The following is a 114,569-nucleotide window of genomic DNA, read 5'->3' as shown; positions in this document are numbered from 1 at the left end:
CCGCCGGAGAAGCCGACATTGAGGGCGCGCTTGAGCATCTCCTTGTTGATCTCGAGCTTGTCCGCGGCCGCGTTCACCGCGCGGATGAAGTCGGGGGTCGAGAGCTCGGCCTCGCCGCGCGCCTTGCGCTGCGCGTTGAGGCAGGCCTTGAGGAAGGTCATCGTCCCCACGCCCGGGATCTCCAGCGGGTACTGGAAGGCGAGGAAGATGCCGGCGGCGGCGCGCTCGTCGGCGGCCATCTCCAGCACGTTCTGCCCGTCGAGCAGGATCTCGCCGTCGAGGACCTCGTAGTCCTCCTTGCCGGCGATGACGTAGGAGAGCGTCGACTTGCCCGACCCGTTCGGGCCCATGATCGCGGCGACCTCGCCGTCGTTCACGGTCAGGTTCAGGCCGTTGAGGATGCGGTTGTCCTCGATCTGCACGACGAGGTTTTTGATCTCAAGCATCGTTCGATAGTCCTAATTCAATTCCGATGACCTTCCCTCCCCCGGCGGGGGAGGGTGGCCCTCGCGTCGGCGAGGGTCGGGAGAGGGGTGCGCCGGTTCCGGAGAAGTCGCTTCCGGGCGCCCCATCCGGCCGCGTCGCGCCGCCCCTCTCCCGCCTGCTTGGCAGGCACCCTCCCCCGCTTCTCAAGTCGGGCTTGCCCGACTTGAGCATTCAGGAATGCGGATATCGGGCAAGCCCGATATCCGTGGGGGAGGGACATTCGTTCTGTCCGTGTCGAAGCGCGTCAGCCCACCGAGCCTTCGAGGCTGATCGAGATCAGCTTCTGGGCTTCCACCGCGAACTCCATCGGCAGCTGCTGCAGCACGTCGCGGACGAAGCCGTTGACGATGAGCGCGGTCGCCTCCTCCTCGGAGAGGCCGCGCTGCAGGCAGTAGAACTTCTGGTCCTCGGAGATCTTCGAGGTGGTGGCCTCATGCTCGAAGACGGCCGACGCGTTCTTCGACTCGATGTAGGGCACGGTGTGCGCCCCGCACTGGTCGCCGATCAGCAAGCTGTCGCAGTTGGTGAAGTTGCGCGCGCCCTTGGCCTTCTTGTGGGCCGAGACGAGCCCCCGGTAGGTGTTCTGCGAACGGCCCGCCGAAATGCCCTTCGAGATGATCCGGCTGGTCGTGTTTTTGCCGAGATGGATCATCTTGGTGCCGGAATCGACCTGCTGCATGCCGTTCGACACCGCGATCGAGTAGAACTCGCCACGGGAATCGTCACCGCGCAGGATGCAGGACGGATACTTCCAGGTGATCGCCGAGCCGGTCTCGACCTGCGTCCACGAGATCTTCGAGCGGGCGCCGCGGCAATCGCCGCGCTTGGTCACGAAGTTGTAAATGCCGCCCTTGCCCTCGTTGTCGCCGGGGTACCAGTTCTGGACGGTCGAGTACTTGATCTCGGCATCCTCCAGGGCGACCAGCTCGACCACCGCGGCGTGAAGCTGGTTGTCGTCGCGCTTCGGCGCTGTGCAGCCTTCGAGGTAAGAGACGTAAGACCCCTTATCGGCGATGATCAGCGTGCGCTCGAACTGCCCCGTATCGCGCTCGTTAATCCGAAAGTAGGTCGACAGCTCCATCGGGCAGCGCACGCCCGGCGGGATGTAGACGAACGAGCCGTCGGAGAAGACGGCCGAGTTGAGCGTGGCGAAGAAGTTGTCGGTCACCGGCACGACCGAGCCAAGGTACTTCTTCACGAGGTCCGGGTACTCGCGGATGGCCTCGGAGATCGGCATGAAGATCACGCCGGCCTTCTCGAGTTCCTTGCGGAAGGTGGTCGCCACCGAGACCGAGTCGAACACCGCATCGACCGCAACGCGGCGCTCGGGCGCGATGCCTTCCAGCACCTCGACTTCACGCAGCGGGATACCGAGCTTCTCGTAGGTCTTCAGGATCTCGGGATCGATCTCGTCGAGCGATTCCGGGCCCTTACGCTTCGGCGCGGCGTAGTAGTAGATGTTGTTGTAATCGACCCGGTCGTACTCGACCCGGGCCCATTCCGGCTCCTTCATCGTGAGCCAGCGCTTGTAGGCGTCGAGGCGCCATTCGAGCATCCATTCCGGCTCGTTCTTCTTGGCCGAGATGAAGCGAACGACGTCCTCGGAGAGGCCCTTTTCGGACTTCTCCATCTCGATCACGGTCTCGAAACCGTACTTGTACTGGTCGAGGTCGATCGAGCGGACCCGATCAATGGTCTCCTGCACTGCAGGCATTCAGCGTCTCCTACCGACTCCGGCGTCAAGGACCGGGGGTTTCCAACGACACGGCGGGTTTGCCGCCGAAAGAATGGCTTGGGCGGGCGGCGCTCAGGCTGCCTGCCCTCGCCTCTGATATAGGGACGACACGACCCGTTCGAACCCCGCCGCGAAGCGTTCAAGGTCTTCCGAGCGCGAATTCCAGCCGAAACTCACGCGCAACGCCCCCGCGGCGAGCGCAGGGCTCACGCCCATCGCCGCGAGCACGGGGGAACGGGCCACCTTGCCCGAGGCGCAGGCCGAGCCCGACGACACGGACAGGCCGGCGAGATCGAGGGCGATCAGCGCCGTGGAGGCCGCGAGGCCCGGCACGGCGAAGCTCAGCGTGTTGGGCAGGCGCGGCGCACCCTCCCCGAACATCACCATGTCCGGCGCGAGCGCCCGCAGGCGTGCTTCGAGGCCATCGCGCAAACCCGCGAGCCGCACCACCTCGGCTTCCAGGCTGGATCGGGCGATCGCCGCCGCCTGGCCCATGCCGACAATGCCCGAAAGATTCTCGGTGCCGCCGCGCAGGCGCGCCTCTTGGCCGCCCCCGCGCAGGAAGGGCGCCTCCAGGCTCACGCCGTCAGCCAGCACCATCGCGCCGACGCCCTTCGGCGCGGCGAATTTGTGGCCCGACAGGGTCAGGGCGTCGAGGCCGAGGGCCGCGAAATCGAGCGGGATCTTTCCGACCGCCTGGACCGCGTCGCTGTGGACCAGAGCCTGTCCGTGGGCGCGGGCGAGCCGCACGATCTCGGCCAGCGGCTGCACCACCCCGGTCTCGTTGTTGGCCGCATGGACCGAGAGCAGCACGGCCTCGCCCCGGCAGGCTTCGAGCCGGGCCGCGAGCACGTCGAGCCGCAGCAGGCCGGCCCCATCCACCGGCAGCACCGCGACCGCGTCCGGCGCGAAGCGATGGCCCGCGGCGACGCACGGATGCTCGGTGGCCGAGATCATCAGCCGGGTGGGGGCGGGGAGGCCCGCCTTCCGAAGCGCGCCGGAGAGCACAGCGTTGGCGGCTTCCGTGCCGCCGCTGGTGAAGGTGATGCGCTCAAGCGCCGCGCCGAGCAGGGCGGCGAGCGCCGCCCGCGCCGTCTGCAGCGCATGGCGCGCGGCGCGGCCCTCCTGATGGATCGAGGAGGGATTGCCGGGCAGTGCGAGCGCGCGCGCGACCGCAGACGCGACTTCCGGACGCACCGGAGAAGTCGCATTGTGATCGAGATAGCTGCGCGCGCCGGACGTCATCCTGCCGTTTCGCTCCGTATCGTCCTGCCAGATCCTGATTTTCTTGATTTCGCCCCCCTCCCCCGTGCTAAGCCGCGCGAAACGCGCCGCGTGCTTCGCAGGTCGAGGCCCGACGAACTGTTTAGAATGATTCTAATGACCTAGAATTATTCTAAGAGCGCTTGTAGGTGGCGCGCGCAACGAGTCAAGCCGTGACCGGCTCAGCCTCCCTGCCTTCGCGGGGGCATCAGGGGTGAGGGTCGGATCATCTCGAGGACACCATGCCCGAAGTCATCTTTTCCGGCCCCGCCGGCCGCCTGGAAGGCCGCTACCAAGCCCCCAAGAAGAAGGGCGCGCCGATCGCGATCGTGCTTCATCCGCACCCCCAGTTCGGGGGCACGATGAACAATCAAATCGTGTACAATCTTTTCTACACCTTCGCCAATCGCGGCTTCGCAGCCCTGCGCTTCAATTTCCGCGGGGTCGGGCGCAGCCAGGGCGCCTTCGATCACGGTTCGGGTGAACTCTCCGACGCCGCGGCCGCCCTCGATTGGGTGCAGTCGGTCAACCCGGAGGCGAAGTCCTGCTGGATCGCGGGCGTCTCGTTCGGCTCGTGGATCGGGATGCAGCTCCTAATGCGCCGCCCGGAGATCGAGGGCTTCATCTCGATCGCCGCCATGGCCAACCGCTACGACTTCACCTTCCTGGCGCCCTGCCCCTCCTCCGGCCTGTTCGTGCACGGCTCGGAGGATCGGGTGGCGCCGGCCCGCGAGGTGATCCCGGTGATCGAGAAGGTGAAGACCCAGAAGGGCGTCATCATCGAGCACCAGATGGTCGAGGGCGCCAACCACTTCTTCGACGGCCGGGTCGACGAACTGACCCAGACCGTCGACACCTATCTCGACAAGCGTCTCGGGGCGAAGACCGAGGCAGCGTGAGGCGGAAGAGCGCGGCGGCCGTCAGCCTTTGACGGTCGCCGTGAAGTCGGACCATTGTTCGACGCGGAAGGCGCGCAGGTCGCGCACCGAGGCCGGGAACCACGGCAAGGCTTTCAGTGCCGTGATGGCTGCGAACAGCTTCGCCAGATCCTCGTCGCGGCTGACGTAAAGGCTCCCCTGAACCCAGTTGAATCCTTGCCGGGCGAGCACCGCGCGGATGTCACTGTAGGCTTGTGCGATGCCCTTCGGATGATGGGCCTGCGTCTCGACGACGACCAGATCGAAGGCGATTGCGAACATCAGCCTTCCGCAGGGTCTTCGAGAAGGTCTGTGAGCGGGTAGTCGAGCTCCTCACCCGTCTCCAAGACGCGAATCCTCATCTGCGGGTGATCCGCGGCCTTCGGCTCCGTCACGCCGACGATTTCATAGACAGGCCCAGCCGAGCCGAAGCGCCGCCATGAGCCGATCAGGCTACGGGGTTCTTGGAGAGCCGCAGGCTTCGCATCGAGCATGGAAGTGTCCTCGGGAGCCGCACGTCCAACACCGGCAACATTGCATGAAAAGGCCTGCGGCGGCGAGAGGCTCCGGCCTCAGGCCGCCCGCGCCACAGCCTCGCCCGCCGCGTGCACCACGGGCACGGCGGGCGCGCCCTCCCATTCCGAATGCGCCGGGATCGACTCGCCCTTCATGACGATGGTGAGCGGGCGCAGCCGCGCGTAGTCGCCGACATGGCTGTCGTAGAGCACGGTGGAGAAGGCGCCCACCGTGACGCCGCGCCCGACCACGACGCGGCCGACCTTCATGATGCGGTCCTCGTAGAGATGGGTCTGGAGCGCGGCCGAGCGGTTGATCGCCGCGAAGTCGCCGATCTCGACGCAGTCGAACTCGGTGATATCGGTCATCAGCAGGCAGGCGCCCTTGCCCACCTTCACGCCGAAGAGCCGCAGCATCCAGGGCAGGAACGGCGTGCCCATCAGGTGCTCCAGCAGCACCTTGCCGGCGAGCCCCCAATAGGCGACGGCGATCGCCTCGGTCCGCATCGCCCACCACGACCACATCGGCCGCATGCCGGGGCGGTAGCGTCCCATCAGGAGCCATTTGAGGGCGATGACGCTGCTCGTCTGGATCAGCGCGATGGCGAGGCTCACGAGTACGAAGGCGAGCGCCAGCCCGCCCCAATCCTCGGCGAGGATGGCCGGGTAGAACACCCAGTCGATCGCGCAGATAGCGAGCGAGATGTAGAGCATCGGCGAGAACGAGGTGGCGAAGGCCTCGAACAGGCCGCGCCGGAGCTTGGCCCACACGCTCGGCTCGAAGGTCTGGGCGTTGGAGCCGAGATCGACCTTCTGGCGGACCGGCAGGCGGATCGGCGGCGAGCCGAACCACGTCTCGCCCGGCCCCATCTTGTCGTTGGCCGGCGGCTTCGACTTGATGCCGATCAGCACGTCGTCGGGGATGTGTGCGCCCGGCGGCAGCACGCCGTCATTGCCGACGAAGACGCGGGCGCCGGTCTCGACCGTGTGGAGATGCATCCAGCCGCGGCGGATCTCCTCCTCGCCGACCACCACCTCGTCGGCGATGAAGTTGTTGGCGCCGACCGCGACGAGGTCGTGGCGCGAGCCGAGATTGGTCGAGATCTCGGCGCCCCTTCCCATCCGCGCGCCCATCAGCCGGTACCACGCCCGCATGTAGACGGTGGCGAACAGCGAGGAGAGCGTCTCCAGCGTCACTTCGGAGGCGAGCGCCACCAGCCATTTGCGCAGGTAGAAGCCCGACCAGATCGAGAAGGTGCCGTGCGTGACCCGCGGCAGCACCGCCCAGCGGATGGCGGCGATGAGCAGCACCGTGCCCGCCGTCATCAGCATGGCGGTGGGCCAGGTCAGCAGCGGCAGGTAGACGTGGTAATCGACGTCGGTGAGCTCCGAGAGGTTATCCGAGATCTGGTCGAAGAGGTAGAAGGCCGGGAAGATCGGCAGCAGGCCGACCGCCGGCACCGCCGCGAGCAGGAAGGCGTAGACCGCACCGAAGGCCGCCCGGCGGGCGGGCGAGGCGGTGGCCGGTTCCGGCAGCGCGGAAAAATCGACAGTGCCGACCCGGCGGCCGGGCGAGCCGTCCCAGGCCTCGGCCGGCCCGACTTCGGTGCCGGCCGGCACGGTGGTGAGGTCGGCGATCTCGGCATGGTCGCCGATCACCGTGCCGGGGCCGATCACGCAGGAGGTGCCGATGGCGACATCCTCGCCGATCTCGACGGAGCCGATGACGAGTTCGTTGCCGACGACCTCCGCGTTGGCGATCACCAGCCGCCCGCCGAGCGACGCGCCGCGGCCGATGGTGAGCAGATCGGGTGCGCCGACATCGAGGTCGGAGATCAGCACGTCATCGCCGATCCGCGCGCCGAGCAGGCGCAGATAGGTGACGATGACGGGGGAGCCCTGGAGCCACTTGATGTGCACCAGCGGCGTCAGGCGCTGCGCCAGCCACCAGCGGTAATAATAGACGCCCCAGAGCGGATAGCGCCCCGGCTTCGTTCGCCCGAGGATCAGCCATTTGGCGGCGATCGCGATCGTCGCGGTGACCGCGTTGATGCCGATATAGACCAGAAGGAGAACGCCGAGTTCGCCCCAGAAGCCGAGCCCGCCGCCGGTGAGCAGCAGGTAGGTGACGAAGATGCCGAGCCATTGCGCGGTGGCGAGCGCGATGACGAAGGGCAGCGTGATCGCCTGCGCCAGCCCGCACAGCGCCCGGCGCAGCAGCGGGGGCGGGGCAAAGCTCAGGTCGCGGATCGCGGTCTGGGCGCCGGCCCCGCCCGTGCGCTCGATCAGACTCGCGGCCATCACCCGCAGGGTGCGGCCGTTATAGACGTCCTGCAGGGTGATTCCGGCGAGCGCCGGGGCCTCGCGCACCGCACCGACGAAGCGGGCGGCGAGCAGCGAGTGGCCGCCGAGCTCGGAGAAGAAGTCGGCCTCGAGCCCGATCGGACCGTCGCCGAACACCTTTTTCGCCGCCGCCAGCAAAGCGGCCTCGGTCTCGTTGTCGGGGGCCTCCTGCTCGCCGTCGGCGACCGTCACGGTCAGCGACGCGATCCGCAGCGCCTTGCGATCGACCTTGCCGGAGGTGAGCCGCGGCAGGGTCTCGACCGCCTCGAAATGGCCGGGCACCATGTAGGGCGGCATCTGCGCCGCGAGATTCTTTCGCAGCGCCGCGCGGTCGAGGGCGGCATTTCGCTCAGGCACGAGGAAGGCGACGAGGCGATCGACCTCGTCGTCGCGCCGCAGCACCACCGCCGCCTGATTGATCCCGTCCTGCGCCCGGATGCGCGCCTCGATCTCGCCGAGCTCCACGCGGAACCCGCGGATCTTGACCTGATCGTCGATGCGGCCGTGGAAGACGATGTCGCCCTCCGGCGTCATCGAGACCGCATCGCCCGAGCGGTAGAGCACCGGATCGGTTCCGTCGGACGGGTAGGGGTTGGCGACGAACTTTTCCGCCGTCAGTTCGGGCCGCTTGAGGTAGCCCGCCGCAACGCCGGGGCCGCCGATCAGCAGCTCGCCTTGTTCGCCCGGCGCGAGGAGGTTCAGCGCCTCGTCGGCGACGTAGACCGAATAATTCGGGATCGGACCGCCGATGGTGACGGGCCGGCCCGGCCGCATCTCGGCGGCGGTCGCCACCACGGTGGCTTCGGTCGGGCCGTAGGTGTTGAACAGGCGCCGCCGATCGGTCGCCCAGCGCGCCACCAGCGGCTCGGGCAGAGCCTCGCCGCCGAGCAGCACGAGGCGGACGCTCGGCAGGTCGCCGGGGATCATGGCGAGCAGGGTCGGCACCGTGTCGAGCACGGTGATCCGGGCCTCCGCGATGATCGCGGGCAGGGATTCGACGTCGCCCATCATCGCCGGACTCGCCACGAACAGGCAGGCGCCGACGAGATAGGGAACCCAGATCTCCTCCATCGAGAGATCGAAGGCGACGGAGGCGCCTTGGAACACCACGTCGTCGGCGCAGAGGCCGTAGACCGCGTTGCCCGAGCGCAGGAAGTGGCAGATGTTGGCGTGGCTGATGACGATGCCCTTCGGCACGCCGGTCGAGCCCGAGGTGTAGATCAGGTAGGCCGGGTGCTCCGGCCCGAGGCCGGCGGCGTCGAGATCGGGCGATGATGCCCCCTGCCCCGCTGCCAGAACCTCGGCCGTCGTGAGCGCGGGCGTGCCTTCCGGCGCCTGCGGCCGCAGGGCCTCCGAGACGAGGAGCGCCTTGGCCTCGGCATCGTTCAGGCAGACCGCGACCCGGTCGGCGGGCGCCTCGGCGTCGAAGGGGAGCCAGGCGGCGCCGGATTTCGTGATACCGATCTGCGCGATCAGCAGTTCGGTGCCGCGGGCCATCCACAGCCCCACGACGTCGCCGGGGCCGATGCCGCGGGTGGACAGCCCGGCGGCGATAGCGTCGGAGCGGGCATCGACCTCCGCATAGGTCAGGACCGGACGGCGCCCGCCGGAGCCGGGCTCGGCGGCGTCGATCAGGCAGGGCGCGTCGGCGCGCGCGGCGGCGCTCGCCCGGAACAGGTCGGCCAGGGTCTCCCGGCGGATCAGGTCGGGCCGCGCGGCCCCCCGCAGAACGGCGCGGCCGCCGAGGCGCTCGCCCGGTCCTTCGTCGTGCCGTCCCACCTCGGCGAGACTGCTCATCCGATGCTCTGCTGCCGATTCCACGTGCTGCCCATTCCCGGATCGGTCGAATCCCGCGCCGACGCTGGCGGCGCGCGATCCCGCGCCCCATGCTCGGCACCCTTGGCGGTTTTGCGACAGGATCGCGCCATACGGATGATTGTGGTCGAGAGACCCGCCCGGATGTCCCGCACGCGTTCCATATACGGGATGGGCGGCCAGGAAACCGGTCTTCCCGAACAGCCCGGACCTGCGATGCCGCCCGGCTCAGCCGGTGACGAGGTGCAGGGCCCGGTCGGCCGGCGCGATCCGCACCTGCCGGCCCCAGCCGAAGCCCAGAAAGTCCTGCTCGATGCCGTCGGCGAAGATCACGCCGCCCTCGTTCATCCGCGAGGTGACGACCAGCGGCGCATCGGTGAGCTTGCCGGCGCGCAGCCGCGTCGCGGTGGCGACGCTGGGGAACGGCTCGCGCACCCAGTAGCCCACCGCCCGCTCGTCGGGTCCGAGCGACAGGTCGAGCCGGGTCGCCTCACTGATCGAGCGGGCCCAGCCGGTCGCCCCGGTGCCGGAGGCGACGATGAGGCCGCTGGAGGAATGCTCCTCCGCCTCGCTTCCGGCCTCGATCCGGTAGCGCGCGGATTGGTGGCTGCGGTGGCCGACAAAAATCTCGTTGAGGGCGAACAGGCGCTCGGTGCCGTCGATTACCGCCTGGACCATGGTGCGCCGCTCGATCGCGGCGGCGCCGGCGACGCTCGCCGGCAGCAGCCGGGCCAGCCGCTCGACGGGGTTGCGCGCCAGCACGCCGTCATAGAGGTCGGGTGCTGGGTTCACCCCGATCACCGGCTGTTCGCCCAGATACTTGGCGACGTTGGCGATCAGCCCGTCCTGCCCGACGGCGACGACCACGTCGTCCCCGGCGAACAGGAAGCGGTCGAGGTCGGCCCGCCGCACCAGGGCCTGGCGCCACTCGCCCGGCACCGCGGCCCGCGCCTGTGCCAGCACCGCGTGGAAGCGCTCGTGGCGCGCCTCGACCGCGGCGAGCCCCTGGCCGCGGCTCTCGAGGAAGAAGCGGGCCTGTCCCCGCGTGGCGTGCCGGGCGATCAGCAACTCGTAATCGGTCTCGCGGGTGACGAAGACCGCCCGGGGGGTGAGCGCGGCCATGAGCCCCTCCCTCAGCGGACCGGAAGGCTGGCCGGCCGGCGGACCTCGCCGAGCAGGGTGGCGAGGAGGTCCGGCGTGACGTTCACGTGCTCGATCGTGTCGAGCTTGCCCGCCAGCGCCTGGGCGGCCAGCCCGAGCAGGGTGCCCGGCGCCACGTCGCGGTAGATCGCGACGCGGGCCCGCTCGGCCTCGGCCCGCGCGCCCTCGACCATGCGGATGCGCTCGGCCTCGGCGCCGGCCTCGATTCCTTCCGCCTCCGCCCGCGCCTGCGCCCGGTTGCGGGCGTTCTGCGCTTCCTCGGCGATCAGCAGGCTCTCGCGCCGGGCCAGCTCGGTCTTGGTGGCGAGTTCGTTCTCGGCGATGGCGCGCTCCTTCTCCACGGCGACAGCCCGGCGGGCGAAGGTGGCCTCGTCCGCCTTCTGTTGCAGCGCCTCGTAGGTCGGCGTCTGGAGCGCGCGCTCCAGCTCGCTCGACGGGGCGAGGTTGGTGAGCCGCACCGAGACCACCGCGACGCCGATCTCGGCCAGCGACGGATCGTTGGCGAGCGTCGCCTGCACCTGCCCGCGCAGGGCCTCCGGCCCGGCATCGAGCAGGGCGCGCACCGGCGCGGTCCCGAGGAATTGCAGCACACTCTGGTTGGCCAGCCCGGCGATGCGCGCCTCGATCCGCTCCACCGGCTCGCCCTGGAGCCGGCCGGTGCGCAGGTCGAGGGAGAAATCGACGCGGGCGGCGAGCCGCTCGGGATCGGCGACGTGCCAGCCGATGCTGCCCTGCACCGCAACCGCCTGGAAATCCGCGCTGCGGCCGCGGACGAACAGCGTCATCTCGCGGTCGTCCATCGGCAACTCGCTGATGCTCGCCGTCTCCGGCCGGAACCAGAAGACGAGGCCGCGCCCGCTCTGGCGCGGGCGGCCGTTGCGGTAACGGATGACGTAGTGGCTCGCCTCGCTGCGCAACTGGGAGAGGACGCCGAAGCGGCGGATCGTGGCCATGTCAGTCTCCTTGAGCGGGGGTTTGCCAAGAGGTTTGGGAAGGGGTTCGGCGAAGGCGGTACAGCTCGGCGGGGCGGTAGGACGTGCCCGTCTCGAAGCGGCCGGTGGGGTCGAGCCAGCCGCGGTCGAGCATGCGGCGGCGGAAGGCGGGCTTGTTAAGGCCTGTGCCGAGGATCGCCTCGTGCACGTCCTGAAGCTGGCGCAGAGTGAACAGCTCCGGCAGCAGGGCGAAGCCGACCTCCGAATAGTCGAGCTTGCCCCGCAGACGCCGGATCGCCAGCGCGACGATCTCGGCGTGGTCGAAGGCGAGCGGCAAAGCCGCGCCGTCGGCCGCATGGACCGTCACGGATCCCTCCGCCGCGGGCGACGCCGCGACCGCGCCGGGAATCAGGGCCGGGGCCCGCGCCCGTGCCTCGGCGAAGGCCGCCTCGGTCAGGAGCGCGAGATAGGCGACCGTGATGATGCGCATGCGCGGATCACGCTCCACGGCACCGAAGGTGTAGAGCTGCTCCAGATGCGCCCGCGCCCCGCCCGCCTTCTCGCGCAGGACGCGTGCGGCGGCGTCATCCAACGCCTCGTCGATCCCAACGAAGCCGCCGGGCAGCGCATGGCGCCCCGCATGCGGGTGCCGGTCACGCTTCAGCAGCAGGAGGGTCGGGCGACCGCCGGAAAGGCCCAGCAGCACCAGATCGACGGCCACGGCGGGCCGGGCGTAATCGGCGGGATCGTAGCGCGCCAGGAAGGCGGCCTCGGACTCGGCTTGGCTCATGGGATCACGCCCGATCCAGCTTATATTCGACTGGCAAATTAGTTATTCGCGCATCGAATATATGTCAATGGGGCGCGTGAATTCGGGCGCGCCAGTGCCGGCCCTGTCGATCTCGGGCCCTGTCGATTTCTGGCCCTTTCGATCGTCGATGGCGCGCACCAGCATGCCTCGAACGCGGTGACGCGCTGCAACCAAGCGGCGGCTCGGACCGTTCTGTGGGTCCGCAACAAGCTCGAGCGCCTCAGGCGCCGACACAAGAAACGGAAAGCCCGCCACATGAAGACGAATTTCCTGCGCCTCACCGCCGCCACCGGCCTGCTGGCCCTGATGACCGGCCTCGCCGCGGCCCAGAACCCCGACCTGACCAAGAATCCGGAGAACACCGGCCGCGCCCCGAGCGCCACGGAAGCGACCAAGTCCAACAGCGACCTCAAGGAGTGGCAGATCGCCAAGTCGGCCAAGGTCGGCCTCGCGCAGGCCATCGCTACCGCCGAGGGCAAGGCCGAAGGCGAAGAGAAGGGCGGCAAGGCGATCGACGCCGACTTCGAGAAGGCCGACAGCAAGAACCCGGCGCACTACTCGATCAAGGTCGTGTACCCGAGCGGCAAGCTCGTCGAGCACGGCGTCAACGCCGACACGGGCGATCTCTACAAGAGCGAGAACCAGCCGTTCGAGCGCTACTTCACCCGGCTGAAGGCGAGCGACTTCCAGAACGCCAAGGTCTCGCTGAAGGACGCGATCAAGCTCGCCGAGCAGAAGAGCCCCGGCAGCAAGGCCTACGAGGCCGAGGTCGAACGCGAGGGCAATGCGGTCGAGTACGAGATCAAGCTGGCGCTCACCGACCGCGAGCAGGAGGTCAAGGTCAGCCCGGACGGCACGGTGAAGAACGACTGATCCCGCTTTAGCCCCCTCCTCCCGAGGAGAGGCTGTCGAGCGGCGATCGCGCAAGAGCGTCCGGGAACCGCGCGGAACCCGGACGGCCCGCCGCCGACGCGCCGCCTCGGGAGGGGCAGGACGCGGATGGCCACTCCGGTGGAGCGTCCCGACACTCATGACCGCCGGCATCCGGGAACGGGTGCCGGCGAATGATTTCATAGGCGGTGCGCCAGATGGCGCCGTCGCGCCTTAGCCGCACATGACCGGCCAAGCCGACCCCTTCGGCGTCCGGGATACGACGCTGCCTTCCTGTTTTGGAGCGCCGTCCCGAAAGCCGGTAACCGCTTCGTCGGGATGCGCTCTAACGGGCCTCGTGGCCTTTGCCGCTGGCGCCGGGCGAGGAACCGGAGCCGGCATCGTTGGCGCCCGTGCTGTTGGCCGTGCCGGAGCGGCTCTTGTCACCCGAAGTCGGGCCGCTTCCGGCCGCTCCGGGGGACGCCCCCGAACCGGCATCGTTCGGCCCCGTGCTGTCGGCCGTGCCGGAGCGGCTTGTGCCGGAAGCCCCCGTGCCTTCGGCGGCGAAGGCCGCGGGCGCGAGCAGGAGGGTGCTGGCGAGGGCGAAGGTCAGAGCCTTCATGGCGGATCTCCCTGTTTGTTGAGGTGATGGGCCCTGGGAGAACCGGCGCTCCGGGACGCTGTTCCGCCCTGCCCGCTTCGCACCATCGCATCGCGGCGCATCGCTCGATCAGGGCTCGGGATCACGCGCCTCCGAGGCCGTCCGGAGCACGCATCCCGCCCCACATACTCAGCTCCCGCGAAGATCGCGCCCTTGTGATGGATGAAACAGGAACGGCGGCGCGCGAGAAATCTTGAGCGGCGGATCGGCGGCGATGCACAGACCGTCGGGGCTTGGTCTCGCAGAGGTCATGCGCGATCCTGCTCCAAGCCGGAGCGAACCGCAGCAGTGCCCTGCCGCTCCGAATCCCGTGATCCTCCCCGACAGAAGGAAGCCCGACGCCGATGGGCGCGCTCATCCCGAACCCGAACGCGGCGACCTGGGGTATCGCCGCGCTGGCGACGCTCGGCGTGATCCTGCGCCCGTTCTCCTGGCCGGAGGCGATCTGGGCGGTGCTCGGCGCGGTGCTCCTCGTCCTCCTCGGCCTGATCCCCTGGCAGACCGCCCTGGAGGGCGCGGCCAAGGGCACCGACGTCTACCTCTTCCTCGTGGGGATGATGCTGCTCTCCGAGATCGCCCGGAAGCAGGGCCTGTTCGATTGGCTCGCCGCCCACGCGGTGCGGGCCGCGAAGGGGTCGCCGACGCGGCTGTTCTCGCTCGTCTACGTCGTCGGCACGGTGGTCACGATCTTCCTCTCGAACGATGCCTGCGCGGTGGTGCTGACGCCCGCCGTCTTCGCCGCGACGCGGGCCGCCGGGGTGAAGCAGCCCCTGCCCTACCTGTTCGTCTGCGCCTTCATCGCCAACGCGGCGAGCTTCGTGCTGCCGATCTCGAACCCGGCCAACCTCGTCGTCTTCGCCGAGCACATGCCGCCGCTCGGCCGCTGGCTGGCGACCTTCACCCTGCCCTCCCTCCTCGCCATCGTCGCGACTTATCTCGTCCTGCGCCTGACCCAGAACGCGCGGCTGAAGGCCGAGACGGTCGCGACCGACGTCGCGATCCCGAGGCTCGGGCTCGGCGGCACGATCGCGGCCGGGGGCATCGTCGCCACCGGCGCGGCCCTGATCGGCGCCTCTGCCGCCGGGATCGAACTCGGTCTTCCGACCTTCATCGCCGGGCTCGCCACCACCCTCGTCGTGCTCGCGATCAACCGGGGCGGGCTGGTCGCGGTCGTTCGGGACGTCTCCTGGGGCGTGCTGCCTCTGGTCGCCGGGCTCTTCGTCCTCGTCGAGTCCCTGGAGAAGACCGGCCTGCTCGCAAGGCTCGCCGACCTCCTGGGCCGCGCCGCGCAGGGTGATCCCGCCGCGACGGCCTGGGCCGGCGGCGCGCTCGTCGCGTTCGGATCGAACCTCGTGAACAACCTGCCGGCGGGCCTCCTGGCGGGCGCCGCGGTGCAGGCTGCCCATGTGCCGGAGACGGTGGCGGGGGCGATCCTGATCGGCGTCGATCTCGGGCCGAACCTCTCGGTCACGGGCTCGCTCGCCACGATCCTCTGGCTCACCGCGATCCGCCGCGAGGGCCAAAACGTCTCCGCCTGGGCGTTCCTGAAGCTCGGCGCCCTGGTCATGCCCCCGGCGCTGGCGCTGGCCCTCGCGGCTCTGATCCTCGCCTGATCCACTCCCATCCCAGCCCGCTGCCGATCCGGAGGCCGACCCGCGTGAGTGCCGCCCTGCTCTATCCCTTCATCATCGTGGCGGGCGCGCTCCAGGCGCTCGGCAACTCCATGAACGCGCAGTTGCGCGGGCACCTCGTCAACCCGTTCCTCGCCGCCGCGGTCTCCTTCCTGCCGATCGTCTTCGTCTTCGCGACGCTGTTCCTCGTGATGCCGACGCCGCTGCCCAGCCTCGACTCGCTGGCGGCGATGCCGTGGTACGCGCCGCTCGGCGGCGTGGCTGGTGCCGTGGCGGTGTTCGGCGGCCTCGCCTTCGTCGACAAGGTCGGCGCCGGCCCCTTCAACGGCCTGACGCTGACGGCCAACATCCTGACCTCGCTGGCGATGGATTCGCTGGGCCTGTTCGGGCTGCAAGGCGGTGGGTTCAAGCCGATGCCCTGGCTCGGCGGCCTGCTCATGGCGATCGGCGTGACCTTCATCGCCCGCGTCACGCCCGGCAAAGGCGCCGGGCAAGGCGCCGGGCAAGACGAGACCAAGGATGCCGGCCACGGCCTCAACCCGCGGCTGCTCTATCCCTTCATCGTCGTCGCGGGCGCCCTGCAGGCGATCGGCGTGGTCTGGAACGCGCAGTTGCGCGGAGCCCTGATCAACCCGTGGCTCGCGGCCCTGGTCTCGTTCCTGCCGGTGGTGTTCGTCTTCGTGCTGGTCTTCCTGCTGCGGCCGAAGCCGCTGCCGCAGCGAGCCGATATCGAGGGGGTGCGCTGGTGGATGCCGCTGGCCGGCCTCACCGGCGCCGTGGCCGTGTTCGCCGGCCTGCTCTTCGTCGACAAGGTCGGCGCGGGCGCCTTCAACGGCCTCCTGATCACCGCCAACCTGCTGACCTCGGTGGCGCTGGACCATTTCGGCTGGGTCGGCATGAAGCGGGTGCGGGCCGGCGCCTCGCGGCTGGGCGGGGCCGCCCTGATGGTGGTCGGCATCGTCCTCATCTCGCTGTTCTGACAGCCGCGACCGAGCCCGGAACGCCTCACGGGCAGAGCCGGGGGCGGCCGGTGGGCGTCAATGCGCGAGGATCCTCGACAGAAACTGCTGGGCGCGCTCGCTGCGGGGCCGGTCGAAGAAGGCGTCCTTCGCCACGTCCTCGACGATCTCGCCGCGATCCATGAACACCACCCGGTCGGCCACCTTGCGGGCGAACCCCATCTCGTGGGTCACGACCATCATCGTCATACCGTCGCGGGCCAGTTCCACCATGACGTCGAGCACCTCGCCGACCATCTCGGGATCGAGCGCCGAGGTCGGTTCGTCGAACAGCATCACCACCGGGTCCATGGCGAGTGCCCGGGCGATCGCCACCCGCTGCTGCTGCCCGCCCGAGAGCTGGCCCGGATGTTTATGTGCATGCGCCGAGAGGCCGACGCGGGCGAGCAGGTCGAGGCCGCGCTGGGCCGCCTCTGCCTTCGAACGCCCGAGCACCTTGCGCGGAGCGAGCGTGAGGTTGTCGAGGACGCTGAGATGCGGGAACAGCTCGAAATGCTGGAACACCATGCCGACCCGCGCGCGCAGCCGCGGCAGGTTGGTGGCCTTGTCCCGCACCCGCGTGCCATCGACGGTGATCTGCCCCTCCTGGAACGGCTCCAGGGCGTTGACGCATTTCAGCAGCGTCGACTTGCCCGAGCCCGAGGGGCCGCACACCACCACCACCTCGCCGCGCGTCACCGCGGTGGAGCAGCCGGACAGGACCCGGACCTCGCCGTACCACTTCGACACCGCCTCGATGGCGATCATCGTCCCGCCCGCGGCGGGCGGCTGCGGCGATGTCAGCGGCGCGGTCATCGGCCCACCCTCATCCTGATTATCCGTCACCGGGCGATCGCCGTGCGGGCCTGGAGCCGGCGCACCAGCAGCGAGGCTGCGAAGCACACGGCGAAGTAGACCAGCGCGGCGAACAGGTACATCTCCACGAGCCGCCCGTCGCGCTGCGCCACCTTGGAGGCGGCGCCGAGGAAGTCGGTCAGCGACAGCACGTAGACGAGCGAGGTGTCCTGAAAGAGCACGATCGTCTGCGTCAGCAGCAGCGGCACCATGTTGCGGAACGCCTGCGGCAGCACCACGAGCCGCATGACCTGCGCGTAGCTCATGCCGAGCGCCCGAGCCGCCGCGCTCTGGCCCTTCGGGATCGACTGGATGCCGGCCCGCACGATCTCGGAGAAGTAGGCCGCCTCGAACAGGGTGAAGGTGACGAGCGCGCTGGCAAACGCCCCGACCTGGATCGGCGTGTCCGCGCCGATCGCCCAGGCGCCGAGATAGGGCACGAGGAAGTAGAACCAGAAGATCACCAGCACGAGCGGCAGGGACCGCATCAGCTCGACATAAAACTTGGCCGCATGCGTCAGACCCGGCACGCCCGAGAGCCGCAGCAGCGCCAGCCCGGTGCCGAGCACGATGCCGCCGCTCGCCGCGAGCGCGGTCAGCGTCAGCGTGAACACCATCCCCTCGCCGAACAGGTAGGGCAGCGAATTGGCGACGACGGAAAGGTCGAAATGCCCGAACATCAGCGCCCTCCCGGCACGGCCACGCGCCGTTCCAGCAGGGTCGCGCCCGCGATCACCACGAGGTTGAGGGCGACGTAGAGCAGAGTCGCCGCGGTGAAGGCCTCGAACACCTGGAACGAGAATTCCTGCATCGAGCGCGCCCGCGCCGTGAGTTCGAGCAGGCCGATGGTCAGCGCGACGGAGGTGTTCTTGAGGTTGTTCAGGAATTCCGAGGTGAGCGGCGGCAGGATGATCCGGTAGGCGTTGGGCAGAAGCACGGCGCGGTAGGTCTGCGCCCAGGTGAGGCCCAGCGCGAGGCCCGCCTGCGCCTGCCCCCGCGGCAGGGCGCGGATGCCCGCCCGCACCTGCTCGGCCACCCGCGCGGCGGTGAAGAAGCCCAGACACAGAACCGCCGTGTAGAACGGCGCATCCGGCATCTGCTTGACGGCCGAGCCGAGACGCGCGGGCAGGAGTTCCGGCAGCACGAAGTACCAGAGGAACATCTGCACCAGCAGCGGCACGTTGCGGAATCCCTCGACATAGGCCGCGCCGATGGCGTTGGCGGTCCGCGAGGGCAGCGTGCGCATCACGCCGACCACCGAGCCGAGGGTGAAGGCGATGGCCCACGAGCAGAGGGCGGTGACCACCGTCCAGGCCAGCCCGGAGAGCAGCATGTCGGCATAGGTGCCGGCGCCCTCGGGGGACGGCTCCAGGAAGATGCCCCAGTTCCAGGTGTAGTTCATCGCAGTTCGCCCAACCGCATCCGCGCCGGCCCGGTCAGTAGGCCGCCGGGTCAGGGCTGTCGCTGGGGTTGGCCAAGGCCTTCCGCATCGCCTCGCTCATCGGGAGCTTCAGGTTGATGCCCCGCGGCGGGATGGCTTGCGTGAACCACTTCTCGTAGAGCGCCGTCCCCTCCGGGCTCTTGTAGAGGGCGGCGGTGGCGGCATCGACCACGGCCTTGAAGGCCGGGTCGTCCTTGCGCAGCATGATGCCGTAGGGCTCGGGGCGCGACTGCGCCTCCGAGGAGATCGCGTAGGCGTCGGGCGTCTTCGATCCGGCGACGAGGGCGGCGAGCAGCACGTCGTCCGTCACGAAGGCGTCGGCGCGGCCGGTCTCGACCATCAGGAAAGCCTCGGCGTGGTCCTTGGCCGGCAGGATCCGCATGCCGAGGCCCCGGGCGGTGTTGATCTCGTTGATCTGGCGGATGTTGGTGGTGCCCGAGGTCGAGACCACGGTGCGGCCCTTGAGGTCGTCGGTCTTGTCGAGCCCCTTGTCCCGCTTGGCGACGAAGCGCGTCGCGGTGAGGAAGTGGGTGTTGGTGAAGGCCGCCTGCCGCTGCCGGTCGGCGTTGTTGGTGGTCGAGCCGCATTCGAGGTCGATCGTCCCGTTGGCGATCAGCGGGATGCGGGTGGCGGAGGTGACGGGGTTGAGCCGCACCTCCAGCGTGTCGAGCTTCAGATGCGCTTTGACCGCGTCGGCGACCTTGAGACAGATCTCGAAGGCGTAGCCCACCGGCTTCTGATTGCCGTCGAGATAGGAGAACGGCACCGAGGCGTCGCGATAGCCGATGGTGATGGCGCCCGTGTCCTTCACCTTCTTGAGGGTTCCGCTCAACTCCTGCGCGCCGACCGGTGCCGTGGCCGCCGAAATCGCGAGGGCGGCGAGGAAAAGCGCATGACTCAGGTGCATACGGCGGACCTTTTTCTGACGACGACCGCCTCGTTGCAGCCGGGACGAACCGCGGGACGGGCACGCGATTTGAAACGCATAGTGATGCTGAGAGAAGCGCTTGTCATCCGATCCGGACAAGCTCGCTGAGGCAAAGCCCATACCATCGGTGCGAAGCGCCACGCCCCAGGGCCTACCGGCGGGTGCATCCGGGGCGGACCATCAGAAGTCGCGCTGGACACGGATGCGGATCTGCGTCGTGTCGTAGTGCTTCTCGGTATAGGCCGGCAGGCCGTTCACGGTGACGGGGCGGGTCGCGTCGGCGTCGCGCCCGCCGAGCAGGCCGGTGCCGATATAGGTTCCCTCGATGCCGATATCGAGATCCTTGACCGGCGACCAGATCAGGCTCGCGCCGGCGATGATCTGGTAGTTGTCGCGCAGGATCGGGTTGGATGCGAAGGCCGCGCCGGTCGGCGGCGCGGAGGAGCCGACGAGATTGTTGACGAGACTGAACGCCTCGCGGGTGCCGCGCCGAAACCCGACCTCGCCATAGCTCCCGAAGACGGCGGAGCGCCATTCGGGCGCCCAGTAATGCAGGAGGGAGGCGGTCGCCGTGAAGCTCTTCGACAGGTCGATCCGGCCGGTCAGCGGGTTGATCACCGCGTCGGCCAGGGCCTGTACGAAGGGGCCGCCCTGCACCGGGGTGAGCTGGCTGCTATAGTTGCCGGTGAAGAACGAGAAGCCGGTATAAATCAGCGCGCCCTCGCCGTAGGCGCCCTGCAGGTAGAGCCCGTCACCCGCGGCGATCCAGGGCAGGTTGAGCTTGAGGCCGCCCTGCACCGCCCAACCGTGATCGGTCTGTGATCCCGATGTGATGCCGCGGGTGGCGAGCAGGGCTGCGGCGGTGCCGGCGCCCACCGGCCCCGTCGCGGAACCCGGCGCGGCGGTCAGGGTGGAGATGCCGGAATTGGCGATGAAGCCGCCGATATTGACGTCCTTGACGGCGGCCGAGAGTTGGATCGAGCCCCAGCCCGCATCGTAGCGCAGCGCCCCGACGAAGTCCGGCATGCGCGAGCGCTGCACCGCGTCGACGAAGACGGCCGTGCTGGCGGTACCGTTGGCATTGGTGCCGAGGATGACGGGGCTCGGAGCGGTGACGAAGACGTTGTTCACGCCGCTCTGGCCGGGGATGGTCCCGGTGGGGGCGGCCGAGGCGGCGTAGAACGGGTTCTTGCGGAGGTTCGGATCCTCCATCGACAGCGTCGCCGACCAGCCCTCCCCCATCTTGGACGTATAGGCCAGGAGGTTGGTGGAGGGCATGTCCGACCCCGCCGTCGAGCCGATCAGCTCGTAATCGTGGGCGTAGAAGTCGAAGAACGAGGAGGCGCGGCCCGCTGTCAGCCCGGCGAATTGAACGAAGGCCTTGTCGGCCACGACATAGTTCTGGACCCGGCCGAGCGCGTCCTGGCCGGTCGCCGGAAAGGCGTTGCCGATGCGTTGCTGCGTGCCCGACGCCATGGTCACGCCGGTACGGCTCGCGGCCTCCACGCGCAGGAAAGCGCGCAGGGTCCCGTAGCCGGTCTGGGTGCGCGCATCGACGTTCATGCGCATCAGCCCACGGTACTGCGACAGGTCGCCCGCACTGTTGGTGCGGTTCTGGACCGGGATGTACCCGGCCTCGAAGCGGGCGCGGCCCGAAACGCGCAGGCAGGTGTCGGTACCGGGGATATAGAAGAAGCCTGCACCGCTCGCGCTGCAGACCCGGACGAACTCGATCGGGACCGCCTTCCTGACGGGCAGGTCAGCCGCCCCGGCGGCGTCGACGGCCATCACGGCCGTGACCGCGATCGCGGCTCCCGCCAGACCTGTGGTTGCAACCCGCCCCATCCACCGGACCTCCGCCATCAGCCCCGCCCCCTCACGGCGCCGAGTCGCCCGCCATGCCGCTCCCTGAGGAGACATGACGACGGTCGAGGGCACGACTTGCATAACGTTTGTGCAGACTGCGCAGACATGGCCCATCTTCATGGAAGCTTGTATAAGCAGGAATCAATACTGAAATACTAGAACCCTGTAGTTGACCCGTCACGCACAATCGCACGTTGCCGCAGATCGGCGCCTGCCTGTGACTTTTCAGCCGCACCCCGTCCCTTCGACGCGGCCGGTCGGGATGAAACGGATGATCCGATCGTGGCGACGGGACAGCCCGGCGCAGGGAGCCGGATCGCGCGGGCTCAGCCGAGACACGCCCCTGCACGGATGAGTTGAGAGGCCTGCCTCGCCGGACAGGCGAAGAAGAAGATTTGATTTAATCCCGAAAAAATCAGGTCATCACGAGGTTTCGTCCGGGCCGTTGCAGGCGGGGGACAAAGGGAGAAGGCATTTCAGCGACTGAAATACGCAGTTCAACTCCCTGATTTCGCTCCGTTTTGGCCCCGTGCCGCCATGTGGAAAACCCGTCGACGCAAGAGCGGCGGATTCACGGCTCCGCCGACAAAATGCATCGATCAAAGCGGGGGTCCTTGCACTGGTATACCAGTCTAGGCGATCTCTAGCCGGCCCCGAGCGAACTCTGCGAAAGAACAGGAGCGGTGTGGTGAAGCGGTCGGTTCTCTGCGCGTCGTTACTTGCCGGCGCCTCCATTCCCCTCTTCATCGGTCCGGTGCTGGCCCAGAGCGGCCCCTTTGCCGGCCCCCTGGAAACACGGCCCGTCACGGCCACGGAGGCCGCGACCGCCACGATGCAGGCGGGGATCGCCGCGTCCCGCAAGAAGCAGGATGGCCCCTACTTCGCGGCCCAGCCGTCCAAGCCGCCGAACTTCCTCTACAAGGGGTTCGGCGAGCCGGAGAACTGGCGCATCAGCGGCTCGTTCCGGCCGCGGGTGGAGGGCATCGCCAACCAGTTCCGCCCGGTGCCGACCTTCGCGGCCAACGACATCCTGAACTCGTACCTCACCACCCTGCATGTGGAGTACGGGATCAAGGGACCGGTGCGCGTCGGCGTCGAGCTGTTCGACAGCCGCGGCTACTTCCAGCAGCGCAACTCCTCCGCCTTCACCACGGAGATCAATGCCCTCGAACCGGGCCAGGCCTATCTCAACTTCGACACCGGCGATCTCGGTGACAACGGCTCGAAGAGCAGCCTCACGGTGGGCCGCTTCACCAAGAACATCGGCTCGCGCCGCCTCGTCTCGCGCCAGCAGTTCCGCAACACCATCAACGCCTATACCGGCGTGACCTTCGACTGGCAGGGCGTGGGCAAGGACAAGTTCACGGCGCTGTGGGTGATGCCGCACACGCGGCTGCCGGACGACGTCAACGGCATCCTCGACAACGGCATCGAGCTCGACCGCGAGAGCCTGAACCTGCAGCTCTTCGGCGCCTCCTACACCTTCGCCAACATCTTCGGCGGCACGTTCGAGCTCTACGGCTACGGCCTCTACGAGCAGGATTCGGGCACCGGCCTGCGCTCGGTCCAGACCCGTGACCGGCGCCTGTTCACCCCCGGCCTGCGGCTCGCCCGCGCGCCGCGGGTCGGCGAGTTCGACTACGATTTCGAGGGGATCTACCAGACCGGTCTCGCCCGCGAGACCGCCGCGGCCGCCGACCAGCGCGACCTCACCGTCTCGGCCTATTTCGTCCATGCCGAGGTCGGCTACACCCTCGATCATGAGTGGAAACCGAGGCTGTCGCTGCACTACGACCACGCCAGCGGCGACCGGGCCAATGACGGCAAGTTCAGCCGCTTCGACACCCTGTTCGGCGCCCGGCGCTTCGAGTACGGCCCGACCGGTCTCTACGGCCCGGTGCAGCGCGCCAACCTGATCTCGCCCTCGATCCGCGCCGAGATCACCCCGAGCCCGGTCTGGGACGCCTTCATCGCCTACCGCCCGCTCTGGCTGGAAAGCGCCACCGACACCTTCGCCGCGACCCTGATCCGCGACCGCACCGGCCGCTCCGGTACCTTCGCCGGCCACCAGATCGAGGGCCGCCTGCGCTACTGGATCATCCCCAACGAGATGATCCTCGATACCGGCCTCGCCTATCTCGCCAAGGGCGACTTCCTGCGCAACGCCCCCAACGCACCCGATACCGGCGACACCTTCTATGGTTATCTCAACACGACGCTGTTCTTCTGATCCTCTGCCGGCCTCGCTGCGTCAGCGCATAAACTGACGATGCGGGGATGCTGACACGTCAACCAGACAGCGAACGGTTGACAGCCCGGCACGCGAAGACCTGAACACCGACCCGACGGTCACCGGCCGCTGACATCGTGGATTCGGCCGGATCGTCCGACGCATCGGGGGAGACTTCCGTGGCGAAGACGGCATCCGACACCAAGGCCAAGCACGCCGCGAAGAATGCGGCCGGAGGCCAGGGTGAGGTCAAGAAGTCCAAGGCGGCGGCCGGGAAGGCCAAGGGCACGGGCGGCAAAGGCGGCTCGGGAAAGAAGGCGGCCAAGGCCGAGATGAAGGCTGCGGCCATCGCGGCGGCCGAGAAGGCCGCCCGCCCGGACGCGCTCGGGACGGCGGCAAGGACCACCGCGGAGAATCCGCCCCAGGAGGAGGATCTCGCCGTCGCCACCGTGCGCAAGGTGGCGATGGAAGGGGCGAAGACCCGCTCGGAACACGACCTGCTCGGGGACGGCGAGGTGCCGGCCGATGCGCTGTGGGGCATCCACACCAAGCGGGCGGTGGCGAACTTCCCGATCACCGGCGTGTCGGTGGGCCATTATCCGGAGCTGGTGCGGGCGCTCGCCCTGGTGAAACAGGCCGCGGCCCGGTCCAACCACCGGCTCGGCTACCTGCCGAAGGGGAAGGCGAAGATCATCGAGGAGGCCTGCACCCTCGTCGCGACCGATCCGACTTACGCCGAGTCCTTCGTGGTCGACGCGATCCAGGGCGGGGCCGGCACCTCGACCAACATGAACGCCAACGAGGTGATCGCCAATGTCGGCCTGAGGCTGATGGGCAGGGCGCCGGGCGACTACGCCGCGCTGCATCCCAACGACGACGTCAACATGGCGCAATCGACCAACGACGCCTACCCGACGGCCCTGCGGCTCGCGGTGATCTTCGCCACCCAGCCGCTGGTCAAGGCGCTCGACGACCTCGCCTACGCCTTCAAGAGCAAGGCGGTGGAGTTCGCCGACGTGCTCAAGATGGGCCGCACCCAGCTCCAGGATGCGGTGCCGATGACGCTGGGCCAGGAGTTCGACGGCTTCCACGCCACGATCAAGGAGGATGTGGCGCGATTGACCGAGATCGTCGGCCTGTTCCGCGAGGTGAATCTCGGCGCCACCGCGATCGGCACCGGGATCAACGCCGATCCGCGCTACGCCGCGCTGGCCGTGGAGGAGCTGTCGCGGCTCTCGGGTCAGCCGATGGTGCTGGCCTCGAACCTGATCGAGGCGACCTCGGATCTCGGCGCCTTCGTGCTGTTCTCCGGCGTCCTGAAGCGCGTCGCGGTCAAGCTGTCCAAGATCTGCAACGACCTGCGCCTGCTCTCGTCCGGTCCCCGCACGGGCTTCGGCGAGATCCGGCTGCCGGCGGTGCAGGCGGGCTCCTCGATCATGCCGGGCAAGGTCAACCCGGTGATCCCGGAAGTGGTCAACCAAGTCGCCTACATGGTGATCGGCCACGATCTCACGGTGACGCTCTGTGCCGAGGGCGGCCAGCTCCAGCTCAACGCGTTCGAGCCGACCATCGGCTACTGCGTGCTGAGCTCCTTACGGATGCTGACGGCCGCCATCGACACCCTGACCAAGCGCTGCATCGACGGCATCGAGGCCGACCGCGAGCGCTGCCGCAGCCTCGTCCAGGGCTCGATCGGCCTCGTCACGGCGCTCGCGCCGACGCTCGGCTACGAGGCCAGTTCCCGCATCGCCCGCCGCGCGCTGAAGGAGAACCGCGCGGTGGCGGATCTGGTGCTGGAGGAGGGCCTCCTCACCGAGGCCCAGCTCAACGGACTGCTCGAACTGGAAGCCATGACCCACCCGACCCGGCGGCAGAAGGCCGGGACGGTCGTGTGAGTCTCTGGGGGTGAGCCTTGCGGCGGTCAGGGGATGACCCGCTCCGCCCGCAGCCGCGCGAACAGGTCGAAGAACGCGTCGTCCGAGGGCTGGTAATCGAGGAAGCCCAGGCGCCGGCTCTTGCTCATGTCGGTCACGACCTCGATCGGCCGGCCGAGATCGGCATCGGTGTGCCACGCCGAGGCCAGGTGGTTCAGGTCGGGCTCGATCAGGCCGTGGCGCTCGGCCAGTTCAGCCCAGAGCGGGGCGGCGCCCGCCATCTGCGCTTCCAGCGGGTTCACCGCGCCGTCGAAGGGCGCGGGCTCGATGCCGAACCATTGGGCGAGCCGGCCCCACATCCACTGCCAGCGGAAGACGTCGCCGTTGACGACGTTGAAGGCCTCGTTATGCGCGGCCTCCGTCAGCGCCGCCCATTCGAGGTGGCGGGCGAGCAGCCGCGCGTCGGTCACGTCGGTGAGCCCGTTCCACTGCGCCGCCGAGCCGGGGAAGCGGAAGGGCCGTCCGGTCTCGCGGCAGAGCGTGGCGTAGACGGCCAGCGTCACGCCCATGTTCATGGCGTTGCCGAGCGCGTAGCCGACGATCGTGTGCGGGCGGTGCACGCTCCACGAGAAGCCGTCGCGCGCGGCCGCCGCGAACACCGCATCCTCCTGCGCGTAGTAGAAGTTCTCGACGGGCAGGCGCGGCAGATCCTCGCGAAACGGCGTCGGCGGCAGGCTGCCCTTCCCGTAGGACTCGAACGGCCCGAGATAGTGCTTGAGCCCCGTCACCAGCGCCACATGGCGCAGGCTGGCCGCCGGGCGGAGCGCGTCGAGAAGGTTGGCGACCATCGCGGCGTTGACGCGGATGTTCTCGGCTTCCGTCGGCTGGCGCAGCCAGGTGGTGAGAAAGACGTGGCTCGGCGCATGGCCCTCCAGCGCCTGGGCGAGTGCGGTCGGGTCGAGCAGGTCGGCGGCGATCGGCGTGACCCCGGCGATTTCCGGCGGGCGCCGGGCGAGCCCCTCGACGCGCCAGCCCTGCGCCACGAGGTGCCGGGCGAGGTTGTTGCCGACGATACCGCCGACGCCCGCGATCAATGCCGTTCCCGCCATACCCAACTCCGGTCCCGTCCTCGGCCCCGTCACGTCCGGTGCGGCGCCTCCTGGTCGGAAACCGGTCTGGGGGCGATCCGTTCGATCCCGAATCGAGGCCGCATCCGGCATTCCCCCTAACCGGCGGTGGGCTCCAGGCCCTCCCGGCCGTCGAGCACCCGCACGGCACGCTCCCGGTCGAGGTCGCCCTCCCAGGCGGCGACGACGACGGTGGCGACGCAATTGCCGATCAGGTTGCCCAGCGACCGGGCGATGCCGACGAACCAATCGACCGAGAGCACCAGCACGAGGCCGATCGCGGGAATCGAGGGGACGGCGTTCAGGGTCGCGGCCAGGATCACGATGGCCGAGCCCGGCACGCCGTGGGCGCCCTTCGAGGTGACCAGCGAGACGCCGAGCACCAGCATCAGGTCGCTGAAGGAGAGCGGCGTGTTGGTCGCCTGCGCGATGAAGACGACGGCAAGCGTCAGGTAGATCGAGAAGGCATCGAGGTTGAAGGAATAGCCCGTGGGCACCACGAGGCCGACGGTGGAGTCCTTCACCCCGAGATGCACGAGCTTGCGCATGATCTGCGGCAGCACCGCGTCGGAGGAGGAGGTGCCGAGCACGATGGTCAGCTCCTCGCGCAGATAGATCAGGAGCTTGACGAGGCTGAGGCCCGCGAGCCGCATCACCGCGCCGAGGATCACGAACACGAACAAAGCCACCGCGAGGTAGAACAGGGCCACGAGCGAGAGGAGCTGCGCCAGCGAGCCGATGCCGTAGCGTCCGACCGTGTAGGCGACGGCGCCGAACACCCCGAGCGGGGCCACCCGCACGATCAGCCCCATGGCCTTGAACAGCACCGTGGAGAGGGCGTCGATCAGGCCAGAGACCGCCCTGGCCTTCTCGCCGCCGACCAGGGCGAGACTCACCCCGAACAGCACGGCGAAGAACAGCACCTGCAGCACGTCGTTGCGGGCGAACGCGTCGAAGGCGGTCTTAGGGATGATGGCGAGGAGGAAATGCGCGATGCCGCCGCCCTGCAGCTTCTGCGCGGAATCGGCGTAGCCGCCGAGGGCCCCGGCATCGAGGCTTGCGACATCGATGTTCATGCCGTGGCCGGGCCCGACGAGGTAGGCGAGCCCGAGCCCGAGCAGGAGGGCCAGGCTCGTCATCACCTCGAAATAGATCAGCGCCTTCACGCCGACCCGCCCGACCTTCCCGAGGTCGCCCGCCCCGGCGATGCCATGCACGACGACGCAGAACACGATCGGCGCCACGATCATCGCGATCAGCCGGAGGAAGGCGTCGCTCAGGATCTTCAGCTCTGCGGCGAAGCCGGGCGCCAGAGCGCCGACGAGGATGCCGGCCAGAAGCCCGGCGATCACCTGCACGAACAGGGACTTGTGGAGCGGCGCCCGCTCGGTCGGCAGGGTGGCGGCATGGCTCATCGGGCGGGCTCCTCGCAGCATTTTCGACCTGCGCGCCGCCGAACGGGCTTCCGCTTCGGCGAGAGGCACGTCGGCGGGAAGCATTTCGGCGCAAGGGGCGGTGCAAGCGGCGGCGCAGCACCCCACAGCCGCCCCCGCGCACAACGTGGGCGGGTATATCCTTAGACCCATCCGGTCAGGTAGTAGACCCCGATCACGAAAAATACGGCCACGGTCTTGATGATCGTGATGGCGAAGATGTCGCCGTAGGATTGGCGGTGGGTCAGGCCGGTGACGGCCAGCAGCGTGATGACCGCGCCGTTATGGGGCAGGGTGTCCATGCCGCCGCTCGCCATGGAGGCGACCCGGTGCATCACTTCGAGGGGGATGCCGGCCGCCTGCGCCGCCTCGACGAAGCGGCCCGACAGGGCGCCGAGTGCGATCGAGAGCCCGCCCGACGCCGAGCCGGTGACGCCGGCCAGCACGTTGACCGTCACCGCCTCGTTGATCAGCGGGTTGGGGATCGCCGAGAGCGCGTCCGAGATCACCTTGAAGCCGGGGAGCGCGGCGATGACGGCGCCGAAGCCGTACTCGGTAGCGGTGTTCATACCCGCCAGCAGGGAGCCGGCGACGGCCGCCTTCGAGCCCTCTGAAAACCGTTCGGCGAGGTTGCGGTAGCCGAGGATCACGGTGGCGAGGATGCCGAGAAGCAGCGCGCCCTGCACTGCCCAGATCGCCGCCACGGTCTTGACTTGTACGGTGACGGGATGGGCCGCCATCTCCGGGGTGAGCGCCGCGCTCGCCTGCTCGCCGTAGGCGGCGGTGATCCAGGCGAGCAGGAGCTTGTTGCCGATCCCGACGATGAGGAGCGGCAGGATCGCCACGGCGGGATGGATGACCACCTTGTCCTCGACCGCCTGCGGCTCGTTGGTGTGGCCCTCGCCGTAGCCCTCGTCCCCGGCGGAGCGGCGGCGCCATTCGAGATAGGCGACGCCGACCGCGAACACGAAGAGGGCGCCGATGACGCCGAGCCACGGGGCGGCGTAGGCGTCGGTCTTGAAGAAGGAGGCCGGGATGATGTTCTGGATCTGCGGCGTGCCCGGCAGGGTGTCCATGGTGAAGGTGAAGGCGCCGAGCGCGATCGTGCCGGGGATCAGGCGCTTGGGGATGTTCGAGCGGCGAAACAGCTCGGCGGCGAAGGGGTAGACGGCAAACACCGCCACGAACAGCGAGACGCCGCCATAGGTGAGGATCGCGCCCACCAGCACGATCGCGACGATCGCCCTTCCCTCCCCGAGGAGCCCGGTGACGGCGCCGACGATGGAGCGGGCAAAGCCTGAGATCTCGATGAGCTTGCCGAACACGGCGCCGAGCAGGAAGACGGGGAAGTACAGCTTCAGGAAGCCGACCAGCTTCTCCATGAACAGCCCGGAGAACAGGGTCGGCACGGCAGCCGGATCGGTCAGCAGCACCGCGCCCATCGCGGCGACGGGTGCGAACAGGATCACCGAGAAGCCGCGATAGGCGATTCCCATCAGGAAGAAGAGCGCCGCGAGGCAGATCAGGAAGCTCAAGGCAGGCACCCTCCCCGCACCTCTCACGGTGCGCGACGCTCAATCTGCCCCAAGCGCGGCCGTGTTCAATGGAGGCGGGGTTACAGGGGGCGGTGCATCACCAGCGCATCGACCGGCCCGAGGGTGGGATGGCGGAACACGCCGGGCAGGCGACCGGCCTCCCTGAGGCCGAGGCTCGTCCAGAGCGCGACGGCGTGGGTGTTGGTGGCGACCACCAGATTGAACTGCATCGCGGAAAAGCCCAGCGCCTGGGCGGTCTCGAAGGAGTGCAGGCCCATGGCGCGGGCGATGCCCCGCCCCCGCGCCTCGGGATGCGTGGCGTAGGTGCCGTTGGCGACGTGGTCGCCGGGCCCGAGCTGGTTGGCACGGACGTAGTAGCTGCCCAGCACCGCGCCCGCGCTCTCCGCGACGAAGACATGGTGGGCCGGGGAGAACCAGTAGGCGAGCGCCCGCTCCCCGTCCCAGTCCCGCGGCAGGGCGTAGGCCTCGCCCGCGCGCAGGATCGGCTCCAGGATCGACCAGATCGCGTCGTGGTCGCGGCTTTGCGCCGGGCGGATCAGGAGGTCGGTCATCGGGGCCGCGGAAGGGTCCGGTGCAAGGGGGCCGTGCAGAGGGTCCGTGCAGGCGGCCGTTACAACGATGCCGGTCACCGGCAACGGTCACGGCGCTGGTAACACGAATCGACCGCCGCCGGGCTCCAGGCTGGGAGCGGTGGGATCTTTCGGCGCAGACGCCTGACCCTTTCGGACGAACCTCTGCCCGCGCGGAGACGAAACGTCTCTCAAGACGCGGAGAAACCTCGAAAAACAGTCCTCTCGCCCGGCTCGTGCCCGGCGTTGACGGCAGGATTTTTCCAGATTGAGACTTCGAGGCGGTCGCACCGCGCGGCCGCCCGACGACCTGTCAGAGGGAGCAAACGCGATGTATCGCAGATCGACGATCCTTGCCGCCTTTGCCGCCGCACTGTCGCTGACCCCGGTCCTTCCGGCGGCCGCCCTCGCGATGCCGATGGGCGGAAGCTTCACCGGCCGGGTCGAGAGCCAGGCACCGCAGGTTCTGGGCCCGAACGAGGTCAAGCTCCAGCAGACCGCCTCCGGGATCAATACCGGCCCCGGCACCCCGCTCGACGGCGCCCGGGTGCAGTGGGTGGAAACCCTCACGCTCAAGAACGGCCAGGGGCCGGTGCAGGGCACCATCACCTTCACGACGCCCGGCGGCTCGACCTCGAGCCTCTACCGGGGCACGGTCACGACCGACGCTCAGGGCCGCGTCACGGCGACGGGCACCTATCAGGACAGCGCGGCGACCGGCGAGTTCGCGGGCACGAAGGGCAAGGGCACCTTCTCCCTCGCCTACACATCGAAGACCGAGTTCGCCGGCCAGTGGCAGGGCGAGGTGACGCTGCCGGGCCAAACCTCGTCGAAGCGCTGAAACGCGACGCAGCGCCTCAGCCCGAGACGGAATCGGTCGCCGGGCGGCGCTCCGGTTCCGTCGTCGGCACCGCCTTGTCCGCGTCGCCGCCGGGGATCAGCGCGATCCGGCCCCAGCCCGGCAGCTTCAGGGCCGGGCGGCGCCAATCGAGGCCGGCCACCGCGCCGAGCAGGTTGAGTTCCAGCCCGTCGACCCAGCCGATGGTGAAGCCGACATAGCCGCGCCAGGTCAGGCGCAGGCCCGTGCCGCTCGGGGTGATTTCGGCCAAGCGGCCCGGCGGCGTCCAGTCCTTGCCGAGCGCGGTGGGCGGCAGCGGCACGTCGTTGTCGGGGATGCGCGCGACGACGTGGGCGGCGAAGGTGTTCGAGTTCGGCCCCGGCCATGCCTGGTACGAGCCCTGGCTGCGGTGGGGATAGTCCGCCACCGCCGCGCGGATGCCGGGGATCGCCCGCGCCGCCGCCTCGCCGTCGAGCCCGAGCACGATCTCCGGCTCGTTGCCGAACCAGCGCCCGTCCGGCGCGTAGGCGTCGGTGCGCACGGGCCGGCCCCAGCCGACCACGTCGTAGCGGGTGTAGCGGGTAGCGCCCGCTTCCTTGATCACCACCCAGCTGTGGTGGGCGAAGATGCCCCGCCAGCGCCCGACCCGGGCGGCGTAGACCCGCACCATCGCCCCCGGCACGGCGGCGGCCGGCGGGAGCAGCCCGGCGCTCGACCAATCCGCCGTCGACCAGTTGTCCGCGCGTCCGCCCTTCGCGGTCCACCACAGGGCGTGGGTCGCGAGCGGAAGGAGGAAGAGAAGGATGAGGAGGCCGAGGCCGAGAAGGAGGAAGCGAAGGGCGGGCAGGAGCACGTCGGTGGGCGTCGGGTTCCGGAAAACATCAATCCGGACAGGCGGCACCTCCTCCGGGGGCCCCCAATGTCACGTCCGGCCCCGCTCGGCACAAGCGCCTGCGACGCCGCGCGCCGGGTGACAGTGCGCGCCCCGTGCAGCCGCGCACCGGAAAGCGCCTGATGCAGGCCGGTCACACACGCCCTCCCCCGACGGAACGGACGGCAGATAAGCCTTGCAACATTGTAACATTCTCGCGATGAAACATTGTAACGTGACGAGGCTGGATCGACGGGCATGCGGGGCGGACGTTCAGGACGGATGCTGCTGGCGGCGGGGGCGGTGCTGACGGGCGTGCCCGGAACCGTGCTCTCGGCGCGGGCGCAGGAGGCGGCCACGCTGGAGGAGATCAGCGTGACCTCGGTGAGCCCGATCCAGGGCCGGCCCGCCGCTCCGGCGGCTCCCTCCCCCGCCGTGCCGTTCGCCCGGGCGGCCGAGGTGCTGCCGGTGGTGACGAACACCTTCTCGCCGGTCACGGTGGTGCCGCAGGAGCGGATCGCCCGCGACCAGCCGCGCACGCTCGGCGACGCGCTGTTCGACCGGCCCGGCATCTCCGCCTCGACCTACGCGCCGGGGGCGGCCTCGCGGCCGATCATCCGCGGCCTCGACAACGCCCGGGTGCGCATTCAGGAGAACGGCATCGTCAACGGCGGCGTGTCGGATCTCGGCGAGGATCACGCGGTGCCGGTCAACCCGCTCAACGCCAGCCGGATCGAGGTGATCCGCGGCCCCGCGACCCTGCGCTACGGCTCGGGCGCGATCGGCGGCGTGGTCTCGGCCGAGAACAACCAAGTACCGACCTTCATCCCCGCCCGCGGGATCACGGGGCAGGTCACGACCGGCTACACCACCGTCGACAACGGCCGGCTCGGGGCGGCGAGCGTCGATGCGGGCGCGAACGGCATCGCGGTCCACGCCGACGGGTTCGCGACTGCGACCGATTCCTACGCGATCCCCGGCGGCATCCAGCGCAACTCGGCGACCGAGACGCAAGGGGGATCGGTCGGCATCTCGGCGATCGGCGACCGCGGCTTCCTCGGCATCTCCTACAGCCACTTCAACGCGCTCTATCAGATCCCCGGCGGCGAGGCGGCGGAAGCGCGCACCCGGCTCAACCCGAACCAGGACCGCGTGCTCGCCCGCGGCGAGTATCGCCCGCTGGAAGGCCCGTTCGAGGTGCTGCGGTTCTGGGCCGGCGGCTCGGTCTACCGCCACGAGGAGATCGGCTTCGGGCACGCCCATCACGACCACGGGGACGATGACGACCACGCGCATGAGGGCCCGGCGGGCGAGGGCGTGCAGGCGATCTTCAAGAACCGCGAGGTCGAAGCCCGGTTCGAGGCGCAGCACGTCCCGGTCTTCACCGCGCTCGGCACGCTCACCGGCGCGGTCGGCGTCCAGACCAGCCGGCGGGTGCTCAACTCGCAGCTTGAGAGCTTCCTGCCGCCGACCGAGTCGCGGGTGCTGGCCGCCTACCTGTTCGAGGAACTGGCGGTCGGCGGGGGGCTCCGGTTCCAGGCCGCGGGCCGGATCGAGGGCGACCGGCTCAACAGCATCGCGACGCAGTTCCCCGGCAGCTACCTGCCGACGGACGGGGATCCGCTCAGCTACGCCCTGACGCGCCGCTTCGCCCCCAAGAGCCTCAGCTTCGGCGCCCTGCAGGATCTGCCCTACGGCTTCGTGGCGAGCCTCAACGGCTCCTATGTCGAGCGTGCGCCCACCGGCGCCGAGCTATTCTCGCAGGGGCCGCACCACGCCTCGGCGACCTTCGAGATCGGCGATCCGACCCTGCGGCTGGAGCGCGCCCGCACCGCCGAGATCTCCTTGCGCCGGGCGGACGGGCCGCTGCGGCTCGACGCCACCGGCTACGTCACGCGCTACACCGGCTTCATCTACCGGCGCGACACCGGGAACCGCTGCGACGACGATTTCGGCTCCTGCGGCTCCGGCGACGAGCTGCGCCAGGTCGTCTACTCGCAGGCCAATGCCAGCTTCTACGGCGCCGAGATCGGCGCGCAGCTCGATCTCTTCGCCGTCGGCGACGGCTGGGCCGGAATCGAGGCGCAGTACGACTTCGTCCGCGCCCAGTTCGACGACGGCTCCTACGTCCCGCGCATCCCGCCGCACCGGCTCGGCGGCGGCGCCTTCGTGCGGGCCAACGGCTGGTTCGCGCGGATCAACCTGCTCCACGCCTTCGACCACACCGAGATCGCCCCGTTCGAGACCACGACGCCGGGCTGGAACGATCTTCGCGCCGAACTCGCCTACACCCAGGCGCTCGACCCCGCGGTCTACGGCGCCACCGAGGTGACGCTGGGGCTGCAAGGCCGCAACCTGCTCGACGACGACATCCGCAACTCGGCCTCGTTCAAGAAGGACGAGATCCTGCTGCCGGGCCGCAACCTCCGCCTGTTCCTGACGGCACGGTTCTGAGAAAGGGCCTCGCGCCCGCCCCTACTTGCCGCGGGCCGGCTTGCCCGCCGGCCGCTCGGGCGGCGTGACGGCGCCCGCCACCGTCCAGTGGCACACCGCCGTGCCCTTCAGGGTGAGGCAGTCGTAGGCGCGGCCGTTCAGGGCGACGTGGTCGGCGAGCCCCGTGACCGTGGCGCGGTCCACCGGGCTGCAGCCGAGATCGGATTTCGGATCGCTCGCGACCGCGAGCGCGGCGGCGCGGTCCTCGCCCGTGCTGCGCAGGAGGCCGCGCAGGTTGGCCAGCGAGGTGCAGCCGACCACGGAAGCGGCCCGGGCCTGGGCCTTCTGATCGCCGGCCCGGCCCCCTGTCCCTTGCGCAACGGCACCCGGCGCGGACAGCGCGAGGACAAGGAGAGCTGAGGCGGCGAGGGCTCGGTGAGCGACGTGCAGCAAGCGGGACATGGAGCGGTCTCGGACGGTGGAGCCTGATCCCGAACGGCGGTTGCCGTTGTTCGGGACGAGACGCCGAGGCCCGGCATACCATGCCCGGTGCCCCGGACCGAGCCTGGCGCCTCCGGGGTGAGGCCTCACGATCCCGCGCGCGCCTGCTGCGCCCGCAGCTTGGTGTAGCGCTTGAGAACCCGCTCGCGGCGCAGCCGGGTCAGCCGGTCGATCCAGAAGATGCCATCGAGCTGGTCGATCTCGTGTTGCAGGCAGGCGGCGCGCAGGCCCTCGGCCTCCTCCTCGTGCTCGGCGCCGTCGAGGTCGCGGTAGCGCACCCGGACCCGGGCCGGCCGCTCCACCGGCTCGACCACGCCCGGCATCGAGACGCTTCCCTCCGGATGCGCGGCCCGCTCGGGCGAGGCCCAGGCGACGACCGGATCGACGTAGACCGCGTGCGGCTCGTCCGGCTGAAGCCGGATCACCACCACCCGCTCCGGGCGCCCGATATGGATCGCGGTCAGCCCCATCGCCGAGACGGCGCCGAGGGTGTCGAGCACGTCCGCCGCGAGCGCGCGCAAGGACTCACCCGTTAAGGCCTCGCCGGTCGCGGAGACGGGTTCGGCCGCCCGGTGCAGGCGCGCATCGGGATAGAAGATCAGCGGGCGGACGGGCATGCGAGCGGGTTCCGGGGCCAGGCAACAGGGCAGCGGGCCCGATGCACGCGCCGTCTTGAGATGCAGCCTCAAGATCGAGTCAAGCCGGGACCCTCCGGCTCGGCGTGCCGTCGAGGATCTCGGCACCTCGGCACCACGGCGTATGGGGCAAGCGGACGGCCCGGCCGAAGACAGATTATCGACAGGGTGGGCTCGCTCCCATGACTGTATTGGGAGGAACAGGACCCGGATCTCGCTCCGGGGATTGCGCCCACATCCCAATCCGCAACGCCGCCCATCGAAGGACACTATCGGCCCTCGGAGGCGTCCGGACGGGAAGATTATTGTTGGGCGACGTGCACCTTCTCCTTATCCGGACAGTCCAGATGCGGTGGGCCCGACGATGGCACGATACTGGAACCGCTCCGGGGACGATGCATTGTCGTCCCAACCAACAAAGGAGGGATCTCCCATGAAGACCTTGACGACCCTGCTCGCCGGAACACTCGTCGCGGCGACCATGATCGCCGCGGTGCCGGCCTCCGCGCAATCGATCACCATTGGTCCGGACGGCCGGCCGGGGTTCGACCTCCGGTCCCGGGGGCAGCGCGATCGCGACGACAGCCGCGAGATGCGCAGACGCGACCGGGGCGATTATTATCGCGAGCAGCGCTTCCGGGATCGCGACCGGTACGAGCGCCGCGGTTACGACCGTCGCGGCTACGATTACTGATCAGGGGCGAGCCCCTCAGCTTCAGGGGCCCTGCCGCGATCGACCGCGGTCGAGGTGGGGCCAGGATGATGAGACGACGGAACGGGGCCGGGCGACCGGCCCCTTTTTCGTGCCCTGAGAACACGGTCCATCGCCTCCCCGAGCCCCCGACATCACGTCATGCCGGCCGCGCGTCTTCGGGATGCGCCATCGATCGCCTACGGTTCGACGGCCCGAATCGGCAGCGGCGATCGATTACGGCAATCCCCCAACAAATGTTGTCGCCACAACAATGTTGCGCCGAGCCAAACCGGCCACATCCGACGCAAGACCAGCGTACTTGCTCCAAATGGCCAAGTTTCTTCCTCGAATTTCCGCTTTGCGCGAAGAGCAGTGCTTGGCGGAAACCTTTGCGCCGCTTGCACGGTTACCGCATCGAATCTAACCATGCACCGTCGATCGGTGGCTGCCTTTGGCAAGACCTTCGATGCCCCCGGAAGGGACGCGGCGCCGGCTTGTTTCCTCGCTCGCTTCGACGAACGGGACGGCCTTTTCGGCCGAGGACGGGACGCATTTCATACGGGGTGCCGCGGCGAGCGGAGGAGGAACCCGGATGCAGACTGGTACCGTGAAATGGTTCGATGAGGTCAAGGGCTACGGGTTCATCCAGCCCGATACCGGGGGCAAGGACGTGTTCGTGCATATCTCCGCCGTCCAGCAGGCGGGCCTGCGCGGCCTCGTCGAGGGGCAGAAGGTTAGCTTCGACGTCGAGAACGACCGCCGCAGCGGCAAGCCAGCCGCCGTCAACCTGCAGGCCAGTTGAGGCTGGATACGCTGGACGCTTGAGGGCCCTGCCCTAAAACCTGATTCCATCCCGCAACAGGTCCAAAAATGTCACCGGAGCCGCCCCGAACCGGGGCGACATCTGTTGCGTGTTGCGGCGCACTCGTGCATCGACTGCGCCGGTTCTATAAAAGGCTCGATCCGAGTCCAGGCTGCCCGGACTGTGACTGATCCGGCATCCGGCCGTGTCAATGCATGAGAAAGGTCATATGAGCGCATTCGACTTCAGGAATTTCGAAGACCGCCGCCAGAGCTCCCAAGCCGCCAAGGCGGCATTGCTCGAGAAGTTCAAGGCCCGGACACCGCTTGACGATCCGGAGATGCGTGCGAAGGCCCAGGCTCGTGCCGAGGTTGCCCGCGCCCGCGACGAGCGCGCCCGCGAGCGCGAGCGCATCCGCATCGAGACCGAGCGGAAGGCGGCGGAGGAGAAGCGCCTGCGCGAGGAAGCCGAGCTCGCCGCTCAGCTCGCCCGCGAGGCTGCCGAGGCCGCCGCACTGGCCGAGCGCAAGGCTGCCGAAGCCGCGGAGAAGAAGGCGGCCCGCGACGCGCGCTATGCCGCCCGCAAGGCCAACGTCAAGATTCGTCGCTGAGCCTCCCGCGGACGCTCCCGGCTCTCCGGGAGCGCCGCAAAGCCGGTCCGCCCAACCGATCGGCTGTTTTATGACACGACCACACGCGCCGGACGCTTCGAGCCCGGCGCGTTTTCTTTTGCCCCTCCGCCTCGTCATGATGCGGTGCGAGACCGCTCAATGGCCCCCGGCCGGACGAGCGGCAGCATTCCCTGTGGGCAGATTACGCAGTTGATGGCTGCGATCGACCAGCAACGCTTGGCAAGCCCGTCTCCGACGACGTTAGAGTGCCTCACAAAATCGCCCGGTCACGGGTCGTTCTCGCCCCGGCGATGATCAGCGCGGCGGGCGTTTTGTGAGAGATACTTCGATCGCCGCGGATGCGCGCTGCAGGCGGCGAGCGCCGGGGCCGAACAGGGAGGGCCGAGCATTGCGTGTCCTGGGCAACCACTTCGGTCCGCCGGCCCGGCGCGGTCTGACCGCAGCCGGTTTGCTTCTCGCCACGTTTCTCGGAACCGGCCTCGGGCCGTCTCCCGCCGCCGCGCAGAGCGAGCCGCCGATCCGCAGCGCGGAGGACGCGTTCTGCCGCAGCGAGGCGCGGGCGCAGGTCTTCTCCGCCCCGGACCCGCTCAATCTCGGCCTGCGCGAGATCGGCCGCCGCATCTGGGCGAGCTGCATGGACCGGACCCAGCGTAAGGCCCATTCGCTTAAGGCCCATCCGCGCAAGCGGCGCCACCGCTGAGCGCAGAACCGCCCTCGCGCGCGAGCGGGGCCGTCCCCACATCCTGCCGGATATAAGGCAGGAGACGCGTGATGGGCTTACTCGACGGGCTGCTCGGGCATGGCAGCGACCTCTCCGCGGACGAGGTGGACCGGCAGCTCGCCGGGGTGCTGGCGCCGGGCGAGAGCGTGCGCGTCGCCTTCAAGGTGATCCGCGACCTGATGATCTTTACCGACCGCCGCCTGATCCTGGTCGATCGCCAGGGCATGACCGGCCGCAAGGTCGAGTACCTGACCGTGCCCTACCGCGCGATCACCTCGTTCTCGGTCGAGACCGCGGGCAGCTTCGACATGGATTCGGAGCTGAAGATCTGGATCTCGGGGCGGCCCGACCCGATCCAGCGCACGCTCAAGCGCGGCGCCGACATCTTGGGGATTCAGCAGGCCATCGCCGGCTCCTTGAAATAGGCCGCAGGCCGGGGCTTGCGACCGGAGCGGTGCAGCATCGCTCTCGCCGCTCTCCTGCCACCGCCCTTGCCATTGCGAAAAAATCCCTCTAAAGGCCCGGCCTTCGCGTTCGCTCCGGCCGGGGGCTGAACGGACGGTGCCGCAAGAGACAACCTCTCGCGGCACAGGGTTTTTCAAAGAACCCGTCGTCCGGTGTCTCCGCCTTCGATCAACCGCTCGGGCCATCATCACGGCTCGAAGGGCTTGGCGCCGAGAGAATGCGAGACGAACCGGCCCGACTTAACCCGCAACGCGCGGGCGGGCTTCCTTATGGCAAGGAAAGGCCCAAGAATGCCTCTCTACGAGCACGTCTTCCTGGCGCGCCAGGACGTGACGGCCCAGCAGGTCGAGACCATGGTCGAGACCTACAAGGGCGTCATCGAGACGGGCGGCGGCACGATCGAGAAGATCGAGTCCTGGGGCGTCAAGTCCCTCGCTTACCGTATCAAGAAGAACCGCAAGGCGCATTTCACGCTCCTCAACATCTCCGCCCCCCCGGCCGCCGTGGCCGAGATGGAGCGCCAGATGCAGATCTCCGAGGACGTGCTGCGTTTCATGACCGTTCGCGTCGAGCAGCTGGAGGCCGAGCCTTCCGCGATGATGCAGAAGCGCGACCGCGACGACCGGAAGGACCGCGACCGCGGCGACCGTCCGCGCCGCCGCGACGACGACTTCGGTGGCGGCGACCGTGGTGATCGCGGCGACCGCGGCGATCGTCCCGAGCGCAACTTCGGCGGGGAGAACTAATCATGGCATTCGGTGCTGGTGGTGGCGGCGGCGGCCGTCGTCCGTTCTTCCGTCGTCGCAAGAGCTGCCCGTTCTCGGGCGAGAACGCTCCCAAGATCGACTACAAGGACGTGAAGCTGCTCTCCCGCTACGTCTCGGAGCGCGGCAAGATCGTTCCCTCGCGCATCACGGCCGTCTCGGCCAAGAAGCAGCGCGAGCTCGCTCAGGCGATCAAGCGCTCGCGCTTCCTCGGCCTGCTGCCCTACGTCATCAAGTAGGACCTTCCGCCGGCCCTTACGGGGCCGGTCACCAATCGCGAGGGCGGCTTCCCGCAAAGGGGCCGCCCGATCGTTGGGGCGACGTCTTCAGCCCCTAACCCTGCCCATGACGGGACAGCGGGACAGCGGATTTCATGACCAAGGACATACCTGTCGGCGCCGGTGCCGGCCTCGTGGCGGCGCTGCTGTTCGGCGTGCTGCTCAAGGCCACGACGCTCTCGATCCTGCTCTACTTGCTCGCCCCGCTGCCGATCCTCATCGTTGGCCTGGGCTGGAGCCACCGTGCGGCGCTCGCCGCCGTCGTCTCGGGCGGACTCGCGCTCGCGCTCTTCATCTCTCCCTATCTCGGCCTCGCGTTTGCGGCCTACCTTGCCATCCCCGCCTGGTGGCTCGCCTATCTCGCCCTGCTCGGCCGACCGAACGCGGACGGCACGATCGAGTGGTATCCCACGGGGCGCCTGCTCGCCTGGGTCGCGGGCACCGCGGCGCTCGCCTTCATCGCCATCGCCGTCATCGCCTCGCCCGACTACGACACCTTCCGCGCGCAGCTCACCACGATGAGCCGCCGGATCGTGCAGGTTCAGGTGCAGCGCGGCCGGATTCCCGCCCCGCCGCAGAGCGGTACAGCGAGCGAAGCCCCCGGCAGCGCCGAGAAGCCCGCCGAGACGAACGCCGACGGGGCTGTGTCGCAGCCGCCGGGCGATGCTCAGACCGGCGAGCCGCAAAAGGCCGACGACCTCGCCAGCGAAGTCGCCGACGCGCTGGCGACCGTCGCGCCCGCGATCGCCGCCCAGGGTCTCACGATCCTGTTCACCTTCTACCTCTGGGCCGCCGCCCGCATCGTGCAGATCTCGGGGCGCCTGCTCCGGCCCTGGCCCGACCTGCCCTCCACGATGATGCCGCGCTCCACGCTGCTGGTCTTCGCCGCTGCCCTGACCCTGGCGATGGTGCCCGGCTATCCCGGTGCGCTCGGCATCGCCCTGATCGGCGCCTTCAGCGCGGCCTTCGCGCTCCAGGGGCTGGCCGCCTTCCATGACCGCAGCCGCGGCCGGCCGGGGCGCTTCGCCCTGCTCGCCGGCCTCTACGTGCTGCTGTTCCTCACCCAGGGCGTGGCCATGCTCGCCCTGATCCTGTTCGGCATTGCCGATACCGCCCTCGACCGGCGCCGCCCGAAAGCTCGCGGCGACGCCTGATCGCACCCGCTTCCAAGCAACCTCAAGGAGAAGCCCCATGGAAGTCATCCTGCTCGAACGCGTCGCCAAGCTCGGCCAGATGGGCGAGACCGTGAACGTGCGTCCCGGCTACGCCCGCAACTTCCTCCTCGCCCGCGGCAAGGCCCTGCGCGCCACCGAGAACAACAAGAAGCACTTCGAGGCCCAGCGCGCCCAGCTTGAGGCCCGCAACCTCGAGCGCCGCAACGAGGCCCAGACGGTGGCCGAGAAGCTCGACGGCCAGAGCTTCGTGCTGATCCGCCAGTCCGGCGAGACCGGCGTGCTCTACGGCTCGGTCTCCACCCGCGACCTCGCCGAGGTCGTCACCAAGGAAGGCTTCAGTGTCGAGCGCGGCCAGTTCGTGCTCAACCAGCCGATCAAGACGCTGGGCCTGCACACCGTCCCGGTGACCCTGCACCCCGAGGTCGAGGTCAAGGTGACCGTCAACATCGCCCGTTCGCCGGAAGAGGCCGAGCGTCAGGCCCGTGGCGAGTCGGTGACCGAGCGCGAGCAGTTCAACCTCGACGACCTCGGCCTCGAAGTCGGCCAGGCCCTGGCCGATGCCGGCGAGGGTGCCGACGACCGCGGCTGATCCTGGGATTCCAAAGGGATCATCCCTTTGGCGGGGTATCGGGGCAGCGCCCCGATCTCTTCCAGGGCTCCGCCCTGGACCCGCGAAAGGGCTCGCCCTTTCGAAACCCCCAATAGCCGCATAAGCGGTGGAGAACGGGGATGCGCCGGCCTCCGGCGTTGACTTGTTCTCAATCCGTTCCAGCATGACGCCCGCGATTCCCGTGACCCGGGAGCCGCGGGCGTCTCGCGTTTCGGGGCCCGTGGCGTGCGTGTTGCAGCCGTTCCCAGCCGGGTCGGCTAAGGAAGGCTTCACCATCCCGAGGCAAGGTCCGGCGGGCATGAAACGGGGCGGCCAAGCCGCCCGCATCGGAGCGACGGACAAGCGCCATGGCCCTGCCCAACGCCCTCACGGCCAATCTCGAGACGGTGCAGCCCGAATACCGGGTGCCGCCACACAACATCGACGCGGAGCAGGCCCTGCTCGGCGCGATCATGGTGAACAACGACGCCTATTACCGTGTCTCGGACTTCCTGCTGCCCGAGCACTTCATGGAGGCGGTGCACCGCCAGATCTTCGAGGTGTCGGTCTCGCTGATCAAGGCGGGCAAGCTCGCAACGCCGATCACGCTGAAGACCTATCTCGGCGACATCGACCTCGGCGGCGTCACGCCGATGCAGTACCTCGCCCGCCTCGCGGCCGAGGCGACCACCGTCATCAACGCGGGCGAGTACGGCCGCACCATCTACGATCTGGCGATCCGCCGCCGGCTCATCACCATCGGCGAGGATCTGGTCAACGGCGCGTTCGAGGCGCCCGTCGAGTCCCGGCCGCGCGACCAGATCGAGGCGACCGAGCGCCGGCTCTACGAACTCGCCGAATCCGGCAAGTACGACGGCGGCTTCCAGAAATTCTCCGACGCGCTGACCGCGGCCATCGACATGGCGGCCAAAGCCTACCAGCGCGACGGCAAGCTCTCGGGCATCTCCACGGGGCTCACCGACCTCGATGCCAAGATGGGCGGCCTGCAGCCCTCCGACCTCATCATCCTCGCGGGGCGCCCGGCCATGGGCAAGACCTCGCTCGTGACCAACATCGCCTTCAACATCGCCAAGGCCTATCGCGGCGAGAAGCAGCCCGACGGCACCATGCAGACCGTCAACGGCGGCATCGTCGGCTTCTTCTCGCTCGAAATGTCGGCCGAGCAATTGGCGACCCGTATCATCGCCGAACAGTCCGGCGTGCCCTCCTACAAGATCCGCCGCGGCGACATCCGCCCCGAGGACTTCTACAAGATCACCGACGCCGCCCGGGACATGCAGACGATCCCGTTCTACATCGACCAGACCGGCGGCATCTCGATCGCCCAGCTCGCTGCCCGCGCCCGCCGCCTCAAGCGCCAGAAGGGCCTCGATCTGCTCATCATCGACTACCTCCAGCTCCTCTCCGGCTCCGGCAAGAAGAGCGACAACCGCGTGCAGGAGATGACCGAGATCACCACCGGCATGAAGGCTCTGGCCAAGGAGCTGGCGGTGCCGATCATCGGCCTGTCGCAGCTCTCGCGTCAGGTCGAGAACCGCGACGACAAGCGGCCCCAGCTCTCGGACCTGCGCGAATCCGGCTCGATCGAGCAGGACGCCGACGTGGTGATGTTCGTGTTCCGCGAGGAGTACTACGTCGGCAACAAGAAGCCGCGCGAGGGCACCGAGGAGTTCTTCGCCTGGGAGGCCGAGATGCAGCGCGTCCACGGCAAGGCCGAGGTCATCCTCGGCAAGCAGCGCCACGGCCCGACCGGCACGGTGGAGCTGCAGTTCGACGCCAACATCACCCGGTTCTCGAACCTGGCGCAAAGCGACCGGATGCCCGAGCAGATGTGATATCGGTGGCCGGATCGACGGTCCGGTCCCATCTCCGCCGGGGCTTTCCCCGCAGGAGTCTGTCATAGCGCCCGTAGAATCCTTCCCGGAAAACCCGACCACGGGCGATCCATTCCGCAGCGGCCACGGCGCCCGTCTGACGGTCGATCTCTCGGCCGTGGTGGCGAACTGGCGGGCGCTCGGCGCGTGCGCGCCGCAGGCCGAGTGCGGCGCCGTGGTGAAGGCGGACGCCTATGGCTGCGGCCTCGCGGCGGTCGCCCCGGCCCTATGGCGGGCGGGCTGCCGGACGTTCTTCGTGGCGCACCTCTCCGAGGGCATCGCCGCGCGGAAAATCCTGCCGGAGGCCGCGCTCTACGTGCTCAACGGTCTGCCGCCCGGCCGCGCGGAGGCGTTTCGCGCCCACCGCCTGCGCCCGGTCCTGGGGGACGCGCAGGAGCTCGCCGAGTGGGCCGAGGCCATGCAGGGCGCGGGGCCGGCCGCGCTCCACGTCGATACCGGTATGAACCGGCTCGGCCTCTCCGTCGCGGAGGCTCTGGCGCTGGCCGGCGACCCGGTGATCGCGCGCGCCGGCATCGACCTCGTGATGAGCCATCTCGTCAGCGCGGAACTGCCCGACGACCCGCTCAACGCGCGCCAAGCCGCCGATTTCGCCCGTGTGCGGGCGGCCTTTCCGCAGATGCGCGCCTCGCTCGCCAATTCCTCGGGCACCTGCCTCGCGAACGACGCCCGCCACGACCTGCTGCGGCCGGGCTATGCGCTCTTCGGCGGCAACCCGGATCCGGGCCAACCCAATCCGATGCGGCCGGTGGTGCGGCTGGAGGCGACGATCCTGCAGGTCCGTGACGTCGAGGCCGGCGCGACCTGCGGCTACAACGCCCGCTGGCGGGCCCCGGCCCCGCGCCGGCTGGCCACGCTCTCGCTCGGCTACGCCGACGGCTATCCCCGCTCGGCCAGCAACAGCGGCCACGCGCTGGTCGGCGGCGTGCCCTGCCCGATCGTCGGCCTGATCTCGATGGACCTCATCATCCTCGACGTCACCGACGCAACCCAGGCCCGGCGCGGCGGCACCGCCACGCTGATCGGCGATGCCCTCGACATCGACACGGTGGGGCAAGCCGCCGGCACCATCGGCTACGAGATCCTGACGAGCCTGGGTTCCCGTTATGTTCGCGACTATGTAGAGTGACCGATCTTTCCCACCCATTCCCCTCATCCTGAGGCGGCGGCGCGAAGCGGCGCCCTCGAAGGAGGGCTCCAGGGATCGCGTGGCCGGCTGGAGCCTTCCTTCGAGGCTGCTTCGCAGCACCTCAGGATGAGCGGGCTGGGTGGGAGGTTCGACAGATCCCTGCCCTGAGCCGTTTCCCCATGGCAAAAATCCAACAGACCTTCGTCTGCCAGTCCTGCGGGGCGGTCTACAACCGCTGGCGCGGGCGCTGCGAGGCCTGCAACGGCTGGAACACGATCCAGGAGGAGGTCGCCTCCGCCGGCCCGCAATCGGGCCCGGCCGCGACCCGGCCCTCGCGGGCGCGGGGCCGCGTCTTCCCCCTCGAAGGCCTGACCGGCGAGGCCAAGGAGGCGCCGCGTACGCCCTCGGGCATCAACGAACTCGACCGGGTGACCGGCGGCGGCTTCGTGCGCGGCTCGGTGATCCTGCTCGGCGGCGATCCCGGCATCGGCAAGTCGACCCTGCTGATGCAGGCCTCCGCCGCCATGGCCAAGACCGGCGAGCGCGTCGCCTACATCTCCGGCGAGGAGGCGGTGGGGCAGGTGCGCCTGCGCGCCGAGCGCCTCGGGCTGGCCAAACACCCGGTGGAGCTGGCGGCGCAAACGAATGTCGAGGACATCGTCGAGACGCTGTCGCAGGGCCACCCGCCGGCGCTGACCATCATCGACTCGATCCAGACCATGTGGACCGAGACGGTAGAATCGGCGCCGGGCACCGTCACGCAGGTGCGCTCATCGGCCCAGGCGCTGATCCGCTTTGCCAAGACCACGGGCACGGCCGTCATCCTCGTCGGCCACGTCACCAAGGACGGGCAGATCGCGGGCCCCCGCGTGGTCGAGCACATGGTCGATGCGGTCGCCTCGTTCGAGGGCGACCAGGGCCACCATTTCCGAATCTTACGCGCCGTGAAGAACCGCTTCGGGCCGACCGACGAGATCGGCGTGTTCGAGATGACCGATGCCGGCCTGTCCGAAGTCCCGAACCCCTCCGCCCTGTTCCTGGCGGGCCGCGACCACGCCGCGCCGGGCACCGCGGTCTTTGCCGGAATGGAGGGCACGCGCCCGCTGCTGGTCGAGATCCAGGCGCTCGTCGCCCCCTCCTCGCTCGGCATGCCGCGCCGCGCCGTGGTCGGCTGGGACCCCAACCGCCTGTCGATGGTGCTCGCCGTGCTGGAGGCCCATGGCGGCATCCGGCTCGGCGGCCACGACGTCTATCTCAACGTCGCCGGGGGCCTGCGCATCACCGAGCCCGCCGCGGATCTCGCGGTCGCCGCCGCCCTCGTCTCGTCGCTCTCGGGCGCGGCGCTTCCCTCCGACTCGGTCTATTTCGGCGAACTCGGCCTGTCGGGGGCGGTGCGGCCGGTCTCGCAGGCGCCGGCCCGGCTGAAGGAGGCGTTGAAGCTCGGCTTCGGCAAGGCGATCACCCCGCAAGGGCGCGGCGAGGCCGGAGACCGAGCGCTGCCGACGGATGCGCTGCGCCACATCGCCGACCTCGTCGCCGGCATCGCCTCGGGCGCGCCGCGGAAGGGCGGGGGTCGGCCGCGGGCGGTGCGGTTCGAGGAGGAGATGTAGCGCGGCCTATTCCGGCGCGGCCCGCGGCGCGAGATGCGGCCGCAGGATCGTCAGCATCCGCTCGGCTGAGGTGCCGGGCGGAAAGAACCCGAGATAGGCGCCCGAGCGATCCATCAGGTAGGTGAAGGCGGAATGCTCGATGGCCCGCCCGCCGTCTGAGCGCAGGCTCGTCTCGTAATAGACCTTGTAGGCGTCGGCGGCCCGGCGAACCGCCGCCTCGCTGCCGGTCAAGCCGACCAGACGCGGATGGAAGTTCGGCAGGTACTCCGCCAGCAGCGCGGCGGTGTCGTGCTCGGGATCGAGAGTGATGAAGAGCGGCTGGACGGCGTCACCGGCCTCGCCGAGCAGCGTGAGGGCCCGGCCGATCTCCATCAGGTCCGTGGGGCAGACATCCGGGCAGGCGGTGAAGCCGAAAGTGACGAGGAGGAGACGGCCGCGAAAATCGGCCTCCGTCCGGGGCCGCCCCGCCTGATCGATCAGCGCGAACGGGCCGCCGACCGGCTCGCGGTTCCACATCAGCACGTCCATCAGTTCGGCGGCCGAGCGGCGCGGCAGGGTCTCGCCGCGCGCAGGGTCCAAGGCCGCGAGCAGGCAGAGCAGTCCGGCCACGAATGTCCGGCTACGCACTGAAGACGAGCCGGCTGCCGGTGGTCGGGACGATCACGTTCTCCGGCATCTGCGCCTGCGCCTCGAGGGCGAAGTTCAGGCCGCTGCAATGCATCGGCACGACGACGTCGGGCTGAAGTTTTTTGATCTCGGCCACGACCTGGGTCAGGTACTCCTTCGGCGCCGGTCCGAGATGGAAGCCGCCGACGATGGCGTGGACGCGTTCGATGCCGGAGACCTCCTGCGCCTGGCGCACGGAGTTGACGATGCCGACATGGCCGCAGGACGAGATCACCACGAGGCCCTTGCCCTTCACGTTGAAGCAGGTGGCGTGCTCGTGGACGTGCTCGTCGGGGATGATCTTTCCCTGGAGTTCGGCGGGCGAATACTGGGTGGCATCGCAGCCCAGCCCGTCGGTGATGCCGCGCTCGACGAAGGTGTTGGGCAGGATGCGCTCGATGGAGGCGCGCTTGATCTGCCCCGTGGTGAAGGCGTGGCCGGCGACCACGGTGGGCGTCTCGCAGAGCACGGTCGAGATTTTCTGCGCCGTCAGTTCGCGCCGGTCGAGCTGGCCGAAATCGGTGAACTGGCCGGGGACGCCGCTCGGGCTGTGGCGGTGGCAGAAATTGTCCTCGCCGCCGGCATAGAGCTTCAGGTCGGGCGCGAGCGCGCTCCTGTACTTGTCGAGGAACCCGGTCAGGCCGCCGTAATGGTCGTGGTGGCCGTGGCTGACGATCAGCGCATCGATCTTGGTAGGATCGACCTTCAGGATCTCGATATTGTTGAGCAGGGCCTCGGGGCTGTAGCCGAAGTCGAGCAGGATCGTGCGCGCCTCCTCCGCCCGCCAGGATTCGGCAAAGAGCGACAGGCCCCACTGATTGTGCAGCACCTTGCGGTAATCGGCGCCGCGCCCGTTGCCCGGCGGCTGATGCAGCACGCCCTGCACGGTCGCGGGCTTCAGGAACTGGTCGTGGGCCGAGTCGATCAGGACGCGCAGGGACAACCGGTCGACCGTCGGCACCGCGATCGGCGCGGCATTCGCGATCTCGATACAGGAGAACCCGGCGGCGGCACCGGCCGCGAAGAGTGCGGAGCCCCGCAGGAAGCCACGCCTGTCGATCGTACCGGCCATAAACTCACCCCGTCCGGATCTTGAATACTTCGGTTATAGCCAAGATTGCTTGGAAGATGTTTTCCTCTTTCGAAGCGATCACAAAACATCATGCGCGCGCCATCGTCGCGGCGTGGGATTTCGCTCTCACAAACCGACCTTTCTTGGCGGATCGGATCTGCGGCCGGGACGGCCGATACCGGGAAGAAACCCCACGCCCTGCCGGCACGGGAATGCGGAAGGCTGCGCGTGCGGCTCGGCGACGCTCGCACGGAGCGCCGGCGCGAAGGTGACGGCCGAGGTTCGCCGGGGTATATGGTTAAGGACCACAGCGGATGCGCGGCCCGGGGGAGCCGTCGTCGTCCGGGCAAGGCTGCCTCGTTCCGCCCCAGCGAACCATATCCTGCGATGCCGTTTTCCGTCCTCGACCTCGTGGTGCTCGGCATCGTGCTCGTCTCGGCGCTGCTCGCCGCCGTGCGCGGCGTGACCCGCGAGGTGCTCGCGATCATTGCCTGGGTGGCCGCCGCCGCGGTGGCGTGGTCGCTCCACCCGCTGCTCCTGCCCACCGTCAAGCAGCACATCTCCAGCGATACGGTGGCGCTGGTCGCCTCCATCGCCTCGATCTTCCTCGCCACCCTGATCGTGGTCTCGCTGGTGACGGTGAAGATCTCCGACCTCGTGCTCGATTCGCGCATCGGCGCCGTCGACCGCTCGCTCGGCTTCCTGTTCGGGGCGGGCCGCGGCTTCCTGATCTGCGTGATCGGCTGGGTGTTCCTGGCGTGGCTCGTCCAGGGCAAGGTCCCGGATTGGGCGGCCCAGGCCAAGAGCCGGTCGCTGCTCGAAAGCTCGGGCGAGGCGCTGGTGGCGCAGTTGCCCGACAATCCCGAGGGCTTCCTCAAGCAGTTCCGCAAGCCGAAGGGCGACGGGCCGGAGGAGCCGCCGCCGGAGACCGATCTCCCCGCCCAGCGCCGCAACGAGGCCGGGCCCGAGCCGAAGCGCTGAGGCGAACCGCGCCTCACATCCGAAATCTGCGTTGCACCCGCAATCCGGGCCGTTTCCGAAGCCGCTTGAGCGGCTTCGCGGCGCGAAGAGCGCCGCGCGCAGCGGGCTTTTCGGGGTCTAACCCCGGAAAGCGTCGAGCGGAGCGAAAGCCCAAGGAACCGATGCAGCCCGCGGAGGCGGGCGCCGGCGACTGAGGCCAGTAAAAAAACCAAGGCAATCGCTTGCAAGCGATTGCCCTGCGCCAGCAATGCAGCCGCATTGCGCGCGATATGTTGGAATCGGTCTTGGTTGCGACGCGATCCGCGCCTAGGTAACGGTTTCACGACGGTCCTGGCGTAACCCCTCGCGGCCGAGGTCGCGGGCGGCACGCGTCTCCGGCCGTTTCCCGCCGTGCCGGATGCGAGGCCCGCGAGACCCGCGCGCCTCCAGGATTCGAGATCGACATGTCTGTTGTCAGCGCGAGCGCCGATGTCCGCAACCTGGACATCGACGGGGATACGCTTCGCGAGGAATGCGGCGTCTTCGGCATCTACGGGCACGACGACGCCTCGGCCATCACGGCACTCGGCCTGCACGCCTTGCAGCATCGCGGCCAGGAGGCGGCCGGCATCGTCTCCTACGACGACGGCGTGTTCCACTCGGAGCGCCGCCAAGGCCTCGTCGGGGATTCCTTCTCCGACCGCGCCACGATCGAGCGGCTGGCCGGCCGCTCGGCCATCGGCCACGTGCGCTACTCGACCACCGGCGGCACAATTCTTCGCAACGTCCAGCCGCTCTTCGCCGAACTTGCCGGCGGCGGGCTGGCGGTGGCGCATAACGGCAACCTCACCAACGCGCTGTCGATCCGCCGCGACCTCGTGCGCGACGGCGCCATCACGCAATCGACCTCGGATACCGAGGTGATCCTCCATCTGGCCGCCCGCTCGCGCAAACCGCGCATCGTCGAGCGCTTCATCGACGCGCTGCAGCAGATCCAGGGCGCCTACGCCATCGTCGCGCTGACCAACAAGAAACTCATCGGCGCCCGCGACCCGCTCGGCATCCGCCCGCTGGTGCTCGGCGAACTCGACGGCCGCTACATCCTCGCCTCCGAATCCTGCGCGCTCGACATCATCGGCGCCCGCTTCATCCGCGACGTCGAGAACGGCGAGGTGGTGGTGATCTCGGAAGAGGGCGTCGAGTCGATCCGCTTTGCCGAAAAGCAGCCGATGCGCCCCTGCATCTTCGAGTACATCTACTTCGCCCGCCCCGACTCGGTGGTGAACGGCAAGAGCGTCTACGGGGTGCGCAAGGCCATCGGCCAGGAACTCGCCCGCGAGGCGGCGCCGGAGGCCGACGTGGTGATCCCGGTGCCGGATTCCGGCGTGCCGGCGGCGCTCGGCTTCGCGCAGGAGGCCGGCCTGCCCTTCGAGATGGGCATCATTCGCAACCACTATGTCGGGCGCACCTTCATCCAGCCGACCCAGACCGTGCGCGAACTCGGGGTGCGGATGAAGCACTCGGCCAACCGCGCCGCGGTCGAGGGCAAGCGCATCGTGCTCGTGGACGACAGCCTCGTGCGCGGCACCACCTCGGTGAAGATCGTGCGGATGATGCGCGATGCCGGCGCCCGCGAGGTGCATTTCCGCATCGCCTCGCCGCCGATCACGTACCCTGACTTCTACGGCATCGACACGCCCGAGCGCGAGAAGCTCTTGGCCGCCACTCACGACCTCGAGGGGATGCGCCAATATATCGGCGCCGATTCGCTGGCCTTCCTGTCGATCCCCGGCCTTTACCGGGCGATGGGCGAGGAGGCGCGCAACGCCGACTGCCCGCAATACACCGACCATTGCTTCACCGGCGATTACCCGACCGGCCTGACCGATCTGGCGATCGCCGGGCCCAAGCGCTTCGCCATGCTGGCCGAGGCGGACTGAAGCCCGTGGTCGAGAAGATTTTGGCCGACAAGATCCTCGACGGTCGGGTGGCCGTCGTCACCGGCGCCTCGCGCGGCATCGGCCGCGCCGCCGCGCTGGCGCTGGCGAGCGCCGGTGCCCATGTCGTCGCGGTCGCCCGCACGCAGGGCGGCCTGGAGGAACTCGATGACGCGATCCGCTCCGCCGGCGGCCACGCGACGCTGGTACCCCTCGATCTCACCGATTACGACGCCATCGACCGCCTGGGTGCGGCGCTCAACGAGCGCTGGGGCCGGCTCGACGCGGTGGTCGGCAATGCCGGCATCCTCGGCAACCTGATGCCGGTCTCCCACGTCACGCCGAAGGTCTGGGATCAGGTGATGGCGATCAACGTCACCGCCAACTGGCGCCTGATCCGTTCGTTCGACCCGCTGCTGCAGCGCTCGGATGCGGGACGCGCGATCTTCGTCTCCTCGGGCGCGGCCGCGAAATGCCGGGCCTATTGGGGGCCCTATTCCGTCTCGAAGGCGGCGCTGGAGGCGATGGTGCGCACCTATGCCGCCGAGAACGAGAGCACGGGCGTGCGCGCCATGCTGCTCAACCCCGGCCCGCTGCGCACGAGCATGCGCGCGGCGGCGATGCCGGGCGAGGACCCGGCGACGCTGAAGACCCCGGAGGAGCTGGCGCCGCATTTCGTGCGCCTCGCCTCCCCCGCATGGAACGAGACGGGCAAACTCTACGATTTCCCCAGCGACCGGGTTCTCGCCTTTTCCGCACCCCAGTAACGGGGTCCGGGGCCAAGGCCCCGGCGGGTTTACGGGCAGAGCCCGCTTTCTTTGTTTTTCGGGTTTCGCGCCATGATCGACGTTCGCTGCATCTGCGCCATCGGCCAGCGGGGCCAGCTCGGCCTCAACGGGCACCTTCCCTGGGAGGGCAACACCGATCCGCTCTTCGTCGAGGACGTGACGCGCTTCTTCGCGCTCACCATGGGCCACGTGCTGATCGCCGGCCCCAAAACCGTGGCCTCCGTGCCGGAATTCGCGTTCAAGGACCGCACCATCGACGTGATCCGCTCGCACGAGGATCCGGAGGCGGTGCTGAAGCGCTATCCCGGCCGGCGCATCTTCGTCGGCGGCGGCATCGCGGTCTGGAACGTCTACGCGAAATACATCCAGCACTGGGACGTCACCCGCCTCCCCTACGACGGCGAGGCCGACCGCTGGTTCGACCCGGCCTGGCTCGTCGGCGGGCCGCTGCGGAGCTGATTCCTATTTTGCACCCACGCGGCAGGCACCGCCTGCATCCGCGCTGCCGCATGGCGGTTCCAGCCGGCATTCGCTAAGGAGGCTCGGCCGACGCCGTGAGCGGCGACGGGCGAGCGCAGGGTATGATCGGATGAGCGGAACGGACATCGGAGCCGGCGACAGCGAAGCCACCGCCGATTTCGGCTACGAGCGCGTGCGGCTTTCCGAGAAGCAGGCCAAGGTGGACGACGTGTTCCGCTCGGTCGCGCGCCGCTACGACCTGATGAACGACCTGATGTCGGGCGGGCTGCACCGGGTCTGGAAGTCGCACCTGATCTCGATGCTGCGCCCGTCGCGCACCCGGCCCTACCAGCATCTCGATGTCGCGGGCGGCACCGGCGACATCGCCTTCCGCACCCTCGAAGCGGGCGGCCCCGAGACCCACGTCACCGTGCTCGACATCAACGAGGCGATGCTGCGGGTCGGCGCCGAGCGGGCGGGCCACAAATACGACGGCCGCATCGATTTCGTCACCGGCAATGCCGAGACGCTGCCGCTGCCGTCGAACCATTTCGACAGCTACACCATCGCCTTCGGCATCCGGAACGTGCCGCGCATCGACGTGGCCCTTCGCGAGGCGCACCGGGTGCTCAAGCCCGGCGGGCGCTTCCTCTGCCTGGAATTCTCGCGGGTCGACCTGCCGGTGCTGGAGAAGATCTACGACGCCTACTCCTTCCACGTGATCCCGCGCATCGGCGAGCGGGTGGCGGGCGACCGCGAATCCTACCAGTACCTCGTCGAGTCGATCCGCAAGTTCCCCTCCCCGGACAGCTTCGCCCGGATGATCGAGACGGCGGGTTTCAGCCATGTCAGCCATCGCCGGCTCTCGGGTGGCATCGTCGCGATCCATTCCGGCTGGAAGATTTCTTGATTCCTTTTCGATCGCGATCGCTGACGGGCACCTCGGCCGGGCCGTGCCCCGCGGCGCAGGGCATGCTTAGAGCATCGTCCCGGATATCGGATCCGGGACGATGCTCTAAGCTCCTGTTTCTGCATCGTCTTTTTCCGAAAGCCGGAGGCCACCTTTCGGGACGATGCTCTAGCGTCGGTGATCCGGTGCGATCCCTCTTCGAGCAAATGCCTGTCAGGGTTCGATGATGCTCGGCGCCGTCTTCTACCTCGCCCGCGGCGCCCATGTCGGCTTCGTGCTCGCCCGTGAGGGCGGGCTGGCGCTGATCGATGCGGCGCAATTGCCGCCGCATCTGCGGCTCGCGCTGAAGCTCGGCCGCTCGCTGGAGCGGCGCGGCATCGCGGAGGCCCCCGGCGCGAGCCCGCTGGAACGGGCGCTGACCCGGCTCGGTCCCTCCTACGTCAAGTTCGGCCAGTTCCTGGCGACCCGCCCCGACATCGTCGGCATGGCCGCCGCGCGCGATCTGGAGCGACTTCAGGATCGGGTTCCGCCCTTCCCGCAGGGGGTGGCGCTGCGCGTCGTCGAGCAGGAACTCGGCAAGCCGGTCCCGGCACTGTTCACCGCCTTCAGCGAGCCGGTGGCCGCGGCGTCCATCGCCCAGGTCCACAAGGCGACGGTGCTCGACGCCGACGGCACGCAGCGCACGCTCGCGGTCAAGGTGATGCGGCCCGGCGTGCGCGAGCGGTTCGCGCGCGACATCCAGGCGATGCGGTTCATGGCCCGCATCGTCAACGTGCTCCTGCCCGATGCCGAGCGCCTGCGTCCGCGGGAGGTGGTCGAGATCCTGGCCCGCTCCGTCACCATGGAGATGGACCTTCGCCTCGAAGCGGCGGCGATGTCGGAACTCGCGCAGAACACCGCGGGCGACGCGGATTTCCGCACGCCGCGCCCCGAATGGGCCCTGACCTCGCGGGACGTGCTGACGAGCGAGTGGATCGACGGCGTGCGCCTCAACGACCGCCCCGGCATCGTCGCGGCGGGCCACGACCCGAAGGCGCTCGGCCGCACGGTGATCCAGTCCTTCCTGCGCCAGGCGATCCGCGACGGCTTCTTCCACGCCGACATGCATCCGGGGAACCTGTTCGTCGATCCGCAGGGGCGGCTCGTCGCGGTGGATTTCGGCATCATGGGCCGGCTCGGCCATGCCGAGCGGCGCTTCCTCGCCGAGATCCTGCTCGGCTTCATCACCCGCGACTATCGCCGCGTCGCCCAGGTGCATTTCGAGGCGGGCTACGTGCCGCGCCACCATTCGGTGGACGATTTCGCGCAGGCGATCCGGGCGATCGGCGAGCCGATCCACCAGCGCCGGGCCGACGAGATCTCGATGGCCAAGGTGCTCACGCTCTTGTTCGACGTGACCGCCCTGTTCGACATGAGCACCCGCACCGAGCTGGTGATGCTGCAGAAGACCATGGTGGTGGTGGAGGGCGTCGCCCGCTCGCTCGATCCGCAGCTCGACATGTGGACCGGCGCCGAACCGGTCGTGCGCTCCTGGATCACCCGCCATCTCGGCCCCGTCGGCCGGATCGAGGGCGGCGCCCGCGCGGCGCTGACCCTCGCCGAGGTCGTCTCCGACATCCCCGACATCGCCCAGCGCATCCGCCGCATCATGATCCGCCTCGACGAGGAGGGCTCGCGCGACGTCCAGGTGATAGAGCGGATCGCCCGGCTGGAACGGCGACGCGCGATCTGGTCGACCCTGGCCCTGTGGGGGATCGCGGTGGGGGCGCTGGTGCTCGCCTTCCGGTGAGAGACCTTCTCACCGGCCGAATTTCTCCTACACTCCCCTCACATGACCGATCTGCTCGACAAGGCGATCACCGCCGCCCGGAACCTCCCGCCCGAGGTGCAGGACGCCATCGCCCGCATGGTGCTGAGTTATGCGGGCGAGGAACAGGCCGTCTACCGCTTCACCCCCGAGGAAGAGGCGGAGCAAGATGAGGCCGATGCCGCCGAAGCGCGTGGCGATTTCGCGACCGACGAGGAAGTGCGCGCCATCTGGGCCAAGTACGGTTTGTAATGCCACCGCATCAAGCAGCAGGCACTGTTTCGGAACTGACTGCCTCAGCTTTACGTGCCCCGCCCTCAGCATAGAACCGTGCCGTCGCACGAAGTCGATCCGTCAGTTCATAGATGTGGTCCAGACTGTCGATGCGTACCCGCTCTTCCTTATCTCCATCGAAAAGGCCGATATATTTAATCGTACGATTGAAATGAAGCCGGGCGAGCGGCTTGCGATTGTTGTTGTCAATTAGAATGCCGCAATAGCTTCTTTGATCGCGCATAATCACACGATCGGCTTTGATGACCTCCCGCACGATGGCGCGAACGATCATGAAGCCCTCGCGCTCTTCATCGGTGGTGACGATTTCGGCATCTTCTACAGCGGGCTGTGCTTCGGCAATATCAAGGGCAGCCGTATCGGCAAGTGCATTCGAAAGGCGGGATTGAACAGAGTCCCGGATGATTTCGCGAAAGGCGGCCTTTACCAGCGGCGTGAGCTGCTCTCTGACCTGCGCTGTAAAGCGGCCGGCCTGGACAGGTGCAACGACCATTCGAACAAATTCTTCGGATGGCGACTCCAACAAAGCCATAATTTCTTTTTTTATCAGAGACGTATATTTTAGCCTATGGGCAGACTGAAGAATGGCGTCTTCGTTGAAGCTACTTCTGGCAAATTTCGTCAGTTCGGCAACGGTCTGAGCATGAATGTCCGACATTTCGAATGTAAGAAAAGGGCGGTCATCAAGCTTATTAGGAGCCTCTAAATCCGTATGAAAATGAAACGTCCGACCGTTCGTTAGGATCGCAAATTTGGCTGAAGTCACTGAAAAATATCTGTAAAGTTGCGATAGATGGATCTTATCCAACTTAGTCGTAATAGGCTTGCATTCCACCAATATACGAATGTCGCCATCGAACTTAATCGCGTAATCGACCTTCTCGCCCTTCTTACCAACAGCGTCGGCCGTGAACTCAGGGACAACTTCATTTGGGTTGAAAACATCGTAGTCGAGGGCGGCTAGAAACGGCAATACAATTGATGTCTTCACCGCTTCTTCAGTTGCCATTGCGCTAGAGTGTGACTTGATACGTTCAGCCAACGTACGCAGCTTTTCCTCAACGCTCACACCACCCTCCCGGACTGATTCGCCCTAGGATAGTGGCATTATAACAACCTCAAGTCGATCTCTCTGCTCTCCTAATTGCTTCATGTTGAGAGACAAATCCCGATGACGGCCTTGCAAGCAGCGAGTGCTGCAACCTCCGTTGCCGTTTGACGTGCAAGGCTTCATCGGATCTCGGTCACTCGTCGAAGACACCCCCCTCCCCACCCTTGACGCGGGCCCCACGAATCCTCGTTCTGCGCTCATGTCGCAATCTTCTCCGGGCGCCCTCGCCGGCCGCCGCATCCTCCTGATCGTCGGCGGCGGCATCGCCGCCTACAAGGCGCTCGACCTGATCCGGCGCCTGCGCGAGCGCGGGGCGCAGGTGCGTCCGCTATTGACCGACGCGGCGCAGGAGTTCGTCACGCCGCTGGCCGCCGCCGCGCTGGCCGGGGAGCGGACCCATACCGACCTGTTCGACCGGGAGAGCGAGGCCGATATCGGCCATATCAAGCTCGCCCGGGACGCCGACGCCATCGTGGTGGCGCCGGCCACCGCCAACCTGATGGCGCGGATGGCGACCGGCCACGCGCCGGACCTCGCCTCGACGGTGCTGCTCGCCACCACCCTGCCGATCCTGATCGCCCCAGCCATGAACGTGCGGATGTGGCAGCATCCGGCGACACAGCGGAACCTCGCGACCTTGAAGGCCGACGGCGTCGCGGTGGTCGGCCCCAACGAGGGCGCCATGGCCGAGGCCGAGTTCGGGCCGGGGCGGCTGGCCGAGCCGCACGAGATCGCCGACGCGCTCGAAGCCCTGCTGGCGCAGCGGTCGGGGGGCCAAGGCCTGGGATTCCTGGCCGGCCGCGAAACGCCGAAAAAACCGCTGGCGGGGCGGCACGTGCTCGTCACCTCGGGGCCGACCCACGAGCCGATCGATCCGGTGCGCTACCTCGCCAACCGCTCCTCGGGGCGGCAGGGCCACGCGGTCGCCGCCGCCGCGGCCGAGGCCGGCGCCCGCGTCACCCTGGTCTCGGGGCCGGTGGCGATCCTCGATCCGGCGGGCGTCACGGTGGTGCGGGTCGAGAGCGCCCGCGAGATGCTCGCCGCGGTCGAGGCGGCCCTGCCCGCCGACCTCGCGATCTTCGCCGCCGCCGTCGGCGACTGGCGCCCGGCCGAGACCCGGACGGGCAAAATCAAGAAGGACGGCAGCACGCCCGCCCCCCTGCAGCTCGTCGAGAATCCGGACATCCTCGCCACCATCGCCGGCCGGAGCGCGGGGCGCCCGCCCCTCGTCGTGGGCTTTGCCGCCGAGACCGACGACGTCATCGTGAACGCGCAGAAGAAGATCGCGCGGAAGGGCTGCGACTGGATCGTCGCCAACGACGTCTCGGCGGAGGGCGGGGTCATGGGCGGCACCGAGAACACCGTCCACCTCGTCGCCCGCGACGGCGGCGTCGGGAGCCGTGTCGAGACGTGGCCGAAGCTCGACAAGGAGGAGGTCGCACGGCGGCTGGTTGCGCGGTTTGCGGACTTGCTCGCGGCGAAGTCCGCCTGAACATCTCCGCCCCTCCGGAGCGTATTCGCGGTTCGGCAGGAGACTCTGCGGCCGTTGCGCGGCAGGCAAGACGCGGCCGTCCGGCGAGCGGAAATGTTCCCGCGCAAAAGACCTTTAAGTTTTCTTCTGCTCAGCTTGCCCTCTTCGGCCCCGTGCCCAGATCCTCCTCCACGTCATTCACAGCGACAGGAGCGACATCATGGCCAAGGCCGACCGGCACAGCATGGGCCCCGGCGCGCAGGGCAAGGGCGACGGCAGCGGCGCCATGACCGATCTGCCCGAGGGCATCCTCGGCGAGAACGAGGTGCTGAGCAACCGCGACAAGTCCCGGCACACCGACCAGCGCGGCCTCGACAGCCGCCACGTCCAGACCGAGCAGTACCACGACCATGTCGGCGCCCGCCAAGACGGAGGCCGCACCGGCGAGGAAGAGGCCAATTCGAGCGGCCCCGCGGGCCCGATGACGAACACTTCGGGCGACGCCAGCAGCCTGCGCGCGAAGCAGCGGGGCTGAGCCCCTGCATTGAGGGGAGGGAGGGCAGCGCGCGCCCGGCCCTCCCTCCCCGGCCGGCGGCCGCGGCTCAGATCGAGCGCAGGAACAGGGCGGTCGCGGCGGCGCGGCGGATGAAGGCGTTGCGTGCGTAGATCCAGGTCGGACCGCTCTGGATCACGTTGCGGCTCAAGGCCCGCTTGAAATCGAAGACGCCGCGGTTCCCGGCCGGATCGACACCGCCGAAATCGAAGCGGCTGGCGCCCTCCTGCCGGGCGCGCTCGATGATCCGCCAGACGGCGAGGGTGGCCGCACCGGTCGATCGTGCCCGCTCGTCCGAGGCCGTGAAGAAATCGGTCCACACCGCCCGCGCGGTGTGGACGATGCGCACCAGGATCGGTTCTCCGCCCTGGCGGATTTCGAGGAAGAGCAGGTGCGGATCGGACGCCGCGAGGTCGCGATAGGCGGCCGTGTCGAGGCCGCTCGAGAAGCCCTTGCGCTGTTGGAGGGCAGCATACATCCGCACGAAGGTGTCGAAGGCCCGCAGCCGCTCGACCGGGTCCGTCAGGAAGACGGCGGTGAGATCGGGCTGCCCCGTCGCCTTGTTGACCTCGCGCCGCCAGCGCCGGTCGGCCGCGGCCAGGATCGCGTCCGTGTCCGGTGTCAGGTCGAGTTCGATCGTGTGATCCATCGCCGTCACGACGGGCACGAAGCCGTGCGACAGCAGGGCGGTGACCCCCTCCGGATCCTGAGGCCGGTAGCTCTTCACCGCGAGTAGGTCCGCCGGGCGCAGGGCGAGATGGTCGATGAAGGCGGCGAGCACCGCTTCCGCCCGGAACTGCCCGCGGGCGGTGAGGACCGCCCCTCCCTGCACGAGGATCCGGCGCACGGGGCCGGTGCGGCGCTCCTGGTACTGGATGTAGGCGAGATCCGCGCCGTTGTCGTTCAGGGCGACCTGCCGGACGGTCCAGCCGAGCCGGCTCTTGTAGTGGCCCCAGCTCCGGGACGCGTAGAGGTTGGCGGCCGGCTGCTGCCAGAGGATCTCATCCCAATCCTCGGCCCCCGAACGGTCGATGACCGCGACCTGAGCTGTCATGAACCGCCCTCTCCTGTCCGCTCGCTCTCTCCGCCAGCCGGACGACGTCTCCCGAGCGCGTGCCCGACGTCTCGATCAGGCTTGCGCGATCAGGCTTGGCGGTATCGTGCTCCGATGCGCAACGCCATCGCAAGCGAATGTATCCGCTCGCCGGAGCCCCTTGCGTAGTCTGCGCCGGCCGCGACAGGCGCATGACGCTGCGGCCAGGAAACGGGTTCAGGAAACGGGTTGATGAAACGGCTTGCGGCCGGAGGAGACGGGCGGCTTGATGCGGAGCGCGGGTGAGATCGCACCATCGCTGCAAGTGGCTGTGGAGACGCCGCGCCGGGGGAGGATCGTCATGGCGGATGAGAGCGAATCGGCGGGCGCGCGGGCGGAACGGCTGGCGCGGTTCCAGCCGGCCTCGGGGATGGTGACGCCACGCTTCTCGGGGCTTGCGAGCTTCATGCGGCTGCCGGTGCTCGATCCCGCCGAGGCGGTGGGAGACGGGGCCGGCGAAGGGGTCGGCGAAGGGGCTGGCGAAGGGACTGGACTGGTCGAGATCGGCCTGATCGGCATCCCCTTCGACGGCACCACCACCAACCGCCCCGGCGCCCGGCTCGGGCCGCGGGCCGTGCGCGAGGCCTCCACCGGCACGCGGGCGCTCAACCACGCCACGGGGGTGGCGCCCTACGCCCTGGCGGCCTGCGCCGATCTCGGCGACGTGCCGGTCAACCCGGTGGACGCCGCCGAGACCGCCCGGCGGATCGAGGCGTTCTACCGGCCGCTCGCCGAGGCCGGAATCGTGCCGCTCACGGTCGGCGGCGACCATTTCATCACCTATCCGGTGCTGCGGGCGCTCGGGGCCGCCCGGCCGCTCGGGCTGATCCATATCGACGCCCACAGCGACACCGACGACACTCAGTATGGCGGGGCGCGGCTCACCCACGGCACGCCGTTCCGGCGCGCGATCGAGGACGGGGTGCTCGATCCGCGGCGCTGCATCCAGATCGGCATCCGCGGCAGCATGGATGCGGCCGACGAGCGCGACTGGGCCCTGGCGCAGGGCATGCGCATCCTCACGATGGAGGAGGTCTGCGCCCGCGGCCTGCCGGAGGTGGCCGCGGAAGCCCGCGCCGTGACCGGCGACGGCCCGACCTATCTCAGCTTCGACATCGACGCCCTCGATCCCGCCTTCGCCCCCGGCACCGGCACGCCGGAGATCGGCGGCTTCACCACCCGCGAGGCGCTGCACCTGCTGCGGGCCCTGCGCGGCCTCGATCTCGTCGGGGCGGATGTGGTGGAGGTCGCCCCTCCGCTCGATTCCGCCGGCATCACGGCGCTGGCGGGCGCCGGCATCGCCTTCGAGATCCTGTGCCTGCTGGCCGAGCGGGTCGCCGCACGGCACTGACCGGCTCGAAAGACGGGACCCTGGTTTGGAGGGATGCCGTTCGGAATCCCGGATCAGCTCCGCACAGACGGTCCGCCCGCGGCGTCGCCGGCGCGGAAGATGATCGGGCGGTAGACCCTGAGCAGGTCGGGATCGAGCTGGCCGGCCTGGGCCTGCATGATCGCGGCGGCCTCGGCGGCGGGCAGCGGCGGGCGGTAGACCCGGCGCTCGGTCAGGGCCGAGTGGACGTCGCAGATCGCCACGAGCCGCACGAGATCGCTGATCCGCGCGCCCTTCAGGCCCTCGGGATAGCCGGACCCGTCGAGGCGCTCGTGGTGGTAGCGCACCACGTCGAGGATCTCGGGCTCGAAGGCGGCCTCCTGGGCCAGCAGGTCGGCGCCGAGCGCGGCATGGGTGCGCATCACCGTCATCTCGTCGGGCGTAAGGGGGCCCGGCTTGTTGAGGATGGCATGGGGAATCAGCGCCTTGCCGACATCGTGCAGCAGTGCGGCCTTAGCGAGCCGCTGCCGGTCGCCCCGGGAGAAGCCGAGTTCGGCGGCGAAGGCGGCGGCGAAGCCCGCGACGCTCAAGGAGTGCTGGTAGACCTGGATGTCGTGGCGCCAGACGAGGTCGAGCCAGGTGCGGATGCCGACCTCGGAGACCGTGTCGAGCACGATCCGCGTGCCTTCCTCGGCCTCCTCCGGGCTCGGGGGCCGGCCGGTGGCTGCCTTGTCGAACAGGCGCGTGACGAGGGTGGTGGCCCGCTCCACCCGCAGTTCGGGGGTCACGCCGCCCGGTTTCCGCGCCTTGTCGGATGAGCCTCCCCTCGCCTTTCCTTCCGCGACAAGCCGGATGAGCGTCGGGACGATGCCGGCGGATTGGCGCGGATCGATCACCGTCGGCGTGCCGAGCAGACGCACCGCCGCCGTGTCTTGGACGGCATTGCCGCGGGCGAGATAGAGACAGGGCAGCCCGCTCTCGCGAATGCGCTCGGCGAGCCACATGATCCAGGCGCTTCCCCGATCGGCCGCGAGATCGGTGGCGAGATCGACGACGAAGGCGATCGGCCGGTCGGCGGGCAGGGCCGCACCGGGCTCGACGACCCGGCAGGGCAGAACCAGGGCGATGCCGCGAGCAAGGCGCTCCGCCCGCTCGCGGCGGTCCGAGACGAGGACGACGACGTCCTCGCGTTGCACTCCCTGACGCTCGTGTCGGTCCCGAGGTTCCTGCATCGGTCATCCGTGGCCGCGAGGCCAGTGGCGGACTCGAAGCGTATCTTGGCCGCTTACATCAAAAGCGTTGAGAAATGCTTCGCACCATCTTGATGGTACAACCCTGACGTATTCGCACGGTGCCATGCTTCGCCACCGGGGCGATGCCGCCGAGCCTCCGTTCACTCCGCAGCGATTTCGGTGGCGGGTCAGGGAATCACGCTTGCAGGACGCGTGCCGAGTCCGAGCACAAGGGTCGTCAGGCCCGCGCCATGAGGTCGCTACTTAAGGTTGCTCGGGTTCTCGGCGTGATCACCGGCCCCGGTCACGGGCCCGGTGTCGTTCCGGAGGCGGCGTGGCGGGTGTTTCGTGACAGACGCCTCGGCCGCGCGACTTCGGCACTCTGATGTCCCCATTCGTCACCGGAGCCCGGATCACTCGGCGGCCACCCCTCGGCGGCCGAGACCGGCGGCGTTGGCGGGCGGACCCGGACGATACGCGTCGTCTTCTTCCTCCGGCTCGTCCGCCCCGCCGACGAAGCGGCCGAACAGGCGCACGAACAGCCGCGACAGGTCGTCGACGAGCAGGAAGATCGCCGGCACGAAGACGAGCGATAGGCCCGTCGAGACGATGAGCCCTCCGATCACCGCCACCGCCATCGGCGCGCGGAACTCGCCGCCGATCCCGAGCGCGAGGGCCGACGGCACCATGCCGGCGGCCATGGCGATGGTGGTCATCACGATGGGACGCGCCCGCTTGCGCCCGGCATCGACGATGGCGGTGACGCGATCCACGCCGCGGGCCATCTCCTCGATGGCGAAATCGACCAGCATGATCGCGTTCTTCGTCACCACGCCCATCAGCATCAGGATGCCGATCACCACCGGCATCGAGATCGGCATGTGGAAGACGAGGAGCCCCAGGATCGCCCCGCCGATGGAGAGCGGCAGCGAGAACAGGATCGTGAGCGGCTGGAGGAAGTTGCCGAACAGCAGCACGAGGACGCCGAACACCATCATCAGCCCGGCGCCCATGGCCAGCGCGAAGCCCTCGAACACCTCGCCCATCACCTCGGCGTCGCCGGTCTGGCGGATGGTGACGCCCTCGGGCAGGTTCGTGGCGGCGGGCAGGGCCATCACCTGCTCGATGATCGAGCCGAGCGCGTCCGAGCCCTGGAGATCGCCCTCGACGGCGACGCGCACGGTGCGGTCGTAGCGGTCGATGGCCGTGGGGCCGCGCCCCAACGTCAGGTCGGCCACGGTGGCGAGCGGGACCGCCGCGCCGGCCTTCACCGGCACCTTCAGGCTGGCGATCTCGGGCAATTGCCCGCGCAGCCGCTCGGGCAGCATCACCCGGATCGGGACCTGCCGGTCCTTGGCGTTGAACTTGGCGAGGTTGGCGGCGATGTCGCCGATGGTGCCGACCCGAACCGTCTCGGCGATGACGTCGGTCGAGACGCCGAGATCGGCGGCGACCCCCGCTTTCGGGGTGATGCGGATCTCGGTGCGGTCCAGCGGCGCGGTCGAGATCACGTTGACGAGGTGGGGCACGCCCGCGGCCTCGCGCTGGAGACGGGCGGCCACATCCGCGACCACCGCCTTGTCGGGGCCCGAGACGATCAGCGCGAATTCCCGCTGCCCGCCCTCCTGCAGCGACCAGAAGCGGATGTCGGGGACCTGCCGCAGGACGCTCGAGATCTTGAGATCGACCTGCTTCTGGGTCAGGGCGCGGTCGCTCTTCGGGGTGAGGTTCACGGTGAGGCTCGCCAGCCGCACCTCCTTCTTGCCGGGCAACTGGCGCCCGCCATCGACGAAGACGGAGCGGATTTCGGGCATCCGGCGGAGGGTCTCGACGAGGCCGTCGGAGAGGCGCTGGGTATCGTCGAGCCGGGCGCCGGGGGGCAGTTCGACCACGAACATCGTGCGTGCCGCGTCCTCCGCCGGAATGAAGCCCGCGGGCAGCAGCCGGGTCGAGGCGATCGATCCGGCAAAGCAGGCGAGGCCGAGGATCAGCGTCAGGTATTTGTGCCGCACCGACCACGCCACGAGGCGGGTATAGGCGCGCATCACCAGACCCTCGCGCTCGTGGTCCGGGCCGTGATCGCGCAGGAAGTAGGCGGCGAGCAGCGGCGTGATGAGGCGCGCGACGAGCAGCGACACGAACACGGCCGCCGCGATGGTGAGCCCGAACTGCTTGAAGTACTGGCCGGCGATGCCGGGCATGAAGGAGACGGGGGCGAAGATCGCGATGATGGTCGCGGTGATGGCGATGACCGCGAGCCCGATCTCGTCGGCGGCTTCGAGCGCCGCGCGGTAGGCGGATTTGCCCATCCGCATGTGGCGGACGATGTTCTCGATCTCGACGATGGCGTCATCGACGAGGATGCCGGTCACCAGCGTGATCGCGAGCAGGCTGACCGCGTTGAGCGAGAAGCCGAGCGCGCTCATCACCCAGAAGGTCGGCAGCACCGAGAGCGGCAGCGCCACCGCCGCGATCAGGGTGGCGCGCCAATCCCGCAGGAACAGGAACACCACGATCACGGCGAGGGCGGCGCCCTCCAGCAGGCCCATCATCGCCGAGTGGTAGTTGCCGATGGTGTTGACGACGCTGGTGTCGATCAGGTCGAAGCGCACGCCCGGATTCTCGGCGTGCAGATCCTCGATGCGCTTGGCCACGGCGACCGCGACCTCGGCGTCGCTCGCCCCCATCGCCCGGGAGATGGCAAAGCCCACCACCGGCTCGCCGTTGAAGCGGGCGAAGGTGCGCGGCTCCTCGGCCGCGTCCATCAGGCTCGCCAACTCGTCGAGGCGGACCTTGCGCCCGCCCGGCACGACGATGGAGGTGGCCCCCAGCGTCTCCAGGCTCGCCGAGGCGCCGAGCGTGCGGATCGACTGCTCGCCGCCCGCGAGTTCGCCGCGCCCGCCGGCCATGTCGGCGGAGGTGAGGCGCAATTGCCGGTTCACGTCGGCCGCGGTGATGCCGAGCGCGAGCAGGCGGTCGGGCTTCAGGGTCACGCGGATCTCGCGGGCGACGCCGCCGAGGCGCTCGACGCCGCCCACCCCCTTCACCCCCTGGAGCTGGCGGGCCACCACGTCGTCGACGAACCACGACAGGTCTTCGGGCGTCATCGCCGGGGCGGAGGCGCCGTAGATCATGATCGGCAGGCCGGCGATCTCGACGCGGCTGATGATCGGCTCGTCGATGGTGCGCGGCAGGTTGATACGGATCTTCGAGATCGCGTCCTTCACGTCGTTGACGGCGCGGTCCTGGTTCACCTCCAGGCGGAACTCGATCGTGGTGATCGAGGCGCCCTCCGAGATGGTCGAGAGGATGTGCTTGACCCCCTTCACCCCGGCCACCGAATCCTCGACCCATTTCGTGACCTGGGTCTGCAACTCGGAGGGTGCGGCGCCGCTTTGCGTGACCGTCACCGAGACGATCGGGATGTCGATGTTGGGAAACCGGGTGATCGGCAGGGCGCGGAAGCTGACGAGGCCGAGCACCATCAGCACGAGGAACAGGACGAGGGAGGGGATCGGCTTGCGGATCGCCCAGGCCGAGACGTTGAGGCGCATGCGATGATCCTCAGCGGGCCGCGGCCGCTCGGGCCGTCGGCGGGACGGGCCGCACCCGGTCGCCGTCGCGCAGGAACGAGCCGGCGCGGGCGACCACCGCCTCCCCGGCGGCGATGCCGGAGCGCAGTTCCGTGAAGCCTTCGGCCGAGAGGCCGGTCTCGACCCGGCGGGCGGAGACGCGGCCGTCGGCAACCGCGAGGACGCTCGCCGAGCCGTCGGCGGCGTAGAGTACGGCGGCGAGCGGCACCGCCACGCCCTCGCGCCGGGCGACCTCGACCCGGCCGCGGGCGAAGGCGCCGATATGCAGCGCCGGGTCGGCGTCCAGGCGGATGCGGACCCGGCCGAGGCGCGTCGCCCGATCGACCTCGGGATAGACCCGGCGCACGGCGCCGGGCGTCACGCGCCCGTCCTCCCATTCGAGCCGCGCCGGGGCGTCGGCCTTGAGCCGCGGCAGAGCGGATTCCGGCACCTCGCCCTCCAACTCGATCTCGCCGCGGGCGATCAGGCGGAACAGCGGCTCGCCGACCGCGCTCGCGGTGGCGCCGACCCGGGCCGTGCGGCGGCTGACGATCCCGGCCTCCGGCGCGCGGATCTCGGTGCGGGCCCGGCGCAGGCCGATCTCGCGCCCCTGCGCCCGCGCGGCGGCCAGATCCGCCTCGGCCAGCGCCAGCCCGGCCCGGGCCGCCTCGAGCCGGCCGTCGGCACCCTGCGCCGCCGAGACCCGCTGCTCCAGGGTGACGGCGGTGGCGTTGCCGGTCCGCACCAGCGCCTGCGCCCGTTCCAGGGCTTGGCGCGCCTCGGTCTGGGCCGCCTGCACCTGGACGATCTGGCTCTTCGCCTGGAGGATCGCCGCCTCCGCCTTCGCCGTGGCCGCGAGGTTGGCGGCCTCCTGCGTCTCGATCATCTCCAGTGAGAGCCGCGCCAGCACCGCGCCGCGCTCGACCCGGTCGCCCTCCTCGACGAGCAGCGCGACGATGCGCAGGCCCTCGACCTCGGGGGCGACGAGGATCTCGTCGCGGGGGACCAGCGTCCCGGTCACGACCGCCCGCTCGACGATCTCCCGGCGCTCGGCCGGGACCACGCTCACCGCGGGCAGGAGCGTAGCGGGATCGGGCACCCCCGCCGCGGGCGGCGCCTCGGCGGCGCGGGCCGGCGGGGTCGCGACGAGGAAGGCGGCGAGGCACGCCGCAGCGGGACGGAAGGGCAAACGGGCCGGCATCGCGAATCGCCTCATGGGGCGCGCCGATGCGCCGCAGCCTGCTTTCCGCGGCGCAACCGGCGATTTCGTGGCGAATGGGGTAGCAAACCCCTCCCCGGTCGGAGCCTGTGCGCGTTGCCGCAGGCGGATGAGATCGGCGGCCCCTCCCCGAGGTCCGTCGTTCCCGAGACGCGGCGGACGCCTCGTCGCTTCGCTCAAGGTTTCGTCGGGTCGTTCGTGTGCAACCGGGACGGCTGCGCCGGGTTACCCCGTCAAGAGATTCACGACGACGGACGGTTCACGATGAGCATCTTCCAGATCCGGCAGAAGACGAGCGGCGCGATCCTCTGGACCGGCAGTGCCGAGGACGAGCGCACCGCCCTCGACGCCATGGCCCGCGAGGCCGGCTATGCCGATTCCTCCGCCCTCCCCGACAGCGTGCGGGCGGCGGGCTTCGAAGCGGCGAGACTCGACCTGATCTCCTGAAATCCGTCCGGCATCCCCGACATCATCTGCGACCAGGGGCGTCCGCCATGCGGGCGCCCCTTTCGATTGGGACATCGCACACGCGCAAACCGTCTCAGAGCGCCTCACAAAACTCCCGATCGCGGCGCAGCGGGCGTTTCGTGAGAGACAATCAGGCGCAGCAGCCACCCTGCGTGGACATGTTCGCCTTCGCCGCCCCCGGTCCGGATCGATCCGGAACTCGCTCCGCCGGCGGCTCAAGACGGCGGGCCTGGAGGCGGTCGCGGCCATGGGCCTTGGCCTCGTAGAGCGCCGTGTCGGCGAGCGCCATCAGGGTGTCGAGCCCGGCCGGGCCACCGCTGAACAGAGCGGCGCCGAGGCTGACCGTGGCGCCGGTGGGCAGGCCCCGGCCGCTCTCGCGGGCCATGCGGTCGCGGATCGCCGCGCCGAGCGCGGATGCCGCCGCCTCGTCGAGGCCGGGCACCAGGATCACGAACTCGTCCCCGCCGAGCCGTGCCAGGATCGCGTGGCGCGGCAGGCAGGCTTCCAGCACGCCGGTGAGCGCCACGAGGATGCGGTCGCCGACGGCGTGGCCGAAGCTGTCGTTGACCGTCTTGAACCGGTCCACGTCGAGCAGCAGCAGGGCGCCGGACTGGCGCCCGGCGGCCATGTCCCGCAACGCCTCCGCGGCGCGGCTCTCGAAGGCGCGGCGGTTGAAGGCGCCGGTGAGGGGATCGCGCTCGGCGAGCGCCGTCATCGCCTCCTCCCGGCGGCGGCGCACCGCGGCGGCCATCAGCAGCGCGAGCAGCATCTCGACGAGAATGCCCTCGAACAGCGAGACCTGGATCAGCACGCCCTTGAAGCCGACGAGGCTGACGAAGGCGCCGGGCACGGGCACGAGCAGCGCCTTGGCGGCGTAGAAGGTGCCGTGGGCGAGGAAGACGGCGCCGAGCGCGTCGGAGGCGGCAGTGCGCTCCGGGAAGGGCGTGCCGGCCCGCGACAGCAGCAGGTGGGCGGCCCGCAGGGCGGCAAGAGCGACGAGGCCGGAATTGGTCATCGCGAAGGCCGGGGTCGGGTCGATCCCCGCCGGCAGGAGCAGGAGGCCGGCCCAGGCCAGCAGCAGGCCCCACCAGAGCGGTGCGATCCGGCGCCCGGTGAAGCGGGCCGTGCCGAAGAGGAACAGGAGGTGGGCGACGACGAGCAGGCCGTTGGCGAACCAGACCCCGACAAGGAAGGAGGCGGCGCGGACCGGCGAGAGCGAGCAGCCGAGGACGATCGTGGCGAAGCCCGCGCTCCACAGCAGCAGCGCGGGGTTGCGCAGGATCCGCCACTCGACGGCCAGGAAGCCCGCAGCGGCGGCGGCCGCGGCAAGGCTCATGACCAGCATGGTGACCACATCCATGGCTATCTCGAACCCGCGCAACGGTGAGGTGACGCGCTTCGATAGCAACAGCCGTTGAACAAAGCGTTCCCCGGCTTGACGTTTCGGCCCGTCGCCCCAGCCACACCCTTCCGGACGACGCTAGGCTGTTGTTTTCACGCCGTCTTTTACCGAGAGCCGGATGTCCTGTGTGGATGGCTCCCGCATTGCAAGTGACGAATTGAGGTTCTGACGCGTTGGTCGGGTGCAGTCTTGTGTCCGGCCTGTTGATGCAGTCGTTCATGTTGACCGCTGGCCCTGATGGTATCCGCGAGCTGGGTCCCACTCTGCTTTGCGGGCTATGATGCCCTGGACATTCGGCGGGGTGTCCCGGCTCCCGGTCTGACCGGTTCGCCATCAACTCTCATCGTCCTCGCAATCTGGAAAAGTGCTCCGCTTCCTGCGATCAGGCAGCCGTGGCCGCGGGTGCGCGGTAGGTGCCGCCGCGGGTCATGATCGCCCAGGCGACCCGCGCCGTGCGATTAGCCGCTGCCACGGTCACGACACGCACTGGCTTGCGCTGGAGCAGCGTCGGCAGCCGTGGGTCGACCGACGTCGGCGTCGCCTTCGCACGCCGGATCAGAGAGGTCATGCCGACCACGAGCAGGCGTCGCAGATAACGGTCGCCCATGCGCGAGATCCGGCCCAGGCGCTCCTTGCCGCCGCTGCAGTTCTGCAGCGGTGTCAGGCCTAACGAGGCCGCGAACTGCCGACCGGAGCGGAAGCGCTCGGGCTCGCTTACTGAGGCTGCCAGCGCCGTCGCCGAGACGATGCCGATCCCGGGGATCGTCGCTAGGCGCTGCGACAGGTCGTTGTCCCGATGCCAGGCCAGCAACTCCTTCTCCAGCCGGGTGAGCTGGATCTGCACGGCGCCGATCTGATCGGCCAGCCCGGTCACCACGCGCTGGGCCAGGGGCGGCACCTCGGCCGCGTCTCCGGCTGAGAGCCTGGCCGCTAGTTCGAGCGCATGGCGCAGGCCTCGCGCCATCTCGATCCCGAACTCGGCGAGCAGGCCGCGGATCATGTTCACCAACTGCGTGCGTTGCTTGACCAGCAGGTCGCGCGTCCGGTGCAGCGCCAGCGCCGCCTGCTGCTCGGTCGACTTCACCGGCACGAACCGCATGCTGGGGCGCGTCACCGCCTCGCAGATGGCGGCGGCATCGTTCGCATCGGTCTTGCCGCGCTTGACGTATGGCTTCACGTAAGCCGGCGGCATCAGCCGCACGTCGTGGCCGATCCTCATCAGTTCCCGGGCCCAGTGGTGGGACGTGCCGCACGCCTCCATGCCAACCAGGCAGCGCGGCAGCTTGGCGAAGAACGGCACGACCTGCGCCCGCCGAAGCGCCTTGCGAACGACGACCTGCCCAGCTGCGTCGATGGCGTGAACCTGGAAGATGCTCTTGGCCAGATCGATGCCGACGGTGGTGATCTCCATGGGGATGGCTCCTACATCTGCGTCGTTGCTGCTTCGACAACAACCACACCTTGGCACCGAGATGCCGTCAGTTGGAGCGGGAGCCATCCACCCCATCTGCTTTCGGGGCCGGTCAGTTCGCGTGGCTGACCCTCATGCGGTAGGCCCCGTCGGCGCTGCGCTCGAACACCTCACTGATGCCGGCATGGCGCAGGGCCTCGCCGGAGGTGTCGGGCACGAGGTTCTGCTCGGAGACGTAGGCGACGTACTCGCTGTCCGCGTTCTCGGCGAGCAGGTGGTAGAAGGGCTGGTCCTTGCGCGGCCGGACGTCCTCCGGAATCGCGAGCCACCATTCCTCGGTGTTGGCGAATTCCGGGTCCACGTCGAACACGACGCCCCGGAACGGGTAGATCCGATGCCGGACCACCGCCCCGAGGCCGAATTTGGCGGTTCTCATGCTGGTCTGGGTCATGACCGATAGATAGGCCTCGCGGCCCTTCCGTTCCAACGCAAGGCCACCATTCGCGACGATCAGGGCAGATTGTAGACCTTGGCCAGATCCGGATCCTTCTCGGCCACGAGCCGGGCGAGATCGACGATGACCTTGGCCTGCTTCCAGGTGGCGTCGTCCTGCATCTTGCCGTCGATCATCACCGCGCCGGTGCCGTCGGGCATCGCCTCGACGATGCGGGAGGCGAAATTCACCTCGGCCGGGTCGGGGGCGAACACGGTCTTGGCCAGCGCGACCTGGCTCGGATGCAGGGTCCAGGCGCCGGCGCAGCCCATCAGGAAAGCGTTGCGGAACTGCACCTCGCAGGCGGCCGAATCGGAGAAGTCGCCGAACGGGCCGTAGAACGCCTTGATGCCGTTGGCCATGCAGGCATCGACCATCTTGGCGATGGTGTAGTGCCACAGATCCTGCTGGGCGGACGCCCGCTCGGCATCGCCCTTGGGATCGGACAGGACGCGGTAATCCGGGTGACCGCCGCCGACGCGGGTGGTCTTCATGCCGCGGGACGCCGCGAGATCGGCGGGCCCGAGGCTCATGCCGTGCATGCGCGGCGAGGCGGAGGCGATGGCGTCGACGTTGGCCACGCCTTCCGCGGTCTCGAGGATGGCGTGGACGAGGATCGGCTTGGTCACGCCGTGGCGCGCCTCGAGCTGGGCCAGCAACTGGTCGATGTAGTGGATGTCCCAGGGGCCCTCCACCTTCGGCACCATCACCACGTCGAGCTTCGCGCCGACCTCGGCGACGATGGTGAACAGGTCGTCGAGGATCCAGGGCGAGTTCAGGGCATTGATGCGCGTCCACAGGCCGGTGCCGGAGGCTGCGAAATCGGTGGCGCGGGCCATCTCGACGAAGCCCTTGCGCGCCGCCTCCTTCTGGTCGGCGGGGACCGCGTCCTCCAGGTTGCCGAGCACCACATCGACCGTCTTGGCGAGTTCGGGCACGCGGGCGCGGACCTTCTCGTTGTGCGGCGGCACGAAGTGGATCATCCGCTCGAGCTTGATCGGCAGTTCGCGGAACGGCTCGGGCGCACCCGCGGCGAGGGGCTGGAAGAAGCGGCGCGGCAGTTTCATCGGCTCTCGGTCTCCGGCTGCGCGAAGGGCCGTGGCGTCGGCCCTCCGCTTATGCCCTTGGCGTTAGAGCACGGTGCCCCCCGGCGTAAAGCCGACCTTGGTCCTGCCCTCGGCCCTGTGATCGGCCCAAGAGACGCGCGATGAGAGACGCGATGAGACGCGCGATCCCCGATCCGGCGGATCGTGCGCCCGCGCACGGCACGGAACCGCTCCCGCATACGGACCCGCATCACCCATTGGCGATCCGCCCGTGGAATATCCGAAAGCGAAGATTGCGTGGTGAGCCAAATCGTCCGACACTTCCCAAGATTTCAGAAGTCTTCATCAAGGTCTTTCTCGTTTTCGCCGCTTCCGCCGGGATGCCAGGACAGGCGGCAAGGGTGCGCGCGGGACGAGCGAAACGGCAAAGCTTGCCCGGCGCAGCATTCGGCGCCGGGCAGTCGGGACGGAACGGACCGCCGCGACCCGTGTTTTCCGGCCGAGGCGGGCTGTCGAACATCGTCGGGAGACGTACGTCGATGCCAAAACTGTTCAACGAACCGATCATGCGGACTTTTCCGTCCGGCCCGCGCGGGGGCGGGGCCTTGGCCGGCGTGCTGCTCGCGCTCGCGCTGTCGCAGGGGGCGATGGCCGGACCGGCGAAGAAGCCCGCCGACGCGCGGCCCGACTACACCGCCGCCCAGGCCGCGACCGCGCAGCCCGAGGGCCTGCCGGCCTCGGTGCGGATCGCGGGCGACGACACGCGTGCGTTCCAGTCCCTGATCGACGGGGCACCCCGCGCCGCCGATCCCTGGCTGGTGCTCTCCGGCGGCGGCGAGAACGGCGCGTTTGCCGCCGGCCTGCTGGCGGGCTGGTCGGAGCGCGGCGACCGCCCCGAGTTCGGCGTCGTCACCGGCGTCTCGACCGGCGCGCTGATCGCCCCCTTCGCCTTTGCGGCGCCGACGCTCGGCGAGCGGGCCGACGCGGCGCTTCGCGAGAACTACACCGAGATCTCGGCCGCCGACGTGTTCGAGTTCGGCGGCACGCCGGATTCGCTCACCGACACGTGGCCGCTCAAGGAGCGGATCGGGCGCGCGGTGACGCCGCCCCTGCTCAAGGCGGTGGCGGCCGAGCACGCCAAGGGCCGCCGTCTGCTGATCGCCACGACGCAGGTGGACAGCGAGCGGCCGGTGCTGTGGGACATGGGCGCGATCGCCCAGCGTAACGCCGAGACCGGTGATCCGCGGGCGCTGGCCCTGTTCCGCTCGATCGTGCTCGCCTCGACGGCGGTGCCCGGCGTCTTCCCGCCGGTGGCGATCCCCGCCGAAGTGAAAGACGGCGCCAAAGCCAAGCCCTTCGCGGAGTTGCACGACGACGGCGGGGCGATGGCCCCGTTCTACCTTGCGCCGGCCGCCGCCCTGGAAGGGGAGGCGCGGCTGCGCCTGCCGACGAACCGGGTCTACCTCGTCGTCAACAACCGGCTCGAACCGGAATTCCAGATGGCCTCGCGCACCACGCTCTCGGTGCTCGGCCGCACCATGTCGGCGGCGATCAAGGCGCAGACCCGCGCGGTGCTCGCGCTCACCAAGGGCTATGCCGCGCGCACCGGCCTGGATCTTCGGATCGCCCTCATCGACGGGCGCTTCGCCAAGACCTCGGAGAAGCCGTTCGACCAGCCCTACATGAAGGCGCTGTTCGCCCACGGCGAGGCCCTGGCCCGCGACGGCAGCGCCTTCGCTCAGGCCCATCCGCCCGCAACAGCCAAGGGGCCGGATCTTGGGCCGGATCTTGGGCCGGACCTGAACCGACGCGCGGTGACGGAATCGACCGGCTCCGTCGCAGCCTCGCGCTGAGACGGCGCGGATCGGCGGCGGCTCCTTCGGACGGGACGGTCGCGCCGGCAGACGGCATCGGACAGGGTTCAGAGGCGGCTCCGCGCGGGCCGCCTCTTCATGTTTTCAGGGCACGCCGCCGATCCCTCTTTCTATCCCTCCTCCGCATCGGCCGGGGCGTAGACGGCCTCGCCCAGGCGCTTCAGCGGGCCGCCGGGGCCGGAGCGCTTCCAGAGCCGGGTGTTGAGCGCCGCCACCGGATCCTGCCCCGGCAGGGAAAAACCCTGCTCGCTGATCCGTGCCAGGATCTCGCTCGCATGCATCGGGCGGCCCGCCTCCTCCAGGACGGCGAGCACCGCCTCGATCAACGCCCGGCCGTAGCGGCGGGCGAGCACCGTCTCCGACAGGCCGACCTCCCCCTCGACCGGCACGGCAAAGGCCGGCACCGGAGGTCTCTCGGGCGCAGCGGCGGGCGGCGCGGGCGGGGCCGCGACCGGCGCCTGAGCCGGTTGCAGCGTGGGTTCCTGAACGGGGATGGGGGCGTCCGCTCGTGCGTCCGGCGAGGGCTGAGCGGGAGCGGCCGGACCGCCGAGGCGTCGGCCGAGATCGAGGTAGAGGAGGAGATCGGCGATCTGCCGCTCGATCGCGTCGCGTTGCCGACGCAGCGCCTCCAGCCGCGCCAGAGCCTCGGCTTCCGACAGGACCATGCTGGCATTCCTCACCGTTCATTCCCAACGAGGGGAATTTTTCGGAATGGACGATGCCATGAAATGGAAGGGAAGGCGAGTTCTTTCTATTCCATCCGGCATGTTCCCTGATCGGAATACGGAATGGAAGGCCACGGTGAACCAGCGCGATGGACGCCTGTTTGAGCGCGGCTTACGGGCCGCCACTCCGCGTCCCGAGGCGCCGAGCCAACGCGCGACCTCGAAGCGGGCCGGAACAGCTCTCTATGGGAAGACGCGTCGCGGCGTACTTCGAGACGGCTGTCGCACCACCTCGGCCAGAGAGGCTTTCAGGGTGTCGGAACAGTCGGATCATAGGGCCCCTAAAAGGGAATGAACTGTTCCCTCGCCCCAGGGCTGAAAGCTTCCTTAGTCGGAATATTCCATGCTACCGAACCCGCGAGGGCAGACTTATGGAATATTCCGAAGGCCAAGACTCCGAAAAAATTCCGTCAGGCGCGGGCCGCAGAGGCCGCCGCGCGCGCGGTGCGGGCGGCCTTGGGCGGCACCAGCAGGCTGCCGGGATCGGCCGGGTGGAGCAGCATGCCGCCCTCGTCGAGGTCGATCCGCAGCCGCGGAAACACTTCGAGCAGGCCGGCGAGATCCGCCTTGAAGGCCTGGCGGAAGCTGCGCAGGCTGGCGTTCTCGGCGCCGAACTGGCGGTGCAGGTTGTCCCATGTCAGCCGCAGGGGGCGCTGCAGGGCGCGCAGGCGGTAGCCGGTCCAGAACAGGAGGTCGAGCTTGCGCGCCGAGCCGGAGAAGGCCCGCGCGGCGCGGATATCGACCGGCAGGGCGTGCCGGATCAGGCTGTCGTAGAAATCCTGATGGAACGAGACGGTGCGCTGCCAGACAAGGCCGTCATCGCCGCGTCGCCACAATTCGAGCTGGCGGAAGGGCGGCACGTTGAGGGTCGAGGCCTGCCCCTCCCCGTCCCACAGGCCGAGCTGCATCGAGCAGGCGGCGAGCCGGTTGAGCTGTTCCTTGAAGGCGCCGATGGTGCCGCGCTCGCCGCCGGTGACGGCGAACCCCATCGCCTTCATGAAGCCCGAGAGACTGTCGGCGACCTCGATGGTCGGGCTGCGCTGGCGCACCGCCTCGGTGCAGAGGTGCAGCAGCACGAGCCGGGCCTTGGGGCCGTAGGGCAGGCCCTGCAGCTCCATCTCGCCGGTGATCGGGTTCTTGAGGCGCCCCGCCGAGAGGCTGAGCGAGTTGCGGCCGTATTCGCGCACGAAGTCGCGGGCATCACCGGGATCGCGGTAGGGCAGGCCGCAGAGCGCCAGCACCGAGTGCAGGTGCTGGAGGTTTTCCGGGCCGGTGGGCTCGCTCTCGATCACCTCGCGCACGGCGTCGCGGCGGCGGCGGTCGCGGCCCATGGCCTCGCGGGCCTCGGCCTGCGCCCCCTCCTGGGCCCGGGCGGCGTCACGCTCGCGCTGGCGGAACAGCAGGTGCTCGACGATCGGCGCGAACAGGAACCCGCCCCGCGCCGCCTCCAGCTCCGCCTGCAGATCCGGGTCACGGATCGCGGCGATCTTGGCCTCAAGCCCCGACATCGCCTGCCCTCAAGGCCTCCCGCTGCGTGTCACGTCGTGTTCGCCTTCATCCAAGCCGCGGGCTCCGGACGGAATCGTCGGAGGACCCTCAGGGCCGCAACCGATCTGTCACGATTCGGCTCCGCGGAGTCCCGTGGCCTTTCGGAGTTTTCCCGGGAATCCACGCTTGGACGGCCGAGTCCTGCACAGGCGTGTCGTCCGCCGTCAGAGGAGGGGCGGATTCCGGGCACGCAGAGTTCCATACGCCCGCCGGCCGGCCCGAATCCGCCTGCGCAGAGTTCAATACGCCCCCTGCATGTCCCCTCGCTCCGGACTTGTCCCCGCTCTTCCCCGGCCAAACCGGTTTTGCACGCTGAATCCGGTACGGGCCCACGCAGAATCCGATGCGACAGGCCCCGCCCGTCGCGCAGAATCCGATGCGGGGCCGCGCAGAGTTCGATGCGGTTTCGCGCAGAGTTCCATGCGCGAAGGGGGTTCAAGCCACGGGAAGATCAGGGCTTTTCCGCCTTCCCTATAACCTGCTGAACTGACTCCCTGAGAATCCTTAACAGATAGCTTTCCTAGGGGAGGTGGAGCTGCGTTCGCCAAACCGAACGGAGGCTTTTTCTCTTCTTTTCAAAAGGAATAAACGGAATTTTGCACAGGCTGTGCCCCTTCTCTCCCCGATCGAGAGCCCGCGAAGCGGCGCTGCGCGGCAGCGGCGGACGGTCTATGAGCGGTGGCTTGGCTGAGGCCGGGCTTCCGGTGGGATGGGGCGAAAGAGCGATGGACGAGGCGCCGATCGACAGGCTGCTGACGCTGATGGCGCGGTTGCGCGATTCGGAACGGGGCTGCGCCTGGGACGTGCAGCAGAGCTATGCCAGCATCGTCCCCTACACGATCGAGGAGGCCTACGAGGTCGCCGACGCGGTCGAGCGCGGCGACCGGGCCGACCTGCGCGACGAACTCGGCGACCTTCTGCTCCAGGTCGTGTTCCAGGCGCGGATCGCCGAGGAGGAGGGCGCCTTCCGCTTCGCTGACGTCGCCGAGGCGATCTGCGCCAAGCTGATCCGGCGTCACCCGCACGTCTTCGACGCGTCCGGAGACTTCCTGCCGCCCGAGCGGCGCCCGACCGACCCGGCCGCGATCAAGGCGGCCTGGGAGACGATCAAGGCGCGGGAGCGCGCGGAGAAGGCGGCGGCTGGCAAAACAGAAGCGGCGGGACCGTTGGCCGGGGTCTCGCGCGCCCTCCCCGCCCTCGCCCGGGCCGACCGGATCTCGAAGCGGGCGGCCGGCGTCGGCTTCGACTGGCCGGACGCGGCCCAGGTCCTGGCCAAGGTGCGTGAGGAAACCGACGAGGTCGAGGAGAGCTTGGAGAAGGGCGAGCCGGAGGCGGTGTTCGAGGAGATCGGCGACCTGCTGTTCTCGGTCGCCAACCTCGCCCGTCACGCGGGCGTCGATCCGGAGGAGGCCCTGCGGCGCGGCACCCTCAAGTTCGAGCGCCGCTTCACCGCCATGGCCGCCCGGCTCGCCGCCGAGGGCCACACCCTGGAGGACACCGCCCTCCCCGCCATGGAAGCGGCCTGGCAGGCGGTAAAGCGCGACGAGAAGACATGAGGTTCGGGGATCCCAAAGGGCCTGAGGCCCTTTGGCGGGTTGTCAGGGCGGTGCCCTGACGTCGGCGGAGCCGATGGGCAGGGCTCAGCCCTTCGTCCGCGGATCACCCTTCTTCGCGGGCTTCGGGTCCGGCGCCTTCGGCTTCAGGCGCTCCACGATCTGCTCCAGGGCGCGCTCGACCGCCGCCTGCTCCGGCGGTGCGGCGCCGTCTTGCGGGCGGTTCGTCCGGTTCGAATCGCGGCTCTTCGGCATGACGGCGAGCGTAGACAGGGTCACGAGCCGAAGACCACCGGTTGAGCCCGCTCGGATACGCTTTCGATGCCGTTTTCCTCAGCGAAAAGCCTTTTGCTCCGCCGGGTTAATCTTAACGAGGTGCTCCGGTATCGCCCGTTCTTCGTGCCGCGAACGGCCAATCGATGGCATGGACGGCGTAGAGGGCCCACCACACCATCACCGGCTGAAGCGCGAGGCGGGGGCCGTGATACCACCACGTGTCGGGGATCGGCGGCACGGCGATGCCCTCGACTGCCTGCTTGATGTTGGCCGGGAACACGCAGACCGCGTAGAGCGCCAGCATGATCCCGGCGAGCCGCCGCAGCCGCGGCGCGAACAGCGCCAGCGCACCGGCGATCTCGCACAGGCCTGTGCCGATCACCACGAGGCGGGGCGCGGGCACCCAACCCGGCATGATCGGCAGGAAGCGCTCGGTCGCCACGAGGTGGACGATGCCGATGAAGCCGTAGAGGCCGGCCAGGCCGGTGCGCAGCCCGCGGCGGTCGTCGCGCATATCAAGTCAGGCGGAGCGGTCGTCCTCGGAGTCTGTCTTGCTTTCCCCGGAGGGGGAGTTGCCGCGCGCGGCCTCCTCAGCCTCGGTGCCGGCCCGCTCCATCGGTCCCGGTTGCGACTTCAGCTTGCCCGTCGCCGGGTCCTTGGGCGAGACCGCGGCCCCGCTGCTCTGGTCGCGCTGTTCGTCTGCCATGCTCAGCCTCGTCATTCGCGTGGAATCGTGACGGGGCAACGTGCGGCGCGCGGGGCGGTTCGCGCCCCGCCCTCCCCGGGCCTCCGCCGCCCGGTCCTACACCGCGATGCCGTGCAGATCGTAGGCGTCGGCCCGCTCGATCTTCACGGTGACGATGTCGCCGGGCCGCACGGGACGGCGCGACGTGACGTGGACGCTGCCGTCGATTTCCGGCGCGTCGGCCTTGGAGCGGCCCCGCGCGCCGGTCGGGCCCGCCTCGTCGATGATGACAGACAGGCGCTTGCCCACCTTCGCCCGTTGCAAGCGCAGCGAGACGTGGCTCTGCGCCTCCATGAAGCGGCGCTTGCGCTCGGCCTTCACCTCCGGCGGCACCAGCAGGCCGAGATCGTTGGCGGTGGCGCCCTTGACCGGCTCGTACTCGAAGCAGCCGACGCGCTCGAGCCGCGCCTCGCGAATCCAGTCGAGCAGTTCCTCGAACTCGGCATCGGTCTCGCCGGGGAAGCCGACGATGAAGGTCGAGCGGATGGCCAGATCCGGGCAGATCTCGCGCCAGCGCCGGATGCGGTCCAGCTGCTTCTCCTGGTTGCCCGGCCGGCGCATACGCTTGAGCACCGAGGGGCTGGCGTGCTGGAGCGGCATGTCGAGATAGGGAAGGATCTTGCCCTCGGCCATCAGCGGGATGACCTCGTCGACATGCGGGTAGGGGTAGACGTAGTGCAGCCGCACCCAGGCCCCGAGCTCTCCGAGTTCCTTGGCCAGATCGTAGAACCGGGCGCGCACCTCCCGGTCCTGCCACGGGCTCGTGGCGTAGCGGGTGTCGATGCCGTAGGCGGAGGTGTCCTGCGAGACGACCAGCAACTCCTTCACGCCGGCTTTGACGAGCTTTTCCGCCTCGCGCAGCACGTCGCCCGCCGGGCGGCTGACGAGATCGCCGCGCAAGCTCGGGATGATGCAGAAGGTGCAGCGGTTGTTGCAGCCCTCGGAAATCTTCAGATAGGCGTAGTGGCGCGGGGTGAGCTTGACCCCCTGCGGCGGGATCAGGTCGAGGAACGGATCGTGGGCGGGCGGCACCGCCTCATGCACCGCGGCGACCACCGACTCGTAGGCTTGGGGGCCGGTGACGGCGAGCAGGTTCGGATACTTCTCGCGAATCTCTTCCGGCTGCGCGCCCATGCAGCCCGTCACGATCACCCGGCCGTTCTCGGCCATGGCCTCGCCGATCGCGGCGAGCGACTCGGCCTTGGCCGAATCGAGGAAGCCGCAGGTGTTGACGATGACGACATCCGCCCCGTCATGGCGGCGCGACAGCTCGTAGCCCTCGGCCCGCAGATGGGTGAGGATGCGCTCGGAATCGACGAGCGCCTTGGGGCAGCCCAGCGACACGAAGGAGATCCGCGGCGCGGCGGCGCCCTTGGTGTCCGAGGGAGAGGCGGTTGCGGTCATGACGGCCCGTTGGGGCGGCCCTCCGGAACGGAGGCCCGCGCGTCCTGCATCGAGAGCGGTGGATGCGCCGATATAACGGCATTGGGGCGCTGTTGCGAGCGTAGCCGGTCGCTTCCCGTTTTGCCGCACCGCGCGGCTGGCCACCGTCGCGGGGCCCGGATCGCTTCGCCGGCGCTCACGATCACGGCGTTAGCGGCCCGAACCATCGTTGCGCCGCGTCAGCCGGAGCGGTCCAGCGTCACGGCCCGCACGGGAATGGTCGAGGCGCTGTCATTTTGTTTTTTCAGAGAAAATCATTTTGAAAGAGAGCTTTGGAAGGCTCTGCTGAGAAACTGGATCAGCTCTGCGCGCGGCGCTGGCGCATACCCCGCCCGCGAGACCGGAACGCGGGGGCGATTGACGGGAGGGCGCCGCGCGCCCTTGGGTGAATCCCAATGAGCGCCGCACGAGGCATGACGGCCGAGCCCATGGTCTGGACCCGCGAGATTCCCTTCATCGACCCGGTCGCGGCCGCGGCGCGGCTCGCCCGGTTGCCCGGCCTCGCCTTCCTCGACAGCGCCATGCGGCACGATACGCTCGGCCGCGTCTCGGTGCTGGCCGCCGACCCGTTCGCGCGGTTCCGCTACAGCGATGGTCGTGCCACCCTGGACGGGCGCGCGGTGCCCGGCTCGCCTATTGCGGCGTTGCGGGCCTGCCTCGCGCCTTACCGTCTGGCGCCCCGGCCCGACCTGCCCGCCATTCCGGGAGCGATCGGCTATTTCGCCTACGATCTCGGTGCGAGCCTGGAGCGGGTCGTGGCCCCGGCGCGCCGGGCGGGGCTCACCGATGACATCGCCTTCAACCTCTACGACACCCTGCTCGCCGTCGATCACGGCCGCGGCACCTGCCTGCTGATCGCCACCGGCTTTCCCGAAGCCGATGGACCGGCCCGCGCGGCACGGGCGCGGGCGCGGCTCGATGCCTTCGCCGATTGGCTCGCCTCCCCGTCCGAGCCGCTGCCGAAATGGACGGGCGCCCGGTTCACATGGCGCTCGAACTTTTCGCGACAAACCTATGAAGCGGCTGTCGAAAAGGTCCGCGACTATATCCGCGCCGGCGATATCTATCAGGCCAACATCGCCCAGCGTTTCGCTGCCGACCTGCCGCCCGGCTTCGACCCGTTTGCCTTCTACCGGAGGCTTCGCGAGACCAACCCGGCGACCTTCGGCGCCTATCTCGATTTCGAAGGGCTTACCGTCGCCTCCTCCTCGCCCGAGCGCTTCCTCAAGTTGGAGGGGCGGGCGGTCGAGACGCGACCGATCAAGGGCACCGTGGCCCGCGATCCCGATCCCGCCCGCGATGCCGAGATCGCCGCCGCGCTCCAGGCCAATCCGAAGGAGCGGGCCGAGAACATCATGATCGTGGACCTGCTGCGCAACGACCTATCGCGGGTGTGCGAGCCGGGCAGCGTGCGGGTGCCGACCCTGTGCGGGCTGGAATCCTATGCCGGCATCCACCATCTCGTCTCGGTGGTGACGGGTACGCTCCGCGAGGGTTCGGATGCGCTCGACCTCATCCAGAAAACCTTTCCCGGGGGCTCGATCACCGGCGCGCCGAAGCTCAGGGCCATGGACATCATCACCGAGATCGAGACGGATGCGCGCGAGCTCTATTGCGGGGCGATCGGCGCGCTCGGCTTCGACGGATCGCTCGACACCTCGATCGCGATCCGCACCGTGTTCATGGCGAAGGGACAGGCCGTGCTCCAGGCGGGCGGGGGCGTGACGCTGCTCTCCGAGCCCGGCCCCGAATACGAGGAGACGCTGACCAAGGCGGCCCGCGTCTTCGCGGCCTTCGAGGAGGAGGCGCCATGATCCTCGTCGTCGACAACTACGATTCCTTCGTCTTCAACGTGGTGCGCTACTTCGAGGAGTTGGGCGAGACGGTCGAGGTCGTGCGCAACGACGCGCTCGATGTGGCCGGCATCCGCGCGCGGAACCCGGAGGCGGTGGTGATCTCGCCCGGCCCCTGCACCCCGGCGGAGGCCGGCGTGAGCCTGCCGGCCATCCGTGAATTGTCCGGCGAGGTGCCGATCCTCGGCGTCTGCCTCGGGCATCAGGCGATCGGCGCGGCCTTCGGCGGCCGGGTCGAGCGGGCGGGCCGCCCGCTCCATGGCCACGCCACGCCGATCCGGCACGGGGGCGAGCGGTTGTTCGCAGGGCTGCCGCAGCCGATGCAGGTCGGGCGCTACCACTCGCTGATCGTGGCGCCGACGCCGGAGATGGAGCGCCACCTCACCGTCGATGCCGCCTCCGGGGAGGGGGAGGTGATGGCACTGTCGCACCGCAGCCACCCGACCTGGGGCATCCAGTTCCACCCGGAATCGGTGCTGACCGAGAACGGCCACGCGCTGTTTTCCAACTTCCTGAAGGAGGCCCGTGCGTGGCGGGCGGCGGGCGCGCCGGAGCGGACGGACAGGCTCGCCGATGCTGTGGTCTAACGGGCGGCTGGTCGAGGGCGGCACCCTCCCCTTCGCCATGGGGGATCGTGGCCTGCTGCTCGGCGACGGCGTGTTCGACACCGCCCTGGCGATTCAGGGACAGGTCGCCTTCGAAGCCGCCCATGTTGATCGCCTCGCCGCCGCCGCGGAAGCGCTCGGCTTCGCGATTGCGCGGGAACGGATCGTCGAAGCGATGCGCGCGCTGGCCAGCACCGCGCCGCTCGCGGCGATCCGCACCACGTTGACCCGCGGCCCCGGCCCGCGCGGGCTGGCGCCCCCGCCCGAGCCGAACCCGTTCCTGTTCGGCAGCGCCGCCCCGGCCCGCGCCGCCCTGTTCTTCGCGCCCTTGCGGCTGGCGCTCACGGAGATTGCCCGCAACGAGACCTCGCCGGCCGCGCGCCTCAAGACGCTGGGCTATCTCGACGCGGTGCTCGCCGCCCGCGCGGCGCAGGCGCAAGGCTTCGACGAGGCTCTGTTCCTGAACACGCGGGGCCGCGTCGCCTGCGCCGGTACCGGCAATGTTTTTGCGATCCTCGGAGGGACGCTCGTCACGCCGCCGCTGGAGGATGGCGTCCTGCCGGGTATCGTTCGGGCCGAGCTTGTTGCCAGGATCGCGCCGAGCCTCGGCATCGCGGTCGAAGAGCGCCCTCTCCTGCCCTCGGATCTGGCGGCGGCGGAGGCGCTGTTCGTCACCAACTCGCTGCGCCTGCTCGCCCCCGTGACTGCGCTCGGTGCGCAGCCCTATGACAGCGCAGGGCACGGGGCGGTTCGCAGCCTCTACGCGGCTTTGCGGGAAACCGTGGCGGCGGAGTGCGGCGTCGAGGCGGACGCCCTCGACCCGTGATCCCGCCTTCCTGAAGCCACGGCCGTCCAGGCCCTCCCCTCATCCTGAGGTGCCCGCGCCAGCGGGCCTCGAAGGATCCTCCAACTCGCGCGCGGTGCCTGGAGGATCCTTCGAGGGCGACGCTTCCGCGCCGCCACCTCAGGATGAGGACGCGGGTGGGATCAAAGCCTTCAGCCGAGCGCCGTGCTGGCGATGCGCCCGACCCCTGCCCGCTCCATCTCGTTCCAGGCCCGCGCCAGCGAGCCGTCGAGATCGATGCCGCGCACGGCATCCTCGATCACGAAGGCCTCGAACCCGGCGGCGCGGGCATCCAGCGCGGTCCAGAGCACGCAGAAATCGGTGGCGAGGCCGGCGAGGAACAGGCGGGTCAGGCCGCGCTCGGCGAGGTAGCCGGCCAACCCGGTGCGAGTCCGCCGGTCGGCTTCCATGAAGGCCGAGTAGCTGTCGATGCCGGGGTGAGTGCCCTTGCGGATCACCAGTTCGGCCCGCTCCGTCCTGAGGCCCGCGGCCAGCTCGGCGCCGTGGGTGCCCTGCACGCAGTGCTCCGGCCAGAGCACTTGTTCGCCGTAGGACAGGTCCGTGGTGTCGAAGGGGGCTTTGCCCGGATGGCTGCCGTGGAACGAGGCATGGCCGGGCGGGTGCCAGTCCTGGGTGAGGATGACGTGAGGAACGCACGCGGCCAACCGGTTGACCGGGGCGATGACGGCGTCGCCGTCGGGCACAGCGAGCGCCCCGCCGGGCAGAAAATCGTTCTGCACATCAATGACGAGCAGAACGTCGGTGTTTGTGAGCATCATAGGGAAGTCCGAGGGTTCCAAGGGACAAGTCCCTCGGCGGGTCCGGGCAGAGCCCGGAATCCCTTCGTCCTAGGATACGGGGATCACGGCGTCATCACCGTCGTCCCGGTCGTCTGCCGCCCGGCGAGATCGCGGTGAACCTGCGCCGCGTCGGCGAGCTTGGCGCGGGCGTGGATCGGGATCTTCACCGCGCCGCTCGCCACCACCTCGAACAGCTCGGCCGCGTTGGCGTCGAGGCTTTCGCGAGTGGCGATGTGGGTGAAGAGCGTCGGGCGGGTGGCGTAGAGCGAGCCCTTGGCGGCGAGGATGCCGATGTCGAAGGCCTCGATTGCCCCCGAGGACGAACCGAAGCTCGCGAAGATGCCGAAGGGGGAGAGGCAGTCGAGCGAGGCGGGGAAGGTCGCTTTGCCGACGCCGTCATAGACCACCGGAACGCCCTTGCCCCCGGTGATCTCCTTCACCCGAGCCGCGAAATCCTCGTCGCGGTAGAGGATGACGTGATCGCAGCCGTGGGCGCGCGCCAGTTCCGCCTTCTCGGCCGAGCCGACGGTGCCGATCACGGTGGCGCCGAGATGCTTGGCCCATTGCGTGGCGATGAGCCCGACGCCGCCGGCGGCGGCGTGGAACAGGATCGTGTCGCCGGGCTGTACCCGGTAGGTCCGCCGCAGCAGGTATTGCGCGGTGAGGCCTTTGAGCATCATCGCCGCGGCGGTCTCGTCGGAAATCGAATCCGGCACGTGGACGACGCCCTTGGTGTCCACGGTCACTTCCTCGGCATAGGTGCCGGTGGCGCCGGCATAGGCGACGCGCTCGCCGACGCGGAAATCGGTGACGCCCTCGCCCAGGGCATCGACCACGCCCGCGCCCTCCTTGCCGAGGGTGAAGGGGAGCGAGGGCGCCTTGTAGGCGCCGGAGCGGAAGTAGATGTCGATGAAGTTGACGCCGATGGCGGTCTGGCGGACGCGGATCTGGCCCGGCCCCGGCTCGGGCGAAGGCACATCCTCGTAGACCATTGCCTCCGGCCCACCGTAGGCGTGTACCCGGATCGCTTTCATCGCCGTCTCCCGCGTTCCCGTCTCGAACTACGGTCGAGATATCGGTCCGGCGGAGCCAGACAAGGGCTCCAAGGGGTTCCAAGCGGCTTATGCCCGAAGGACACCGGCCAATTGGGCACGAGCTAAGTGGGCGCCGGCCAAATGGGCGGGTTCGCCCGTCACTCCTCCCGGACCGCGACCTGCATGCCCATGCCCGCGAGGCAGCGCTCGATGCGTTGCGTGAGGTCGGGCGTCAGTTCGCGCACGCGGACGTGCAGGGTGGCGGTATCCTCCGGGTTCACGATGACCCGATAGCGCAGGCCCTCATCCTCCATCTGGCGCAGCAGGTTGGTGCTTGCCGTGGTCATCGCCGCGATGTGCTGCGCGACCAGGTCGGGCCTCATCATACGCGGCCGCGCCGCCCGCCGGCCGTGCCGTCCGTTCCGGAAGTGGCGGGGATGGTGCTCCCGCTGCGCTGCGGCCTGACATTCTCGACGGGTGGAAACAGCCGCGCGAGGCCGCGCGCAACGCCCGAAAGCACGGGATCCAAGGACGAGCCGAGCCGTGTCCGCTCGGCCTCCGGCTGCGAGGTGATGAATGGCTTCATGGTACGCCCCCCTCGGACGTCAATGATGGTTCTGTCCCGGAGAGCGTGCGGCGAGAGCGCGCAGTTCCCTCAACATAAGTTGGCAATGCCGGGCGGGTGAATTGGTTTCATTTGAATTTGATCCCGCCACGCTTGGACGTCCGGCTGCTCCCGGACCCTCAGGGCCATCGCTTGAAGGCGTTGACCCTGGTTTCTTGCAGGCCTCATGCGCTGGCGCCCGGCTCCGCTGGCTGATGCTTCCGCTCCGTGCGGCACTCTTCGCGCCGCGAAGCTGCCCCTACGGCTTCGAGCAATGGCTCTGCTCGGACCCTCGGCCGCACTTGACCCCAGGCCGGCCGCACCTCTGTAGGAAGTCGGTCTTCGATCCTCGTTTTGAGGGCCCTTCCGAGAGCCCTTCTAGGAGTCTCCCGTCGTGACGGTCCCGGTGCAGACGTCCCCCGCCCGCCCCTCCGCCGCGCCGCCGCGTTTCACCGTGGCGGTGGTGGGCGCCGGGGCGGCAGGCCTTGCTGCCGCCCTGGCGCTCGCCCGCGACGGGGTGGAGACCGCGCTCGTCGGGCGTCACGCGCCGGTGGCGGACGGGCGCACCGTGGCTCTGCTCGACGGCTCGGTGCGGTTCCTGAGGGTGCTCGGCGCATGGGACGAGATCGCCCCGCATGCGAGCCCGCTCGCCGAACTTCAGATCGTCGACGACACCGGCAGCCTGTTCCGGCCGCCGCCCGCACGCTTCTCGGCCGCGGAGATCGGCCTCGACGCCTTCGGCTGGAACGTCGAGAGCGCCCGCCTCGTCGAGACCCTGCGGCGTCAGGCCCGCACCACGTCGGGCCTGACCCTGTTCGAGGCGGATTCGGCCGGCATGCGCCTCGAGCAAGGCGCCGCGGTGCTGGACTTGGAGGACGGGCGCAGCCTCGCGGTGCAACTCGTCGTGGGCGCCGACGGGGGCCGCTCGCCGCTGCGGGCGGCGTCTGCCTTGCGCACCCGCGAATGGTCCTACCCGCAGGCGGCGCTCACCACCCTGCTCGCCCACGAGCGGCCCCACCGCGACATCTCCACTGAGTTCCACACCCGCAACGGACCCTTCACCCTGGTGCCGCTCCCCGGCGGCCACCGCTCCAGCCTCGTCTGGGTCACGGCGGAGCCGGCGGCCAAGCGCCTCTCGGGGCTCGACGACCGGGATCTCGCCGCGGCGGTGGAGCATCAGGCCCGCTCGATGCTCGGCGCCATGCGGATCGACGGCCCGCGCGGCCTCGTGCCGATGCGCGGCCTCTCGGTGGAGCGGCCGGTCGCCGACCGCCTCGCCCTGATCGGTGAGGCCGCCCACGTCTTCCCGCCGATCGGGGCGCAGGGGCTCAATCTCGGCCTGCGCGATGCGGCGGCCGTGCGGGATGCGGTGTTCTCCGCCCGCGAGGCGAACCGCGATCCGGGGGCACCGGCCTCGCTCGCGGGGTTCGGACGCAACCGGGGCGTCGATGCGCGCCTGCGCGGGGCGGCGGTGGACATGCTCAACCGCTCGCTGCTCACCGATTTCCTGCCCGTCGATGCCCTGCGGGGCCTCGGCCTCGTGGTGCTCGGCGCGATCCCGCCTCTGCGGCGCATCATCATGCGCGAGGGCGTGCAGCCGAGGCTCGGCGCGCCGAGCCTGATGCGCTGATTCTTTTTGGGGCTTGGGCCGCAGTCTCGAAAGTGGGCAGTAGATCAGTTTAAAATTTGTAAGGGCTGACCCCGCCTTGGTTGGCGCCGTTGGCAGTGGCATGATGCCAGCATGACTGATCAAACCTACGATGGCTTTCGATTTCAGTGGGATCAACCCGATGCTGATCAAGCCAAGGGTCTTTTGACGCGATATCGCACCGTCGTTGCAAGATCGCGCGCTGAGGTTGTGGAGACCCGATCCGAGAATATCACTGGCAGCATGACATGAGTTGCCCTCATCAACATGGAACCTGATGTGCTAGCCGAGGCAAGGCAGCGCGGCATCGCTGATGGGCAGGCGGTAATCCTATGCCCACCCCAAGCGCCCCCGTGATCCTAAGCAGCTCGCCAAGTTCATCGTGGATGTGACGATGGGAGCCAAACAAACGACTCGACAACCTGAGGATGCCGCCCCAGTTTCTCCAGTGACGGAATTTGCAAGAAGCGGCGGCTAAAAGGGGGGAAGGGCGCACGCTGACAAGCTGTCGGCGGATGTGCGCTCTGAGATTGCCCGCAAAGCAGCCGCCACTAGATGGCGGAAAGATGACGGCTGAAATTGTGATTATTAATCAGCAGGCCGTGGCACTGGCAGCCGACAGTGCAGTAACAATAGGAAAAAATAAAGTTTGGAAGCACGCCAACAAGTTGTTTTCCTTCGGGCCAAACAACGAAATTGGCATTATGATTTATAATAGCGGAGACTTTATCCGCGTTCCATGGGAAGTGGTCGTTAAAGAGTTCCGGACCCACGTCGGCGGACGAGTTTTTTCTACACTCCGAGCGTTTACCGATGAATTTGTTGGCTTCGTTAAATCAAGTAAATTCTCGGATCCTCATTACGAACTTCTCAGTTTTGGTCTAATTTTTGCCGATGTGATGGAAAAACTCAACGATAATTTTGATTATGAGAATCGCGTTGAGCTACAAGCGAATTTGATTGCCGATATCAGGCATCAAGAAACAGCTCTTGTAAACTTCGCAGAGCTCCCAATTCCGTTCGAATATGAAAAGTTCAAGAAAAAATTTGGTTCTCTGATAAAAAGCCTTGCTCGCGAAGAGTTTAAGTTGAGAATCGGAAGGCAGCCATTAGAAGTTCTCACTAGGTTTCTTTTCGATATTATTAGGCACGAGGTTCACTCGGAGTATTACACCGGAGTGGTGATCGCCGGCTACGGTCGAAACGAACTTTTCCCGAGCGTTCATCATCAGATATTCGACGGCAAAGCTCTTGGAATTACAAGATGCTGGCAATCCAGTAAATGTGTCGATCTTAATGCCAAAGGAAACCCGGGCGCCGCAATTATACCGTTTGCCCAATCTGACATGGCGCACCTCTTCGTGGAAGGAATTGCTCCTCAATACCTTAAGTTTCTGTCCGAAACCTTCAGCGGTGTTATCAAAGAAAGGTCCCATAATATAATAGACAATCTTATTGGAGATCCGGATCAAAGGCTGGTTGAAAAGCACCTGCAGGATAAAGAGTCCGAATCTATGCAGAATGCTTTCAAGGCCGCCTTTGAGGGGTACAGAAGAAAGGCTTTCATCAATCCTATATTGGAAACTATTAGGGCTTTGCCAAAGGAAGAAATGGCTTACATGGCGCGTGCCATGGTTGAGATTACCGCGCTGAGAAGGCGATTTGCATCAAATGTAGAATCTGTTGGTGGCGAAATCGATGTGGCTGTTATTTCTAAGAGCGACGGCTTCGTGTGGATAAATAGGAAGCATTATTTTGACATTGACTTGAATCCGGATTTCGTGGAAAGAAAATCAATGCTTCGTGGAGGCAAAAATGGGACAGGCGATAGGCAAGCTCGGCAGGCATGGCGCGCGAGGCGCAAAAGCGATACTTAGCAATTTCAACAAATCAGATCGTGTGCCGACCCCTGAGGAAGCCGCTCGTGAAGCAACCCGACGCATCTTGGCAGCAGGCATGTCGCGACGGCGTGAGGAATTGAAAAGCAGCCATGATGCTTAACCGGCAAGCCTAAGGGTCATATTGATGGAGGGCGATGAACAAGCTCTCCGCAGGCGAACGCGCGAGTATCCTGCACCTCCTTTGCGAGGGCATGTAGGTCAGTGCGATCACGCGGATGACGAGAGCAAGCAAAAGCACCGTCGCCAAGCTCCCTGTCGATGCTGGCCGGGCCTGAGCGATCTATAAGGACAAAGCCTTCCGCGAGCTGCCGTCCACGCGCATCCAGATCGGTGAGATTTTGAGCGTCGTCTACGCGAAGGCGAAGAAGGTTGAGACGGCCAAGGCGGCGCCCGAAAGCGCGGCCGACGTATGGACGTGGACGGCCCTCTGCGCCGAAACGAAGCTGCTCCTGTTATGGCTGGTGGGCGGTCGGAACTCTGAATACGTGACCGTCTTCATGCCGACATCCGGGACAGGTTCCTTGAGCGCCTACAGACCACGTCGGACGGTCACTACGCCTAACTCTCCGCCGTCGATGAGGCGTTAGGCAAAGAGGTCGATACGCGCGGATCATCAAGACTTACGGCGAGTCGTTAGACAGCGACCGGTGTTACAGCGCGCCGGGCTGCACGGGTGTGAAGAAATCGTCAGAACCTTACGATGCGGATGCACATGCGGCGCTTCACGCAACTGATGAACGGCTTCTCAAAGACGGTGGAGAACCACGTTCACGCCGTCGCGCTCCATGCCATGTGCTACAACTTCGTCAAGGAACAGCGGGACATCCGCATGACGCCAGCCATGAAGACCGGCGTGACAGACACGCTATGGACCATCTACCCCATCGCCCGTGCGGTGGAGTTGTTTGACGACAAGCCGGGCAAGCGCCGCCCTTACAGGAAGCGCGCTGCCGTAGAGGTACAGGGCTGAGGCCAGCATCTGCCACATTTCAAACTGACCCACTGCACGAAAGTGACCAGCCAACGCCCCAAAAAATCACAAAATATCGCCGTAGAGATCGACCGTCTCGAAGCCGCGCGGGGCCAGCCGTTCGGCGAGCACGCGGCGGTGGCAGCGGGCCGGATCGCGCTCGAAGCAGAGCAGGCAAATCGGTTGCTCCGCGGCGAGGTCGGCCAGGGCGTCGAGGGCGAGCCCGCCATCGGCGGTGTCGAGCACCTCTTCGCAATAGATCCGGCGCATCAGCCCGGCATCGTCGGCGCGGGCCGCCTCGCGGCCGGATTTCGGCGTGCCGAGACCCCGGAAATGCGCGTAGCCGAGTCCGGCTTCCGTGAGACCCGCCTTCAGCGCGCCTTTCGAGAAACCGCGCTTGCGCGAGTTGGCCACCGCCCGCACGTCGGCGAGCAGGGACACGTCCGCCGCCTTCAGGGCCGCGTGCAGGCGCTCCGGCGTCAGGCCTTCGTATCCGATGGTAAACAGAATCTTGCGCATCGCCGGCTCAGGGAAAATTCAGGATCGACAACGTTTTAGATGGGCCCGCCCGTCCGCCGGACAGCGTCGGCGGCGCGTATGTGCCTGCGGCGCAACGCCTTCCGGAAATCCGCCGCAATGCCAGCAAAGTTCTGTTAACCGGATCAAGGGCATCGAATACCCATTGAAGTCGCACGCAAGAAGTGGCGGGCCGTCGATGTCGCTGGACACCGAAATTTCCTCGAGGCTCGCACCGGCTCCGCGCGGATGGCTCAAGCGCGGGCTCGCCGCGCTGATGCTCTCCGGGCTCGCGGCCTGCGCCGCGCAGAACGACTTCTACCCCACCAAGGGTGATGCCAAGCCCCATCCCGGCGTCGCGCGGGCCAAGGGCCACCCGATCCAGGGCATCGACATCTCGAAATGGCAGGGGCCGATCAACTGGGCCTCGGTCAAGAGCGCGGGCACGCAGTTCGCCTACATCAAGGCGACGGAGGGCGGCGACCACGTCGACGAGCGCTTCCTCGAAAACTGGGACGGCGCGGGCCGCGCCGGCGTGCCGCGGGGCGCCTACCACTTCGTGTTCTGGTGCCGCTCGGCCGAGGACCAGATGGCGTGGTTCAAGCGCAACGTGCCGAACGACCCGACCGCCCTGCCCCCGGTGCTCGACGTGGAGTGGAACGGCCACTCGGCGAAGTGCCCGAAGAAGCTGCCCAAGGCCCAGGCCCTGTCGATGATCCGCTACATGCTGGACGAGATGGAGGCCTATACCGGCAAGCGGCCGATCATCTACACGGACATCACCTTCCACAAGGACGTGCTGGAAGACGAGCTGCCCGACTATCCCCACTGGGTCCGCTCCACGGCGGCCGAGCCTGAGCAGCGCTACGCCAACCGCAAGTGGATGCTCTGGCAGTTCACCTCGACCGGGCGCGTGCCCGGCGTGCGCGGCGACGTCGATCGCAACGCCTTCTACGGCAGCCCGACCGAGTGGGCCTCGTTCCTGGCCACCGATTGCGACCCGCGGGAGCATCGGCGCCTGTCGAGCCAGGGCCTCTGCACCGGCAAGTAGGCGGGCAAGCAGGCGAGTAAGCGGGGAACGGAAGGAGCCGCCGGTCGCGGCGTCCGTCCTCAGATCAACGCATCCTCTGTGGTGTGACCGTTCTTCGCGCTTGCTTCCAGGCGCGCGATACGACTTGGCCGTAACCTTGGCCGTAACCTTGGCCGTGACCTGATTTTTTTTGTGTTCAACGTGCGATATGTCTACTTGTAGACAGACTGAGCGGCAACCGTTGCGCTAGGAGCCGGCTCGGCGACCAGACGGACTTCGAGTTGTACATGCCTTCGGCCACAGAGCGCTGCTTTGAAGGCAATCTGCTCCTGAACTGTCTGAGCCCTGAGGATCGCGGCCTGCTTCTGCCCGATCTGGAGCGGCTGGAGTACCAGCGCGGCGAGACGCTGTTCGCCGCCGGCCGCGAGGTGGATTTCATCACCTTCCCCCTCGAGCAGACCGTGGTCACCCTGCTGATCTCGATGATCGACGGGCGCAGCGCCGAGACCGCTACGATCGGCCGCGAGGGCGCGGTGGGAGGCGTGGTCAGCAATGGCGGCCTGCCCGCCTCAACCCACGCCCTGATCCAGATCGCCGGTCCGGTCCTGCGGATGGACTCGGTCCGGCTTCAAGAGGCCAAGCGCCGCTCGGAATCTCTGCGCAACCTGTTCACCCGCTACTCCGACTGCCTGCTCGCGCAGGTGCTGCAATCGGTCGCCTGCAACGCCCTCCATCCAATCGAGGAGCGCTGCCTGCGCTGGCTCCTGACGCTTCAGGACCGCCTCGGCAACAACGTTCTGCCGATCACCCAGGAATCGCTCGCCGCGATGCTCGGCGTGCAGCGCACCTATCTCACCCGCATCCTGCGGATGCTGCAGCAGCAGGGACTGATCGAGGTCGGGCGCGGGCGCATCACCGTCGTCAACCGGGCGGCGATCGAGGAGGTCGCCTGCGAGTGCCATGCCTGCGTCAAGCGCCATTACGAGACCGTGCTCGGCGCGGTCTACAGCCCGAGCGGGCGCCTCATCGCCATCGAGCCGCCTGAGTAGAGCATCGTTCCGCAAGGTGAATTCCGGCTTTCGGACAAAGACGATGCTCTCGGTCGCCCCCGAGCCAGCCGGACACCTCGGATTATCCTTCCGGGAGCACGGCGATTCCGGCAGGTGTCTTGTGCCCGACACGTCACCGGGGCACCATCGCGCCCGTCCGGATGGCGGGCCGCTTCAGGCGGCTCCGGAAGAAGGGCGCCGGGTTCGTCCTTGCCGGGTCCGTCCATGAGCCGACCGCCCGACGATTGTCCAGCATCCGGTGAGGCCGGCGCAGAGGCCGAGAGGCTGGCCGCGCTGGCCTGCTACGGCATCCTCGACACGCCCGCCGAGGCCGCGTTCGACGATGCCGTGGCTTTGGCCGCCCAGCTCTGCGCCACGCCGACCGCCCTCGTCAGCCTGGTGACCGGCGACCGGCAATGGTTCAAGGCGCGGCTCGGCTTCGCCCCCGGCGAGACCGGGCTCGACCGCTCGGTCTGCGTTCACGCCCTGGCCGGGCGCGGCCTGCTGGTCATCCCCGATCTCGCGGCCGACCCGCGCACTCGCACCAACCCGCTGGTCACGGCGGAGCCCGGCATCCGCTTCTATGCCGGCGCGCCCCTGGTGACGCCTGAGGATCGGGCGATCGGCACCCTGTGCGTGCTCGACACCAAGCCTCGGCCGGAGGGTCTGAGCGCGGCCCAAGGCGCAGGTCTCGAAGCGCTCGCCCGCACGGTGATGACGCAGCTCGAACTGCGCCGGGGCATCGCGGCCCGGAAGACCGAGGCCGCGGCCCTGGCCGACAGCGAGTTCCGTCTGCGGCTGGCGATCGAGGCGGCCGGTGCCGGCATCTTCGACTACGACCTCGTGGCGGGCACCCTCGCTTGGGACGGGCGGACCCGCGCCCTGTTCGGGGTCGGGCCGGACGAGGCCGTGAGCTATGCCGGCACGTTCCTCGCCCGCCTCCACCCCGAGGACCGGGCGCGCACCGATGCCGCCGTGCAGGCGGCCCTCGACCCGGCCGGGCCCGGCCTGTTCGATGCCACCTACCGCACCGTGACGGCGGACGGCACGGTGATCGCCTGGGTCGCGGCCCGCGGCACCCTCGTCGTCGAAACGGATGAGGGAATCAAACGGGCGCGGCGCTTCGTCGGCACGGTGCGCGACGTCACCGCCGAGCGCACGGCGCAGGTCGCCGTCGCCGCCACCGAGGAGCGCTACCGCCTCGTCACCCGCGCCACCAACGACGCGATCTGGGACTGGGACCTCGCCGCCGACCACGTGCTGTGGAACGAGGCCCTTCAGGCCGCCTATGGCTGGGCGCCAGAGACGGTCGAGCCGACCGGCCGGTGGTGGCTCGACCACATCCACGCCGAGGATCGCCCCCGCGTCGAGGCGGGTATCCGCCGCGTCATCGGCGGCGGCGGCCACGATTGGCACCACGAATACCGCTTCTGCCGCGCCGACGGCGCCTACGCCGACGTTCTCGATCGCGGTTCGATGGTGCGCGGGGCCGACGGCAGGCCGCTGCGCATGATCGGCGCCATGCTGGATCTGACCGAGCGCAACCGCGTCGCCGCCCAGCTCCGGGCGGTGGTCGAGGGCGCGAATATCGGCATCGTGCAGATCGATCCGCGCACCATGATCGCGCTGGAGGCCAACCCGAAGCTCTGCGCGATCTGGGGGGCGGAGGAATCCGACATCGTCGGACATTCCATTGCCAAGTGGACGCCGGAAGCGGATGCGGCGGAGCGCGGCCAGCTCCACCGCCGGCTCGCCGCGGGCGAGATCGTGCGCGAGACTCTGGAGAAGCGCTACCGCCGCAAGGACGGGCGCCTGATCTGGGGCCGGGTCAACCTCGTCTCGCAGGCCCGCGGCGAGGCGCTCCAGGCCACGGCGATGATCGAGGACATCACCGCGGAGAAGGCGACCGAGGCACGCCAGACGGCGCTGATCGAACTCGGCGACACCTTGCGCGACGCCGCCGGCCCCGCGGAGATCCGTGGGATCGCGGCCCGGATCCTCAGGCGCAGCCTCGACCTCTCGGAGGCGGGCTACGCGGCCCTCGATGCCACCGTCGGCGGCTTCGCGATCGGGCGCGCGAGACCGGACGGGACGATGAGCCCCGCGCCGTTTCCGGCCATGCTCGCGCGGCTGCGCCGCGGCGAGATCCTGGCCGTGCCTGATCTGACCGCCGAACCGGACCTCGCGCCGGATGCGGGCGGCTACGCGGCGGCCGGCGCCCGTGCGCTGATCGGCGTGCCCTTGACGCGGCGGGGCGCTCTCGTCGGCCTCGTCTATGCCCACGCCGCCGAACCCCGGGCCTGGGACGCGGGCGAGGTCGATTTCGTCCGCGAGGTGGCCGGTCGGATCTCCGTGGCGCTCGCCCGCATCCAGGCCGAGGAGCAGCAGCGCTTCCTCAACCGCGAACTGAGCCATCGGCTGAAGAACACCCTGACCATGGCCCAGGCCATCGCCTCGCAGACGCTGCGCAACGCGACCGACATCGCCTCGGTGAAGGAGGCGCTGGTGGCCCGGCTGGTGGCGCTCGGCAAGGCGCACGACATCCTGCTCTCGGGCGAGGGCGAGGGGGCGGCGCTGGAGGCGGTGATCGCCGGCGCGCTCACCATCCACGACGACGGCGAGCCCGGCCGCATCCACCTGTCCGGCCCGGACCTGGAGGTCGGGCCGAAAGCCGCCCTGTCGCTGGCGCTGATGATCCACGAACTCGCCACCAATGCCGCCAAGTACGGCGCCTTCTCGGTGCCGGGCGGGCGCGTCGGGGTGAACTGGCACGTCGCGCGGGCGCGTTGGCCGGAGGACGCGGAGGACGCGGAGGATGCAGGGGAGGCCGAGCCGGTCATCACGATGACCTGGGCCGAGACCGGCGGACCGCCGGTCGCCGCGCCCACCCGCAAGGGTTTCGGCTCGCGGCTGATCGAGCGCGGGTTCTCCGGGGCGGTCGGCGGCGAGACGCAGATGATCTACGCCCGAGAAGGGGTGACGTGCCGGATCAGGGCGCCCCTGAAGGGTCTTCTCGAAAAAGAATAGCGCCAAAAGCGACGCGGGGGGCAACGAACCCGCCCGCTCGCCGCTTGTCGGCAGGACGCCCAGGCATGCTCCCAGGCGCGCTCCAACGACATCCGGGACGCCTCATGGATCTGCCCGTTCCCCCTGCCCCGGACGGTGACGGGCGGCCGCTGGCACTCGTCGTGGAAAGCGAAACCGCCGCGCGTATCGAAACGGCGGATCGTCTGGCGGAGGCGGGCTTCGAGGTGCTGGAGGCCTGGAGTGCGCAGAGCGCGCTCCTCCAGATCGAGCGCCATGCGGGGCTGCGCCTCGTCGTCGTCGATGCCGACCTGCCCTTGACCTTGCCCGAGGACCGGTTCGCCCTGACCTGCGAGATCGCCCGACGCAGGCCGGATCTCGCCCTCATCGCTCTCTCGGCCGGTCCTTCCCCCGACCCCGGCACGCTGCCCGCGGGCGTTCGCTTCGCGGCCAAGCCCCTCACGCCGGCCTTCGCCCGGGGGGCGCTGGCGCAGCTTTTTTGCGCGTGAGCGTCGGCCCTTACGCCGTCGCGCCCTGCTCCTCCTTGCCTGTCTCCCCTTGGCCCAACTCGCTCGCCGTCGCGCCCTCCCCCCGCAGCCGCTCGGCGGCGACGTAGAAGACCGGGGTGACGAACAGGGTCAGGATCGTGGCCACCAGCAGGCCGCCGATCACCACCGTACCCATGGAGAGCCGGGCGCCCGCCCCCGCGCCGCTGGCGATGGCGAGCGGCACCGAGCCGAGGATGAAGGCGAACGAGGTCATCAGGATCGGGCGCATCCGCATCCGCGTGGCGTGCTGGGCCGCCTCCAGCGCGTCCTTGCCCTGCCGGCGCAGATCCTCGGCGAAGGAGACCAGCAGGATCGCGTTCTTGGCCGCCAGGCCGACGAGAAGCAGCAGGCCGATCTGTCCGAACACGTCGAGCGGCATGCCGCGCAAGGCCAGGAACCCGACCGCCCCGAAGATCGCCAGCGGCGTGGCGAGCAGGATCACCAGCGGCATGCGCAGGCTCTCGTACTGCCCGGCCAGGAAGCAGAAGATCATGAACACGCCGAGCCCGAAGATCAGGGGCGCGACGTTGCCGGCAATCTTTTCCTGATAGGCAATCTCGGACCACTCGATGGAGCTGTTGCGCGGCAGATCCTCGGCCAGGGCCTCGATCGCCTCGATCACCGTGCCGGAACTGGAGCCGGGGGCGACCGTCACCGCCACCTCGATCGCCGGATAGGTGTTGTAGGACAGGACCGCCGTCGGCCCGGTGCTGAACTTCGCCTGGACGAGCGATCCGAGGCGCACCGGCTCGCCCTGCGCGTTGAGGACGGTCAGCGCCTCAAGATCCTGGAACAGGCGCCGCCCGGAGGCGTCGCTCTGGACATAAACCTGGTAGACGAAGCCGAAGCGGTTGAAGAGGTTGACGAAGCTCGACCCGACATAGGTGCCGAGCGCCTCGAACAATCGCGCCAGCGGCACGCCGAGCTGCTCGGCCTTGGCCCGGTCGATGTCGAGGCGGATCTGCGGCACGCCCCAATCGGTGGTCGGCGTCGCGTTCGCCACCCCTGGCAGGGCGCGGATCTTCTCGATGAAGGTACTGGCCGTCTGCGCCAGACCGAGGCCGCCATTGCCCGAGCGGTCCTGGATCTCTAGCGTCAGGCCGCCGCGGGAGCCGAGCCCCGGCAGCGGCGACGGTGCGGCGATGCGCACCTGCCCGTCGGGATCGTGCTTGAAGCGTTCCTCCATGTCGCGGATCAGGTCGTCGACCGTGGTGGTGCGCTCGTCCCAGGGCTTCATGACGGGGATGTTGAAGCCGTAGAACGGGGCCACGGTGTCGGCGAGGAAGCTGCGCCCGCTGACGCCGATGGTGTGATCGACGTCAGCGCGGGCGCGTAGCACTTCGCCGAAGCGGGCGTTCATCGCCTCCGTGCGCTGCACCGAGGCGCCGAGCGGCATCGCCACTTCGGCGTAGAGATAGCCCTGGTCCTCGTCCGGCACGAAGCCGGTGGGACGCTGCATCAGCAGCAGCACGGTGGCGCCGGCGAACAGCACGAACACGGCCAGCGTCAGGACGACGTGGCGGGAGAGCCATCCGATCGTGCGGGCCACGAAGTCGGCCGAGCGCTCCAGAGCGACGTTGAACCAGTCCAGCGGCTTGCGCCACCAGCGCGTCTTCCGAGGCCCGTCCTTCGCGTGGGGCTTCAGCAGCAGGCCGCACAGGGCCGGCGTCAGGGTCAGCGAGACGATCGCCGAGATCAGCACCGAGATGGCGATAGTGAGCGCGAACTGGTTGTAGAGCTGACCCGTCAGTCCGGGGATGAAGGCCACCGGCACGAACAGCGCGGCGAGCACCAGCGTCGTGGCGATGACGGGGCCGCCGATCTCGTTGACCGCCTCGCGGGAGGCGGGCTTCGGCGCCATGCCCTCGGCCATCAGGCGCTCGGTGTTCTCCACGACGATGATCGCGTCGTCCACCACGAGGCCGACGGCGAGCACGAGGCCGAGCAGGCTCAGGGTGTTGAAGGAGAAGCCGAGCAGCGCCATCGGCCCGAAGGTGCCGATCAGCGCGATCGGCACGGCGATGGTCGGAATCAGCGTGGCGCGCCAGTTTTGCAGGAAGAGGTAGGTGACGACCGTGACGATCAGGATCGCCTCGAACAGGGTCCGCACCACCTCGTAGATCGCCTCCTTCACGAACTCGGTGGAATCGAGGGCGATGGAGTAGTGCAGGCCGGGGGGAAAGCGCTCGGCGAGATCCGCCATCGTGGCGCGCGTCCCGTTCATCACCTCGACCGCGTTGGCGTCGGGGTTCTGGAAGATGCCGAGCGTCGCCGAGGGCTTGCCGTCGAAGTTCGAGGTGACCCCGTACTGCTCGGAGCCGAGCTCCACCCGGCCCACATCCGAAACACGCACCACCGAGCCGTCGGGATTGGCCCGCAGGACGATGTTGCCGAACTCCTCGGGCCGCGTCAGCCGGCCCTTGGTGACGAGCTGCAGCTCGAACGGTGTCGCCCGGTCCATCGGCAGCTTGCCGAGGGAGCCGGTCGTGATCTGTGCGTTCTGCGCCTGGATCGACTGGAGCACGGTCTCGGTCGAGAGCGCCAGCGCCTCCATCTTGGCCGGATCGAGCCAGACGCGCATGGCGTAGCGCATGTTGGAGAAGTTCACGATCCGGCCCATGCCGGTGACCCGGCGCAGGGGCTTGATGACCTGGGTCTCGGCGTAGTTGGCCAGGAACAGCTCGTCGAAGCCGGTGCTCGGGTCGGCGTAGAGCACGACGTTGCCGAGCCGCTGGCGCGACGATTTCTGGATCTCCAGCCCCTGCGCGCGCACCGCCTCGGGCAGCTTCGCCTCGGCGCGGCTCGACCGGGTGAGCACTTCGGCTGCGGCGGCATCGAGGTTCGAGCCCACGGCGAAGGTCGCGTCGATCGAGACGCTGCCGTCGGTCGAGGAGGTCGATTGGATGTAGATCAGGTTCGGCGCGCCGTTGATCTCCTGCTCCAGCGGGATCGCGATCGACTCGTAGGCCTGCTGGGCCGAGGCGCCGGGATAGGTCGCCTGGACGTTGATGATCGGCGGCGCGATCTCGGGATACTGCGCCACCGGCAGCGTCAGCCCGGCGACGATGCCGATCACCGTGATGATGACGGAGATCACGCCCGCGAGGATCGGCCGGTCGACGAACGTAGAGAACATTCGGTGGGCCGGCTCCCGAAATGCAGCGTGCGAAATTCAACGTGGCCGTGAAGGACCCGCGTGCAACGTGTTGGGACTCCGCGTGTTCCCTCCCGTGTCGCGCCCGGAACACATCCGGCGGGCGCCCCCGTCCTGCTGTTGGAGAGTGGATTTCGTGCGGTCAGGCGTCGGCTTCGTCATCACCGGCCTCGTCGTCGGCGCGCTCGGAATCGCCGGAGGGGCGTGGTGGGGGGCCGGGCACCCGATCCCCGGCTTTCTCGCCCATCACCTCAAGGTGGCGGGCCGGGCCGGACCCAAGAAGAAGGAAGAGCCGCGGCTGGCGGTGAAGGCGGTGCGCGCCAGCCGCCAGGATGTGCCGGTCGCCTTCGAATATACCGGCACGATCGTCTCGCCCCGTGACGCCGCGCTGCAGGCTCGGGTGACCGGCTTCGTGATGGAGCGCCCGTTCGAGCCCGGCGGCCACGTGAAGAAGGGTCAGGTGCTGTTCCGCATCGACCCGCGCCCGTTCGAGGTCGCCCTCAAATCGGCCGAGGCCCTGCGCGATCAAGCCAAGGCCACCGTCTCCTTCGCCCAGGCCGAGGTGAACCGCACCGAGCAGCTCGCCGACAAGGGCTTCGCCACCGAGCAGCGCGCCCAGCAGAACCAGTCGAACCTCGCCACCGCCACCGCCAAGCTCGAAGAGGCGGAGGCCGCCATCGCCCGCCAGCGGCTGAACCTCGAATACGCGGTGATCCGCGCACCCTTCGACGGGCGCTCCAGCCTGTCCATGGCCAATATCGGCGACATGGTGATCGAGAATCAGACCAGCCTCGTCTCCGTGGTGCAGGTGAACCCGATCGACGTGCAGATGGCGCTCTCCTCCGAGGATGCGGAGGCGGTGCGGGTCGCTCAAGGAGAGGGGCGGGTGAAGGTCCAACTCCTCGACGTGGGGCGTGAGCCCGTGCGCGAGGCCACGATCTACCGCCTCGACAACCGCTTCGATCCCCGCACCGGCCGCCGCCTGATCCAGGCCTGGCTCGACAATGCGGACGAGCGCTATCTGCCCGGCCGGTTCGTGCGCGCCCGCATCGAGGTCGGCCGGCAGGATCGGCTCCTAGTGCCGACGGTCGCGCTCTCGGCCCAGCTCGACCAGCAGGTGGTCTGGACCGTGGACGACACCGGCACGGTCCACATGACCGCGATCGAGGTCGGCGACGTCTACGGCGACAACACCGCCGTGCTCAAAGGCCTGAAGCCCGACACGCTGGTCGTGACCGACCACCTCCAGAGTCTGCGCCAGAATCTCAAGGTCGAGCCGCGCATCGGCGACGAGGTCAGCGCCGTCGGCAACACGCCCGCCCAGGGCGAGGCCCGGCACTGAGACCGGGTTTCCAAAGGGATCATCCCTTTGGCGGGGCGCCGGGGTGGAACCCCGGCATCCCTTCAACCAGGGCTTTGCCCTGGACCCACGAAAGGGCTTGCCCTTTCGAAACCCGGTTTCAGGCTGCGCGAACCTGCGCCAGGAAACCGCCGACCTCCGTGCGTAGGGCAGCGGCCTGACGGGCGAGGTCGCTTGCCGCATCGAGGACTTGGCCCGAGCCGGTGCTGGCGTCGTCGGCCGTGTGGGCCACGCCGGCCACGTCCTCCGAGGCGCGGCGCGTGCCCTGCGAGGTCTCGACCGTGGTGCGGGCGATCTCGGCGGTGGCCGCGCCCTGCTCCTCGACCGCGGCGGCGATGTCGTTGGAGATCCGCGACAGGTCGCGGATGGTGCGGGCGATGCCGGTGATCCCCGAGACCGAGGCGCCGGTCGCGGCCTCGATCTCCGCCATCCGCCCGGCGATCTCGTCGGTGGCGCGGGCGGTCTGGGCGGCGAGGCCCTTCACCTCCGCCGCGACCACGGCAAAGCCCCGGCCCGCCTCGCCCGCGCGGGCCGCCTCGATGGTGGCGTTGAGCGCCAGCAGGTTGGTCTGGCCGGCGATCTCCGAGATCAGCCCGACGATCCGGCCGACATTGTTGGCGGCGGCGGCGAGGCGCTCGACCTCCCCGGCGGTGCGGGCCGCCTCCTCCTCGGCGGCGTTCGCCGCCAGCGCCGACGAGCCGACCTGGGCGGAGATCTCGCGGATCGAGGCCGAGAGTTCTTCCGTCGCCGCGGCAATGCCGTCGGAGGAGCGCGCCGCCTGGGCCGAGGCCTGGGCAGCCGACGCGCTCAGGGCGGAGGTCTGGCCCGCCGCATTGCTCATCGCCCGGGCGGCGTCCTCCAGTTGATGGGCCGCCGCCGAGACCGCCTCGACGATACCGCCGACCCGAGCCTCGAAGCCGTCGGCCACCGCCATCATCGCCGCGTGGCGCCGGACGGCCTCCTCTTCGGCGCCGCGCTCCTGCGCCGCGCGGATGCGGGCGCGCTCGGCCACGCTGTCGCGGAAGGCCAGAGCCGCGGCGGCGATGGCGCGCAGCTCGCCCGGACCCTTGACCGGGATCTCGACCTCGGTCTCGCCCCGCCCGATCGCGGTTAGCGCCCGCGCCATCCGGCTCAAGGGGCGCGCGATCGCCGAGCCGAGGCCGAAGGCGAGCGTCACCGAGAGCAGCAGGGTCGCCAGCGCCGCCCCGGCCCAGAGCAGCACCGTGCGCTCGGCCTGCGACCGGGCCGTCCCGGCCGCCCGCGCCAGGCCGGCCGTCAGCCGGTCCTCGATCCCCTTCAGCCCGTCGATGCGCTGCGTCGCGAGCCCGAACCAGCCCTTGGCGTCGGTGAAGGCGAGCGCCTGGCCGGGGGCCGTGCCCAGCGCGAGGCCGCGGAGCCGGGCGACCTCGCGGGCGGCGTCCGAAGTGTTCGCGGCATCGAGCGCGGCGATCTCCTCCGTGGGGCCCGCGGCGCGGAACAGCCCCTCGAAGGTCGCCTGATCCGAGGCCAGCCCGGCGAGCCGGCGCAAGCCCGCGAGATCGATCGCGCCCGCGGCGAACACGGCGGAGGCCGCCGCCCGCTCCTGGCCGGCGAATTCCTTGAGCGAGAGAAAGGCGGACAGGGCGGAAACGCGGGCGCCGATGGCCGGGTCCGCCGCGATCTGCGCCACCCCGCGCACGGCCCCGAGGGCCTCGGCGATGAGGCCGGTATAGACGGCGAGATTGGCCGGCACGCTGGCCTCCAGCTGGTCCACCGCGCTGCGGTGGCGCTCGATCCCGCCGAGCTTCTCACGCAGAGCCGCCGCCTTGCGCGCGAACTCCGCATCCGCTCCGGCGGCCCCCAGATCCGCGATCAGGGCGGCGCGGGCCGCATCCGTCAGCTTGCGCTGGGCCGCGAGTTCCGGAGCGAACTGGGTGCCCTTCGAGGCGAGATAGAGGCTGGAGGCGCCGCGCTCCTTCTGGGCCTCGTGGACGAAGGCGCCGATCCGGACCGAGAGCCCGACCTGCTCCTCCATCCGCGCCATCGCCCGGCCCTGCCCCGCCCGCTCCGCGACCGCCACCCCCGCGACCGCGCCGAAGGCGAGGCAGGGGATCAGCGCCACCGTGACGATACGGGCGCGCAGGGAAGAGGGCAGCTTCATGATGGGACGGTCCGGACGAGTTGCGGCCGGACCATGAAAGGCGAACGTAAAGTAAAGATTTCGCCGGAATGAGGTTGCCTAAATTTGGGGCATATACGCTACGATTTCATCATCCCACCCGTGACCCGAACACATCCTGCGGGTCGAACAGCTTCTATGCCGTCACGGAAGGCTATTCGTGCCGCCTTCGACGCTCCGCTGCTCGATCACGCCGCGCCAGCCCAGGCCCCCATAGGTTTCGTAGCCGGGGGTGTCGTGGAAGGCCACGAGGCGGTCCCCATCCCGGTAGTGACCCTGGGACCGGCCATCGGTGCGGAGCCGGTAGGTCTCGCTCAGCACCCCCTCGTTCCGGGAGCAGGCGATCACGCGGTTGCGGGCATCGAGCAGCATCACGCGGGTGCGCTCCCGCTCGCCCGCGCCCAGCCGGACGCCCTGGACGATGGCGCGGGCCTGCGGCTGCCAGTCGAAATGGATGGCGAGGATGCCCAGCGGCGCCCCCTCCGGGCGACCGCCTTCCCGCACGCTCGCGCAGTAGGTGGCGACCTGTGCGCCGCGCAGGCGCGCCTCGGTCCGGACGTCGACCGCCGTGTAGTCGTCGCCGCTCGGCAGGGCGCGTGCGTCCCGGAACCAGGTCTCGGTATCGACCTGCGCGCCGAGGATGTCCGGATAGGTATCGGGGCGGCCATGGGCGATCACCCGGCCCTGAAGATCGCACAGCCAGAGATCGAGATAGACCGTGTAGGCCGACAGGATCACCCCGAGCCGCTCGCCGGCATAAGCCGCATTCTCCGGCGAAGGATCCCGGCCGCAGGCGACCAAAGCGGCGTCGGTCGCCCACCAGCGCACGTCGCAAGTGCGCTCGTAGAGGTTCCGGTCGATCAGTTCGACGGCGTTCAAGGCGAGGTCCACGCAGCGGGCCGCGCGCGCCTCGCCCGTGAGCCGTGCGACGGCCTCGGTGAGGTTGTCCACGCCGGTGCTGAGGCCCGTCCCCAGGGCTGCGGCCAGCGTCTCGACTTCGGTCGAAACGGTTCGGACTTCCTGCGCAACGACCGAGAATCCCGCACCCTTCTCGCCGGCATGGGCCGCCTCGATGAGCGCATTCAGGGCCAGCAGCTTCATGCGGTTGGCAATCAACTGGATGGCTCCGAGGTTGGAAGAGGCCCTGGACTTCAGGGCCTGCGCCGACGCACCGACGACGTCGGCAAGGGACAAGTCGTTCATGCAACCCTCAGGGGAACTCTACGGTCGAGCTACTTTGCTTTGTTCAGGCTGTGCTGAACTTTAGCGAGCTTCACCTTAAGTTGATCCTAACGTATCGATCGCGTTGCTTGATGCTTATTTCGGCGGATGGCGTGTTTTTGGGCGCCGATCGGATCGGGATATGCGCAGACGAACCCGCGCTTCGACGGCCGTCGGAGGGGAGCCGGTCCGGCGGGTTCGAGGGGGAGGTTGCGGCCGCAAACCGGCCGCAATAGGCCGGCATTGCCGCCGTACCCGTTCCGTTCTAGTGGTTTCGCGTCGCCCGGAACCCATCTCCGTCCCCGGATACTGTTCCTGCGCGGCACACCCGTTGCCCGCCCGAGCAGAGAGCGAGGGCGCCGCAACCGGGGCGCCCGGATCGTCGCAGAGAATTTGTCGTCCATGGCCAAAGCCAAAGCCCGCAAGCCTGAGACCGCGGCCAAGTCCAAGGGAAGGGCCGAGGAACGGACCGACGCGCAGCTCTCGGCCCTGTTCGACGCGGCGGCCCCGGCCGCGCGCGACACCCGCGTCATCTCGGTGCGCGGCGCCCGCGAGCACAATCTCAAGAACGTCGATCTGACGATTCCCCGCGACCGGTTCGTGGTGTTCACCGGCCTGTCGGGTTCGGGCAAATCGTCGCTCGCCTTCGACACGATCTACGCGGAAGGCCAGCGCCGCTACGTCGAATCGCTCTCGGCCTATGCCCGCCAGTTCCTGGAGATGATGAGCAAGCCCGACGTCGATCAGATCGACGGGCTCTCGCCGGCCATCTCCATCGAGCAGAAGACCACCTCGAAGAACCCGCGCTCCACCGTCGGCACGGTCACCGAGATCTACGATTACATGCGCCTGCTTTGGGCGCGGGTCGGCATCCCCTACTCGCCCGCCACCGGCGAGCCGATCGAGAGCCAGACCGTCTCCCAGATGGTCGATCGGGTGCTGGAACTGCCGGAGAAGACCCGGCTATACCTCCTTGCTCCCGTGGTCCGCGGGCGGAAGGGCGAGTATCGCAAGGAGATCGCCGAGTTCCAGAAGAAGGGCTTTCAGCGCCTTCGTGTCGACGGTGAGTACTACGCGATCGACGACGTGCCGAAGCTCGACAAGAAGCTCAAGCACGACATCGATGTGGTGGTGGACCGCATCGTCGTGCGCGACGACATCGCCGCGCGGCTGGCCGATTCCTTCGAGACCGCGCTCGAACTCGCCGACGGTATCGCCGACATCGAGTTCGCCGATGCGCCGGAGGGCGAGGCGCCGAAGAAGATCACGTTCTCGTCGCGCTTCGCCTGCCCGGTCTCCGGCTTCACCATCCCCGAGATCGAGCCGCGGCTGTTCTCGTTCAACAACCCGTTCGGCGCCTGCCCGACCTGCGGCGGCATCGGCCACGAGATGCGGATCGACCCCGAACTCGTGATCTCCGATTCCGCGCTGACCCTGAAGCGCGGCGCGGTGGGCCCCTGGGCGAAATCGACCTCACCCTATTACGACCAGACGCTCGACGCCCTGGCCAAGCATTTCGGCTTCAAGACCTCCGTGGCGTGGTCGGCACTGCCGGAGCAGGCCCGCGAGGTGATCCTGTTCGGCACGGGCAAGGAGTCGGTGCGCTTCGACTACAACGACGGCCTGCGCTCCTACTCGGTCAACAAGCCGTTCGAGGGCGTGATCCCGAATCTGGAGCGGCGCTACAAGGAGACCGAGAGCGACGCTTCCCGCGAGGAGATCGGCCGCTTCATGAGCGCCACCCCTTGCGCCGCCTGCGACGGCAAAAGGCTCAAGCCCGAGGCGCTCGCGGTCAAGATCGACCGGCAGGACATCGGCCAGGTTACCGCCCTCTCGGTCCGCGAGGCGCATCGCTGGTTCTCGGAGATCTCGGGGAAGCTCACGGACAAGCAGAACGAGATCGCGGTCCGCATCCTCAAGGAGATCCGCGACCGCCTGACCTTCCTCGTCGATGTCGGCCTCGAATACCTGACGCTCGCCCGCGGCTCGGGCTCGCTCTCGGGCGGCGAGAGCCAGCGTATCCGGCTCGCCTCGCAGATCGGTTCGGGCCTGACCGGCGTGCTCTACGTGCTCGACGAGCCGTCGATCGGCCTGCACCAGCGCGACAACGAGCGCCTGCTCGGCACGCTCAAGCGCCTGCGGGATCTGGGCAACTCGGTCATCGTGGTCGAGCACGACGAGGACGCGATCCTCCAGGCCGACTACGTGGTCGATGTCGGGCCGGGCGCCGGCATCCATGGCGGCGAGATCGTCGCGCAGGGCACGCCGGAGGAGCTCCTGAAGGATCCGGCTTCGCTCACCGCGAAGTACCTCACCGGCGAACTCTCGGTGCGGACGCCGAAAGCCCGGCGCAAGCCCGGACGCGGGATGCTGCGGCTGGTCGGCGCGCGCGGCCACAACCTGAAGAACGTGACGGCGGAGATCCCGCTCGGAACCTTCACCTGCATCAGCGGCGTCTCCGGCGGCGGCAAGTCCACGCTGATCATCGACACGCTCTACAAGGCGGCGGCCAAGCGCCTCAACGGCGCCCTGGAGCACCCGGCCCCGTTCGAGCGGATCGAGGGATTGGAGCATCTCGACAAGGTCATCGACATCGACCAGTCGCCGATCGGCCGCACCCCGCGCTCGAACCCGGCGACCTATACCGGCGCCTTTACCCCGATCCGCGACTGGTTCGCCGGCCTGCCCGAGGCCAAGGCCCGCGGCTATCAGGCCGGGCGCTTCTCGTTCAACGTGAAGGGCGGGCGCTGCGAGGCCTGCTCGGGCGACGGCGTCATCAAGATCGAGATGCACTTCCTGCCCGACGTCTACGTCACCTGCGACGTGTGCAAGGGCAAGCGCTACGACCGCGAGACGCTGGAGGTGCGCTACCGCAACAAGTCCATCGCCGACGTGCTCGACATGACCGTCGAGGAGGCGGCCGATCTGTTCAAGGCCGTGCCGTCGATCCGCGAAAAGATGGAGACGCTGGCCCGTGTCGGCCTGCACTACGTGCGCGTCGGCCAGCAGGCGACCACGCTCTCGGGCGGCGAGGCGCAAAGGGTGAAGCTCTCCAAGGAGCTGTCGAAGCGCGCCACCGGCCGCACCCTCTACATCCTCGACGAGCCGACCACCGGCCTGCACTTCCACGATGTCGCCAAGCTGATGGAGGTGCTCCACGAGCTGGTCGATCAGGGCAACACCGTCGTGGTGATCGAGCACAATCTGGAGGTCATCAAGACCGCCGATTGGGTGATCGACATGGGCCCCGAGGGCGGCGACGGCGGCGGCCGCGTCGTGGCGCAGGGCACGCCTGAGGAGATCGCCGCGAGCACGGCGAGCCATACCGGGCGCTTCCTGCGCGAGGTGCTGGCGCGGCGCCCGGCCGGGAAGGCCGTCAAGGACGCGGCCAAAGACGCGGGCAAGGATGCGGCCAAGGCGAAGGCGGGCGCCGCATCGGGCCGCCGCAGCAACGCCGCGGGCCGGCAGGCTGCCGAATAGGGCGCGCCGGCCGAAGCGGGCGGGCCGGCGCAACCTGATGGCGACGGGTTCTTGCGCGGCCGGGGGGCCGGGCCGAGCGGGCGATTCGGTCGGCTGAGCCGGGCCGTCCGGCCCCCGGTGACGGCGCCGTCGGTGCCGGGCGAGCCCGAAACCCGCCTTCGCAGTTGCGCAACTGCCCGGCCCCTTCTGCCGGAAAATCCCGGCCGGATGCCGCGGCCAATGACTTGACGATAATGTACTATTTCGCCTGAATCCGGTTCGCGGGATCGCGTTCGTCCAAGATGGACAGCGTTAAGAGATCGTTAAGCCCTTGGTTGCTCCGCAGCAAAAATGCGGCTTTTGCGCAACGGTAGGGTCCGAACTGCCGAGATTGGAGGCAATCCCCTGTCTTTCGCGGTCGGTCTGTAGAATAGTTCCCGACGTCGAGACTTGAGGTGCGGCCGTAGGGGGCACCGGCATCACACCAGCCATCCACTCCGGGGAGAGAGGGAGGCGAGCGGCGATGCAGGCGCTACGGGGCGGACGCCTGAATCCTTGGGAAGGAACGAGAAAAATGATGAAGAACTGGCTCGCTGCGGGCGCCATTGCGCTCACGGCCGGAATGACGACGACCGTCGCCCAGGCGCAGACGACCACGGTTCCCGGTGAGCAGGTCGGTCTGGCCGTTGGCGCGCCGCTCCCCGAGGGCATCTACGCCATCAACACCTTCACCTACCGCAGCCCGGATGGCCCGAACGCGACCGCGGTCGACACCGCCGTCAACATCCCGATCCTCGTGTGGGCGACCCCCTACGTGCCGTTCGGCGGCCGCCTCGAGTTCGTCGTGGCCCCCCCGACGGTGTTCACCTTCAGCCGCGCTGCCGGCGGCCGTGACACCTCGATCAACGTCGGCACCTTCGTCGGCGCGATCTGGGCGTTCGATCTCGGCGGCAACATCGGCGTCAGCCTGCTCGGCGGTTCGTACCTCAACGAGCTCAACGCTGGTCGCGGCGGCGGTCTGAACATCCTGGCCTCCAACACCTACCGTGTCGGCGGTGCCGTCAGCTACACCGGCGACGGCTGGAACCTGACCGCCAACCTGACCTACAACTTCTACGACTCGCCCAGCCGCTTCGACGGCCGCAACGGCATCCCCGGCTTCTTCGGCCCGGTGCAGATCTCGGACGCGTTCAACCTCGACCTGACCGCGACCAAGAAGTTCGGCAAGTTCGAGATCGGCGCCATCGGCTACGGCACGGTCAACCTCGACCCGAACCTGCTCGCCTTCGTGAACGACCCGACCAGCCGCATCGGTCGCGGTGGCCGGTTCGCCCTCGGCGGCCTCATCGGCTACGACTTCGGACCGTTCTCGGTTCAGGCCTACGTCGCCCGCGACGTCGTGACCACGGCTGGCGTGCGCGAGAGCACCGATGGCTGGTTCCGCATCGTGGCCCCGCTCTACACCCCGGCGGCCGCTCCGGCCCCGGCTCCGGCCCCGCTCGTTCGCAAGTACTGAGCTGATCGATCCGATCGGGGGCGCCCATCGCGTCCCCGGTCTGTTCAAGGTCACGAAGCCGTCCCGCCGCAAGGCTGGGCGGCTTCGTCCGTTTCGGGACGATGCTTGAGCGTGAGAATCGCCCGGATACCGGAACGGCGCGGCCCCGGTGGAGGGCCCGCGCGTCCTATTCCCGGATCAGCTTGCCGGTGTAGATCACCTGCCCGGTGGGCTTGCCGGTGGGTGAGCCGCCCGGCGGCTCGACCGATACGGCGATGACGCCGTCCCCGCCGCGACCGGCCTCCGGCGGCAGGCGGATGCGGGTGGCCTCGCCTTCGACGAGGCCGATCGGCTTCGGGGCGGCACCCGGCCCGACATACCAGAGTTCCAGGCTGCGGCCGGCCGGCGCCTGCGCCGCCACCGGCCGGACCCGGGCGGTGCCGGCTTCGGTGTCGACGCTGACGATCAGGGCCGGCAGGTCGCCCGCGCTCGTGACCACGGCGACGTAGCGGCCCTCCCCCGCGCCGCCCGCTCGCTCCCCGCCGGGCCGCGGCGCGCCGGTGAGCACGACCAGCGCGAGGCCGGCGGCGACGAGCCCCGCCCCCGCCGCGGTGAAGCGCCAGAGCCGGAGTTGCCGCCGCAGGTCGCGCAGGCGGTTGTCGTTGGCGGCGCCGGCTTGATCCGGTCGGGGGACGGGATCGCCCGCGGCGGTGCCGCGCTCGATCTCTTGAGCGATCTCTCGGGCGATCTCCTGCCAGATATGGGCCGGCGGCTCGATTGCGGGCACGGCGCGCGCGAGCGGGGCGAGACGCCGCTCCCAGGCGCTCACGGCCGCCTCGGTGGCCGGATCGACCGCCCGCTCCAATTCGAACGCGGCGCGCTCCCCCGCATCGAGGGTGCCGAGCACGTACTCGGCCGCCCGCAGGTCGCGTTCCGCCGGTTCCGGTCTGCCGCTCCCGCCGCTCACGCGATATGCTCCAGGCAGGATTTCAGGGCGGCCAGCGTCCGGTGCAGCCAGGTCTTCACAGTGTTGACGGGCCGCTCGAAGCGTTCGGCGAGTTCCTCGCGGGACCAGCCCTCGCAATAGGCCAGCACGACGCAGTCACGCTGGGTCGGATCGAGCCGAGACAGGCAGGCGACGAGCGCCTCGCGGTCGAGGAAGGCGCCTTCCTCGTCGGTCGGGGCGACGAGGCGCTCCATCCAGGCCTCCCCGCTGTCACCAGACGGCATCGGAACCTCGCTCCGGCGGCGCAGGCCGTCGATGGCCCGGTTGCGCGCGATCGTACACAGCCACGGAAGCGGGGCCCCGGCCGAGGGCGCATAGGAGCCCGCCGATTGCCAGAGCTTCAGGTAGACATCCTGAAGCACGTCCTCGGCGAGGCTCCGGTCTCGTTGGATACGCAGGATGATCCCGAAAAGTTTCGGCGCGGTCCGGTCGTAGAGCGTCCGCAGGGCGGCCACGTCCCGGCGGGCGACGCGGTCCAGCAGTCCGGCCAGTTCTCCGTCGTGCGGCGTCACGGCCCGCTCCCGGCGGACGCGGCGCGGAGGGAGGTCGTCGGAGGACGCGGCATGGTTCCGGGGCGTCTGGATGGGAGGCGTCCGCCGGGCGCTCAGCGCGGCAGGACAGGGAGCGGCACCCTATCGGAGGCTTTGCCGACGCACCACAGGATGTCGCGGTGTCGGCAGGACAATCGCGAAGCCGTTTCGGCGGTTTCGCGGCGCGAAGAGCGCCGTGCGGAGCGAAAGCGGGAGGGCGCGGTGCCGGGCCCCGGCGCCGGTGCCTTTCGACGCGGCGGCGGGCGGGTGTCGGCGCGAGATGCGCCGCCTATCTGTGTCGGAAGCGCAGCCCGGCGAACCTTGCGGACGGGAGACGGATGCGGCCGCCCCGGCGGCCGCCGTTTCCGCACAAGTTGGTCCACGGGCGGCGGCGGAGTGGGGCGCAGGGAAATCGCAGAACATGTCCGCGCACGGCGAATTCAGGATTCCGGCCGCCCTGCAGCCGAAGGCCGGCGACTACGCCTACGATCTGGAGCGGGCGCTGACCTCGGTCGTCTCCCTCTCCTCGCGGGTGCCGGCGGAGGCCTTCACGGCGGAGACGCTCGGCACCGAGCGGGCGGGCAACGGCGTGGTGATCCGCGAGGACGGGCTGGTGCTCACCATCGGCTACCTCGTGCTGGAGGCCGAGAGCGTCTGGCTCACCACCCATGACGGGCGCTCGGTGCCGGCCCACGTCGTCGGCTATGACGGGGAGACCGGCTTCGGCCTCGTCCAGGCGCTCGGCCGCCTCGGCCTGCCCGCCCTGAGGCTCGGGCGCTCGGATACGCTGAAGGTCGGCGAACGGGCGGTGATCGCGGGGGCGGGCGGACGCTCGCACAGCCTCGCGGTCGAACTCGTCGCCCGGCAGGAATTCGCCGGCTATTGGGAGTACGTCCTCGACGACGCCCTGTTCACCACCCCCGCCCATCCCCACTGGGGCGGCACCGCCCTGATCGGGCCCGACGGCGCGCTGGTCGGCATCGGCTCGCTTCAGCTCCAGCAGGGCGGCACGGGGGCGGGCCGGGCGATCAACATGGTCGTGCCGATCGAACTCCTGCCGCCGATCCTGACCGATCTCGAGACCCGCGGCCGGGCCGACCGCCCGCCCCGCCCCTGGCTCGGCCTCTACGCCACCGAGACCGAGGACGGCGTGGTGGTGATGGGGACCGCCGACAGGGGCCCGGCGGAGGCCGCCGACCTGCGCGCGGGCGACGTGCTGACCGAGGTGGCGGGTGAGCCGGTCGCCGACCTCGCCGGCTTCTTCCGGCAGGTCTGGGCCCTCGGGGAGGCGGGGGTGCGCGTCCCCCTCACGGTCAACCGGGACGGGCGCCTGACCCGGCTCGCGCTGACCTCGGTCGATCGCGAGCGGTTCCTGATCGGGCCGAAGCTGCACTGACCCGTGCTTCGTGCCCGGCAGACGGGATCACCCCTGGATCACACGATGAGGAAATCCGTGTGATCGAGGGCGGCGTGGTTATCCAGCACCGCGACCAGGACGGCCTCTTTCCGGCCGCTGCCGTCGGCGTCGTAGAACAGCTCGCCCGTCTTCTGCTTGTAGAGAATGCGGTCGTCGGCATCCGCCTTGATCGCTTTGGCCGGACCGAGGTTCTTGAACTGCTCAGGCGCCAGCGCCCCGGTGTCGAGGCCCGAGAACACCGCGTGGTCGAGGTGGAACACGTCGTCCTGTGACGTGAAGTCCCTGACGTGATCGACGTTGCCGCGGCCGAGCCGGGCGTCGAACAGGAAGGTGTCGGCGCCGGCTCCGCCCGTGAGCCGGTCGGCGCCGAGGCCGCCCGCGAGGCTGTCGTCACCGCCGCCGCCGTCGAGCCCGTTGTCGCCGGCATTGCCGATCAGCCGCTGGCCGAAGGCGTTTCCGGTGAGGGACAGCGGCGCGCATCCAGTACTCTTGGCGAGCTGCAGGATCTCGATCTCCTGGCCGGCGGCCAGCGTGTAGGCGCTCGTCGCCACGAGCCGGTCGGTGCCCTGCCCCCTGCCCTCGAACACTTGGTCGCCGGGCGTGTCGACGAAGTAGGTGTCGTCACCGGCCCCGCCCACGAGCTGATCGCGGCCGCCGCCGCCGCGCAGGACATCGTCGCCCGCATCGCCGAACAGCCGGTCGTCGCCGGCCGTGCCGATGAGCGTGTCGTCGCCGGCAAAGCCCAGGACCGGATTGCCGCTCCCGTCGGCCTCGAGCCGGTCGTCGCCCCGGCCGCCGACGACGTAGGCGACGCCCTCGGGCTTGTTCAGGAAGCCGTAGTCGATCCCGGTGGCCTGGCTCGCGGCGGCGACCAGATTGCCGAACACCGCTTCCGGTGTGCCCGCGGCGGGACGGCCGGCGAGTTCCTGATAGAAGCGCGCATAGGCATCAAAGCCGAGATCCTCGTAGACTTGAGTGAGCAGGGCGGCGGCAAGGTCCGCAGCCCCCCAATTGTTGGGGTTCGGAACGCCGGTCGCCGCGCCGAGGGTGTTGGCGAGCGTGGTGCCCGCCTCCCCGAAGAAGGTCTGCGCAAGGTCTTCGAGGATGGACTGCTTGAATTCGTCGAAGGGCAGGGCACCGAACGCGCTGCCGGGGATGCCGGCCTCCTGCATCGACACGAACCGATTGGCGATCGCGAACCCCGTGACGAAGGCATCCACGGTCCCGAGTTGCGGGCCATAGAACCAGAAGTTCCGCCCGAGTTCGTAGAAGACCGTCTGATCGAAGGTGCCACCTTCGGCCGCGCCGGCGTAGAGCTGATCGAACGCGCTGGTCGTGAGCTCGATGCCGGTGGCTCCGAGAAAGCCGATCGCGTTCGCCGCGCCTCCGAGCGCCGTGGGCACCTCGGCGATCGTGAGCAGGCCGTTATAGGCTCTGTACGTGGCCGGAGCCTGCCCGGTGATGGCGAGGTAGACCTCGTAGGCGGCATCGATCCTGTTCAGGATGTCCTGCATGACATCGCCGTCGAGATCGTTGGCCGATGTCAGGAGTGCGACGTGCTGGCCCTGCCAGGGATAGAGCGAGACGAGGTAGCCGTCGTACACGAAGTAGGGCAGCGCCCCGTCGGGAGAGATCGCCATTGCCGTCCGCTCCGCTTGTCCGGCCCGGATATCGGGGATGGGGGGCCCACGGTACCGCCGGCGCGGTTTGCCTGTCTCGGCCGCGATGTGGCACCCGCGAGCAATTGCGGCTTAAGTCTTCCGGAGCGGTTGCGCCGGCTCGGGCGAAGGGCCGGTTTCACTCAGGGCGTCCGGTGCGCGCTTCGCCGACGCGGCGATGGAGCGCATCCTGTCCTTCGCGCCGGCCGCGCCCCGCCTCGCCTCCTGTGCCCGCCCGCATTGATCGCGCGGCCGCGGGGTTCTATTCCGTTGCGATGACGAACCCGATCCATATCGTCGGCGGTGGCCTCGCCGGTTCCGAAGCGGCCTGGCAGGTTGCGCAGGGCGGCCGCACGGTCGTGCTGCACGAGATGCGGCCCGTTCGCGCCACCGATGCCCACCACACCGACGGGCTGGCCGAACTGGTCTGCTCCAACTCCTTCCGCTCGGACGACGCGAACGGCAACGCCGTCGGCCTGCTGCATCAGGAGATGCGCAGCCTCGACTCGCTGATCATGCGCACGGCCGACGCCCACCAAGTGCCCGCGGGCGGGGCGCTCGCCGTCGATCGCGAGGGGTTTTCGCGGGCCGTCACCGCGGCGCTGGAGGAACACCCCAACATCACCATCGTCCGTGAGGAGGTCGCCGGCCTTCCCCCCGAGGACTGGGGTTCGACCATCCTCGCCACCGGCCCCCTCACCTCCCCGGCGCTGGCCGAGGCCGTCGGCACGCTGACGGGCCGGGAATCGCTCGCCTTCTTCGACGCCATCGCCCCGATCGTCCACCGCGACTCGATCGACATGGGCAAGGCGTGGTTCCAGTCCCGCTACGACAAGGCCGGCCCCGGCGGCACGGGGGCGGATTACCTCAACTGCCCGATGGACCGGGAGCAGTACGAGGCCTTCGTCGCCGCGTTGATCGCGGGCGAGAAGACGGCGTTCAAGGAATGGGAGGCCTCGACCCCCTATTTCGACGGCTGCCTGCCGATCGAGGTGATGGCCGAGCGTGGGCCCGAGACCCTGCGCCACGGGCCGATGAAGCCGGTTGGGCTCACCAATCCGCACAACCCGACGGTCAAGGCCTACGCCATCGTCCAACTGCGTCAGGACAATGCGCTCGGCACCCTGTTCAACATGGTGGGCTTCCAGACCAAGCTGCGCC

Annotated in this window: 97 protein-coding genes and 1 pseudogene (2 of these 98 running past the window's edge); 48 read left to right on the top strand and 50 right to left on the bottom strand. The window is 69.0% G+C overall.

Annotated elements, in window-relative coordinates:
• The 3 genes from sufC to OVA30_RS16150 all read right to left on the bottom strand — a co-directional run.
• Positions 1 to 446, bottom strand: partial view of a Fe-S cluster assembly ATPase SufC gene (gene sufC / locus OVA30_RS16160; RefSeq protein ID WP_004446364.1) — the 5' portion only. Its footprint begins 307 nt before the window's first position; only the first 446 of its 753 coding nucleotides appear in the window; the start codon lies at positions 444 to 446; its stop codon lies beyond the left edge, outside the window.
• A 284-nt stretch (positions 447 to 730) separates the two neighbouring features.
• Positions 731 to 2,200 carry a Fe-S cluster assembly protein SufB gene (sufB, locus tag OVA30_RS16155; RefSeq protein WP_012255147.1) on the bottom strand — a complete coding sequence of 490 codons (1,470 nt, stop codon included), beginning with the start codon at positions 2,198 to 2,200 and terminating at the stop codon, positions 731 to 733.
• 93 nt (positions 2,201 to 2,293) lie between these two features.
• A complete protein-coding gene (locus tag OVA30_RS16150) occupies positions 2,294 to 3,466 on the bottom strand; it encodes a cysteine desulfurase family protein (RefSeq protein ID WP_268176062.1) in 1,173 nt (390 codons plus the stop codon).
• Between the two features lie 260 nt (positions 3,467 to 3,726).
• Here OVA30_RS16150 and OVA30_RS16145 point away from each other — a divergent pair, with 260 nt between their 5' ends.
• A complete protein-coding gene (locus OVA30_RS16145) occupies positions 3,727 to 4,383 on the top strand; it encodes an alpha/beta hydrolase (RefSeq protein ID WP_004446355.1) in 657 nt (218 codons plus the stop codon).
• A gap of 21 nt (positions 4,384 to 4,404) precedes the next feature.
• Here the strand turns inward: OVA30_RS16145 and OVA30_RS16140 are convergent, their stop codons facing one another.
• The 6 genes from OVA30_RS16140 to OVA30_RS16115 form a co-directional block, all read right to left on the bottom strand.
• The gene (locus tag OVA30_RS16140; RefSeq protein ID WP_268176061.1) at positions 4,405 to 4,683 is read right to left on the bottom strand and encodes a virulence factor; all 279 of its coding nucleotides are present in this window, start codon (positions 4,681 to 4,683) and stop codon (positions 4,405 to 4,407) included.
• Positions 4,683 to 4,895, bottom strand: a complete 213-nt coding sequence (locus OVA30_RS16135; protein WP_015824138.1) for a DUF5397 family protein — start codon at positions 4,893 to 4,895, stop codon at positions 4,683 to 4,685. The genes OVA30_RS16140 and OVA30_RS16135 overlap by 1 nt, the downstream gene beginning before the upstream one ends.
• A gap of 78 nt (positions 4,896 to 4,973) precedes the next feature.
• Positions 4,974 to 9,056 (bottom strand): Pls/PosA family non-ribosomal peptide synthetase, encoded by a 4,083-nt coding sequence (locus OVA30_RS16130; RefSeq protein ID WP_268176060.1) that lies wholly within the window; start codon positions 9,054 to 9,056, stop codon positions 4,974 to 4,976.
• A gap of 246 nt (positions 9,057 to 9,302) precedes the next feature.
• On the bottom strand, positions 9,303 to 10,196 hold the full coding sequence (locus tag OVA30_RS16125; protein ID WP_268176059.1) for a hypothetical protein: 894 nt from the start codon (positions 10,194 to 10,196) through the stop codon (positions 9,303 to 9,305).
• A gap of 11 nt (positions 10,197 to 10,207) precedes the next feature.
• Positions 10,208 to 11,188, bottom strand: coding sequence for an SPFH domain-containing protein (locus tag OVA30_RS16120; protein ID WP_268176058.1), 981 nt, complete (start codon positions 11,186 to 11,188; stop codon positions 10,208 to 10,210).
• A gap of 1 nt (position 11,189) precedes the next feature.
• Positions 11,190 to 11,957: an NUDIX hydrolase gene (locus OVA30_RS16115; RefSeq protein ID WP_076642235.1), complete on the bottom strand. Its 768-nt coding sequence runs from the start codon at positions 11,955 to 11,957 to the stop codon at positions 11,190 to 11,192.
• A 276-nt stretch (positions 11,958 to 12,233) separates the two neighbouring features.
• Here OVA30_RS16115 and OVA30_RS16110 point away from each other — a divergent pair, with 276 nt between their 5' ends.
• Complete coding sequence (locus OVA30_RS16110; protein WP_268176057.1) at positions 12,234 to 12,851, top strand: PepSY domain-containing protein; 618 nt, start codon at positions 12,234 to 12,236, stop codon at positions 12,849 to 12,851.
• Between the two features lie 343 nt (positions 12,852 to 13,194).
• Here the strand turns inward: OVA30_RS16110 and OVA30_RS16105 are convergent, their stop codons facing one another.
• Complete coding sequence (locus OVA30_RS16105; RefSeq protein WP_004446348.1) at positions 13,195 to 13,470, bottom strand: hypothetical protein; 276 nt, start codon at positions 13,468 to 13,470, stop codon at positions 13,195 to 13,197.
• A gap of 383 nt (positions 13,471 to 13,853) precedes the next feature.
• On the opposite strand from OVA30_RS16105, the gene OVA30_RS16100 reads away from it, so the two are divergent.
• Entirely contained in the window at positions 13,854 to 15,122 is a 1,269-nt protein-coding gene (locus tag OVA30_RS16100) for an arsenic transporter (RefSeq protein WP_268176056.1), read from the top strand.
• A gap of 44 nt (positions 15,123 to 15,166) precedes the next feature.
• Positions 15,167 to 16,120, top strand: coding sequence for a DMT family transporter (locus OVA30_RS16095; protein WP_268176055.1), 954 nt, complete (start codon positions 15,167 to 15,169; stop codon positions 16,118 to 16,120).
• A 57-nt stretch (positions 16,121 to 16,177) separates the two neighbouring features.
• Here the strand turns inward: OVA30_RS16095 and OVA30_RS16090 are convergent, their stop codons facing one another.
• From OVA30_RS16090 to OVA30_RS16070, 5 genes are all read right to left on the bottom strand, one after another.
• Positions 16,178 to 16,906, bottom strand: coding sequence for an amino acid ABC transporter ATP-binding protein (locus OVA30_RS16090; RefSeq protein WP_268177507.1), 729 nt, complete (start codon positions 16,904 to 16,906; stop codon positions 16,178 to 16,180).
• A gap of 74 nt (positions 16,907 to 16,980) precedes the next feature.
• On the bottom strand, positions 16,981 to 17,673 hold the full coding sequence (locus OVA30_RS16085) for an amino acid ABC transporter permease (protein ID WP_004446344.1): 693 nt from the start codon (positions 17,671 to 17,673) through the stop codon (positions 16,981 to 16,983).
• Positions 17,673 to 18,395, bottom strand: coding sequence for an amino acid ABC transporter permease (locus OVA30_RS16080; RefSeq protein ID WP_012255135.1), 723 nt, complete (start codon positions 18,393 to 18,395; stop codon positions 17,673 to 17,675). Before OVA30_RS16080 ends, OVA30_RS16085 begins: the two co-directional genes overlap by 1 nt.
• A 34-nt stretch (positions 18,396 to 18,429) precedes the next feature.
• Positions 18,430 to 19,341, bottom strand: coding sequence for an amino acid ABC transporter substrate-binding protein (locus OVA30_RS16075; protein WP_012255134.1), 912 nt, complete (start codon positions 19,339 to 19,341; stop codon positions 18,430 to 18,432).
• A gap of 201 nt (positions 19,342 to 19,542) precedes the next feature.
• Positions 19,543 to 21,207, bottom strand: a complete 1,665-nt coding sequence (locus tag OVA30_RS16070; protein ID WP_268176054.1) for a porin — start codon at positions 21,205 to 21,207, stop codon at positions 19,543 to 19,545.
• A 709-nt stretch (positions 21,208 to 21,916) separates the two neighbouring features.
• Between OVA30_RS16070 and OVA30_RS16065 the strand changes: the two genes are divergently transcribed.
• Both OVA30_RS16065 and OVA30_RS16060 read left to right on the top strand, forming a co-directional pair.
• The gene (locus OVA30_RS16065) at positions 21,917 to 23,458 is read left to right on the top strand and encodes an alginate export family protein (protein WP_268176053.1); all 1,542 of its coding nucleotides are present in this window, start codon (positions 21,917 to 21,919) and stop codon (positions 23,456 to 23,458) included.
• 179 nt (positions 23,459 to 23,637) lie between these two features.
• Positions 23,638 to 25,353: an aspartate ammonia-lyase gene (locus tag OVA30_RS16060; RefSeq protein ID WP_265224835.1), complete on the top strand. Its 1,716-nt coding sequence runs from the start codon at positions 23,638 to 23,640 to the stop codon at positions 25,351 to 25,353.
• 26 nt (positions 25,354 to 25,379) lie between these two features.
• On the opposite strand, the gene OVA30_RS16055 is transcribed toward OVA30_RS16060, so the two are convergent.
• The 4 genes from OVA30_RS16055 to OVA30_RS16040 all read right to left on the bottom strand — a co-directional run bounded on the left by OVA30_RS16055 (position 25,380) and on the right by OVA30_RS16040 (position 29,999).
• Positions 25,380 to 26,441, bottom strand: coding sequence for an SDR family oxidoreductase (locus tag OVA30_RS16055; RefSeq protein ID WP_268176052.1), 1,062 nt, complete (start codon positions 26,439 to 26,441; stop codon positions 25,380 to 25,382).
• A 116-nt stretch (positions 26,442 to 26,557) separates the two neighbouring features.
• A complete protein-coding gene (locus tag OVA30_RS16050) occupies positions 26,558 to 27,874 on the bottom strand; it encodes a dicarboxylate/amino acid:cation symporter (protein ID WP_268176051.1) in 1,317 nt (438 codons plus the stop codon).
• Positions 27,875 to 28,035: 161 nt separating this feature from the next.
• Positions 28,036 to 29,427 carry a GntP family permease gene (locus tag OVA30_RS16045; protein ID WP_004446324.1) on the bottom strand — a complete coding sequence of 464 codons (1,392 nt, stop codon included), beginning with the start codon at positions 29,425 to 29,427 and terminating at the stop codon, positions 28,036 to 28,038.
• Positions 29,428 to 29,507: 80 nt separating this feature from the next.
• Positions 29,508 to 29,999 (bottom strand): GNAT family N-acetyltransferase, encoded by a 492-nt coding sequence (locus OVA30_RS16040; RefSeq protein WP_268176050.1) that lies wholly within the window; start codon positions 29,997 to 29,999, stop codon positions 29,508 to 29,510.
• Between the two features lie 349 nt (positions 30,000 to 30,348).
• Here OVA30_RS16040 and OVA30_RS16035 point away from each other — a divergent pair, with 349 nt between their 5' ends.
• A complete protein-coding gene (locus tag OVA30_RS16035) occupies positions 30,349 to 30,858 on the top strand; it encodes a hypothetical protein (RefSeq protein ID WP_268176049.1) in 510 nt (169 codons plus the stop codon).
• A 16-nt stretch (positions 30,859 to 30,874) separates the two neighbouring features.
• On the opposite strand, the gene OVA30_RS16030 is transcribed toward OVA30_RS16035, so the two are convergent.
• Positions 30,875 to 31,708 carry a DUF3750 domain-containing protein gene (locus OVA30_RS16030; protein WP_268176048.1) on the bottom strand — a complete coding sequence of 278 codons (834 nt, stop codon included), beginning with the start codon at positions 31,706 to 31,708 and terminating at the stop codon, positions 30,875 to 30,877.
• A 300-nt stretch (positions 31,709 to 32,008) separates the two neighbouring features.
• Between OVA30_RS16030 and OVA30_RS16025 the strand changes: the two genes are divergently transcribed.
• Entirely contained in the window at positions 32,009 to 34,180 is a 2,172-nt protein-coding gene (locus OVA30_RS16025; protein ID WP_268177506.1) for a TonB-dependent receptor, read from the top strand.
• 21 nt (positions 34,181 to 34,201) lie between these two features.
• Here the strand turns inward: OVA30_RS16025 and OVA30_RS16020 are convergent, their stop codons facing one another.
• A complete protein-coding gene (locus OVA30_RS16020; protein ID WP_268176047.1) occupies positions 34,202 to 34,621 on the bottom strand; it encodes a hypothetical protein in 420 nt (139 codons plus the stop codon).
• 125 nt (positions 34,622 to 34,746) lie between these two features.
• A complete protein-coding gene (locus OVA30_RS16015; RefSeq protein WP_268176046.1) occupies positions 34,747 to 35,277 on the bottom strand; it encodes a peptide deformylase in 531 nt (176 codons plus the stop codon).
• A gap of 451 nt (positions 35,278 to 35,728) precedes the next feature.
• Between OVA30_RS16015 and OVA30_RS16010 the strand changes: the two genes are divergently transcribed.
• From OVA30_RS16010 to radA, 12 genes are all read left to right on the top strand, one after another.
• Positions 35,729 to 35,989 carry a hypothetical protein gene (locus OVA30_RS16010; RefSeq protein WP_004446310.1) on the top strand — a complete coding sequence of 87 codons (261 nt, stop codon included), beginning with the start codon at positions 35,729 to 35,731 and terminating at the stop codon, positions 35,987 to 35,989.
• Positions 35,990 to 36,581: 592 nt separating this feature from the next.
• Complete coding sequence (locus OVA30_RS16005) at positions 36,582 to 36,791, top strand: cold-shock protein (RefSeq protein WP_004446308.1); 210 nt, start codon at positions 36,582 to 36,584, stop codon at positions 36,789 to 36,791.
• Between the two features lie 229 nt (positions 36,792 to 37,020).
• Positions 37,021 to 37,401 (top strand): DUF6481 family protein, encoded by a 381-nt coding sequence (locus tag OVA30_RS16000; RefSeq protein ID WP_004446306.1) that lies wholly within the window; start codon positions 37,021 to 37,023, stop codon positions 37,399 to 37,401.
• 409 nt (positions 37,402 to 37,810) lie between these two features.
• Positions 37,811 to 38,122 carry a hypothetical protein gene (locus tag OVA30_RS15995; protein WP_268176045.1) on the top strand — a complete coding sequence of 104 codons (312 nt, stop codon included), beginning with the start codon at positions 37,811 to 37,813 and terminating at the stop codon, positions 38,120 to 38,122.
• A gap of 71 nt (positions 38,123 to 38,193) precedes the next feature.
• Positions 38,194 to 38,568: a PH domain-containing protein gene (locus OVA30_RS15990; protein WP_012255119.1), complete on the top strand. Its 375-nt coding sequence runs from the start codon at positions 38,194 to 38,196 to the stop codon at positions 38,566 to 38,568.
• Between the two features lie 330 nt (positions 38,569 to 38,898).
• Complete coding sequence (gene rpsF / locus OVA30_RS15985; protein ID WP_012255117.1) at positions 38,899 to 39,354, top strand: 30S ribosomal protein S6; 456 nt, start codon at positions 38,899 to 38,901, stop codon at positions 39,352 to 39,354.
• Positions 39,355 to 39,356: 2 nt separating this feature from the next.
• The gene (gene rpsR / locus OVA30_RS15980) at positions 39,357 to 39,611 is read left to right on the top strand and encodes a 30S ribosomal protein S18 (protein ID WP_004446294.1); all 255 of its coding nucleotides are present in this window, start codon (positions 39,357 to 39,359) and stop codon (positions 39,609 to 39,611) included.
• A gap of 134 nt (positions 39,612 to 39,745) precedes the next feature.
• Positions 39,746 to 40,804, top strand: a complete 1,059-nt coding sequence (locus tag OVA30_RS15975; RefSeq protein ID WP_012255116.1) for a DUF2232 domain-containing protein — start codon at positions 39,746 to 39,748, stop codon at positions 40,802 to 40,804.
• Between the two features lie 37 nt (positions 40,805 to 40,841).
• Positions 40,842 to 41,414 (top strand): 50S ribosomal protein L9, encoded by a 573-nt coding sequence (gene rplI, locus OVA30_RS15970; protein ID WP_004446280.1) that lies wholly within the window; start codon positions 40,842 to 40,844, stop codon positions 41,412 to 41,414.
• A gap of 368 nt (positions 41,415 to 41,782) precedes the next feature.
• Positions 41,783 to 43,270 carry a replicative DNA helicase gene (locus OVA30_RS15965; RefSeq protein WP_004446275.1) on the top strand — a complete coding sequence of 496 codons (1,488 nt, stop codon included), beginning with the start codon at positions 41,783 to 41,785 and terminating at the stop codon, positions 43,268 to 43,270.
• A 64-nt stretch (positions 43,271 to 43,334) separates the two neighbouring features.
• Positions 43,335 to 44,456: an alanine racemase gene (alr, locus tag OVA30_RS15960; RefSeq protein WP_268177505.1), complete on the top strand. Its 1,122-nt coding sequence runs from the start codon at positions 43,335 to 43,337 to the stop codon at positions 44,454 to 44,456.
• A 179-nt stretch (positions 44,457 to 44,635) separates the two neighbouring features.
• Positions 44,636 to 46,066 carry a DNA repair protein RadA gene (gene radA / locus OVA30_RS15955; RefSeq protein WP_268176044.1) on the top strand — a complete coding sequence of 477 codons (1,431 nt, stop codon included), beginning with the start codon at positions 44,636 to 44,638 and terminating at the stop codon, positions 46,064 to 46,066.
• Positions 46,067 to 46,072: 6 nt separating this feature from the next.
• Here the strand turns inward: radA and OVA30_RS15950 are convergent, their stop codons facing one another.
• Together OVA30_RS15950 and OVA30_RS15945 are read right to left on the bottom strand one after the other, a co-directional pair.
• Positions 46,073 to 46,693: an SCO family protein gene (locus OVA30_RS15950; protein WP_268176043.1), complete on the bottom strand. Its 621-nt coding sequence runs from the start codon at positions 46,691 to 46,693 to the stop codon at positions 46,073 to 46,075.
• Positions 46,686 to 47,804: an MBL fold metallo-hydrolase gene (locus tag OVA30_RS15945; RefSeq protein WP_268176042.1), complete on the bottom strand. Its 1,119-nt coding sequence runs from the start codon at positions 47,802 to 47,804 to the stop codon at positions 46,686 to 46,688. Before OVA30_RS15945 ends, OVA30_RS15950 begins: the two co-directional genes overlap by 8 nt.
• 387 nt (positions 47,805 to 48,191) lie before the next feature.
• Here OVA30_RS15945 and OVA30_RS15940 point away from each other — a divergent pair, with 387 nt between their 5' ends.
• The 7 genes from OVA30_RS15940 to OVA30_RS15910 all read left to right on the top strand — a co-directional run bounded on the left by OVA30_RS15940 (position 48,192) and on the right by OVA30_RS15910 (position 54,917).
• Complete coding sequence (locus OVA30_RS15940; protein WP_268176041.1) at positions 48,192 to 48,785, top strand: CvpA family protein; 594 nt, start codon at positions 48,192 to 48,194, stop codon at positions 48,783 to 48,785.
• A gap of 443 nt (positions 48,786 to 49,228) precedes the next feature.
• Positions 49,229 to 50,704 carry an amidophosphoribosyltransferase gene (gene purF, locus OVA30_RS15935; RefSeq protein WP_004446262.1) on the top strand — a complete coding sequence of 492 codons (1,476 nt, stop codon included), beginning with the start codon at positions 49,229 to 49,231 and terminating at the stop codon, positions 50,702 to 50,704.
• Between the two features lie 20 nt (positions 50,705 to 50,724).
• Positions 50,725 to 51,468, top strand: coding sequence for an SDR family NAD(P)-dependent oxidoreductase (locus OVA30_RS15930; RefSeq protein ID WP_056113180.1), 744 nt, complete (start codon positions 50,725 to 50,727; stop codon positions 51,466 to 51,468).
• Between the two features lie 72 nt (positions 51,469 to 51,540).
• Entirely contained in the window at positions 51,541 to 51,948 is a 408-nt protein-coding gene (locus OVA30_RS15925; protein WP_003606487.1) for a dihydrofolate reductase, read from the top strand.
• Positions 51,949 to 52,078: 130 nt separating this feature from the next.
• On the top strand, positions 52,079 to 52,858 hold the full coding sequence (gene ubiE / locus OVA30_RS15920; RefSeq protein ID WP_003606485.1) for a bifunctional demethylmenaquinone methyltransferase/2-methoxy-6-polyprenyl-1,4-benzoquinol methylase UbiE: 780 nt from the start codon (positions 52,079 to 52,081) through the stop codon (positions 52,856 to 52,858).
• A gap of 226 nt (positions 52,859 to 53,084) precedes the next feature.
• Positions 53,085 to 54,647 carry a 2-polyprenylphenol 6-hydroxylase gene (gene ubiB / locus OVA30_RS15915; RefSeq protein WP_268176040.1) on the top strand — a complete coding sequence of 521 codons (1,563 nt, stop codon included), beginning with the start codon at positions 53,085 to 53,087 and terminating at the stop codon, positions 54,645 to 54,647.
• A gap of 42 nt (positions 54,648 to 54,689) precedes the next feature.
• Positions 54,690 to 54,917, top strand: coding sequence for a hypothetical protein (locus OVA30_RS15910; protein WP_003606483.1), 228 nt, complete (start codon positions 54,690 to 54,692; stop codon positions 54,915 to 54,917).
• Positions 54,918 to 54,927: 10 nt separating this feature from the next.
• On the opposite strand, the gene OVA30_RS15905 is transcribed toward OVA30_RS15910, so the two are convergent.
• Positions 54,928 to 56,028 carry a type I restriction enzyme HsdR N-terminal domain-containing protein gene (locus OVA30_RS15905; protein ID WP_442786107.1) on the bottom strand — a complete coding sequence of 367 codons (1,101 nt, stop codon included), beginning with the start codon at positions 56,026 to 56,028 and terminating at the stop codon, positions 54,928 to 54,930.
• A gap of 241 nt (positions 56,029 to 56,269) precedes the next feature.
• On the opposite strand from OVA30_RS15905, the gene coaBC reads away from it, so the two are divergent.
• A complete protein-coding gene (gene coaBC / locus OVA30_RS15900) occupies positions 56,270 to 57,562 on the top strand; it encodes a bifunctional phosphopantothenoylcysteine decarboxylase/phosphopantothenate--cysteine ligase CoaBC (protein ID WP_268176039.1) in 1,293 nt (430 codons plus the stop codon).
• Between the two features lie 199 nt (positions 57,563 to 57,761).
• Positions 57,762 to 58,076, top strand: a complete 315-nt coding sequence (locus OVA30_RS15895) for a hypothetical protein (protein WP_015824103.1) — start codon at positions 57,762 to 57,764, stop codon at positions 58,074 to 58,076.
• A 67-nt stretch (positions 58,077 to 58,143) separates the two neighbouring features.
• Here OVA30_RS15895 and OVA30_RS15890 read toward each other — a convergent pair whose 3' ends face one another.
• The gene (locus OVA30_RS15890) at positions 58,144 to 59,148 is read right to left on the bottom strand and encodes a lipid II:glycine glycyltransferase FemX (protein WP_268176038.1); all 1,005 of its coding nucleotides are present in this window, start codon (positions 59,146 to 59,148) and stop codon (positions 58,144 to 58,146) included.
• Positions 59,149 to 59,488: 340 nt separating this feature from the next.
• On the opposite strand from OVA30_RS15890, the gene speB reads away from it, so the two are divergent.
• A complete protein-coding gene (gene speB, locus OVA30_RS15885) occupies positions 59,489 to 60,538 on the top strand; it encodes an agmatinase (RefSeq protein WP_268176037.1) in 1,050 nt (349 codons plus the stop codon).
• 53 nt (positions 60,539 to 60,591) lie between these two features.
• Here the strand turns inward: speB and OVA30_RS15880 are convergent, their stop codons facing one another.
• The 3 genes from OVA30_RS15880 to OVA30_RS15870 form a co-directional block, all read right to left on the bottom strand.
• Positions 60,592 to 61,749: an HD-GYP domain-containing protein gene (locus OVA30_RS15880; protein ID WP_076642264.1), complete on the bottom strand. Its 1,158-nt coding sequence runs from the start codon at positions 61,747 to 61,749 to the stop codon at positions 60,592 to 60,594.
• 413 nt (positions 61,750 to 62,162) lie between these two features.
• Positions 62,163 to 65,303, bottom strand: coding sequence for an efflux RND transporter permease subunit (locus OVA30_RS15875; RefSeq protein WP_268176036.1), 3,141 nt, complete (start codon positions 65,301 to 65,303; stop codon positions 62,163 to 62,165).
• 10 nt (positions 65,304 to 65,313) lie between these two features.
• The gene (locus OVA30_RS15870) at positions 65,314 to 66,522 is read right to left on the bottom strand and encodes an efflux RND transporter periplasmic adaptor subunit (protein ID WP_268176035.1); all 1,209 of its coding nucleotides are present in this window, start codon (positions 66,520 to 66,522) and stop codon (positions 65,314 to 65,316) included.
• A 282-nt stretch (positions 66,523 to 66,804) separates the two neighbouring features.
• Between OVA30_RS15870 and OVA30_RS15865 the strand changes: the two genes are divergently transcribed.
• Positions 66,805 to 66,987, top strand: coding sequence for a hypothetical protein (locus tag OVA30_RS15865; protein WP_015824096.1), 183 nt, complete (start codon positions 66,805 to 66,807; stop codon positions 66,985 to 66,987).
• 151 nt (positions 66,988 to 67,138) lie between these two features.
• On the opposite strand, the gene OVA30_RS15860 is transcribed toward OVA30_RS15865, so the two are convergent.
• The 5 genes from OVA30_RS15860 to OVA30_RS15840 form a co-directional block, all read right to left on the bottom strand.
• Positions 67,139 to 68,368, bottom strand: a complete 1,230-nt coding sequence (locus OVA30_RS15860; RefSeq protein WP_268176034.1) for a GGDEF domain-containing protein — start codon at positions 68,366 to 68,368, stop codon at positions 67,139 to 67,141.
• A gap of 424 nt (positions 68,369 to 68,792) precedes the next feature.
• Entirely contained in the window at positions 68,793 to 69,821 is a 1,029-nt protein-coding gene (locus OVA30_RS15855; RefSeq protein ID WP_015951499.1) for an IS110 family transposase, read from the bottom strand.
• A gap of 112 nt (positions 69,822 to 69,933) precedes the next feature.
• Positions 69,934 to 70,272: a heat shock protein HspQ gene (hspQ, locus tag OVA30_RS15850; RefSeq protein WP_015857330.1), complete on the bottom strand. Its 339-nt coding sequence runs from the start codon at positions 70,270 to 70,272 to the stop codon at positions 69,934 to 69,936.
• A 59-nt stretch (positions 70,273 to 70,331) separates the two neighbouring features.
• Entirely contained in the window at positions 70,332 to 71,381 is a 1,050-nt protein-coding gene (locus OVA30_RS15845; RefSeq protein WP_003606527.1) for an HpcH/HpaI aldolase/citrate lyase family protein, read from the bottom strand.
• 229 nt (positions 71,382 to 71,610) lie between these two features.
• Positions 71,611 to 71,928 (bottom strand): hypothetical protein, encoded by a 318-nt coding sequence (locus OVA30_RS15840; RefSeq protein WP_268176033.1) that lies wholly within the window; start codon positions 71,926 to 71,928, stop codon positions 71,611 to 71,613.
• Between OVA30_RS15840 and OVA30_RS15835 the strand changes: the two genes are divergently transcribed.
• A complete protein-coding gene (locus OVA30_RS15835) occupies positions 71,900 to 73,213 on the top strand; it encodes a patatin-like phospholipase family protein (protein ID WP_268176032.1) in 1,314 nt (437 codons plus the stop codon). The two genes, OVA30_RS15840 and OVA30_RS15835, sit on opposite strands and share 29 nt — an antisense overlap.
• A 131-nt stretch (positions 73,214 to 73,344) precedes the next feature.
• On the opposite strand, the gene OVA30_RS15830 is transcribed toward OVA30_RS15835, so the two are convergent.
• Positions 73,345 to 73,899 (bottom strand): winged helix-turn-helix domain-containing protein, encoded by a 555-nt coding sequence (locus OVA30_RS15830; protein WP_268176031.1) that lies wholly within the window; start codon positions 73,897 to 73,899, stop codon positions 73,345 to 73,347.
• 470 nt (positions 73,900 to 74,369) lie between these two features.
• Entirely contained in the window at positions 74,370 to 75,467 is a 1,098-nt protein-coding gene (locus OVA30_RS15825; protein ID WP_012255098.1) for a replication protein RepA, read from the bottom strand.
• A 765-nt stretch (positions 75,468 to 76,232) separates the two neighbouring features.
• Here OVA30_RS15825 and mazG point away from each other — a divergent pair.
• Positions 76,233 to 77,063 (top strand): nucleoside triphosphate pyrophosphohydrolase, encoded by an 831-nt coding sequence (gene mazG / locus OVA30_RS15820; RefSeq protein WP_268176030.1) that lies wholly within the window; start codon positions 76,233 to 76,235, stop codon positions 77,061 to 77,063.
• An 84-nt stretch (positions 77,064 to 77,147) separates the two neighbouring features.
• Here mazG and OVA30_RS15815 read toward each other — a convergent pair whose 3' ends face one another.
• The 4 genes from OVA30_RS15815 to rimO all read right to left on the bottom strand — a co-directional run bounded on the left by OVA30_RS15815 (position 77,148) and on the right by rimO (position 79,485).
• Complete coding sequence (locus OVA30_RS15815) at positions 77,148 to 77,339, bottom strand: hypothetical protein (protein ID WP_268176029.1); 192 nt, start codon at positions 77,337 to 77,339, stop codon at positions 77,148 to 77,150.
• An 88-nt stretch (positions 77,340 to 77,427) separates the two neighbouring features.
• The gene (locus OVA30_RS15810) at positions 77,428 to 77,850 is read right to left on the bottom strand and encodes a DoxX family protein (protein WP_268176028.1); all 423 of its coding nucleotides are present in this window, start codon (positions 77,848 to 77,850) and stop codon (positions 77,428 to 77,430) included.
• A 6-nt stretch (positions 77,851 to 77,856) separates the two neighbouring features.
• Positions 77,857 to 78,042: a hypothetical protein gene (locus OVA30_RS15805; protein WP_015952180.1), complete on the bottom strand. Its 186-nt coding sequence runs from the start codon at positions 78,040 to 78,042 to the stop codon at positions 77,857 to 77,859.
• Between the two features lie 96 nt (positions 78,043 to 78,138).
• Positions 78,139 to 79,485: a 30S ribosomal protein S12 methylthiotransferase RimO gene (gene rimO / locus OVA30_RS15800; protein WP_268176027.1), complete on the bottom strand. Its 1,347-nt coding sequence runs from the start codon at positions 79,483 to 79,485 to the stop codon at positions 78,139 to 78,141.
• A gap of 452 nt (positions 79,486 to 79,937) precedes the next feature.
• On the opposite strand from rimO, the gene pabB reads away from it, so the two are divergent.
• The 3 genes from pabB to OVA30_RS15785 are packed head-to-tail and all read left to right on the top strand — an operon-like array spanning position 79,938 to position 82,808.
• Positions 79,938 to 81,338 carry an aminodeoxychorismate synthase component I gene (gene pabB, locus OVA30_RS15795; RefSeq protein WP_268176026.1) on the top strand — a complete coding sequence of 467 codons (1,401 nt, stop codon included), beginning with the start codon at positions 79,938 to 79,940 and terminating at the stop codon, positions 81,336 to 81,338.
• Complete coding sequence (locus OVA30_RS15790) at positions 81,335 to 81,964, top strand: anthranilate synthase component II (RefSeq protein ID WP_056456477.1); 630 nt, start codon at positions 81,335 to 81,337, stop codon at positions 81,962 to 81,964. Before pabB ends, OVA30_RS15790 begins: the two co-directional genes overlap by 4 nt.
• Positions 81,951 to 82,808, top strand: a complete 858-nt coding sequence (locus OVA30_RS15785) for an aminotransferase class IV (RefSeq protein WP_268176025.1) — start codon at positions 81,951 to 81,953, stop codon at positions 82,806 to 82,808. The genes OVA30_RS15790 and OVA30_RS15785 overlap by 14 nt, the downstream gene beginning before the upstream one ends.
• A gap of 170 nt (positions 82,809 to 82,978) precedes the next feature.
• On the opposite strand, the gene pncA is transcribed toward OVA30_RS15785, so the two are convergent.
• The 3 genes from pncA to OVA30_RS15770 all read right to left on the bottom strand — a co-directional run bounded on the left by pncA (position 82,979) and on the right by OVA30_RS15770 (position 85,046).
• Complete coding sequence (pncA, locus tag OVA30_RS15780; protein WP_056113124.1) at positions 82,979 to 83,605, bottom strand: bifunctional nicotinamidase/pyrazinamidase; 627 nt, start codon at positions 83,603 to 83,605, stop codon at positions 82,979 to 82,981.
• Between the two features lie 83 nt (positions 83,606 to 83,688).
• Positions 83,689 to 84,660, bottom strand: coding sequence for a quinone oxidoreductase family protein (locus OVA30_RS15775; protein WP_015824082.1), 972 nt, complete (start codon positions 84,658 to 84,660; stop codon positions 83,689 to 83,691).
• Positions 84,661 to 84,818: 158 nt separating this feature from the next.
• Positions 84,819 to 85,046 carry a hypothetical protein gene (locus tag OVA30_RS15770; RefSeq protein WP_268176024.1) on the bottom strand — a complete coding sequence of 76 codons (228 nt, stop codon included), beginning with the start codon at positions 85,044 to 85,046 and terminating at the stop codon, positions 84,819 to 84,821.
• A 612-nt stretch (positions 85,047 to 85,658) separates the two neighbouring features.
• Between OVA30_RS15770 and OVA30_RS15765 the strand changes: the two genes are divergently transcribed.
• The 3 genes and pseudogenes from OVA30_RS15765 to OVA30_RS26030 all read left to right on the top strand — a co-directional run bounded on the left by OVA30_RS15765 (position 85,659) and on the right by OVA30_RS26030 (position 89,783).
• Positions 85,659 to 86,894, top strand: coding sequence for an FAD-dependent monooxygenase (locus OVA30_RS15765; RefSeq protein ID WP_268176023.1), 1,236 nt, complete (start codon positions 85,659 to 85,661; stop codon positions 86,892 to 86,894).
• 548 nt (positions 86,895 to 87,442) lie between these two features.
• Positions 87,443 to 88,789 (top strand): hypothetical protein, encoded by a 1,347-nt coding sequence (locus OVA30_RS15760; protein ID WP_268176022.1) that lies wholly within the window; start codon positions 87,443 to 87,445, stop codon positions 88,787 to 88,789.
• Between the two features lie 158 nt (positions 88,790 to 88,947).
• A pseudogene (locus OVA30_RS26030) lies at positions 88,948 to 89,783 on the top strand (IS1 family transposase).
• Between the two features lie 66 nt (positions 89,784 to 89,849).
• Here the strand turns inward: OVA30_RS26030 and OVA30_RS15750 are convergent.
• Entirely contained in the window at positions 89,850 to 90,302 is a 453-nt protein-coding gene (locus OVA30_RS15750) for a DUF488 domain-containing protein (protein ID WP_268176020.1), read from the bottom strand.
• Positions 90,303 to 90,498: 196 nt separating this feature from the next.
• Here OVA30_RS15750 and OVA30_RS15745 point away from each other — a divergent pair, with 196 nt between their 5' ends.
• The 4 genes from OVA30_RS15745 to OVA30_RS15730 all read left to right on the top strand — a co-directional run bounded on the left by OVA30_RS15745 (position 90,499) and on the right by OVA30_RS15730 (position 95,911).
• Positions 90,499 to 91,350, top strand: a complete 852-nt coding sequence (locus tag OVA30_RS15745; protein ID WP_003603787.1) for a glycoside hydrolase family 25 protein — start codon at positions 90,499 to 90,501, stop codon at positions 91,348 to 91,350.
• A 266-nt stretch (positions 91,351 to 91,616) separates the two neighbouring features.
• Positions 91,617 to 92,378, top strand: a complete 762-nt coding sequence (locus OVA30_RS15740) for a Crp/Fnr family transcriptional regulator (protein WP_268176019.1) — start codon at positions 91,617 to 91,619, stop codon at positions 92,376 to 92,378.
• Between the two features lie 225 nt (positions 92,379 to 92,603).
• On the top strand, positions 92,604 to 95,405 hold the full coding sequence (locus OVA30_RS15735; RefSeq protein ID WP_268176018.1) for a PAS domain S-box protein: 2,802 nt from the start codon (positions 92,604 to 92,606) through the stop codon (positions 95,403 to 95,405).
• A 104-nt stretch (positions 95,406 to 95,509) separates the two neighbouring features.
• Positions 95,510 to 95,911, top strand: coding sequence for a response regulator (locus tag OVA30_RS15730; RefSeq protein WP_268176017.1), 402 nt, complete (start codon positions 95,510 to 95,512; stop codon positions 95,909 to 95,911).
• Between the two features lie 10 nt (positions 95,912 to 95,921).
• Here OVA30_RS15730 and OVA30_RS15725 read toward each other — a convergent pair whose 3' ends face one another.
• Positions 95,922 to 99,086, bottom strand: coding sequence for an efflux RND transporter permease subunit (locus tag OVA30_RS15725; protein WP_268176016.1), 3,165 nt, complete (start codon positions 99,084 to 99,086; stop codon positions 95,922 to 95,924).
• Between the two features lie 154 nt (positions 99,087 to 99,240).
• Between OVA30_RS15725 and OVA30_RS15720 the strand changes: the two genes are divergently transcribed.
• On the top strand, positions 99,241 to 100,446 hold the full coding sequence (locus OVA30_RS15720; protein WP_015952167.1) for an efflux RND transporter periplasmic adaptor subunit: 1,206 nt from the start codon (positions 99,241 to 99,243) through the stop codon (positions 100,444 to 100,446).
• A 118-nt stretch (positions 100,447 to 100,564) separates the two neighbouring features.
• On the opposite strand, the gene OVA30_RS15715 is transcribed toward OVA30_RS15720, so the two are convergent.
• A complete protein-coding gene (locus tag OVA30_RS15715) occupies positions 100,565 to 102,604 on the bottom strand; it encodes a methyl-accepting chemotaxis protein (RefSeq protein WP_268176015.1) in 2,040 nt (679 codons plus the stop codon).
• A gap of 162 nt (positions 102,605 to 102,766) precedes the next feature.
• Complete coding sequence (locus tag OVA30_RS15710) at positions 102,767 to 103,825, bottom strand: methyl-accepting chemotaxis protein (RefSeq protein WP_268176014.1); 1,059 nt, start codon at positions 103,823 to 103,825, stop codon at positions 102,767 to 102,769.
• A 420-nt stretch (positions 103,826 to 104,245) separates the two neighbouring features.
• Between OVA30_RS15710 and uvrA the strand changes: the two genes are divergently transcribed.
• Entirely contained in the window at positions 104,246 to 107,323 is a 3,078-nt protein-coding gene (gene uvrA, locus OVA30_RS15705; protein ID WP_268176013.1) for an excinuclease ABC subunit UvrA, read from the top strand.
• 553 nt (positions 107,324 to 107,876) lie between these two features.
• Positions 107,877 to 108,818 carry a transporter gene (locus tag OVA30_RS15700; protein ID WP_015952163.1) on the top strand — a complete coding sequence of 314 codons (942 nt, stop codon included), beginning with the start codon at positions 107,877 to 107,879 and terminating at the stop codon, positions 108,816 to 108,818.
• A 166-nt stretch (positions 108,819 to 108,984) separates the two neighbouring features.
• Here the strand turns inward: OVA30_RS15700 and OVA30_RS15695 are convergent, their stop codons facing one another.
• Both OVA30_RS15695 and OVA30_RS15690 read right to left on the bottom strand, forming a co-directional pair.
• Positions 108,985 to 109,764 (bottom strand): anti-sigma factor, encoded by a 780-nt coding sequence (locus OVA30_RS15695; protein WP_268176012.1) that lies wholly within the window; start codon positions 109,762 to 109,764, stop codon positions 108,985 to 108,987.
• Entirely contained in the window at positions 109,761 to 110,315 is a 555-nt protein-coding gene (locus tag OVA30_RS15690) for a sigma-70 family RNA polymerase sigma factor (RefSeq protein ID WP_056113091.1), read from the bottom strand. The genes OVA30_RS15695 and OVA30_RS15690 overlap by 4 nt, the downstream gene beginning before the upstream one ends.
• A gap of 439 nt (positions 110,316 to 110,754) precedes the next feature.
• Between OVA30_RS15690 and OVA30_RS15685 the strand changes: the two genes are divergently transcribed.
• Positions 110,755 to 111,729, top strand: coding sequence for a S1C family serine protease (locus OVA30_RS15685; RefSeq protein WP_003599551.1), 975 nt, complete (start codon positions 110,755 to 110,757; stop codon positions 111,727 to 111,729).
• A gap of 38 nt (positions 111,730 to 111,767) precedes the next feature.
• Here the strand turns inward: OVA30_RS15685 and OVA30_RS15680 are convergent, their stop codons facing one another.
• Complete coding sequence (locus tag OVA30_RS15680; protein WP_268176011.1) at positions 111,768 to 113,390, bottom strand: calcium-binding protein; 1,623 nt, start codon at positions 113,388 to 113,390, stop codon at positions 111,768 to 111,770.
• 293 nt (positions 113,391 to 113,683) lie between these two features.
• Here OVA30_RS15680 and trmFO point away from each other — a divergent pair, with 293 nt between their 5' ends.
• Positions 113,684 to 114,569, top strand: the 5' portion of a protein-coding gene (gene trmFO / locus OVA30_RS15675; RefSeq protein WP_043707097.1) for a methylenetetrahydrofolate--tRNA-(uracil(54)-C(5))-methyltransferase (FADH(2)-oxidizing) TrmFO. 539 nt of this gene lie beyond the right edge of the window; 886 of the gene's 1,425 nt are visible here — the first part of the coding sequence; its start codon is at positions 113,684 to 113,686; the stop codon falls past the right edge of the window.

The sequence above is a fragment of the Methylorubrum sp. SL192 genome, assembly GCF_026672325.1.
GTDB lineage: Bacteria > Pseudomonadota > Alphaproteobacteria > Rhizobiales > Beijerinckiaceae > Methylobacterium > Methylobacterium extorquens.
The sequence above is the reverse complement of the archived record's forward strand: the minus strand, read 5'-3'. Positions and strand labels throughout refer to the sequence as shown.

Coding starts and splice junctions, on each gene's coding strand:
- OVA30_RS15975 (WP_012255116.1), top strand. CDS start 39,746: ATGACCAAGGACATACCTGTCGGCGCCGGTGCCGGCCTCGTGGCGGCG.
- OVA30_RS15715 (WP_268176015.1), bottom strand. CDS start 102,604: ATGAAGCTGCCCTCTTCCCTGCGCGCCCGTATCGTCACGGTGGCGCTG.
- OVA30_RS15770 (WP_268176024.1), bottom strand. CDS start 85,046: ATGATGAGGCCCGACCTGGTCGCGCAGCACATCGCGGCGATGACCACG.
- OVA30_RS16110 (WP_268176057.1), top strand. CDS start 12,234: ATGAAGACGAATTTCCTGCGCCTCACCGCCGCCACCGGCCTGCTGGCC.
- OVA30_RS16025 (WP_268177506.1), top strand. CDS start 32,009: ATGCTGCTGGCGGCGGGGGCGGTGCTGACGGGCGTGCCCGGAACCGTG.
- OVA30_RS15735 (WP_268176018.1), top strand. CDS start 92,604: ATGAGCCGACCGCCCGACGATTGTCCAGCATCCGGTGAGGCCGGCGCA.
- OVA30_RS16055 (WP_268176052.1), bottom strand. CDS start 26,441: ATGGCGGGAACGGCATTGATCGCGGGCGTCGGCGGTATCGTCGGCAAC.
- OVA30_RS15910 (WP_003606483.1), top strand. CDS start 54,690: ATGACCGATCTGCTCGACAAGGCGATCACCGCCGCCCGGAACCTCCCG.
- OVA30_RS15725 (WP_268176016.1), bottom strand. CDS start 99,086: ATGTTCTCTACGTTCGTCGACCGGCCGATCCTCGCGGGCGTGATCTCC.
- OVA30_RS16150 (WP_268176062.1), bottom strand. CDS start 3,466: ATGACGTCCGGCGCGCGCAGCTATCTCGATCACAATGCGACTTCTCCG.
- OVA30_RS16000 (WP_004446306.1), top strand. CDS start 37,021: ATGAGCGCATTCGACTTCAGGAATTTCGAAGACCGCCGCCAGAGCTCC.
- OVA30_RS15830 (WP_268176031.1), bottom strand. CDS start 73,899: ATGGTCCTGTCGGAAGCCGAGGCTCTGGCGCGGCTGGAGGCGCTGCGT.
- OVA30_RS15895 (WP_015824103.1), top strand. CDS start 57,762: ATGGCCAAGGCCGACCGGCACAGCATGGGCCCCGGCGCGCAGGGCAAG.
- OVA30_RS16145 (WP_004446355.1), top strand. CDS start 3,727: ATGCCCGAAGTCATCTTTTCCGGCCCCGCCGGCCGCCTGGAAGGCCGC.
- OVA30_RS15810 (WP_268176028.1), bottom strand. CDS start 77,850: ATGCGCGACGACCGCCGCGGGCTGCGCACCGGCCTGGCCGGCCTCTAC.
- mazG (WP_268176030.1), top strand. CDS start 76,233: ATGGACGAGGCGCCGATCGACAGGCTGCTGACGCTGATGGCGCGGTTG.
- OVA30_RS16070 (WP_268176054.1), bottom strand. CDS start 21,207: ATGGGGCGGGTTGCAACCACAGGTCTGGCGGGAGCCGCGATCGCGGTC.
- OVA30_RS15840 (WP_268176033.1), bottom strand. CDS start 71,928: ATGATCGGTTCGTTGAACAGTTTTGGCATCGACGTACGTCTCCCGACG.
- OVA30_RS16080 (WP_012255135.1), bottom strand. CDS start 18,395: ATGAACTACACCTGGAACTGGGGCATCTTCCTGGAGCCGTCCCCCGAG.
- rplI (WP_004446280.1), top strand. CDS start 40,842: ATGGAAGTCATCCTGCTCGAACGCGTCGCCAAGCTCGGCCAGATGGGC.
- OVA30_RS16050 (WP_268176051.1), bottom strand. CDS start 27,874: ATGAGCCATGCCGCCACCCTGCCGACCGAGCGGGCGCCGCTCCACAAG.
- OVA30_RS15825 (WP_012255098.1), bottom strand. CDS start 75,467: ATGTCGGGGCTTGAGGCCAAGATCGCCGCGATCCGTGACCCGGATCTG.
- coaBC (WP_268176039.1), top strand. CDS start 56,270: ATGTCGCAATCTTCTCCGGGCGCCCTCGCCGGCCGCCGCATCCTCCTG.
- hspQ (WP_015857330.1), bottom strand. CDS start 70,272: ATGACCCAGACCAGCATGAGAACCGCCAAATTCGGCCTCGGGGCGGTG.
- OVA30_RS15790 (WP_056456477.1), top strand. CDS start 81,335: ATGATCCTCGTCGTCGACAACTACGATTCCTTCGTCTTCAACGTGGTG.
- OVA30_RS15875 (WP_268176036.1), bottom strand. CDS start 65,303: ATGCGCCTCAACGTCTCGGCCTGGGCGATCCGCAAGCCGATCCCCTCC.
- OVA30_RS15865 (WP_015824096.1), top strand. CDS start 66,805: ATGAGCATCTTCCAGATCCGGCAGAAGACGAGCGGCGCGATCCTCTGG.
- OVA30_RS16085 (WP_004446344.1), bottom strand. CDS start 17,673: ATGTTCGGGCATTTCGACCTTTCCGTCGTCGCCAATTCGCTGCCCTAC.
- OVA30_RS16120 (WP_268176058.1), bottom strand. CDS start 11,188: ATGGCCACGATCCGCCGCTTCGGCGTCCTCTCCCAGTTGCGCAGCGAG.
- OVA30_RS15940 (WP_268176041.1), top strand. CDS start 48,192: ATGCCGTTTTCCGTCCTCGACCTCGTGGTGCTCGGCATCGTGCTCGTC.
- rpsR (WP_004446294.1), top strand. CDS start 39,357: ATGGCATTCGGTGCTGGTGGTGGCGGCGGCGGCCGTCGTCCGTTCTTC.
- speB (WP_268176037.1), top strand. CDS start 59,489: ATGGCGGATGAGAGCGAATCGGCGGGCGCGCGGGCGGAACGGCTGGCG.
- OVA30_RS16010 (WP_004446310.1), top strand. CDS start 35,729: ATGAAGACCTTGACGACCCTGCTCGCCGGAACACTCGTCGCGGCGACC.
- OVA30_RS16105 (WP_004446348.1), bottom strand. CDS start 13,470: ATGAAGGCTCTGACCTTCGCCCTCGCCAGCACCCTCCTGCTCGCGCCC.
- OVA30_RS15890 (WP_268176038.1), bottom strand. CDS start 59,148: ATGACAGCTCAGGTCGCGGTCATCGACCGTTCGGGGGCCGAGGATTGG.
- ubiB (WP_268176040.1), top strand. CDS start 53,085: ATGCTCGGCGCCGTCTTCTACCTCGCCCGCGGCGCCCATGTCGGCTTC.
- purF (WP_004446262.1), top strand. CDS start 49,229: ATGTCTGTTGTCAGCGCGAGCGCCGATGTCCGCAACCTGGACATCGAC.
- OVA30_RS15965 (WP_004446275.1), top strand. CDS start 41,783: ATGGCCCTGCCCAACGCCCTCACGGCCAATCTCGAGACGGTGCAGCCC.
- OVA30_RS16140 (WP_268176061.1), bottom strand. CDS start 4,683: ATGTTCGCAATCGCCTTCGATCTGGTCGTCGTCGAGACGCAGGCCCAT.
- OVA30_RS16020 (WP_268176047.1), bottom strand. CDS start 34,621: ATGTCCCGCTTGCTGCACGTCGCTCACCGAGCCCTCGCCGCCTCAGCT.
- OVA30_RS15685 (WP_003599551.1), top strand. CDS start 110,755: ATGTCCGCGCACGGCGAATTCAGGATTCCGGCCGCCCTGCAGCCGAAG.
- OVA30_RS16090 (WP_268177507.1), bottom strand. CDS start 16,906: ATGATCGCCATCGAGGCGGTGTCGAAGTGGTACGGCGAGGTCCGGGTC.
- uvrA (WP_268176013.1), top strand. CDS start 104,246: ATGGCCAAAGCCAAAGCCCGCAAGCCTGAGACCGCGGCCAAGTCCAAG.
- OVA30_RS15805 (WP_015952180.1), bottom strand. CDS start 78,042: ATGGCAGACGAACAGCGCGACCAGAGCAGCGGGGCCGCGGTCTCGCCC.
- OVA30_RS15870 (WP_268176035.1), bottom strand. CDS start 66,522: ATGCCGGCCCGTTTGCCCTTCCGTCCCGCTGCGGCGTGCCTCGCCGCC.
- OVA30_RS16125 (WP_268176059.1), bottom strand. CDS start 10,196: ATGGCCGCGCTCACCCCCCGGGCGGTCTTCGTCACCCGCGAGACCGAT.
- OVA30_RS15945 (WP_268176042.1), bottom strand. CDS start 47,804: ATGGCCGGTACGATCGACAGGCGTGGCTTCCTGCGGGGCTCCGCACTC.
- OVA30_RS16115 (WP_076642235.1), bottom strand. CDS start 11,957: ATGAGCCAAGCCGAGTCCGAGGCCGCCTTCCTGGCGCGCTACGATCCC.
- OVA30_RS15990 (WP_012255119.1), top strand. CDS start 38,194: ATGGGCTTACTCGACGGGCTGCTCGGGCATGGCAGCGACCTCTCCGCG.
- pncA (WP_056113124.1), bottom strand. CDS start 83,605: ATGATGCTCACAAACACCGACGTTCTGCTCGTCATTGATGTGCAGAAC.
- OVA30_RS15845 (WP_003606527.1), bottom strand. CDS start 71,381: ATGAAACTGCCGCGCCGCTTCTTCCAGCCCCTCGCCGCGGGTGCGCCC.
- rpsF (WP_012255117.1), top strand. CDS start 38,899: ATGCCTCTCTACGAGCACGTCTTCCTGGCGCGCCAGGACGTGACGGCC.
- rimO (WP_268176027.1), bottom strand. CDS start 79,485: ATGACCGCAACCGCCTCTCCCTCGGACACCAAGGGCGCCGCCGCGCCG.
- OVA30_RS15835 (WP_268176032.1), top strand. CDS start 71,900: ATGCCAAAACTGTTCAACGAACCGATCATGCGGACTTTTCCGTCCGGC.
- OVA30_RS15680 (WP_268176011.1), bottom strand. CDS start 113,390: ATGGCGATCTCTCCCGACGGGGCGCTGCCCTACTTCGTGTACGACGGC.
- OVA30_RS15925 (WP_003606487.1), top strand. CDS start 51,541: ATGATCGACGTTCGCTGCATCTGCGCCATCGGCCAGCGGGGCCAGCTC.
- OVA30_RS16130 (WP_268176060.1), bottom strand. CDS start 9,056: ATGAGCAGTCTCGCCGAGGTGGGACGGCACGACGAAGGACCGGGCGAG.
- OVA30_RS15785 (WP_268176025.1), top strand. CDS start 81,951: ATGCTGTGGTCTAACGGGCGGCTGGTCGAGGGCGGCACCCTCCCCTTC.
- OVA30_RS16100 (WP_268176056.1), top strand. CDS start 13,854: ATGGGCGCGCTCATCCCGAACCCGAACGCGGCGACCTGGGGTATCGCC.
- OVA30_RS16135 (WP_015824138.1), bottom strand. CDS start 4,895: ATGCTCGATGCGAAGCCTGCGGCTCTCCAAGAACCCCGTAGCCTGATC.
- OVA30_RS16005 (WP_004446308.1), top strand. CDS start 36,582: ATGCAGACTGGTACCGTGAAATGGTTCGATGAGGTCAAGGGCTACGGG.
- ubiE (WP_003606485.1), top strand. CDS start 52,079: ATGAGCGGAACGGACATCGGAGCCGGCGACAGCGAAGCCACCGCCGAT.
- OVA30_RS15775 (WP_015824082.1), bottom strand. CDS start 84,660: ATGAAAGCGATCCGGGTACACGCCTACGGTGGGCCGGAGGCAATGGTC.
- OVA30_RS15855 (WP_015951499.1), bottom strand. CDS start 69,821: ATGGAGATCACCACCGTCGGCATCGATCTGGCCAAGAGCATCTTCCAG.
- OVA30_RS15860 (WP_268176034.1), bottom strand. CDS start 68,368: ATGGATGTGGTCACCATGCTGGTCATGAGCCTTGCCGCGGCCGCCGCC.
- OVA30_RS16015 (WP_268176046.1), bottom strand. CDS start 35,277: ATGCCCGTCCGCCCGCTGATCTTCTATCCCGATGCGCGCCTGCACCGG.
- OVA30_RS15750 (WP_268176020.1), bottom strand. CDS start 90,302: ATGCGCAAGATTCTGTTTACCATCGGATACGAAGGCCTGACGCCGGAG.
- pabB (WP_268176026.1), top strand. CDS start 79,938: ATGACGGCCGAGCCCATGGTCTGGACCCGCGAGATTCCCTTCATCGAC.
- sufB (WP_012255147.1), bottom strand. CDS start 2,200: ATGCCTGCAGTGCAGGAGACCATTGATCGGGTCCGCTCGATCGACCTC.
- OVA30_RS16035 (WP_268176049.1), top strand. CDS start 30,349: ATGTATCGCAGATCGACGATCCTTGCCGCCTTTGCCGCCGCACTGTCG.
- radA (WP_268176044.1), top strand. CDS start 44,636: ATGGCAAAAATCCAACAGACCTTCGTCTGCCAGTCCTGCGGGGCGGTC.
- OVA30_RS15730 (WP_268176017.1), top strand. CDS start 95,510: ATGGATCTGCCCGTTCCCCCTGCCCCGGACGGTGACGGGCGGCCGCTG.
- OVA30_RS15740 (WP_268176019.1), top strand. CDS start 91,617: ATGCCTTCGGCCACAGAGCGCTGCTTTGAAGGCAATCTGCTCCTGAAC.
- OVA30_RS16075 (WP_012255134.1), bottom strand. CDS start 19,341: ATGCACCTGAGTCATGCGCTTTTCCTCGCCGCCCTCGCGATTTCGGCG.
- OVA30_RS16040 (WP_268176050.1), bottom strand. CDS start 29,999: ATGACCGACCTCCTGATCCGCCCGGCGCAAAGCCGCGACCACGACGCG.
- OVA30_RS15700 (WP_015952163.1), top strand. CDS start 107,877: ATGATGAAGAACTGGCTCGCTGCGGGCGCCATTGCGCTCACGGCCGGA.
- OVA30_RS15880 (WP_076642264.1), bottom strand. CDS start 61,749: ATGCAGGAACCTCGGGACCGACACGAGCGTCAGGGAGTGCAACGCGAG.
- OVA30_RS15710 (WP_268176014.1), bottom strand. CDS start 103,825: ATGAACGACTTGTCCCTTGCCGACGTCGTCGGTGCGTCGGCGCAGGCC.
- OVA30_RS15745 (WP_003603787.1), top strand. CDS start 90,499: ATGTCGCTGGACACCGAAATTTCCTCGAGGCTCGCACCGGCTCCGCGC.